Genomic DNA, 81,369 nt, shown 5'->3' with positions numbered 1-81,369 from the left:
CGGAACCCGGCCTCCGCCACCTTGTCCGCCGGCAGCAGGTTGCGGGTGTCCACGATGACCCGGCCGGGCATCGCGGCGGCCAGGTCGGACCAGTCCAGCTCGGCGAACTCCGGCCACTCGGTCAGCACCACGACCCCGTCCGCGGCCTCGGCGGCGGCCTCGGCGGAACCGGTCACCCGCACCGGGCCGCAGTCCCGCGCCACGCACGGGTCGAAACCGGTCAGCACGGCGCCCTCGGCGGCCAGCAGCTCCGCCACGGCCAGGGCGGGGGAGTCCCGCAGGTCGTCGGTCCCGGCCTTGAACGTCAACCCCAGCAGCGCCAGCCGCGCACCGCGCAACGGCCCCACCGCGTCGCGGACCAGCCCGACGACGCGCTCCGCCTGCCGGCGGTTGGTGCCGATGGTGGCGCGCAGCAGGGAGAAGTCGACACCCACCGCGTCCGCCGTGGACAGCAGCGCGCTGGTGTCCTTGGGGAAGCACGACCCGCCCCACCCCGGACCGGGTTCGAGGAACGCCGACCCGATCCGGTCGTCGAGCGACATGCCCTCGGTGACGTCGGAGATGTCCGCGCCGACCCGCTCGCACAGCTCGGCCAGGCTGTTCACGTAGGACAAGCGCATCGCCAGGAAGCAGTTGCTGGCGTACTTCACCATCTCGGCGCTCGCGCTGTCGGTGACGATCGCGGGCGCGCCCGTCCCCTCGTACAGCTCGGCCACCCGCACCGCCGCGTCGCGCGCGCCGCCGTCGCGCGGTCCCGGCGCGCCGACCACGACCCGTTGCGGGCGCAGGAAGTCGTCGACGGCGTGCCCCTCGCGCAGGAACTCCGGGTTGGACACCACGGGCTGGTCGACGACCGCCGCCACCCGCTCGGTGGTCCCCGCCGGCACGGTCGACTTGATCACGATCACGCAGTCCGGCCCGACCTCCTCCCGCGCCTCCTCCAGCACCGCGTGCACGAACGACAGGTCCGCCTCGCCGTCCGGCCCGGTGGGCGTCGGCACGCACACGAACACGAAGTCCACACCGGACAGCGCGGGCCGGTTGCCGAGCACGAACCGCAGCCGCCCCGACGCCAGCCCGTCGGCGACCAGCTCGGCCAACCGGGGCTCGTGCGCGCCCACCTCCGCCCGCGACAGCGCGGACACCTTCGCCTCGTCGACGTCGGCGCACACCACGGTGTGCCCGAGCCGCGCGAAGCACGCCGCCGTGGTCAGCCCGACATAGCCGGCGCCGACGACTCCGATCCTGGCCACGGTCCACCTCCCAGCAGTGCGCGTGCCGCCGCCAGCACGTCTCCCACACCGATCTTCAGCAGCCCGGGGTCGGGCCGGTCGGCGAACGTGTCGCCGGTCGTGCCGTGCCACAGCACGTGGTGCGGACCCGACCGGGGCCCCCACAGGGCGGGCGGCACGGGCCCGAACAGCACGACCGACGGGGTGCGGTAGGCGGTGGCGACGTGCGCCACGCCCGTGTCGCCGCACACCACGAGCCGCGCGCCCGCCACGAGGTCCAGCAGGCCGCCGAGGTCGCCGACCCGGGTCCGGCCCCGCCCGACCGCCCGCACCAGGGCCGCCTCGGACGGGCTCCCGGTGACGACGACGTTCGGCCCCAGCTCCCGCACGACGGCCGCGTACCGGGCGGCGGGCCACCGGCGCGACCCGTGCGACGCGCCGGGGTGCACGACGATCGCGCCGGTGCGCGGGCGCGGCGGCAGGTGCAGGTCGGCGGGGTCGCACGCGATGCCGAACTGCGCGAGCAGCCGGCACCACCGCACCACCTCGTGCTGCCGCTCGGCCCACGGCACGTGCGCGCCGTGCGTGATGAGCCGCTGCGGCCGGGTGGCGCGCAGCAGCTCGGTGCTCTCCGGTCCGCGCCCGTGCAGGTTCACCGCCAGGTCGGGCGACTCGTACTCGATCGGCACGAGCCCCTCGGTGGGCAGCAGCACGTCGACCGCGTCGATCCGCGCCACCGCGTCGGCCAGCCAGCCCGGCGCGGCCAGCGTGATCTCCGCGTCCGGGTGCGCCCGCCGCAGCCCGCGCAGCGCCGGCACGGCCGTCAGCAGGTCGCCGAGGCCGAGGGCGCGCAGCACGAGGATCCTCATCGCGACACCGCCCGGGGTCGGGGCGCCGTCGCGAGCGCGTCCGGCCGCACGGGCTCGGCGCCGCGGTGGCGCAGCTCGCCGCGCAGCCGGTGCAGGCAGGCCGCGGGCGGGATGGCCGCGCTGGTCACCACCATCCGGGCCACCTCGTCGGCGGTGCGCGGTCCGGGCGCGATGCGCTCGACGGCGAACTTCGCGGTGAGCCCCGCCCACGCGCCGCCCAGCGCGAGGGCCGCCCCGCGCCACCCGAGCAGCCCGCACGCGACGGCCAGCACACCGGCCCCGGTGGTGACCGCGTGCCGGCGCAGCAACCCGGGGGCGCCGCCGATCGCCTCCCGCCAGCCGGGGCCGAGCAGCCGCCGCATCAGGGCGTCGTCGGCGTTGCCGCGCTGCTGGCGCAGGCTGGCGAGGAAGTCCGACCCGCGCACCGGGTGCACGGTCACCCGCTCGCCGGTGACGATGCGGTAGCCGTGCCGCTGCACGCGCAGCGCCAGTTCGGCGTCCTCCCGGTAGGCGCGCGGGAACCGCTCGTCGAAGCCGCCCGCGTGGGTGAGCGCCGCCCGCCGGTAGGCCATGTCCGCGGTGATCCAGCGGGCGTCGGCCAGCCCGGCGGTGCCGCGCTCCCAGTCGGTGGGCCTGCGGTCCTCCGGCAGCGGCACGGTGATCCGCGCCTGCGACGCGCCGACGTCGAGCCCCAGGTCCTCCAGGTCGGCGACCAGGCGCGCCTTCCAGTCGCGCGGCGGCAGCACGTCGTCGTCCAGGAACGCCACCCACTCGCAGCACGCCGCGCGCCACCCGGCGTTGCGCGCGGCGGCCGGGCCGCGCCCGCCGGTGCGCAGCAGCCGCGCGCCGTGCGTGGGCGGCAGCGGGCCGGGTTCGGGCCGGTCGTCCACCACGATCACCTCGCGCGGCGGCGGGCCGGAGCCGTGCTCCAGCGCGTCGAGCACCCGGGTCAGGCTCTCCCGGCCCATCGTCGGGATGACGACCGCGTAGTCGACGCTCATCGCCGCACCACGAACGGTCCGATGGCCAGCAGGTCGACCGGCGCGGAGCCGAAGCACTCCAGCGCGTCGCGCGGGTCGTCGACCATGGGCCGCCCCGCCGTGTTCAGGCTGGTGTTCACCACCACCGGCACGCCGGTGAGCCGGTCGAACTCGGTGAGCACGCGCGCCATCAGCGGCTCGGTCGCCGGGTCCACGGTCTGCACGCGCGCCGTGCCGTCCACGTGCACGACGGCCGGGATGCGGTCCTTCCACCCCTCCGCCACGTCGTGCACGAACAGCATGTACGGGCTGGGGAACGGCCCGCGCGAGAACAGCTCCCGCGCCCGGTCGGCGAGCACCATCGGCGCGATCGGCCGGAACTGCTCGCGCCCCTTGACCTCGTTGAGCCGGGCCAGGTTCTCCGCCCGCCCGGGGTGCGCGAGCAGCGAGCGGCGGCCCAGCGCGCGCGGCCCGTACTCGCTGCGGCCCTGGAACCAGGCGACCACCTGGTCGTCGGCCAGCGCCTCGGCGACGGCGACCGCCACGTCCTCCGGCTCCTCGTACCCGATCTTGGCGTTGTCGAGGTACTCGCGGATCTCGTCGTCGGTCCACGAGCGGCCCAGGTCCGCGCCCGGCATCGGGGCGGCCGGCTCGCCGGAGTCCGCCACGACCGACAGGGCGGCGCCCAGCGCCGTGCCCGAGTCGCCGGCGGCGGGCTGCACCCACACCTCGTCGAACGGCCCCTCGGCGAAGATCCGGGTGTTGGCCACGCAGTTCAGCGCCACGCCGCCCGCCATCGCCAGCCGCTTCTGCCCGGTGCGCTCGTGCAGCCAGCGCACCTGGTCCAGCAGCACCTCCTCGACCCGCACCTGCACGCTCGCCGCCAGCTCGGCGTGCTCGCGCGTCATCTCCTCGTGCGGCTCGCGCTTCTTGGCCAGCGTCGACCAGTTCAGCGGCATCACGGCGAACCCGCCGTCGTCGGTCGCGTACACGTGCTCGCGCAGCAGGTCCAGGTGCACCGGCTTCGCGTAGGAGGCCAGCGCCATCACCTTGTACTCGTCGCTGGAGCGCAGGAAGCCCAGGTGCTCGGTCAGGTCCTCGTAGAACAGGCCCAGCGAGTGCGGCAGGTGCTGCGCGGCCAGCGTCTCCAGCCGGTGCCCCCGGTAGCTGCCCGCCAGGTGCGAGCGGCACTCGCCGCGGCCGTCGTTGACCAGCACCGCGCAGTCGCCCGCGAACGGCGCGGCCAGCGCCGCCGACGCGGCGTGCGCCACGTGGTGCGGCACGAACCGCACGATCGCCGGGTCGAGGCCGGGCAGCGCGGTGGCCAGGAAGCGCGGCGCGCGCCGGGCGTACTCGGTGCGCAGGTCCTCCCAGGGCACGTCGCTGGGCTCCACCAGGTCCGGGTCGTAGGAGTAGGCGACCGCGTCCAGGTCGGCGGGGGTGAGCCCCGCGCGTTCCAGGCACCACCGGGCCGCTTGTTCGGGCTGCTCCCACGCGGAGAACGGCACCGGGCGCTTGCCGTGCTTGCGCCGCGAGAACCGCTCCTCCTCCGCTGCGGCGACCACCTCCCCGTCGACCACGAGGGCCGCGGCGGGGTCGTGGAAGACCGCGTTGATGCCGAGCACGCGCACGGCGTTCCCCTTTCGTTGCTGTCCGGAGTCGTGGTGGGGTGGGTCGCTACCCGACGAGGTGCCGGTCGAACGACCGCCGCAAACCCTCGTCCAGCGGGATCTCGGGCTGCCAGCCGAGCAGGTCGCGGGCCAGCGAGATGTCCGGGCGGCGGCGGCGCGGGTCGTCGACCATCGGCTCGACGTGCCGCACCCCGGAGTCGCTGCCGGTGATCTCGACGACCCGGCGCGCCACCTCCAGCACGGTGACCTCCTCCGGGTTGCCCAGGTTGACCGGTCCCGCGTGGTCGCTGTCGGCCATCGAGAGCAGGCCGCGCACCAGGTCGTCCACGTGGCACAGCGACCGGGTCTGGGTGCCGTCGCCGTGCACGGTCAGCGGCTCGCCCGCCAGGGCCTGCCGGAAGAACGTCGGCACCATCCGGCCGTCGTCCGGGCGCATCCGCGACCCGTAGGTGTTGAAGATCCGCACGATGCCCGCGTCGATGTCGTGCTGGCGGCGGAACGCGCTGGTCAGCGCCTCACCGAAGCGCTTGGCCTCGTCGTAGGTGCTGCGCGGGCCGATCGGGTTGACGTTGCCCCAGTACGTCTCGCGCTGCGGGTGCTCCAGCGGGTCGCCGTAGACCTCGCTGGTGGAGGCGATCACGATCCGCGCGTCCTTGCGCCGCGCCAGTTCGAGGGCGTGCAGCGTGCCGAAGCCGCCGGTCTTGAGCGTGCCGACGGGGTCGCGCAGGTAGTCCGCGGGCGACGCCGGGCACGCCAGGTGCAGGACCAGGTCGACGTCGCCGAGCAGGTCCAGCGGCCGGGTCACGTCCATCGCCACGACACCCAGCCGCGCGTCGTCGGGCAGGTTGTCCGGGGAACCGGTCGAGAAGTCGTCCACGCAGACGACACGCGTGCCGCGCTTGAGCAGCGCCTCGCACACGTGCGACCCGAGGAACCCGGCCCCGCCCGTCACCACCGCGCGTTCGAATGCCATGCGGTTGGCCTACCCGGCAGGAGCCGGTGTAACCACCGGGTTCGCGGGTGACACCCGCCGGTGTCGGCGACGGCGCAGGTGGACGCGGTGCGTGACCGCTCCGCGTCACCGCCCCGCACGGCCGCCCCGCATGGCCGCTCCGCATGGCCGCTCCGCGTGACCGGGGGCCGCGGCGGGGTCAGCCCGCCAGGGCGTCGCGCTCCACCACGACGTCGCCCACGTCGTCCACGCGGTAGCCGACGCCGCGCACGGTCGTGATCACCGAGGCGACGTCGCCGAGCTTGCGCCGGATGCGCCGCACGTGCACGTCCACCGTGCGGGTGTCCGCGAAGCTCGTCGTGCCCCACACGCGCGCCATGAGCGCCGTGCGCCGGTGCACCTGCCTCGGGTGCGCGCACAGGTGGTGCAGCAGGTCGAACTCCAGCCTGGTCAGCTCCACCTGCGCGCCGCGGACCAGCACGCGCCGCGAGTCGGCCAGGACGCGCAGCCGCGGCTCGACCCGCTTCACCGGCAGGTCCACCACCACCGTGGCGTCGGGTCGCGCCGGGCCGGTCGCGCCGTCGAACACGGCGTCGAACGCGGACCGGATCGCCTCCGCCAGCCGTCCCGCCGCGTCCGCCGCCCCGGTCGCGGGCGCGGACAGGCGCAGGACGACCGTCACCTCGACGTCCGTCACATCAGGGGATGCCCTCACGGGGTGATCGGACCAGTGCGGGGTGACGCGGGTCAACGCCGTCCGGTGCGTGGGAGCCGTTGACAACGGGCATCATGGTGGTCCATGAGGACCATCACCCTGAACAACGGCGTCGGTATGCCGCAGCTCGGCTTCGGCGTCTTCCAGGTGTCCACTCAGGACACCCACGACGCGGTCACCGAGGCGCTGCGGGTCGGCTACCGCAGCGTCGACACCGCGGCGGTCTACGGCAACGAGGAGCCCGTGGGCCGCGCGCTGGCCGACTCGGGGATCGCCCGCGACGAGCTGTTCGTCACCACCAAGCTGTGGAACTCCGAGCAGGGCTACGACGAGGCGCTGCGCGCGTTCGACGTGAGCATGGGCAAGCTGGGCCTGGAGCGGCTGGACCTGTACCTGGTCCACTGGCCCGCGCCCGCGCAGGACCGCTACGTCGACAGCTGGCGCGCGCTGGGCAAGCTGCTCGCCGACGGCCGCGTCCGCGCGATCGGCGTGTCCAACTTCCAGCCCGCGCACCTGGAGCGCGTGGTCGAGGCCACCGGCCAGGTGCCCTCGGTGAACCAGGTGGAGCTGCACCCCTACCTCCAGCAGGCCGAGCTGCGCGCCTTCCACGCGGAGCACGGCATCGTCACCGAGGCGTGGAGCCCGCTCGCCAAGGGCGGGCAGCTGCTGGACGAGCGGGTGGTCGCCGACATCGCCGGGAAGCACGGGAAGACGCCCGCGCAGGTGGTCCTGCGGTGGCACGTGCAGCTCGGCAACGTCGTCATCCCCAAGTCGGTCACGCCGAGCCGCATCGCGGAGAACTTCGCCGTGTTCGACTTCGAACTGGACGGTGACGACCTGGACCGGATCTCCACCCTGGACCGCGGCGAGCGCACCGGCCCGGACCCCGACACGTTCGGCTGACGCGTGGGGCGGGCCCCGGGGACCACCCCCGGGGCCCCGGGGATCACACCTCGACCGGGCCGCCGGAACGCCAGTACACGCCGTCGGCCCGGCTCAGCAGCCCTTCGTCCACCAGGTACCGGCGCACGGTCACGTGGTCGACCTCGCCGCCGTCGCACCAGCGCCTGAGCACCTCCACCACGTCGCGTTCGGGGTAACGTCTACCCGGCTCGAACGCGGCGCTCACCTGTTCGAGCACCGCCCGCCTGCGTCCGCGCTGCGCGGGGAGCCCCACCAGCCGCCCTCCTCGCACGAACGGGTCCTCCGGGACCCGGTTCGCCTGCTCGACCAGGGTGGCCTCCTTGAACAGCTCCTCGCGCAACCGCAGGCCGGAACCGTCGGTCACCACCAAACCGGCCGTCCGCAGCCTGCGCAGGCAGTTCTCCACGCGGCGGGCGTCCAGCCCGGTCGCCGCGACCACCTCGCCGCCCGTGCGCGCGCCCAGCACGAGGGCCGCCGCCACGCGCAACCGGCCGGTGTCCGCCAGCAGTCCCACCAGTGAATCAGGGGTCACGCGACGAGCTAACCGAAGAGGGCGGCCTGGTGCACGCCCATTTCGGGCGGACCTTAATAGCCGTGCGCACTGATCACCTCTTCCCCCTCGCCTCCGTGGAGCCGGTTTTCGGCATGCCCGTGGAGAACGCCCGCAAGTTCCAGCAGGTCGCCGCGGAGCAGGACCTGGTCATCGACGTGCGGGGCACCAACCCGCACGCGGTGGCGTGGTTGCGCCGCGGCGCGCTGCCCAAACCCGAGGCCGTCAAGGCCAAGACCATCGACGACCTGGACGTGCGCCTCGGCGCGTCGCCGCGCCACCGCGGCCTGGTCGGCTACTTCCGCCCCGCCTCACCGCCGCCGGACCCCACCGACCGGCTGCTGCGCCGCTTCGACCAGCGGCGCGTCGAGTTCGACGCCCTGCGCGAGAAGATGGCCGAGTTCGAGCGGCGCGGCGAGTACCTGGTGCGCGACGGCGTCGTGCACGGCTACGACCACCGGGGCGTGCTGCGCCCGCTGACCGGCGACCACGACGTGTTCGACATCCGCGCCTCCGGCGGCCTGCCGCTCAACCGCCGCCGCTACGACCGGGCCGTGATGACGATGATGTCGCTCGACATGGGCGTCACGCACGGCGCGCACATGTACTGGGAGCCCACGACCCGCTCCGACCGGGCGATGTTCGAGTCGATCGCGCGCAGCCCGGACGACAAGCTGCGGTTCCACCCCGACGGGACGATGACCGCGGGCGACTACCGGCGCCGCTTGAACGCCGGGATCAGCGCGATCACCAACCCCGCCAGGGCGGCGCGGCCGTACGCCAGGGTCTCCAGGGTGGGCAGCCCGAACGGCCCGGTCTCCGCGGCGTCGCTGATGAACAGCTGACCGTAGAGCAGCACCAGCCCCACGCCGTAGCAGCGGGCGTGGGCGTGCTGCCACGCCGCCAGGACGCCCACCACGCCCGTGCACACGTACAGGGCGTGGTTGGTGCCCTGGCTCATCGGCAGGAACGGCACGCAGGCGAGCACCACCTGGAGCGACCCGACGACGAACGCGAGTGCCTGGGCCCGGCTGAACGGCTTGGCCGCCGCCCTGCCCGTGCCCCTCTTGCCGCCCACCGGCGCCTCGTTCCGCATGACGGCGGGTTACCCCTCGCCCGTTCGGCCCATCCCCGGGGGTGGTCGGTTAACCCCGTGGTGCTGCGTGCGATTCCCCCTGGTGGCGCAACAGCCGGGTCGGTCAGCGCAGCAGCGGGCGGATCTTCGCGGCGGCGTCCGCGCTCGCGCCGGCGGGGTCGCGCTCCCGGGTCAGCACCTGGGCGGCCATGGCGCTGATGGCCGCCGAGATCTCCGGGTAGCCCGGGCCGTAGGCGGTGCGCGTGCGCACGGTCGCCAGCTGCTCGGCGAAGCCCGGCACGTTCGGGTCCCATTGCCAGGCCAGGTCGTCGCGGGTGTCGGTGCGGTTGGGCAGCGCGCCGAGGCCGCCGCCGAACTCGGTGGCGTTGTCCCGGTTCTCGGCGAGCCACGTCAGCAGCTCCCACGCCCGGTCGGCGTGCCTGCTGCCGCGCCCGACGACCCACACCTCGCCGCCCAGGGGCGCGGCCGTGCCCGCCTCGCCGCCGGGCAGCGGCGACACCGCCCAGTCCAGGCCCGCCTGGTTCAGCTCGGGGACCGCCTCCGGCCCGCCGATGAGCATCCCGCAGCGGCCCAGCGCGAACTGCCGCGCGGCTTCGGCCCGGTCCCAGGACAGCGCCTCGGCGGGCGCGCTGCGGTCGGCGTTGACGAGCTGGTCGACGTAGGTGAGGGCGCTGACGCCCGCCGGGTCGCCGACGGACGCGACGTCGCCGCCCGCCTGCCACAGGAACGGCAGGAACGTGGTGGTCAGGTCGTCGCCCTCGCCGGGGAAGCACAGGCCGGACCGCCCCTCGGCGGTGAGCGCCCGTGCGGCCACGCGCAGCTCCTCCCAGGTCACCGGCGGCACGGCCACGCCCGCGGCGGAGAACAGCGCCCGGTTGTGGATCAGCGCGGTGGTGGTGCTGCGCAGGGGGACGCCGTAGAGCCGGCCGTCGTGGGTGGCGCCCTCCTTCACCGGGTCGAGGAAGCGCTCCCCGAGCGCCCAGGCGTCGAAACGGGGCGTGAGGTCGGCCAGGGCGTCCTGCTCGGCCAGGCGCGGCACGTCGGCGGTGTCGACGGCGGCGACGTCCGGGAACGTGCCCGCCGTGGTGGCCTCGACCAGCTTGGCTTCGAACTCGTCGGGTGACAGCGAGGTGCGCCGGACCCGGACGTCGGGGTGTTCCTGCTGGTAGCGGGCGAGGAGGTGGTCGACGGCCTCGTCGGCCGTGGGGGAGTGGTTGAGGTAGTCCCACCAGGTGAGCGTCACCTGTTCGGGGGTCTGAGGGTCTTCCGCCGTGCATGCCGCCACGGCGAGCAACGCCGCTACCGCGAGCAGTGCTCGTCCACGCATCCGCTCCACCCTTCGGGGTAGGCGCCCTGGTCTACGGCCTGGAGCCGTCCTACTCCGCCGCGTGAGGCGGTGTCAAGATCGGTGGTCCAGACCTCGTGCCGGGCGTGCGGCCGGCCGGGCCGGCCGCGGGGCCGGCGGCGGCGGTGGTCGGGGTGGTCGCGGTGGCCTCTCTCGGCGCGGGTGTGAGGTCGGCGAGGTAGGTGGCCGCCAACTCGTCGTAGATCGGTGTTGAGCTCACGCCACGGAATCCTGACCGGCCGGCGGTCCCGGCGCTGCCCCTCTCACTCCTGTGGGTTACGTTCCTCCGTGCAGGACCCGCACTACTGCGGAGATCGCGCACGGCCTGCCGCACCACTCCGGCGACCGGCTCCGACGACCGCCCGGAGGCCGCACCACCACGGTTCCCGGCCGGTGTGGACGGTCCGGATCTTCACCCGCCCGCCCGCGCCCACCCGGAACGCCGCCCGCGCGTCCGCACCGGTGGTTTGCCGGCGCGTAACGGGGGTACCCCGGCACACGATGAGGGCGTAGGCGGCCACCGCCCCCCCAGGCCGCCTGACAAGTCCCGGCCGGGCTCCACCCCCCAGGAGTCCGGCCGGGCGCCTCATCCCCCTCGACGGGGCACCGCCCCGGTTCACCAGCGAGTACCGCCACGTGGCGCGCTCCGCGCCCGTCCCGGTCCGCCGCACGCCCCGTCCACCGCGCCCACCCGACGACCTCGCGCGGGCACCCGTGGTCATCGCCCGCCGGAACCACCCGGCCCGGCGCGGGACAGGCCCGCGCTGCGGCGTCCCGAAGCGCTTGATCGCCCCGCCGCCGCCCGGGGGACCACCGACCTGTGTGGACTCGTCGGTTTCCGCCACCCCTCCCGTTCCGCACCCGCGTCCCGTTCCGGGGGACCCCCGGAACGGGACGAAGGCTCAGCGGGGAAGAAGTCATGTGCGACACCGGGACGACCGGCTCAGCCCTGGCCGTTCTTCCGGCCCGGCGGCACCCGCCGCACGGGTTCGCGGTTGGCGGGCTGGCGGATCTCCGGCGGCTCCGGCGCGTCCGGTGTGGACCGGGTGACCGGGCCGTCCGGCTCGACCAGCACCGGCTCCCCGTGGTGCGTGATGCGCAGCGCGTCGCCGTCGACGACGCGGTAGGTCACCTCGCCCGGCCCCACCTCCACCGACAGCCGCGTGCCGCGGAACGCCAACCGGAACGACATCCGGTCCAGGCCCGGTGGCAGCCTCGGCGCGAACGACAGCCCGTCGTCGTGGTGCCGCATCCCGCCGAACCCGGCGACCAGGCCGATCCACGCGCCCGCCAGCGACGCCATGTGCAGTCCGTTGTGGACGTTGTGGTGCAGGTCGTGCAGGTCGGTGAACGCCGCCTCGGCCAGGTAGTCGTAGGCCAGCTGCAACGCGCCGATCTCCGCCGCCAGCACCGCCTGCGTGCTCGCCGACAACGACGAGTCGCGCACCGTCCTCGCCTCGTAGTAGGCGAAGTTGCGGGCCTTCTGCACCGGCGTGAACGCGTCGCCGCGCACGTGCATCGCCAGCACCAGGTCCGCCTGCTTCACCACCTGCTTGCGGTACAGGTCGAAGTACGGCCGGTTGAGCAGCAGCGGGTACTCGTCCGGGTCGGTGCCCTCGAAGTCCCACGCGGCGTGCGAGGTGAACCCCTCCGACTGCTCGTGCACCCCCAGCAGGTTGTCGAACGGCACCAGCATCCCGTCCGCCGCCTTGCGCCACGCCGCGACCTCCTGCGGCGTCACGCCCAGCCGGTCGGCCACCTCCGGGTTCCGCTCGACCGCCGCCGCGGCCTCCATCAGGTTCTCCTGCGCGATCAGGTTCGTGTAGACGTTGTTGTCCACCACCGCCGAGTACTCGTCCGGCCCCGTCACGCCGTCGATGCGGAACCCGCCGTGCTGGTCGTGGTGCCCCAGCGACACCCACAGCCGGGCCGTCTCCACCAGGATCTCCGCGCCCGCCTCCCGCTCGAACTCCCGGTCGCCCGTGGCGTGCGCGTACTGCGCCACCGCGTGCGCCACGTCCCCGGACACGTGGAACGCGGCCGTGCCCGCCGGCCAGTACGCCGAGCACTCCGCGCCGTTGATCGACCGCCACGGGAACGCCGCCCCCGCCTGCCCCAGCACCGCCGCCCGCTCCCGGGCCTTGTCCAGCGTCGAGTGCCGCCACCGCAGCGCGTCCCGCGCCGCCTCCGGCACCGTGTGCACCAGCACCGGCAGCACGAACATCTCGGTGTCCCAGAACGCGTGCCCGTCGTAGCCCGGCCCGGTCAGGCCCTTGCCCGGGATCGCCCGCGTCTCACCGCGCACCGCCGCCTGCATGATGTGGAACAGCGAGAACCGCAGCGCCTGCTGGAGCTCGTCGTCGCCCTCGACCTCGATGTCGGCCGCCGCCCAGAAGTCGTCCAGGAACCGCCGCTGCTCGGCCAGCAGGCCCTCCCACCCGGTCTGCCGCGCGCCCGCGATCGCCGCCTCCACCTGCGCGCGCAGCGCCGGCACCGAGCGCTGCGCCGACCAGCCGTACCCCAGGTACTTCACCAGCCGGAGCTTCCCGCCCGCCGGCAGGTCCACCGCGGCCGTGAACCGCGCCAGGTCGCCGTCGGCGCGGATCTCCGTGCGCACCCCGTCGTCGGTCTCCAGCTCGTGGTCCATCCCCGCCGCCATCCGCAGCTGCGAGTTGCGCGCGTGGTGGGCCAGCACCGCCCGGTAGCCGTCGGCGTGCGCGAACTCCGCCACCAGCGGGTCCTCCAGCGCCGCCGCCACCCGCGGGTCGTCGCTGTCGTGCTCCACCGGCTCGTTGGCCAGCAGGTCCGACTGCACGACCAGCTGCACCTTCTCGTTCGCCTCGACCTCGTACAGGATCGCCGCGACCGCGCGCTGCGTCAGCGACACCAGCCGCTCGGTGCGCACCGTGATCCGCTTGCCGGTCGGCGACTCCCACTCGGTGTGCCGGCGCATCGTGCCGGTGCGGAAGTCCAGCTCCCGCCGGTGCCGGTGCGCGCGGCCGTACCGCATGTCCAGCGGCTCGTCCTCCACCAGCAGCCGGATCACCTTGCCGTCGGTGACGTTCACGACCGTCTGCCCGGCCTCCGGGTAGCCGTAGCCCGACTCCCCGTACGGCAGGGCGTGCTCCTCGTAGAACCCGTTCAGGTAGGTGCCGGGCAGGCCGCGCGGCTCGCCCTCGTCCAGCGTGCCGCGCATCCCGATGTGCCCGTTGGACAGCGCGAAGATCGACTCGGTCCGCCGCAGCTGGTCCACCGCCAGCCCGTTCCAGCGCAACCGCCACGGGTGGACCTCCCAGCCGTTCACAGCAGCTCCGCCAGGTCGTCGACCACCACGTCCGCGCCGTGCCGCAGCAGCTCGTCCCGCTGCCCCGCCCGGTCCACGCCCACCACGTGCCCGAAGCCGCCCGCGCGACCCGCCTGCACGCCCGCCAGCGCGTCCTCGAACACCGCCGCGCGCGTCGGCTCCACGCCCAGCAGCCGCGCGCCCACCAGGAACGAGTCCGGCGCCGGCTTGCCCTTCAACCCGTCGCGGGCGATCACCACGCCGTCCACCCTGGCCTGCACGAACCCGTTCAGGTTCGCCGCGTCCAGGACCTTCTCGGCGTTCGCCGACGACGTCACCACCCCGATGTCGAGGCCCGCCGCCCGCACCGCCTCCAGGTAGCGCACCGTGCCCGGGTACGGCGTCACCCCCTCGTGCCGGATGATCGCCTCCAGCAGGTCGTTCTTGAGGTTGCCCACGCCGTGCACGGTGGCCGCGTCCGGCGGGTCGTCCGGCGCGCCCTCCGGCAGCGTGATGCCGCGCGAGGCGAGGAACTCGCGCACGCCGTCGTAGCGCGGTCGCCCGTCCACGTACCGGGCGTAGTCCTGCTCGGTGAACAGCGGTTCGCCGCGCAGGCGCAGCAGGTCGTCGAAGGTGCGCTTCCACGCGCGCCGGTGCAGCACGGCCGTGCTCGTGAGCACGCCGTCGAGGTCGAAGAGGCACGCGGTGATCGGTTCCGGCAGTCCGAGGGGCATGTTCCGTGTCTACCCCCTTCCGGTCCTGGGTACCCGTCCTCCTGATCGTTCACGACTGCGCCGGAGGGAACGGGCATGGGCAAGCCGCGGGTGCTGGTGGTCGGGACGGGCTTCGCGGGCTACCACTGCCTGCGCGCGCTGGAGCGCGCCCTGCCGGCCGACGCCGCCGACCTGGTCGCCGTCAACCCCACCGACTACATGCTCTACGTGCCGCTGCTGCCCGAGGTCGCGGGCGGCACCCTCGACCCGCGCCGCGTCGCCGTGCCGCTGCGGCCCAAGCTGCCGCGCACCCGCCTCGTGCAGGGGCGCGCCACCGGCGTCGACCTCGTCGAGCGCACCTGCACCGTCGTGGACGTCGAAGGTCGCACGCGGGTCGAGGAGTGGGACCGCGTCGTGCTCACCTCCGGGTCCGTCACCCGGCTGATGTCCGTCCCCGGCGTCGCCGAGCACGCGTTCGGGTTCAAGTCCGTCGCCGAGGCCGTGTTCCTGCGCGACCACGTGCTGCGCCAGGTCGAGCTGGCCGAGCAGGCCGACGACCCGGCCGAACGCGCCGCGCGCGCCACGTTCGTCGTCGTCGGCGCCGGCTACACCGGCACCGAGCTGGTCGCCCAGGGCGTGCAGCTCACGCGCGCCGCCCTGCGCGGCCGTCGAGGGCTCTCCGAGGCCGACGTCCGGTGGGTGCTCCTCGACCTGGCGCCGCGCGTGCTGCCCGGTCTCGACGAGCGGCTGTCCGGTCCCGCCGCCCGCGTGCTGCGCTCCCGGGGCGTCGACGTGCGGCTCAAGACCAGCGTCGAGGCCGTCACCGACACCTGCGCCCGGCTCACCGACGGCACCGAGATCCCCACGCGCACCGTCGTGTGGTGCGTCGGCGTGCGCCCCGACCCGCTGGTCGAGGCCGTGTCCGTCGCCACCGAGAAGGGGCGCGTCGTGGTCGACCCCACCCTCGCCGTGCCGGGCCACCCGCACGTGTTCGCCGCCGGCGACGTGGCGTCCGTGCCCGACGCGTTCAACGGCGGCGCGCCCACCCCGATGACCGCCCAGCACGCCCAGCGCCAGGGCAAGCTCGCCGGCCGCAACGTCGCCGCGTCCCTCGGGCACGGCGACGTCGGCCGGTACCGGCACCGGGACCTCGGCTTCGTCGTCGACCTGGGCGGCGGGCAGGCCGTCGCCGACCCGCTGCACGTGCCGCTCACCGGGCTGCCCGCCAAGGCCGTGGCCAAGGGCTACCACCTGCTGGCCATGCCCGGGAACCGGCTGCGCACGGCCGTCGACTGGCTCACCGACGTGCTCGCCCGCCGCCAGGTCGTCCAGTTCGGGCTGGTCCCGGAGGCGGGCGTGCGGCTGGGGGACGCGGAGGGGGTCCCGTCGCCGTGAGCGCGCCCGCGGCCGGGCGGGCCCGAGCTGGGCGGGCCCGAGCTGGGCGGGCCCGAGCTGGGCGGGCCCGAGCTGGGCGGGCCCGAGCTGGGCGGGCCCGAGCTGGGCGGGCTCGGGTCAGGCGGGCTTGAGCGGGTCGTGGCCGATCGACATGAGCCGGTGCCGCCAGTGCGCCTCGCCCGCCGTGGGCTCCAGGTCGTCGCGCCGCTGCTCGTGCACCCGGTCCACGACCCGGCGCATCACCTTCACGTCCTCGGTGGTCAGGTCGGTGCGGCGCTTGCGCAGCACCCGCAGCACGTCCTGGCCGGTGGGCGTGCCCGCCTGGTCCGGCAGCTCCTCGGACCGCTCGTCGGCGGACCGGGTGCGCAGCCAGTCCTCCAGCTCGTGCGAGGTCATGTTCACCACGCGGTGGAACTCTTCCCACAGGGTGTCGGTCATGGGGGAGTGGATTTCCGCCGGACCCGCGCCCGAAACCCGCCCGGCGGGGCGTCCCCCGGCGGTGCCACCGAACGGGCGTCGCGGCGTCAGTTCAGGTAGCGGCGCACGGTGTCCGGGTGGAGCACGAGCCGGACCCAGGTCTCGTCCAGCATCGCGTCCAGGGCGGCGGCGCGGTCCGGGTCGGCGAGGTCCCAGTAGCGCGCGCCCAGGCGGGCGCATAGGTCGCGCGCGCCGTCGTGCTCCACCGAGACGCGGCCGGCGACCGACAGCCAGCGCTCGCGCTCGCCCACCGGGGCGGCCACGACGAGCGAGGCGCGGGGGTCGCGGCGCAGGCGGCGCACCTTGAGCGAGTCCGGGAGCGTGAACAGCTGGACCTCGCCCTCGTCGGTGGCCTCGAACCACACCGGCCGGGGCTGCGGCGGCAGCGGTCCCGCGGCCACGGTCAGGAACCCGTGCAGCGGGCGTCGCAGGAACTCCAGGTCCTGAGCGGTCAGCGAACCGGTGTCGGCGCTCACCGGTCCCACACCCCCGCCGCCGTGTCGCACGGGTGGGTGAGGACCCGCCGGCGGGTCCCGCCGGTCGCGTCGAGGATGAGGACGGTGCTGTCGGTCATGGGACCAGTGAACACGACCGCGCCGGACGATCCCACGGGTGAAAAGCCGGATCACCTGTGTGATCGTCCAACCTGGGCGGGGTGGACGCGTTCAGCGACCTGATCCGCGAGGTGCGGGCCCACGGCTCCCTGTTCGGCAGCACGACCCTCACCCCGCCCGAGCCGCTGCGCGCCCGCGAGACCCTCCTCGTGCGCGGACCCGCGACGTTCGCCTTCGTCGACGAGGTCGGCACCCGCGCCGAACCGGTCGCGTGCGGCGAGCACTGCGCGACGCCCGAGCAGGGCGGGACCCGCCACCGGCTCGGCCGGCACGACCCCGGCGACGGCGCCCGCGACGCGACGACCCTGGTCGTCGGCGCCTACCCGGTGCGCGGCGGGATCGGCCGCCCGCTGCTGGACGCGCTGCCCGTCGTGCTGCGCGTGGGCGGCGGGGCCGACCCCGTCCTGGACCACCTCGCCGCCGAGGTCGCCGTCGACGCGCCGGGCCGGCAGGTGGTGCTCGACCGGCTGCCGGACTGGATGCCGGTCTGCGCGCTGCGCGAGTGGTTCGACCGGCCCGGCGGCGAACCCCCGGCCTGGTGGGCCGCCCAGCGCGACCCGGTGGTCGGCGACGCCCTGCGCCTGCTGCACGCCGAACCGGCCGCCCGTGGACGGCCGCCGCGCTCGCCGACCGCGGCCGACGTCGCCCGCGCCGTCGGCCACTCCGACCCGTTCGGCTTCAGCGCGGCGTTCAAGCGGGTCCGGGGCGTCAACCCGAGCGAGTTCCGGCGCACCGCCACCACCGTCCCCGGCTGACGGTCCCCTCGGCTGACGGTCCCCCCGGCTGACGGTCCCCGCCGCCGCCCCGATCAGCCGTTGGGGTTGCCGTCGAGGTTGCCGTCCGGGTCGATGTCCGGCGCGAACTGGGCCTTCGACACCCCCACCGCCGCCGCCAGGTCCTCGGCCGACGACGTCCCCGTCTCCTCCACGATCGCCGTCCACAGCTCGATCGACGACAGGTTGAACCACTGCGTCTCGGGCAGGTTCACCGCCGCGACCGGGTCGACCGCCCCCTCGGCCCCGCCCGCGAAGTGGAGCCCGAGGGCCAGCAGGCTGCCGTCCCAGCCCGGGCCGACGTACAGCGCCCCCGCGCCGCCGGCCGCCATCTCCGGCGGGACGGAGTGCTCCAGCTCCAGCGTCGTCCGCTCCCCGCCGCTCCCGGGCGTCAGGCGGACCTCGACGATCGACGTCTCGCCGCCGAACGTCACCCGCAGCCGCTTCGGCGGCTCGCAGGCGAGGATGTCGCCGCTCGCGTTGCCCTCCAACCGGAAGTCGCCGCCCTCCCGCAGGTCGCCGCTCACCGGCAGGAACCACCGCCGCAGGCGGGCCGGGTCGGTGATCGCGTCCCACACGTCGGCCGCCGTCGCGTCGTAGGTCCTGCTCAGGCGCACGCCGACGACCTGGCCGTCCTCCTTGCCCAGTTCGCGGTGGATCGCCTTGAGGTGCTCGGCGAATTCGATCACTGTTCGTCCTCCTGCTGCTGTAGTCGTCTTTCCCGCTTGCCGCGCGCGAGCTCGGTGGCCAGGGCGTCGAGGTGCCCGCTCCAGAACCGGCGGAACCCGTCCAGCCACTCGTCCACCTCGCGCAGGCCCTGGCCGTCCACCGCGTAGAGCCGCCGGGTGCCCTCCGCGCGGACGCTGGCGAAGCCGTTCTCGCGCAGCACCCGCAGGTGCTGGGAGACCGCCGGTTGCGAGATGCCGAACTCGCGGCGGACCACCTCCGTGACCGCACCCGACGTCCGCTCGCCGTCCGCGAGCAGTTCGAGGATGCGGCGGCGGACCGGGTCGCCCAGAACGTCGAACGCGTGCACGACCAGTAGTTTTCAGTCTGGGCTTATATAAGTCAAGTCTTAGTACTCGAAAATTGTCGGTGGTCAGTGGCACTATCTCGAACGGATGTTCGGTACGCGTTCGAAGGGAGCCATGCGATGCGTGTTCGACTCGATCCCCGTCAGTGGCCCGGCCGTGTCATCCCCGAAACCGACGCCGAGATCGACACGGCGGTCGAGGCGTTCTGCCTGCGTGCGGCCTGGCCCGACGCGAACCGCGCGGCACTGCGCGGCGTCGTCGAGCCGTGGTTCCACGAGGGGTGGAGCGTCGATGCCCTGCTCGCGGCGGTCGACCGCAGGCCGGACGGCACGAGGCAGGGCAGCCCGAGGAGCCGCGACCAGGTGGCGCACGACTTCCTCCGTGCGCGCCTGCGCTCGTGGTGGCAGGGGGGCGCGCGACGAGCGCGCCCCCCGGTGGCGGGCATGACCCTGGGCGCGTGGTGGCGCATCAACCGCCGCAACGCGCGCCTCACCCAGCCCAGGCCGGCCCGCCAGCTCAGCGCCGCGGGCACCCTGGCCCGCGAGCAGTCCCGAGAACGCGTCCGCGCCCGGCTGAAGGACCCGGTGGAGCGGTCGCGGGAGCTGGCGAGGCGCAGGCAGGAGGTGCTGGACAGCCTCCTGGTGCCGGGCCAGAAAGCCCCCACCTTCGAGGACTCGCGCAAGCTGCTGGCGGACATCCACATCCCCGCCCACCCGGTGTGCAGCAGGTGCGGGTGCCGGCAGGGTAGTCTGCCCAAAGCCGCCTGACCTGCGGTGATGGACGGTGGTTTGCCGGTGGCGGACACGATCGGGTGATCATCGGGCCGAACATGTACGAAATCGGCCCCTCGCCACTCGGTTGAGAGAAGCGGACCCCCGAGACCACGACCCCTGCCATCCACCACCCCGTCCCACCACCCCCCAAGTTCCACCCATCCCCAAGCCCCACCCGGCCACCACCCACCGCCCCGCCAGCCAGCGCCCACCCGCCCAGCCGGCACCTACACCCGCCCACGTCGCCGACCCGCCCGCCACCGCCCATCGCATCCGCCAGCCCCGCGCCGGCACATACCCGCGACGGCCCACGCCCGTCCCCGCTGCCATCGCCGCGCACTCGTCCCATGCCGCCGCGACTCCGTGCGCCATCGCCGCGACCCTGTGCCGCCTGCCGCCTGCCGCCTGCCGCCGCGATCCCGCGCTGCCTGCCGCCGCAAGCCCCGCTGCCGCCGCCTGCCTGCCGCGCCCGTTGCGGCAAGCCCTGCTGCCGCGGCCCGCGCCCTCCGCCCCTGCCGCCGCTCGCCTCCGCCCCCGCACTCCGCTGCTCGCCGTGGTGGTGGTTGCTTGGCGTGGCGGGTGGGCGGGGGCGCGGGTGGGTGATCTTGGTGGGGCTTGGGCGGTTGGAGTCACCTGGACAGGTGAATTGCTTCAGCAGGTCGTGCGGATACGGGTTTGGCTGGTGGAATCCTCGCCCGCACTTCCGGTAGTAACGCCCGGTGCTGACATCCCCACCTTGGCGAGTTTGGCTCGTCGGCGCCCTCGTGGTGCCCGCTCTCCTTGCCGCGTCAGGGGTTTACGCCCGCGCGCGGCAGGTCGGGAGCGGTGAGGGGGTCGCACCCGCCGCGGGGCGGCTCGTCGTCCTGCTGCGCGGCGACGAGGTCGTCCTGAGCGGCGGGGCCGCGGACGACGGTGAGCGGCTCGCCCTGGTGAACGCGATCCGTGCCAAGATCACCTCCGTCCGGGTGACGGACCTGGTCACCCCCAACGGTGACCAGGTGCCCGTCGAGCACGGTCCGGTGGTGGACGTGCTCTCGGCCGCGGCGGGGAGCGGGGACCTCACGGCGGTGTTCGAACGGGACCGCGCCGAGGTGACGGGGGTCGTGCACGACGAGGCCGCGGCCGGCCGGGTGCGGGAGTCCGCGGCGCGGTGGGGCACGTCGGACGTCGTGGTCGAGGCACCCGGGGGCGAGGCGCTGGACGTCACCGCGTTCCAGCGCTCGATCACCAGCATGGTGCAGGGCAACGGCGGGTTCCGGTTCGAACCGGGGACCGCCGCGTGGCAGGGGCACGGACCGGTGCTCGTCGACCGCGTCGGACGGCTGCTGCTCGTCGCGCCCCGCACCGCGGTCACGCTCGTCGGCCACGCCTCGGCCGAACACCCCGAGGCCGCCGGACTGGCCGCCACCCGCGCCGTGATGGTGCGCGACCTCTTCGTCGCCCAGGGCGTGCGGCCCGACCGGATCGTGCTGTCGCTGTCCGTCGACCCGGTGCCCGAGGGCGTGGAACCCGCGGCACGCCAGGTCGACGTCCTCGTGCGGCACGCCAACCCCCGTTAGGCGCGGGAAGGAGTACCACCGGGCGCGAGCGGGCGGCCGTCAGCAGGTCGGCATCAGCAGGCTTGGACAAGCAAGTAGGAGTGGTACGTGGTGTGGTTGTTCACCCAGACGTTCGTCCTGTGCACGTTCGCGTTCCTCGCGGGTGCCGCGCTCACCTGGCTGCCGTTGCGCGCCGTCATCCGGGGCCTGCGCGCGCAGGTCGGGGCGGTGGTCGACCGACCTGTCCGGCCCGTGCGGGCGGCGTTGCCGGCTGCGCGGACCGTGGACGTCGATGAGGTGGACGTCGGTGAAGTGGAAGCTGCTGAAGCGGAACCCGCCGAGGTGGTGGTCGCCGAAGCGGTCGCCGCTGAGGTGGTGACCGTGGAGGTGGAAGCCGAGGTGGCGGAGGCCGCCGAGGTGGCGGAGGAGTACCCGGTCAAGGGCAGTGCCAAGTCGATGATCTTCCACACCGCCGAGTCGCCGTACTTCAAGCGCATGAGGGGGGACGTGGTGTTCCGCTCCGCCGTGGAGGCCGAGCGGGCCGGGTACACGCGGTGGACCCCTCGCGTGGCCAAGGTGTCCGGAGCAGCGGCGGCCCGCAGGACCGGCGGTGCGGGCAAGACCGGTGCGAGCAAGACCGGCGCGGGCAAGACCGGTGCGGGCAGGAACGGCCGGGCGAAGGCGGTCGGGGCGGGCAAGGCGGGTACGACCACCGGTTGAGCGAGGAGGGCACCGCCCCCCGGCTCACAGCCGGTTCAGTTCGAGGACCGCGGCGACCGCCTCGCTCAACGACCCCACCCGCCGCGCGCCCGCCGGGACCTCGCCCCAGCCCGGTCCGCCGAGCAGCACCGCGTGCCCGCGGGAGAGCAGTTCGGCCACCGGGGCGGCGTCGGCGTACGCGCGGTCGTGGGCCCACAGGACCACGGAGCCGGGTGACAGCAGGGCCGCCGCGTCGAGCAGCGCCTCGGCGGGGACCCGCGCGCCCAGGTTGCGGGAGGCCACGTCGCGTTCGGCCAGCGCCGCGGCCAGCGCGTCCAGCGGCAGGCTGTGCTGCTCGTCCGGGGCACACGCCAGCAGGGCGGGCAGGCGACCGCGCACCGGCACCGCCCGCGCCGCGTGCAGCACGCCCGCGATCCCGGCGGTCGCCAGGTGCTCGACCTCGACGCCCCGCCCCTGGTGGACGACCCGCTCGCCGAGGGCGACGAGGAAGGGCACCAGCACCGTCTCCCACGCGGCCACCACCCCGTGCCGGTCCACGAGTTCCGCGGCCAGGGTGCTCATCAGCGGCGCGTCCAGGCGGGCCGCGGCCCTCGCGAACCCCCGCCCCTCCGCCGAGTCGACGGCGAGGGCCCGGGGCCCGCCCCCGGCGCGGGGGCGTTCGGGCGGCGCGGTGCCCAGCGCGGAGGCCGCGGCCGCGGCCGGGGCCATGCCCTGACCGGTGAGTTCGAGCATCCTGCGCAGCCGGGACACGTCCTCGCCGCTGTACCGGCGGTGCCTGCCCTCCTCGCGCGAAGAGGGGCCGAGGCCGTAGCGGCGGTCCCAGGTGCGGAGGGTCGTGGGGGAGACGCCCAGCATCCGGGCCACCGCGCCGGGGCTCCACTGCTCCACCGGGTCCACGGGGCCACCCATTCGATCATCGTACCCGCGTGCACCGCTTCTGAAACGAAAACAACAGCGAGTACGCTCGCGGATGGCGGGGTATCCACCGATCGAGGTGAGCAGATGCCAACGCGCGACCTGATCGTCGTCGGCGCTTCAGCGGGTGGGGTCGAAGCGCTGCGCTCTTTCACCGCGGGACTGCCCGCGGACCTGGACGCCGCCGTGGCCGTCGTGCTGCACCTGCCGGCGGGCGGCACGAGCGCCTTGGCGGGCATCCTGAACCGGAGCGGCCCGCTGTCCGCGGTCACGGCCTCCGACGGCATGCGCCTGCGCCGGGGCCGGGTGCACGTCGCCCCGCCCGACCACCACCTGATCGTGATCGACGGGGTGATCCACCTCTCGCACGGCCCCACCGAGAACGGCCACCGGCCCTCCGTGGACGCCCTGTTCCGCTCCGCCGCCGCCTCGCACGGCGCGGGCACGATCGGCGTCGTGCTGTCCGGCACCCTGGACGACGGCACCGGGGGCATGGTCAGCATCGCCAACCGCGGTGGCCTGGTGATCGTCCAGGACCCGGAGGAGGCGCTGTTCGGCGGGATGCCCAACAGCGTCCTCCGCCACGTCGCCGTCGACCACGTGCTGTCGACGGCGAAGATGGGCGAGCTGCTGCGGGGGTGCGTCGGGCACGAGGTCCGGCAGGGCGCGGAGACCGCAGACCTGGCGCAGCGCGAAACCGACATCGCCTCGGGTGTGGGCGCACACGCCGCGGAGGTGATCTCGATGGGACACCCCTCCAACTTCAGCTGCCCGGACTGCCAGGGCAACCTCGTGGAGCTGGACGCCGTGCCCAAGCGGTTCCGGTGCCAGGTGGGCCACGCCTGGACCGCCGAGGCGCTGCTGGACGCGCAGGGCGTCACCCTGGAGAAAGCTCTGTGGACGGCGCTGCGCACCCTGGAGGAGAAGGCCGGCCTCGCCGGGCGCATGCGCCAGGACGCCCTGAGGCGCGGCGCGGAGCTGATGGTCCGGCGCTACCAGCGCGCCGAGGAGGAGGCCGCGAGCGCCGCCGACGTGCTGCGCGGCCACCTGCTCTCCGGCGCGTACACGCGGGAGTCCACCGCGGAGTCCGGACCTTGAGCGCCGTGGCGCTGGAGGTCACGCGGATCGACGGTGCCACCGTGGTCCGCCCCTCCGGGCTGCTGGACCTGACGTCCTACCGGGCGTTCCGCGACGATCTGCTCAAGTGCGCGGCGGAGGGGCCGACCGGGGTCGTCGTGCGCCTCGACGACGGGTTCCGGTGCGCCACCCCCGCGTTCATGTCGATCTTCGCCACGGTCTGGCTGCGGCTGGCGGAGTGGCCGGGCGTGCCGGTGGTTCTGGTCGGGGAGTCGACGGGGTACCGGCAGTTCCTGGCGAGCTCCGCGGCGGGCCGCCTGGTGCCCGCGTTCACGCTCCTGGCCGCCGCGCTGGCCTCCCTGGACGAGCCGCCCGAGCGCCGGCGCGACGAGATCCAGCTGCCGGACACGATCGTCGGCGCGCTCGTCGCCAGGCAGTTCGTCCGCGAGGCGTGCGAGCGCTGGCGGCTCGGCGCCCTGGTCGACAGCGCCGTGGTCGTGGTCACCGAACTCGTGGAGAACGCGGTGCGGCACGCGGCCTCTGCCCCCGTGGTGCGGTTGGAGTACCGCGGTGGCCGGCTCTCCGTCGCGGTGCGCGACGACAGCGCCGAACCGGTGTCGAAGCCGGACCCCGGCGCGACCCCGCCGGGCGGTGTCGGCCTGGCGATCGTGGACAGCCTCAGCCGGGTGTGGGGGTGTGCCCCGTGGCCGTCGGGCGGGAAGGTGGTGTGGGCGGTGCTGGGCTGATGCCTGGCGGGGAGGGGCCCGCCCCGGCTAGTAGCGTTCCCGGGGTGAGCGAACTGACGGTGCCGGACGAGGACTTCGAAGCAGTGCTGCGGTACCTGAAGGAGTCGCGCGGTTTCGACTTCACGGGCTACAAGCGCACCAGCCTCATGCGCCGCGTCCACCACCGGATGACGCAGGTCGGCATCGAGAACCACAGCGACTACATCGACCACCTCCAGGTCAACGCCGACGAGTTCAACGCCCTGTTCAACACCATCCTGATCAACGTCACCAGCTTCTTCCGCGACCCCGAGGCGTGGGACTACCTGCGCGACGAGGTGCTGCCGGCGCTGCTCGCCGAACGCGGCCCGGACGACCCGGTCCGGGTGTGGAGCGCGGGCTGCGCGTCGGGCGAGGAGGCGTACACCCTCGCCATGCTGCTGTCCGAGGCGCTCGGCCCCGAGCAGTTCCGGCACCGGGTGAAGATCTACGCCACCGACGTGGACGACGAGGCGCTCGCCCAGGCCCGGCAGGCCGTCTACGGCGAGCGCGAGCTCCAGCGCGTGCCGCCGGAGCTGGTGGCCAGGTACTTCGAGGCGCACAACGGCCGTTACGCGTTCCGCAAGGACCTGCGCCGCGCGGTGATCTTCGGCCGCAACGACCTCGTGCAGGACGCCCCCATCTCGCGGATAGACCTGCTGGTGTGCCGCAACACCCTGATGTACTTCAACCAGGAGACCCAGGCGAAGATCCTCGGCCGGTTCCACTTCGCGCTGACGCCGCGCGGCGTGCTGTTCCTGGGCAAGGCCGAGATGCTGCTCAGCCACGGCCGGCTGTTCGACCCGGTCGAGCTGAAGCGGCGGATCTTCCGCAGGACCAACGGCGTGGCGTCGGGCGTGGCGCCCTTCCTCGCCCACGCGTTCGTCCAGGACCGCCGCATCGACGTGGGAGGGCTGGACCAGTTGCGCGAGCACGCCTTCCTGGAGAGCCCCGTCGCGCAGGTGGTGATCGCCGGCGAGGAGGTGCTGGCCCTGGCGAACCGGCAGGCCGAGACGTTGTTCGGGCTCTCCGCCAACGACATCGGCCGGCCGCTGCGCGACCTCGACCTGTCCTACCGGCCGGTGGAGCTGCGCGCCCACGTGGAGCAGACCCGCGCCGACCGGCGGCCACTGCGGGTCAAAGAGGTCTCCTGGCACCGCCCCGGCAGCGAACCGGTGTGGTTCGAGGTGCAGCTCACCCCGCTGCTCGGGCCCGAGAACGTGGTCATCGGCATCTCGATCGTGTTCCACGACGTGACCACGGCCCGCCGGCTGCTCGACGACCTGGAGTACGCCAACCAGCAGCTCGAATCGGCCTACGAGGAACTCCAGTCCACGAACGAGGAGCTGGAGACCACGAACGAGGAGCTCCAGTCCACGGTGGAGGAGCTGGAGACCACGAACGAGGAGCTCCAGTCCACGAACGAGGAGCTGGAGACGATGAACGAGGAGCTCCAGTCGACCAACGACGAGCTCCAGACGATCAACGACGTGCTCCGGGACCGCACGCAGGAGCTGGACCAGGTCAACGAGTTCCTGGAGTCGATCCTCACGTCGCTGCGGGCCGGCGTGATCGTGCTCGACCCCGAGATGCGGGTCATCGCCTGGAACCGGGGCGCCGAGGAGCTGTGGGGCGTGCGGCAGGACGAGGCGCGGGGCGAGCACCTGCTCAACCTCGACATCGGGCTGCCCGTGGCGGAGCTGCGGCCGGTCGTGCGGCAGGCGCTGACGGACGCGTCGTTCATCACCGAGCTGAAGGTCGACGCGGTGAACCGCAAGGGACGCGAGGTGGTCGTGCGCGTGGTGTGCAGCTCGTTGCGCTCCAACGCGGGCGAGCCGAACGGGGCGATCCTGGTGATGGAGCAGAGCGGCTGAGCCGCTGATCGGGTGGAGCGGCTGAGCCGCTGATCGGGTGGAGCGGCTGAGCCGCTGGTGGGCGGGTCAGCCCACCACGCGGCGGATGACGCTGATCGGCCCGATGGACTCGATGTCCTGGATCTTCACCGGCACGCCCTCGGTGGAGGCGTGCACGGCGCGCAGCCCGTCGATCGCCATGGCCACGTGCGTCTGGCCCGGGTAGTAGATGACCAGGTCGCCGGCCCGGACGTCGTTGCGCGCCACCGACCGGCCGATCGTGGCCTGGCCGTAGGTGGTGCGCGGGATCGCGACGCCCACCGAGCGGTAGGCCGCCTGCATCAGGCTGGAGCAGTCCCACGTGTTCGGGCCGTTCGAGCCGAAGACGTACGGCTTGCCGCGCTCGCCGAGCGCGAAGGCCAGCGCCTGGCCGGCGGTGCCCGAGGGCACGTCGATGCGGCTCATGTCGCCCGCGTCGTTCAGCGCGGCCCGCTGCGCCGGGCTGAGCGCCCGGTACGCCTCGCGGGCCTCGTCGATCTGGCCGTCGAGCGCCGCCTTGCGCTGGTCGATCTCGGCGATCGCCTGGTTGGCGGTGTCGGTGGCCTCGACCGCGCGGCGGGCCGCGTCGTTCGCCCCGTCCACCGCGGCGCCGAGGCCCTGGAGGGCCTCGGCGTTGTCGCCGGCCAGCACGCCGAGCGCGGACATGCGGTTGAGGAAGTCCTGCTGCGAGTCGCTGACCAGCAGCGCCGACAGCTGGGTGAACCGGGCGCCCTCGAACGACGCCTCGGTGAGCAGGTCCACCTGGCCGCGCAGCGACTCCTGGGCCTGCTGCGCGGCGGTGAGGTCGCGGTTGGCCTGGTCGAGCGCGCCCTGGGCGGTGGACAGCTCGTCCTGCGCCCGCAGGTGCTCCTCGTTCAGCGCCTCGGCCTCGTGGGCGAGGTCGTTGTACCTCTTCAGGGCGTCCGACGCGGGGTCGGCCACGGCCGGGGGGAGCGGCAGCGCGCCGACCAGCGCGGTGACGGCGGTGACCGCCAGTGCCGCGCGGACGGTGCGCTGAGCGGGGTTCGACGCCACGGTCGCGCATCCTCCTGAAGCCGGTCGTGCCCCGAACGGGTTACCCACGGGCAGGTCGCGGTCAGGTTACGGAACGCGACCCCATTCGTCCATCAGGGGTCCCGCCGCAGTGGTGTGGTCACACCGTCAGGTGAGGCCGGACAGGTCCGTCCGGCCGCCGGGGTGGGTGACGGCACGGCCGGAGGCGCGGGTGGCCAGGCGGCCGGCCTCCTCCGGGGTGTCGCCGCGCACCAGGGCGACGGTCAGCGCGGCCACGAAGGCGTCACCGCCGCCGGTGGTGTCGACGACCTCCTCGTCGGTGAGCGGGACCACGGCGTCGCCCTCGCGCCACACCAGCACGTTCGCCTCGCCCGGCACCTCCAGGGCGACCACCGAGGGGCCGCGGCCCAGGAGGGCGCGCCCGGCGGCGAGGGCGTCGTCCACCGAGGCGATCCCCCGGTCCGCCAGGAGGCCGGCCTCCCGGTGGTCGGCGCGCAGGACGTCGGCCTCCGCGAGCAGTTCGTCGACCAGCCCGCCGGGGGCGCCGTCGAGCACGACGAGCCCCCGGGCGGCGCGGGCGGCGGCGAGGCAGGCGCCCGGTGGTTGTTGCAGCTGCACGACCACGGCGTCGGCCCCGGCCAGCACGGCCGACGCGGCCTCGACGTCCGCCGGCGTGAGCAGGCACGCGTCGGGCACGTCCTCCAGGTACCGGTACTCGCCGTCGTGCACGACGTCGACCATGAGGGCCGTGCGGGTGGCGGACCGCCGCACGACCTGACCCGTCGCTACGCCGTCCGCCGCGAGCCGCTCCACCAGGAGGTCGCCCTCGCGATCGTCCCCCACGACGCCGACGAGCACGGCCGTCGAGCCCAACCCGACGGCGTTCCGGGCGATGTTGGCACCCTTGCCGCCGAGCACTTCGCGGCGTTCCGACACCGTCGCCGACCCTCCCGCCGGGGGCACCTCGGGCACGACGAGCACCAGGTCACGGGCTACCTGACCGACCACCGCGATCCGCATGGTCGAGCGTTACCCGATCAGCACCAAATGAAACGGGTCGTTGACGGGCGGTCACGGGGGGTGCGATCGTATTTCTGGGAGCGCTCCCAGTCCGCGCCCACCAGATCACCGTCGATCTGAAGGAGACACCTTGCGACTCAAGCGCTTTGGGGCGTTGGCCGTGGCCGCGCTCGGCGTGGTCGGGTTCACCAGCGTGTTCGTCCAGTCCGGCACCGCGTTGGCGCACGGCTCGATGACCTTCCCCGCAAGCCGGACCTACGCGTGCTACGAGGACGGCAGGCTCGGCGGTGGTGGCGACCTGAACCCCACCAACCCGGCCTGCGCCGCGGCCGTCCAGATCGGTGGCAAGCAGCCGCTGTGGGACTGGTACGGCAACCTGATCAGCCAGGCCGGCGGCCGGCACCGCGACATCATCGCCGACGGCGACCTGTGCGGCCCGACCACCAAGTACGACGCCTACAACCTCGCGCGCTCCGACTGGCCCACGACGACGCTGACGGCGGGCTCGCGGATCACGTTCAAGTACAACGCGTGGGCGCCGCACCCCGGTACGTGGGACCAGTACGTCACCAAGGACGGCTTCGACCCGACGCAGCCGCTGAAGTGGTCGGACCTGGAGCCCGCGCCGTTCGACAGCATCACGAACCCGCCGCTGGGCAGCGGCGAGTACGCGTGGAGCGGCACGCTGCCGAACAAGTCCGGCCGCCACGTCATCTACTCGATCTGGCAGCGCAGCGACAGCCCCGAGGCGTTCTACAGCTGCTCCGACGTGGTCTTCACCGGCGGCGGCAGCGGCGGTGACACCCAGGCGCCCGGCGCCCCCGGCACGCCCACCGCGTCCGCGTCGTCGAACGCGGTGCAGCTGAGCTGGAGCGCGTCGACCGACAACGTCGGCGTCAGCTCCTACCAGGTGTTCCGGGAGGCGGGCGCGACCGACGTGCAGGTCGCCACCTCGACCGGCACCAGCGCCTCGGTCACCGGCCTCACCCCGAGCACCGCCTACCAGTTCTACGTGGTGGCGCGGGACGCGGCGGGCAACACCTCCGCGCCCTCGGCGCTGGTCCCGGTCACCACGACCGGCGGTGGCAGCGGCGAGCCCGGCGCGTGCTCGGTGACCTACAGCGTGCCGAGCAGCTGGTCCGGCGGCTTCACCGCGAACGTGTCGGTGAAGAACACCGGCACGAGCGCGGTCAACGCCTGGCAGCTGGCGTGGGACCTCCCGGCGGGCCAGGCCATCGGCCAGGCGTGGTCGGCGGACGTGGCGGTGGCGGCCGGTCGGGCCACCGCCAAGGGGAGCAGCTGGAACCAGAACATCCAGCCGGGCCAGACGGTGAGCTTCGGGTTCAACGGGACGTCGCAGGGGACGCCCGCCAACCCGACCGCGTTCACCCTCAGCGGCGCCACGTGCGCCACGGCGTGATGTTCGCCCGGTGCGCGGCCCTGGTCGCGCTCCTGGTGGGGTCGGTCGCCTGCTCCTCGGCGGCCGGCCCCACCACCACCCTCGGGTCCAACGCCCTGGGCCCGCCCCTGGCCACGCCCTCGCAGGTGGCCGAGTGGGTGCGGGAGAAGACCGGGCAGTGCGGTGACCCGGTGGCGCGCACGGCGGAGGAGTTCGCCGAGTTCGTCGGCCCGCTGCGGGCGAAGCTCTACGCGCCGTACGTGGCGGAGTGGGCGACCTGCGCGGCGGGCCCGTACGAGCGGCTCGGCCTGGTGGTCTTCCAGCGCGAGAAGCTGGCGGACTTCCAGCGGGCCTGGCAGGGGGCGCTGGCGAGCGGCGAGGTCTCCGACGACCCGGACTTCGGGTTCGGCAACGGCTTCGCGCTCAGCGGCACGCTCGGCCTGGAGCTGCTGGGGCTGCACACCCTGCGCTGCACACCGGTGGGTCCCGACGACGAGGTGGGGCACACGGTGCCCGCCGAGGCGCCGGGGTGCGTGTACTCGCAGCCCGAGGGGCACCACCACTAGAGGCGGCTCGTCAGCGTGGCGGGGCGGTGCTCTGACGCACCACCAGCGTGGTGGCAAGCTCGATTCGGCGGTGTTCGGGCTCTTCACCACGTGCCAGCGTGATGGCGAGACGGGTGCCCGCCGCGGCCATGTCCTGCAGCGGCTGCCGGACAGTGGTCAGCGGCGGGCCCACCCACTGCGCCACCGGGAGGTCGTCGAACCCGACGACGCTCAGGTCCTCGGGCACGCGCAGCCCCGCGGCCCGCGCGGCCTCGTACACGCCGAGGGCCTGGAGGTCGGAGCCCGCGAACACCGCGGTGGGCGGGTTCGGCAGGTCCAGCAGCGGCGCGAACTGCGCGCGCCCGGACTCGACGTGGAAGTCGCCGTAGCGCACCAGTTCCGGGTCGACCGCGAGTCCCGCGGTCTCCAGCGCCGCCCGGTAGCCGTCGACCCGGGCCCGGCTGCACAGCACGCGCTCGGGGCCGCCGATCATGGCGATCCGGCGGTGCCCCAGCTCGATCAGGTGGCGGGTGGCGGTCAGGCCGCCGTTCCAGTTGGTGGCCCCTATGGACGGCGTTTCCAGCTGCGGCTCGCCGATCGGGTCGACCACCACCACGGGGATGTCGCGGGCGCGCAGCTTGGCGAGCTGCTGCGAGGTCAGGTCGGAGAACACCGAGATCACGGCGAGCGGCTTGCGGGCGATCACGCCCTCCAGCCAGCCGTGGCCGGGGGTGAGGCGCCCCTGCGACTCGGAGAGCACGAGCGCGAGACCCTGTTCGGCGGCGACCTGCTCGGCGCCGCGGATGATCTCCAGCGCCCAGGCGCTCTCCAGTTCGTGGAACATCAGCTCCACGAGGTTGGACCTGCGCGACCGCTCGTCCGAGCGGCGCTGGTAGCCGTGCCGGCGGATGATGGCCTCGACCCGTTCCCGGGTGTGCGGGGCGACGTCCGCCCGGCCGTTCATCACCTTCGAAACTGTCGGTACCGAAACCCCGGCCTCCGCCGCGATGTCCGCGATGGTGATCTTGCCCGAGGCGGTGCCATCCGGAGATGACGGGTCGGCTTTGGTCGGCATGCAGGCAGTCTACGACAGGGGTATACCGCCGGGACCACGCAACATGAGGGCTCCACGAGCGGTGTGGCTCACGTTGACGCGCCTGCGGGGTCGAAAATGTCGAATAGTGAATCGAAAGTGTCGGGATTGTTAACCCGCTGGTCACGCAAGGTGGGGCGTGGCCGCTGGGAGAGTAGCGGCCACGCCCCTGGATCGCGGCGTGCTACTTGCCGAAACCGGCCGTCAGACCGCTGAGCAGGAACCTCCGGCCCATCAGGTAGACCGCGAAGATCGGCAGCACCGACAGCGTCACCGCCGCCAGCAGCGCCGGCACGTTCGTGCCGAACTGCCCGCGGAAGTCCCACAGGCCCAGCGTCAGCACGCGCGTCGACTCGGACTGCGTGAGCACCAGCGGGAACAGGAACCCGTTCCACGCGTTGAGCGCCGTGTAGACCACCACGGTCATGATCGCGGGCCGCGCCAGCGGCAGGACCAGCGACACGAGCACCCGGAACGGCCCGGCACCGTCGATCGCCTGCGCCTCGTACAGCTCGCGCGGGACGTCCCGCAGGCTGTTGGTCAGCACGAGCGTCGCCACCGGCAGCGCGAACGCCGCCGTCGGCAGGATGATCGCCAGCAGCGTGTCGTACAGGTTCATCCTGGTGATCAGCAGGTAGATCGGGATGATCGTGGCCTGCGCCGGGATCGCCAGGCCGATCAGCAGCAGGGTGAAGCCCCGCTGCACGAAACCGCTCGCGCTGCGGGCCACCGCGTAGGCGCACGGCACCGCGATGCACACGACGATCGCCACCGTCGCCGCCGTCACGACCACGTTGTTCAGCAGGTACTGGCCGAACCCGCCGGTGAGCACGGTGACGTAGTTGTCGAGGGTCAGCGCGTCCGGCACCGACCACGCGCTCTTGCCGAGGTACTCGCTGCGCGTGCGCAGCGACACCGTGACCAGGTACAGCAGCGGACCGAGGACGATCGCCAACCACACCAGGGCGAACAACCCGGCGGGCCAGTTGGGGCGGGACTTCACGAACCCTCCTGCTGACTGCTCATCGAGCGGAAACCGCTCCAGCGCATGACCGCCACCGACAGCGCCGTGCCGAGCACGACCAGCACGACCGCGATGGCGCTCGCGTAGCCCATCTCGAACCCGGCGAACCCGGTGATGTACATGTGCAGCGGCAGGATGCGGGTCGCGGTGCCCGGCCCGCCGTTGGTCAGGATCAGCACGGTGTCGAACGTGGTCAGCGAGCCGACCATCATCAGCACCGACGACGTGACGATCGTGTACCGCAGCTGCGGCAGCGTGATGTGCAGGAACTGGCCGAACCGGCTCGCCCCGTCGATCGTCGCCGCCTCGTACAGCGTCGGCGGCACCGCCCGCGCCGCGCCCTGGTAGAGCAGGGTGTGGAACGGGATGTACTGCCAGGAGATCACGAACACCACCGTGTAGATCGCGATGTCCGTGTCGCCGAGGAACTGCGGCCCGCCGACGAACGCGCCGAAGTTCGGGTCGAGCAGCACCTGCCACAGCAGCGCGATGGCCGCGGTGGACAGCAGGAGGGGCAGGAAGAAGATCGAGCTCAGCACCGCGCGCGACCGCTGCTTCCCGGCCGCCCAGACCCCGACCAGCAGTGCGATCGGGGTCTGGACGAGCCAGGAGACGACCATCAGCAGCACGGTCCGCCCCACGGAGGCGTGGGCTTCACCGTCCTCGACCAACCGGGTCCAGTTGTCGACCCCGTTGAGCGCGGGCGTGCCCAGGCCGTCCCACGCGGTGAAGCTCAGGTACACCACGATGACCATGGGCAGCGCCGCGAACAAGGCGAAGAACGCGAACGCGGGAACGGCGTACCAGCCCGAAGGCCGCTGGGACGACATCAGCGCGCGGCCACCGCGTCGACGAACTGCTGCGGCGAGACCTTGCCGAGGAAGAACTCCTGGAGCTGGGTCAGCATGAACGTGGCGTCGTCCGCGGGCAGGTCCTGGTCCCAGGACAGCTGGAAGTTCTTCGAGTCCAGCACCAGCTCGTAGATGAACGTCGCGTAGTCCGGGTTCGGCGACTTCTTCAGCGCCTCCTCCGCGCCCACGACCGGCGGCACGTCACCGGCCTCGACGAGCGCCTGGATGTAGGAGTCCTCGGTCAGCGTGGTGGTGACGAACTTCTTGGCCGCGTCGAGGTTCTTCGAGTCCGACGTGGCGGAGTAGAAGTTGCTCACGTTGCCGACGAGGTTCGCCGCGTCGCCCTTGCCGCCCGTGACGGACGGGAAGGCCACCCAGCCCAGCTTGTTCTGCTTGACGAAGTCCGGGCTCTGGTCGAGCTGGTTGGTGTACTCCCACGAGCCCATGAGGTGCATCGCGGCCTTGCCCTGCGCCAGGATCGTCGAGGCGCCGCCCGCGTCGTAGCCGACGGACGCGAAGTTCGAGCCGAACGCGCCCCGGTCGATCAGGTCCTTGAGCTTGGTCAGGGACTCGACGACGGCCGGGTCCTTCCAGCCCGCGGGGCCGTTGTCCCGGATGTTCTTGAACACCTCGGGGCCGGCGACGCGGTCGAGCACGTACTCGGCCCACATCAGCTCGGTCCACGCCTGCGAACCGGCCAGCGCGATCGGGGTGATGCCCTGCGCCTTGAACGTGTCGACCAGGGTCAGCAGCTCGTCCCACGTGGTCGGCGGCTGCGCGCCGGCCGCGGTGAAGACGTCCTTGTTGTAGAACAGCATCACCGGCTGCATGCCGCGCATCGGCACGCCGTAGACCTTGCCGTCCAGCTTCGCGCCGTCGAGCACGCTCGGGATGAACTTGTCCCGGACCGCCGCGTTCTCGTCCAGCACCGCGGTCAGGTCGGCGACCTTGCCCGCGTCGACGTACTCCTTGAGGTTGCCGCCGCCCCAGTTGAAGAACAGGTCCGGGGCCTGCGGCGACCCGATCGCGACGCGCAGCCGCTGCTTGTACGGGTCGTTGCCGAACGTCTCCAGCGAGGCGTTGCCACCGCCGGCCTTGAACGAGTCGATCGACTTCTGCTCGATCTTGTTGAGCACCGGGTCCTCCAGCGCCCACACCTTGAGCCCGTTCGCGGGGTCGGCCGGACCGGACGACCCACACGCGGTGCTCACTGCTGCCACGGCGACGAGCCCCATCGAGATGAGGGGACGCATCCATGAACGGCGGGACATGCGACCGCCACCCTTCTGCCACGCTGCGGAATTGTTCGTGGCATCGAAACATTTCGAAACATCCACGACTTGCGGAGAACCTAGACGGGTGCAGGACCCGTGTCAAGCATCACGCGCTGGCCTGTTGAGACGACATTTCTGCACTTCAGAGGCTCGGTCTTGTGTTTCGATCGAGTTTCGATACTATCGGCCGCATGCGTCGAGCCACGTTGGCCACGATTGCCGCAGCAGCGGGGGTGTCGCTCCCGACGGTGTCCAAGGTCCTGAACGGGAAGGACGACGTCGGCGCCGAGACCAGGGCGCGCGTGCGGCAGTTGCTCGCCGAGTACGACTACGTGCCGGTCGGGTCCCGGCGCGCCTCCGGGCACATGCTGGTCGACCTCGTGTTCACCGCCCTGGACAGCCCCTGGGCGGTGGAGATCATCCGCGGTGTCGTCGACACCGGGCTGCACGTCGTGGTGTCCTCCACGGACAAACCGCGCCGGCACACCTCGTGGGCCGCGTCGCTGGTGGAGGCCCGCCGCGCCGGCGCGCTGCTGGTCACCTCGCAGCTGACCGCCGCCGACCGCCGCGTGCTCGCCAACTCGCGCATCCCGGTCGTCGTGATCGACCCCGTCGACCTCCCCCAGCCGAACGTGCCCAGCGTCGGCGCCACCAACTGGGCGGGCGGCCTGTCCGCCACCGAACACCTGCTGCGCCTCGGCCACCGCCGGGTCGGCGTCATCGGCGGACCCGCCGGGATGCTGTGCAGCCGCGCGCGCGTCGACGGCTACCGCGCCGCGCTCGACCGGGCGGGCATCGCCTTCGACCCGGAGCTCGTCCGGCACGGCGACTTCAAGCACGAGGGCGGTTTCCGGCGCGCGGCTGAGCTGCTCGCGATGCCCGACCGGCCCACCGCGATCTTCGCGGGCAACGACGAACAGGCGCTCGGCGTGATCGAGGCGGCCCGCGTCGCGGGGCTCTCCGTCCCGCACGACCTGAGCGTGGTCGGCTTCGACGACTTACCGGTGGCGGTGTGGTCCTCGCCCGCTCTCACGACCGTGCGCCAGCCGCTCACGGAGATGGGTCGCCACGCGGGGCGCATGCTCGCCGACCTCATCGCGGGGCGCCCGGTGGAGACCGAGCGCGTCGAGCTGGCCACCGAACTCGTCGTCCGATCGTCAACGAAGGAGCCGCCGTGCTGAACCCCTGGGCCGATCCCGGAAGGCCGACCGCGGAGCGCGTCGCCGCACTGCTGGCCGAGCTGACCCTGGAGGAGAAGCTGGCCCAGCTGGTCGGTGTGTGGGTCGGGATCTCGGAGGGGGAGGAGGTCGCGCCCGCGCAGCACGAGTTCGCCGAGCCGCTGCCGCCGTGGGACGAGCTGACCAAGCCCGGCCTCGGCCAGCTGACCCGCGTGTTCGGCACCGGCCCGGTCGACCCCCTGGTGGGAGCCCGGGTGCTCGCCGAGACCCAGCGCAAGCTCGTCGCCAACACCAGGTTCGGCATCCCCGCCGTGGCGCACGAGGAGTGCCTGGCCGGGTTCACCGCCTGGCAGGCGACGGTGTTCCCCGTCCCCCTGTCGTGGGGCGCCTCGTTCGACCCCGAGTCGGTCGAGCGGATGGCCCGCGAGGTCGGCCTCGTGATGCGCGACGTCGGCGTCCACCAGGGCCTGGCCCCGGTGCTCGACGTGACCCGCGACCCGCGGTGGGGGCGCACCGAGGAGACCATCGGCGAGGACCCCTACCTCGTCGGCCTCGTCGGCGCGGCCTACACCCGCGGCCTGGAGTCCAGCGGGATCGTGGCCACCCTCAAGCACTTCGCGGGCTACTCGGCCTCCGTCGGCGGGCGCAACCACGCCCCCGTGCGCATGGGGCCGCGCGAGTTCGCCGACGTCGTGCTGCCGCCGTTCGAGATGGCCCTGCGGCTGGGCGGCGCCCGGTCCGTCATGCACTCCTACGCCGAGGTCGACGGCGTGCCGCCGGCCGCGGACCCGACCCTGCTGACCGACCTGCTGCGCGGGCGCTGGGGCTTCGACGGCGTCGTCGTCGCCGACTACTTCGGCGTGTCCTTCCTGGAGACCGCGCACGGCGTCGCGGGGTCGCCGGGCGAGGCCGCCGCGCTCGCGCTCACCGCGGGCGTGGACGTGGAGCTGCCCAGCGTGCGCTGCTACGGCGAGCCGCTGGCCGAGCTGGTGCGCTCCGGCGTCGTGGACGAGGCGCACGTGGACCTCGCGGTGACCCGCGTGCTCACCCAGAAGTGCGAGCTGGGCCTGCTGGACGAGGGCTGGGACCCCGAGTCGCCCGCCGTGAAGCGCGGCGAACCGGTCGACCTGGACCCGCCCGCGCTGCGCGACCTGGCCCGCACGATGGCCGAGCGGTCCGTGGTGCTGCTGGACAACGCGGCCGGCGTGCTGCCGCTGCGCGCGTCCGAAATCGCTGTCGTGGGGCCGTGCGCGGACGACCTGCTCGCGCTCATGGGCTGCTACGCGTTCCCCAACCACGTGGGCGTGCAGCACCCGGACGTGCCGCTGGGCGTGGAGATGCGCACCATGCTGGAGGCCGTGCGGGCGGAGTTCCCGGACGCCACCGTGACCACCGCGCGCGGCTGCGAGGTGTCCGGCGACGACCGGTCCGGCATCGCGGAGGCGGTCGAGGTCGCGCGCGGCGCGGACGTGGTGCTGGCCGTGCTCGGCGACCGCGCGGGCCTGTTCGGGCGCGGCACGTCCGGCGAGGGCTGCGACGCGGACGACCTGTCCCTGCCCGGCGTGCAGGGCGAGCTGCTGGACGCGCTGCTGGCCGCCGGCAAGCCCGTCGTGCTGGTCATGCTCGCCGGCCGCCCCTACGCGCTGGGCGGCTACGAACCGGCCGCCGTCGTGCAGGCGTTCTTCCCCGGCGAGGAGGGCGCGGGCGCCGTCGCGGGCGTGCTGAGCGGGCGGGTCAACCCGTCGGGCAAGCTGCCCGTCCAGGTCCCGCGCGGCTCCGGCGCGCAGCCGACCACCTACCTGCACCCGAAGCTGGGCGCGGCGGGCGGGGTCAGCTCGGTCGACCCCACGCCGCTCTACCCGTTCGGGCACGGGCTGTCCTACACCTCGTTCGAGCTGACCGGCTTCGAGTCGGCCGACGAGCTGCCCAGCGACGGCGAGGTCGAGGTGTCGTGCCTGGTGCGCAACACCGGTGACCGGCCCGGCGCGGAGGTCGTGCAGCTGTACCTGCACGACCCGGTCGCCTCGGTGACGCGGCCCGTGCGCGAGCTGGTCGGGTTCGCCCGGGTCGAGCTGGACGCGGGGGAGGAGCGGCGGGTGTCGTTCCGGCTGCACGCCGACCGCACCTCGTTCACCGGCCGCGACGGTCGCCGCGTCGTGGAGACCGGCGACCTGACCCTGCTCGTCGGCTGCTCCAGCACCGACGTCCGCTGGGAGGGCACCGTGCGGGTGACGGGCGGGAACCGGTACGTCGGCCACGACCGGGTGCTCGTCACGCCGGTCGCGGTGTCGGCGCCGTGAGCTGGTCGTGGACGTTCGAGGCCCCGGGCCGAGCAACCCGGGGTCCCCGGTGATCAACCGGGTCCACTGACCGGGCTGGGTCGTGGGAGGGCTATGGCGGTGGCCCTCCCACGACTCGCCCACCGAACCTCAGAGGTGCGCGCGCAGGTGCCGCAGCTTGCGCTCGTCGTGCACCCTCGGGGTGGTGTGACCGCTGAACGGGAACACCGCCATCTCCTTCGGCGCGGTGATCTCGTTGTAGGCCGCGTACACGGTGGACGGTGGGCACGTCTCGTCCATCAGGCCCACGCTCAGCAGGCAGGTCGCCGTGATGCGGCGGGACAGCAGCGCGCCGTCCACGTAGCGCAGGGTGTCGAGCGCCTGCGGGATCAGGTCCACGTGCTGGGCCAGGAACTTCGAGATCTCCGCGTACGGCTCGGCGCCGGTGATCGTGATGGCCCGCTGGAAGTCGCACAGGAACGGCACGTCCGCCTGGCACACCTTGACCGCCTCGCCGCCCAGCGCCGCCGCGGCCAGCGCCAGGCCGCCGCCCTGGCTGCCGCCGGACACCGCGAGCCGCGCCGGGTCCACGCCGTCCAGCCCCGCCGCCACCTCGACCGCCCGCGCCGCGTCGACCATCAGGCGCGTCACGTAGTACGTCTCGGGCGAGGCGATGCCGCGGGTCATCACGCCGGGGTGCTCGGGGCCCGCGAACCCGGAGTCGGCGGTCGCGCCGAGCGTCCACCGCCCGCCCTGGCCGCGGGTGTCCATCACGAACACCGCGTACCCGGCGGCGGGCAGCAGCGCGTGCTCCGAGGGCAGGCCGCGCCCGCCGCCGTAGCCGATGAAGCACACCACCGTCGGCAGCGGCTCGTCGCCCGTCCCGGCGGGGCGGATGTACCAGCCGCGCACCCGGTCGCCGCCGTAGCCCGAGAACTCCACGTCCCACACGGGCAGCGGGCCGTAGGCGTCCGCCGCGTACGGGGAGAGCACCGGCGGCCGGGCGGCGGCGCGCGCCTCCTCCAGCCGGGACTTCCACCACAGGTCCAGGTTGTCGGGTTCCGCGGTGGAGGTCCGGTACTGCGCCAGTTCCCGCTCGGAGAGGTCGAACCAGGGCACGGTGGTCCCCTTTCCAGATGATCCGTTAAGCGCTTAATCACCCTACCGGGCAAGGCGTGCCGCGCCGCGGCTAGACTTGATGATCACGTGCAGTGAGGAGGCGCGGGTGCGAGCCAAGCGTCCGACCATCTCGGACATCGCCAAGGCCGCGGGCGTGTCCACCGGCGCGGTGTCCTACGCGCTCAACAACCGGCCGGGCGTCTCCGAGCCCACGCGGCGCCGGATCATGGACATCGCCGACCGCCTCGGCTGGGTGCCCAGCAGCGCCGCGCGCTCGCTGTCCGACGGCCGCGCCAACGCCATCGGCCTGGTCGTGGACCGGCCCGCCCGGGTGATCGGCGTCGAGCCGTACTTCATGCAGCTCATCTCCGGCATCCAGGGCGCGCTCGCGGGCGGGCCGACGTCGCTGCTGCTCCAGGTCACCGACAACTCCGCCGCCGAGCTGGCCGCCTACCGGCGCTGGTGGGGCGAGCGGCGGGTGGACGGCGTGCTGCTGGTCGACCTGGTGGAGGACGACCCGCGGGTGGAGCTGGTGCGCGAGCTGCACCTGCCCGCCGTCGTGCTGGGCGAACCGGTCGTGCCGGACCTGCCGTGCGTGTGGACCGACGACGAGGTCGCCGTGGTCGAGGTGCTGGAGTACCTCGTGGCGCTCGGGCACCGGCGGATCACGCGGGTGGCGGGGCCGACGAGGTTCGTGCACACCCAGACCCGGTCGCGGGCGTTCACCGAGGCCGCGGCGCGGCTCGGCCTCGACGAGGCCCGGGTCGTGCACGCGGACTACTCCGACGAGGCCGCCGCCCGCGTGACGCGGCGCGTGCTGACCGGTGGCGCGCCGCCGACCGCGCTGGTGTTCGACAACGACGTGATGGCGGTGTCCGCGCTCGGCGTCGCCCACGAGCTGGACCTCACCGTGCCCGACCAGCTGTCCCTGGTGGCGTGGGACGACTCGGCCCTGTGCCGGCTGGTGCGGCCCGCGCTGTCCGCCGTCCGCCGGCCGATCGCCGAACGCGGGGCCGCCGCCGTGCGCCTGCTGCTCGACGTCGTCGGCGGCGCCCCGACCGAGCAGGTCAAGACCTCCGACCCCGAACTGGTCCCGCGCTCCAGCACCGGCCGCGCGCCCGGCGCCTGACCGGGGGGGCCGACCCGTCGAGACGGGGGTCTCGACGGGACGGGGTTCTTCGTAGGACACTGGCGGTCCGCGTCTGGGAGCGTTCCCAGACGTGACGGTGGGTCGTGCGCTGAAGTGCCTCTGACCAGCGAAGACTTGCGAAACCCATGGTTGACTCTTAAGCGGTTAATTGCTTTGGTGTGGGAGTCCGCCCGCGGGCGGGTGCGCTGCCCCCGCGCTCGCTTCTGTCAGTGTCGACAACCACGCGAGGTACATCCCATGCGCAAGCGATTCGCCCTGGTCGGCGCAGCCGTCGCCGCCCTGGTCCTCTCCCTGTTGACGGTGGGGCCGCCCGCACAGGCGGCCACCGGCTTCACCGTGAGCAACGGGCGTCTCCTCGACGCCAACGGCAACGACTTCGTCATGCGCGGCGTCAACCACGCGCACACCTGGTACACGAGCACGACCACGCAGGCGTTGAAGGACATCAAGGCCCTCGGGTCCAACACCGTCCGCGTCGTGCTCAGCTCCGGCGACCGGTGGACGAAGAACGACACCGCCGACGTCGCCAACGTCATCTCCCAGTGCAAGGCCAACAAGCTGATCTGCGTGCTGGAGGTGCACGACACCACCGGCTACGGCGAGCAGAGCGGCGCCGTCACGCTCGCCCGCGCCGCCGAGTACTGGCTGAGCGTCAAGAGCGCCCTGGTCGGCCAGGAGAAGTACGTCATCGTCAACATCGGCAACGAGCCGCACGGCAACACCGGCTACCAGAACTGGACCAACGACACCAAGGGCGCGATCCAGGCCCTGCGCAACGGCGGCCTGACCCACACGATCATGGTGGACGCGCCGAACTGGGGCCAGGACTGGGCGTTCACCATGCGCGACAACGCCGCGTCCGTCTTCGCCGCCGACACGCTGAAGAACACCGTGTTCTCCATCCACATGTACGGCGTGTTCGACACGGCCGCGGAGGTCAACGACTACCTCAACCGCTTCGTGACCGCGAAGCTGCCGATCGTCGTGGGCGAGTTCGGCCACGACCACTCCGACGGCAACCCCGACGAGGACACCATCTTCGCCACCACCCAGTCGCTCAAGCTGGGCTACCTGGGCTGGTCGTGGAGCGGCAACGGCGGCGGCGTCGAGTACCTCGACATGGTCACCGACTTCAACGCCGCGCAGCTGACGTCGTGGGGCCAGCGGATCTTCAACGGCGCCAACGGCATCAAGGCCACCTCGAAGGAGGCCAGCGTCTACGGCGGCGGCGGCGACCCGACCGACACCACCCCGCCGAGCGCGCCCGGCACCCCCGCCGCCTCCGGCGTCACGTCCACCTCGGCGACCCTGACCTGGTCGGCCGCCACCGACGACGTCGGCGTCACCGGCTACGACGTGGTCCGCGTCAGCGGCTCCACCGAGACCGCCGCGGGCAGCTCCGCGACCACCTCCACCACCGTCGGCGGCCTGTCGGCGGGCACCGCGTACACCTTCGCCGTGTACGCGCGGGACGCGGCGGGCAACCGCTCGACCCGCTCCGGCACCGTCACCGTCACCACGCGGACCGGCGGCGGCGACCCGGTCGGGACCTGCGCGGTCACCTACAAGGTCACCGGCCAGTGGCAGGGCGGCTTCCAGGGCGACGTGAAGGTCGCCAACACCGGCACCGCCGCGGTCAACGGCTGGACGCTGCGCTGGACGTGGGCCAACGGCCAGACCGTCACCCAGTCCTGGGGCGCCACCACGACCCAGTCCGGCAGCGCGGTCAGCGCCGCGAACGCGGCGTACAACCCGGCGATCCCCGCGGGCGGCTCGGTGAGCTTCGGCTTCATCGGCTCGTGGACCGGGACCAACTCCGCGCCCACGTCGTTCGCGCTCAACGGCGCGACCTGCGCCACCGCCTAGGGGGCGGCGATGTCATCGAGGAACACCGCCCTGGCGGCGCTGTTCGCGGCGCTCGCCGCGCTCGTCGGCGTCCTGGTGGCCGCACCCGGGCAGGCGGCCGTGCAGGCCGCCGCCCCGACGCGGATCATGGCGCTCGGCGACTCCATCACCGGGTCGCCGGGCTGCTGGCGGGCCCTGCTCGACCGCGACCTGCGGGCCGCCGGGCACACCGACGTCGACTTCGTGGGCACGCTCAACCCGGACGGCTGCGGGTTCGCCTACGACGGCCAGCACGAGGGCCACGGCGGGGCGCTCGTCACCGCGGTCGCCGAGCAGAACCAGCTGGTCGGCTGGCTGGCCGCGTCGAACCCGGACGTGGTGCTCATGCACTTCGGCACCAACGACGTGTGGAGCGCCCGGCCCGCGGCGACGATCCTGGCCGCCTACGGCAAGCTCGTGGACCAGATGCGGGCGGACAACCCGTCGATGAAGGTCCTCGTCGCCAAGATCATCCCGATGGCGGCGAGCGCCTGCGCCGAGTGCCCGCAGCGGGTGGCCGACCTGAACGCGGCCATCCCGGCCTGGGCGGCGGCCAAGTCCACCGCGGTCTCGCCGGTCACCGTCGTCGACCAGTGGACCGGCTTCTCCACCGGCACCGACACCTACGACGGCGTGCACCCGAACGCCTCGGGCGACCGGAAGATCGCCGACCGGTGGCTGCCGGCCGTGGTGGCCGCGTTGAACGGCACCACGCCCACGTCCACCACGACGTCCACCACCACGACCACGACGACCACCACCACGACGACGACGACCACCCCGCCGGTGGGCGGGTGCGCCGCCGAGGTCCGGGTCGCCAACCAGTGGCCGGGCGGCTTCTCGGCGGAGGTCACCGTGCGCAACGCCGGCACGACCGCGACCCGCGGCTGGTCGGTGCGGTTCGAGGTCAGGCCCGGCATGACCGTCACGCAGGGCTGGAACGGCGCGTTCGGCCAGAGCGGCACCACCGTGACGGTGGGCAACGCGTCCTGGAACGGCGCGCTCCAGCCCGCGGGCACGGCCAAGGTCGGGTTCAACGGCAGCGGCGACGCGACGGGCTGGGCCCCCACCCCGGTCTGCTCCGCGTCCTGACGAGGACGGGTGCCCGCGGTCGCGCGACCGCGGGCACCCGCCCCCGACGTGCCCCGCCCGACGTGGTGGTCCGCGTCGCGCCCGCTCCCGCAGGGCGGTGCCGGCGTTGGAGTACGGTTCCGTGCGCAGGCCCGGCGGTGTTCCCCGGGATCGTCCTCGGGTGTCTCGGTGGGTGTGGATGCGCTTGCTCAGGTCGTGCTACCGCTGGTTCCTCGCCCACGTGCCCGGCGGTCCGGTGCGCGGCCCCGTGGTCGGGCTGGTGGCGCTGCTCGTGCTCAACGCGGCCCTGGCGCTCGCACCCTGGTCCACCGCCACCCGCGTGTCGGTCGCCGTCGTCCCGCTGGTGGCCGCCGGCCTGGCCCTGGTGGCGTACCGGGTGAACTCCGGCGTCCTGGAGCGGCACCGCACGCTGCTGGCCCACTACGCCGACGTCATCCACGACGAGCTGCAACCGCACGTGCACATCGTGGCCTGGGAGGAGCGGGCGACGCTCGCCGCCAACGGCGACGCCGAGGTGGCGGTGACCGTGACCGCCACGCCGTCCGCGGACGGGGTGCGCGTGCTGCGCCTGCGGTTCCAGGCGGGCTGGGACCAACCCGAGGCGCAGCGGTCGCTGGTGAAGGCCGTCGTGCGCGGCGTGCTGGTCGACGAGCGGCCCGGCGCCCGGTTCGCGGTGTCCACCTCGTGGCGGGAGGACGGCCGGTTCGACCTCGCCGTGCACTTCCAGGAGCCGATCCCGGCGGGCAGCGAGCTGCGGGTCGTGGTGGCCCTGTTCTGGCCGGGCAAGTGCGCCCCGCTGATGAGGTTCGGCGAGCCGGACGCGTTCGCCTACCGCTTCGCCGGCAGCGTGCCCCACGTCTCGCTCGCCCTGCGCCTCCCACGCGGGGTCGACGTGTTCTACGACGCCCTGGGCTTCGACCGGGGCGAGTCGGGTTTCGTCCTGGAGTCCACGCGGTCGCCCGCCGACCGGACCGAGGTGGTGTTCACCGCGACGGACCTCCAGGCCGACCGGCGGGTGGGCGTGCGCCTCGACGTCGTGTGACGGCGAGAACGGCGAGCTGGTCGACGCCCAGGGGCTGTCCGGGCCCGAGCCGGCCAAGACCGTCGTGTCCACCGGCTCCGGCGCGCCCGTCGTCACCGACGGCCCGTTCCCGGAGTCCGAGGAGCTGCCGGCGGGCTACCGGCTCGTCGACACCACGCCCGAGCGCGCGCTGGAGACCGCGGCCAAGGCGTCGGCCGCGCCCGGCCCGAACCACGAGCCCGCCGGAGCAGCGCTACCCGCCGGCCGAGGCGGCCGAACCGGCGCCGTGACCGCCCGTGCCCCGCGTAACCTGGAAGGGGGTGATCGTGGTGACGGAGCGCAAACCCGCCGGGGTCGGGTTCGAGACGTGGGTCGAGCGGCAGATCCGCGAGGCGCAGGAGCGGGGCGAGTTCGACGCCCTGCCGGGCGCGGGCAAGCCGTTGAGCGGGTTGGACCGGCCGCACGACGAGCTGTGGTGGGTCAAGGAGAAGCTGCGGCGCGAGGAGGGCACGGCGCTGCCGCCGACCCTGCTGCTGCGCAGGGAGGCGGAGGCCGCGCGGGAGGCCGCCCGGCGGGCGTCGTCGGAGGCCGAGGTGCGCCGGGTCGTGGCCGCGATCAACGCGAGGATCGAGGACGCGATCCGCAAGCCGATGTCCGGGCCGCCGCTCAACCTCGTGCCGTTCGACGTGGAGGTCGTCGTGGCGCGCTGGCGGGCCGAGCGCCCGGCCTGAGACCGGTGGGGGCTCCCGGTCGGGGGCCCGCGGTCACGCGCCGGCCGCGTCCAGGAGCGCCTCGGCGGTCCGGGTGCCCAGGCCGGCCAGGGGCGCGGCGCGGAGCACGGCGTGCGCGGACGCGCCGTCGAAGACCAGCGTCAGCTGCGCGGCCAGGGCCTCGGGGTCGGCGACGCCGGCGGCGCGCAGCTCGGCGGCGAAGAAGTCCGTCAGGGCGCGCTTGTGGCGGCGGGCCACGGTGTTCGCCGGGTGGGCGGCGTCCTTCAGCTCCGCGGCCGTCGCGACCATCGGGCAGCCGTGGTAGGTCGGTTGGCCGCTCAGCTCGTCCTGCCGGCGGAACACGTGCAGGACGCGGTCGCGCGGGGTGCCGCCGGGGGGCGGGAGCAGCAGCGCCTCGTAGCCGGGCGCGCGGCGGTCGAGGCTGGCCGCGATCAGCTCGTCCTTGTTCGCGAACAGCTGGTACATCGAGCGCTTGGAGACGCCCGCCGCCCTGCACAGCGCGTCGACGCCCACGCCGACGCCCTCCCGGTAGAACAGCTCGCCCGCCGCGTCGAGCAGGCGGTCGCGTGGAGAGGTCACGACCCCAGGCTACCTGGCGGTTTGCCAGGAGGAAACCGATCGGTCTACAGTCGGTGGAAACCGATCGGTTTCCATCACGCGGAGGATGTCATGACCACCATCAGCGGAGCGATCGCCCTCGTCACCGGCGGCAGCCGGGGCATCGGCAAGGCCCTGGTCGAGGGCCTGTACGAGCGGGGCGCGGCGAAGGTCTACGCCACCGCCCGCGACCCGCGCTCGGTCACCCACCCCGACGCCGTGCCGCTCGCCCTGGAGGTGACCGACCCCGACTCGGTGGCCGCCGCCGCCGCGCTCGCGGGCGACGTCACGATCCTGGTCAACAACGCGGGCGTGGCGCTCGGCGCGTCCTTCCTGGACTCGCCGCTGGAGGACGTCCGCCGCGAGTTCGAGACCAACTTCTACGGCCCGCTGAACACGGCCCGCGCCTTCGTGCCGATCATCGAGCGCAACGGCGGCGGCCACCTGCTCAACGTCGCCTCCGCCCTGTCCTGGGCCGCGCTCAGCGGCGCGTACAGCGCCTCCAAGGCCGCGCTGTGGTCCCAGACCAACTCGCTGCGCCTCGACCTGCTGCCGCGCGGCATCCGGGTCACCGGCCTGCACGTGGGCTACGTCGACACCGACATGACCGCCTCCGTCGACGCGCCCAAGAGCGACCCGCGCGACGTCGCCGCGGCGGCCCTCGAAGGCATCGAGGCCGACGCCTTCGAGGTGCTGGCGGACGACGTGTCGCGGCACGTGAAGGCCGCCCTGTCGCAGGACGTCTCGGTCCAGTACCCGGCCCTCGTGGGCTGAGCCGCCGGCCCCGGCCCGGCCTACCCCGCCCGGTCGACGGACGGCACGGGGGAGGGGGCGGCCGACGGGGTGGCCAGCCGGGCCAGCCGGTGCCGCCACAGCGCGCCGGGCCGGCCGGCCCGCCCGGTGGCGACCGCGGCGAGCGCCTGCGTGCCGATCACCGCGGAGGTGATGCCGTCCGCCTCGTCGCGCAGGTCCAGCCCCGGCACCAGCTCGCCCGCCCGCTCCGCCCGGCCCAGCAGGTCGCGCACGACGGCCGCGAGGCACGCCACGTGCACGCCCGCCAGCAGGTCGAACAGCTCGCCGGTGAACAGCAGCCGCACGCCGACGCGCACCACCCGGTCGGTCCGCGCGAGCCCGTTCATCCCGTCGGTCAGCTCCACCAGCGTGGCCAGCGGTCCCGTGCCGCGCCGCTCGATCGCCTCGCGCACCTCGTGCCACCGGCGGAAGTACTCCTCGACCACGGCCACCGCGAGCGCCTGCTTCGACGGGTAGTGCCGGTACAGCGCGCCCTTGGTGACCGACACCCGGCGGCACACGGCGTCCAGCGACGTCGCGTCGTACCCGTCGCGGTCGAACAGCTCGATGCCCGCGGCGACCAGCGCGGCCCTGGTGCGGCTTCCCTGCGCGCGGTCGCTCACGTGGGTCCTCGCCTTCTCCGAAGGTCGGTTACCCACCGTAAACAATTGCTACGTTCCGGTCAACGAGGCGGGGTCATCCGCAGCACGGCGCACACCTCGGGCCGCGCCAGGGCCGGCAGCCACGAGCGCCACAGCCGGACCACGCCGGTGGTGGCCGCGTCCAGCCCGTCGACGGCCCTCGACATCAGGTGCACGCCGACCAGCTCGGCGACGATGCCCTCCGCGCACGCGGGCAGGTTCACGTCGTCGCGCAGCTCGCCCAGCGCCGCCGCGCCGCGCAGCAGGTCGTGCACCGCCGAGGTCCACTGGCCGACCCGGCGCTCCGCGACGTCCTCGCAGACGGGTGACTGGAACATCAGCCGCCGCTCGACCTCCTGGCCGCGCTGCGCCGCGTACCCCAGGTCCACCAGCACCTGCAACGGGCTGCGGTGCAGGCGCTGCAACCGCCCGCGCGTGCGGGCCCACTCCGCCGCCCGCGCGTCGAGCACCGCCACGGCGAGCGCCTTCTTGGAGCCGAAGTGCCCGTACAGCGCGCCTTTCGTGACGCCGGCGCGCTCGCACACCTCGTCCACGGTGGCCCGCACGTAACCCTCGCGCTCGAACACCTCGGTCGCCGCGGCGACCAGCGCCTCGCGCGTCGTCACCCGCGTCTGCGCGTCCACCGGGCGACCGCCGCGGCGCGTTCGAGGTCGCGCGCGGGGGTGTCGAGCACCCGGCCGAGCCACGCCCGCCAGTACGGACCGGGGATGCGCTTGCCGCGCTCCCACCGGGACACCTCCTCGCGGGTGACGCTCGCGTTGCCCGACGCGGCGTGCAGCCGCGCCGCGAGGTCGTGCTGCGTCAGCCCGCGCCCGCGCCGCAGTTGCGGGATGAGCTTGCTGATCGGCTGCGGTTCATCCGGCACGGCGACACCTTTCCTCGGCTGGGCTCGGGGGGCGCGGTCGTCATCCTGGCACCGATCGGTGCGGCCATTTCGGTGATACCGGGGGAACATCGGCCCCGTCGAGCGCCGAGGCGAGCGCCAGCGTGTCCGCGTAGAGGCGGAATTCGCTGATCAGGTCGTGTCGCACGGAGAGGGACAGCGCGAAGTCGAACGACCGGGATTGGTCGCTCACGTGCAGGCGCGCGTGCAGCTGCCCGGTCAGCACGGCGTCCACGCCGTTGGCGACGAGCGCGCGCGTGGTGATGCCGGTCAGGTCGAACGCGCCGAGGAACCCCAGGAAGAACGCCTCGACCTCGCGCGTGGACCGCACTCGTGCGGGCCAGGGCGCGCCCGGCACCGGCGCGGTCCACCAGCGCACGTCGGGCGTGAACAGCCGGGCGGCGCCCGCCGCGTCGCCGGCGGCCCACCGGGCGACCAGCCGCTCCACCGCCGCCGTGACGCCGCCTAGCACCGGGCCGCCGCGTGCTCGGCGGGGGTCGTCGGCGTCACGCGTCCAGTCTCGTGCGCGGACGGGCCCGCGCAAGGGGCCAGTGCGCGGGCGGGGCGCACGGCCGGCGCGCGAACCGGTGCGCACGGCGGGAACCGGGGCGGGCTCGTCCGGCATCCGGGTGGTACCGCGCGTGGTCCGTTCCGGGTGGTACCGGTCGCCCCCCGAACGGGTATCCCGGGTGCGCGGCGCCGAGGCGCCGTCCCGGACCCGCGACGCCTGCGAGGTGTGCCATGGCGGATCGACGACACGTCCCTGCCCGGATCGGCGTCCCCGACGTCGTGGCGCTGGAGGAGGAGACCGGCCGGTTGCGCGCCGTGGACTACGAGCGGGGCGGCGGCGCCTGCCGGGACGCGGTGGTCGGGGCGGCGGCGCGGAGCGGCGCGATGCTGCGCGCGGACGCCACCGACGCGGTGCGCCGCAGGCTGCTGGTGGCGCTGGCCGACCTGCACAACCTGGCCGCGTGGACGTGCTTCGACACCGGGCTCGACGCGACGGCGCTGCGGCACTGGCGGCGCGCCGCGGAGCTGGCCGCGCGGGCGGGCAACCAGGACCTGGTGGCGAACGTGCACTACCGGATGGGCCGGCTGAGGCTGCACCGCGGCGCGGCCGCCGCCGCGTTGAGCTGCTTCGAGCAGGGCGTGGCGGCGGCGCGGCGGGCCGGGTCCGACCACGCGGTGGCGATGCTGTTCGCGAACCAGGCGTGGGCGTTCGCGGCCCTGGGCGACGGCGAGCGGGCGCTGCGGCGGCTGCGGCGGGCGCACGACGCGTTCGCCGCGAGCACGCCGGAGGCCGCCGCCGCGTGGGCGAGGTTCTTCGACGAGACGGACCTGTCCGCGCTGAGCGGCATGGTGCACTCGGAGCTGGCGCGCACGGTCGACCCGGCGCACTCCGCGCCGGCGATCCGGGACCTCACCGCGGCGGTCGTCGGCTACCCGGAGGAGATGACCCGGAGCCGGACGTTCGGCCTCATCGCCCTCACCGGCAACCACCTGCTGGACAACGACTTCGACCACGCCGCCGCCGTCGGCGACCGGGCGCTCGCGCTCGCGGTCGAGGTCGACTCGGCGCGGGTGGTCGACCGGCTGCGGCCCGTCGGCCGGCTCGCCGAGAGCTACCGCCGCGACCCCGACGCCCGGGAGCTGGCCGGGCGGATCGCCGAGTTCCCGATGGAGCCCTGACCCGCCGACCCCACCACGCGGCCGTCGAATTCGATTCGAATTCGACGGCCGTTCGACATCGTCGTTCGAATGACCGTCGAAACGAATCACGTCGTTGACGCGTGGCGAACATCGACGTAATACTCTGTTCGCACTTCTGGATAGCGTTCACACATATGAATGATCTTGCCGGGGAAAGGCTCCTCGCCATGCGAACCCTCAGTACCGCGCTCGTGCTTTCCTGCGCCTTGGGCGTGATCGTGACAGCACCGGCGTACGCAAGCCCTGACCTGGGCAGACAAGTTCTGCAAGCAGGTGACGGCTGGGCGTCGAGCGGCCCCGGGACGACCGGTGGTTCCCAGGCGACGACGGTGCACACCGTGCGCACCGAAGCGGAATTGCGCGCCGCTCTCGCCGCTCCCGCGCCGCGCCTCATCAAAGTGCGCGGCGTGATCGACCTGAGGGCCGATTGCAGCGAATACGCGGCGAACGGCTACACCCTCGCGGGCTACCTGGCCGAATACGACCCGGCCGTCTGGGGGCGTGAGCGCGAACCCAGCGGCCCGCTGGAGGAGGCCCGTGCCGCGTCCGCGCAGCGGCAGCAGGCGGCGATCGGCATCCCGGTGGGGAGCGACACCACGATCGTCGGCGACGGACGCGGCGCGGGCCTCACCGGCGCCAACCTGCGCGTGCACGGCGTGCAGAACGTGATCATCCGCAACCTCACCTTCCGCGACACCCGCGACTGCTTCCCGCAGTGGGACCCGACCGACGGCGCGGAGGGCAACTGGAACTCCGCCTACGACGCGGTGTCCCTCCAGCGGGCCACCAACGTGTGGGTCGACCACAACACGTTCACCGACCAGCCGTACCCGGACAGCTCCCTGCCGTCCTACTTCGGCCGCCCGTTCCAGCAGCACGACGGCTCGCTCGACATGACCAACGGCACCGACCTGGTCACCGCGTCGTACAACCTGTTCGAGGACCACGGCAAGACGATGCTCATCGGTTCGTCGAACACCTCGACCACCGACCCGGGCAAGCTGCGCGTCACCGTGCACCACAACGTGTTCCGCAACGTCGAGGAACGCCTCCCGCGGGTGCGCTTCGGCCAGGTGCACGTCTACAACAACCTCTACGAGCCCGGCCCGTCGTTCGCCTACGGCTGGGGCGTGGGCGTGCGGTCGGCCCTCCACGTGGAGAACAACTACGTCAAACTCGGCAACGGCGGCTCGGTCGAGACGCTCATCCGCAACTGGGGCGGCACCGCCATCACCGAGGTGGGCACGCTGGTCGACGGACGCCCGGTGGACGTGCTCGACGCGTTCAACGCGGCCAACCCGACCGCGCAGCTCGGCGGCGACGCCGGCTGGACGCCGACGCTGAACCGCGGCCTCGAACCGGCCTCCCGGGTCAAGAACCTCAAGGCGGGCGCCCTCCAGCGCGAGCGGTACCACGTGGCCAAGGGCACCGACTTCGACACCGTGCAGGCCGCGATCGACGCCGCGCCGCCCGGCACCACCATCACCCTCGGCAAGGGCGTGTACCGCGAGGTGGTCCGGGTCCCGGCGACCAAGCCCGACCTGCTGCTCAAGGGCTCCACCGGCACCGCCCGCGACGTCGTCATCGACTACGACAACGCCAGCGGCACGAGGAAGGCCGACGGCACCACGTACGGCACGACCGGTTCGGCCACCGCGACCATCGAGGCCGACGGGTTCACCGCCCGCGACCTCACGTTCAGCAACTCGTTCGACCGGGCCGCGCACCCCGGGATCACCGCCACCCAGGCCGTCGCGGTCAAGGCCACCGGCGACCGGCAGTACTACGACCGCGTCCGGTTCCTCGGCCACCAGGACACCCTGTACGCCGACACCCGCAACGCGAGCACGCGGGCCCGCCAGTACTACCGGGGCGGCGAGGTCGTCGGCGACGTCGACTTCCTGTTCGGCCGCGCGACCGCCGTGTTCGACCAGATGACGATCACCGCGCTGGACCGGGGCGGCGACCCCAACGGGTACGTCACCGCGGCCAGCACCCGGCGCGACAACCCGCACGGGTTCCTCGTCGTCAACTCCCGCATCACCAGCGACGCCCCGGCGGGCACCTACTACCTGGGCCGGCCGTGGCACCCCGGCGGCGACCCGGACGCCATCGCCTCGGTCGTCATCCGCGACACCGAGCTGCCCGCCGCGGTGAAGGCCGCGCCGTGGACCGACATGTCCGGCTTCCCCTGGCGCGACGCCCGGTTCGCCGAGTACCGCAACCGGGGCGCCGGCGCGGCCACCGGCCCCGACCGCCCGCAGCTCACGGCCGAGCAGGCCGCGCAGCACACCGTCCGCGCGTACCTCGGCGACTGGGACCCCGCATGAGGACTCGCACGTGGGCGCCCTACGCGCTGATCGCACCGACGCTGGTGCTGATGGGGATCTTCCTGGTCTACCCGATCGGGAGCGTCGTCTACTACAGCCTCCAGCGGTACAACGTCACGCAGCCGTGGAAGAACGGCTTCGCGGGGCTGGACAACTTCAGGCAGATGCTGTTCGACGACCCGCTGTTCTGGCAGAGCCTCGCGTTCAGCGCCAAGTGGGTGGTCGTCGAGGTCGGGCTCCAGCTCCTGCTGGGCCTGGTCCTCGCCCTGATCGTGAACGAGACGTTCATCGGGCGCGGCATCGCCCGGGCGCTGGTGTTCTCGCCCTGGGCGGTGTCCGGCGTGCTGACCACCGGCATCTGGATCCTGCTGCTCAACCCGTCCACCGGCATCTTCCAGGTGCTCTCCGAGTGGGGCATCGGGTCGCCGGGCACCTCCGTGCTCGGCAACCCCGACACGGTGTTCGACGCCCTCGTGGTGACCGAGCTGTGGCGCGGCGTGCCGTTCTTCGCGATCCTGCTGCTCGCCGACCTCCAGAGCATCCCCAAGGACCTCTACGAGGCGGCGTCGGTGGACGGCGCGAGCCGGTGGCGGCGCTTCACCAGCGTCACCCTGCCGCACCTCAAGGACGCGATCATCCTGTCCACCCTGCTCCGGGCGGTGTGGGAGTTCAACAACGTGGACCTCATCTACACGCTGACCGGCGGCGGGCCCGCGAACCAGACCACGACCCTGCCGCTGTACGTGGCGCGGCAGGCCGTCGACTCGCACAACTTCGGGTACGGCTCGGCGCTCACCGTGGCCGGGTTCCTGATCCTGCTGTTCTTCTCGATCGTGTACCTGCGGGTGTCGAAGTTCGGGAGCCGGGCATGACCGAGACGTTGGGCAAGACCGACACCCTGGTGCGCGAGGTCGTCGACACCACGCACCCGAAGCCGCCGACCGGGCGCCGCCGCCGGCGCGCGGTGGCCGAGGAGCCGGGCAAGCCGTGGATGATCCACGTGCCGCTGGTGCTGTACCTGCTGTTCACGATCATCCCGTTCTACTGGATGCTGGTGTTCGCGGTGCGCCCGGCCGGCTCGACGCAGCTCGTGCCGTGGCCGATCTCGTTCGAGCACTTCGACACGGTGTGGAACGACATCGGGTTCGGCGTGTTCTTCTACAACAGCGTGGTCATGGGCCTCGGCGTGCTGGTGTTCGTGACGATCCTGTCGGTGATGGGCGGGTACGCGCTGGCCCGGTTCAAGTTCCGCGGCCAGCGGGTGTTCCTGCTGGCGATGCTGTGCAGCCAGTTCATCCCCGGCGCGATGATGCTGATCCCGCTGTTCGTGATCTTCAAGAGCGCGGGCCTGCTCAACAGCATCACCGGCCTGGTCATCGCCGAGGTGGCGTTCCAGCTGCCGCTGTCGCTGATCCTGATGAGCGGGTTCATCCGCAACATCTCCGTGGAGCTGGAAGAGGCCGCGATGGTGGACGGCTGCTCGCGCCTGCGCGCGTTCTTCGCCGTCGTCCTGCCGCAGCTCAAGCCCGCCCTGGTGGCGGTCGGGTCGTTCGCGTTCATCGGCGCGTGGAACAACTTCCTGTTCGCGCTCATGTTCGCGACGAGGCAGGACAAGTTCACCCTGCCGGTCGGCCTGAGCTACACGTTGGGTGAGTTCAACACCGATTTCGGAGCGCTCGCCGCCGGTGGCGTGGTCGCGGCCGTGCCGGTGGTCCTGGTTTTCGCCGTCGTGCAGCGGTTCCTGGTGCAGGGGCTCAGCGCCGGGGCTGTGAAGGGATAGGGAGCATCATGAGAAAACTGCTGGTCGCCGTGGCCGCCGCCGCGCTGGCGCTGTCCGCCTGCTCGTCCGGGGGAGGTGCGGGGAGCGACGGGAACGTCACCCTCACCTTCTGGGACAACAACGGCGGTCCCGCCCGCGAGCCGATCTACAAGGAGCTGATCAGCCGCTTCGAGTCCGCGAACCCGACCATCAAGGTCGAGTACGTCGGCATCCCCAGCGCGTCGGTGCAGCAGAAGTACGACACCGCCATCGCGGGCGGCGAGACGCCCGACGTGGGCGGCGTGACCACCTCGTACCTCGCTCACCTGGTCGGCCAGGAGGCGCTCGCGCCCCTCGACGACCGCATCAACAACGGTCCGCTGAAGGACAAGCTGCTGCCCTCCCTGGTGGAGACCGTCCGCCAGACCGCGCCCGACGGCAAGCTCTACGTCGTCCCGTCGTCGGCCAACATGGACATCATCTGGTACCGCACCGACTGGTTCGAGGACGCCGGCGTCGAGCCGCCGAAGACCTGGGACGAGTTCCTCGCCGCCGCCGAGAAGCTCACCGACGCCGCCGCCAACAAGTACGGCTACACCATCCGCGGTGGCGCGGGCTCGGTGTTCCAGCTGATCACCGAGGCGTACGCGTACTCCGGCGTGGACAACTTCTTCAAGGACGGCAAGAGCACGCTGGGCGACGAGGGCAACGCCGAGCTGGTCGACAAGATCGCCAAGCTCTACAAGAAGGCCACGCCCGAGGCCGACGTCAACAACAGCTTCACCCAGATGATCGCCCAGTTCACCGGCGGCTCGGTCGCCATGATGCACCACAACCTCGGCTCCTACAGCGACGTGACGAAGGCGCTCGGCGACAAGGTCGCCGCGATCCCGCTGCCGGTCGGCCCCAGCGGCAAGCGGACCGTCGTGCCCAACCCGACCGACGGCTTCGCGGTGTTCAAGAACAGCGAGAACCAGGACGCGGCGTGGAAGTTCGCCGAGTTCCTCACCTCCGCCGAGTCCAACAGCTACTGGAACGAGAAGGTCGGCCAGATCCCGGCCAACACCGACGTGCGCGGCGAGGCGTGGATCGACAAGGCCGCCCACGTGAAGATGGCGCTCGGCGTCCTGGAGGACCCGGCCACCATCCTCGTGCCCGCGCCGGTCTACCTGCCGCAGTACTCCTCGATCACCAAGACCGACAGCGAGCCCCAGTACCAGAAGGTGCTCCTCGGCGAGCTCAGCGCCCAGCAGTTCCTGGACGACGTGGCGACGAAGCTCACCGAGGCGCAGAAGGAGTGGGAGGACCGCAAATGATCGAGCGCGTCGAGGTGTCGGTGTTCACGACCACCGCGTTCACCGCGGTGGACCCGCACGGGCACCGGCACCCGAGCGCCGAGCACGAGGTCCGCGAGGCGCTGCTGGAGATCACCGACTCCGACGGCGCGGTCGGCCGCGTGCAGGTGCACCCCGACCAGTTGCGGCCCGCCGTGCTCGACTCGATCGTGAAGCCGGTGCTGCTGGGCGCCGACCCGTGGGACCGGGAGCGGCTGTGGACGGCGATGGCGCGCAAGCAGCGCGGCTCGCACGGCCGGTTCACCGACCGCGCCCTCGGCTACGTCGACACCGCCCTGTGGGACCTGGTCGGCAGGCTCGCCGACCTGCCGGTGTGGAAGCTGCTCGGCGGCGCCCGGTCCCGCGTCCCGGCCTACGCCAGCACCATGTGCGGCGACGAGATCCCCGGCGGGCTGTCCACGCCCGGCGACTACGCCGCGTTCGCCAAGGACCTCGTCGCGCGCGGCTACCGGGCGATCAAGCTGCACACCTGGATGCCGCCGGTGCCCGGCGCGCCCAACGTGCGGGCCGACATCGCCGCGTGCGAGGCCGTGCGCGAGGCCGTGGGGCCCGCCGTGGCCCTGATGCTCGACGCCAACCACTGGTACTCGCGCACCGACGCGCTGGAACTGGGGCGGGCGCTGGAGGACCTCGACTTCTACTGGTACGAGGAGCCGATGGAGGAGGCGTCCATCAGCTCCTACCGGTGGCTGGCCGAACAGCTGTCCGTGCCGGTCATCGGGCCCGAGGTGGCCTGGGGCAAGCACCACAGCCGCGCCGAGTGGATCACGTCCGGGGCGTGTGACATCCTGCGCGCCGGGCCCACCGACGTGGGCGGCATCTCGCCGACCGTGAAGGCCGCGCACCTCGCCGAGTCGTTCAACATGGACTGCGAGATCCACGGCGACGGCTCCGCGTCGCTGGCCGTGCTCGGCGGCACCGGCACCGGCCGCTGGTACGAGCGCGGCCTGCTGCACCCGCACCACGACTTCGACCGCGTGCCGCCGCACCGGCTCGCGATCGCCGACCCGCTCGACGACGAGGGCTTCGTCCACCTGTCCACCGCGCCCGGCCTGGGGGACGAGTTCGACGTCGAGCACATCCGTTCGCACACGCTGGAGAGGTGGTGAGTCCGGTGTAGGTCCTCGGCCCGCCGCCACGGAAAGAACCGCCGCCGGTTCCCTTTTCCATCCACAGTCGTATGGAGGAAACCGCATGTCACGCAAGACTTCCCGTGCGCTGCTCGCGGCCGCGGCACTCGCGTCCACCGCGCTCATGGTGGCGCCGTCGGCCAACGCGGCCTCGTTCAACCTGGAGGGCTGGGCCACCCAGTGCGGTGGCACCTCGGGTGGTAGCGGTGGCACCACGGTGGACGTGAACAACACGACCGCCTTCGTCAACGCCGCGAAGGCGTCGACCACGTCGATCATCCGCGTCTCCGGCACCATCACGCTGTCCAGCATGACGAAGGTGGCGTCCAACAAGACGATCATCGGCGTCGGCTCGGGCGCCACGATCGCGGGCCACGGCCTCAACGTGTCCGAGGCCAACAACGTCATCATCCGGAACCTGAACTTCAGGGACTGGAAGGACGACGCGATCAACGTGCAGTACTCGACGCGGGTGTGGATCGACCACAACAGCCTGCGCAACGGCTACGACGGCGCGATCGACGTCAAGCGCGCGTCCGACTGCGTGACCGTGTCGTGGAACAAGATCAGCGGCCACGACAAGAGCATGCTGCTGGGCCACAGCGACGACAACGGTGGCGAGGACCGGGGCAAGCTGCGCGTCAGCTACCACCACAACTGGTTCGACGGCACCGGCCAGCGCCACCCGCGCGTGCGCTTCGGCAACCCGGTGCACGTCTACAACAACTACTACGGCGGCGTGACGTCGTACGGCGTGGCCTCCACGGAGGAGGCGGGTGTCCTCGTCGAGGGCAACTACTTCGAGAACACCGAGGACCCGTTCCACCGCGGCGAGGGCAGCTCCGACCCGGCGAACCTCGTGGCGCGGAACAACCACTTCGTGAACTCGGGTTCGGGCGACCAGGGCGGCAGCGTCAAGTCGATCCCCTACTCCTACACCCTCGACAGCGCGAGCAGCGTGAAGTCGGTCGTGCAGAGCGGCGCGGGCACGGGCAAGATCTGACGTCCCCGCGCGTGACGGCGGCCCCCGGACTCCTCGTCCCGGGGGCCGCCCCCGTCGGTGCCGCGACCGGGGTACCCGCGCCGCCGCTCCCGGTCCGCGCCGAAGGGGCCCGCCTAACTCCCGATGACGACGACCTGCACGGGTATGCCGTAGGTCGTCAGCGTCAGGAAGGCCGACACCAGCGTGGACCGGGCGAAGGTGAACAGCGTGTCGGGGCTGAGCGGCTTGTCGGAGCGGTGGATGGCGAACACGAGGCTCCCGGGCCGATCGCCCATGCGTGAAGCGCGCTCGGGGTCCTGCTCCGCAACGACCTCCCGGAACTTCCGCCAGGTGGCCGGTTCGGTGAAGCTCTCGGCGGCCACCAGGCCCTGCGCGAACAGGTGGCTCAGCGGACTCGAACCGGTCGCCGAACTCGTCTGCTTGACGTGCACCAGAGCGTCATCCGGTCCGAGCAGGTCGCACGCCTCGAAGCCCCGGCGGTGAGCGCGCGTCGTCACCAGCTTCTTGTCCAGGCAGAGGAACCGCGGGTCAGCTGTCGGCACATAGGCGTTGTACGCGCCTTCATCGACCTTTCCCCTGTCGTTCAGGGGTGCCTCCGACCACCGGGGGAGTCGCCACGGCGGATCGGTGCCGAACGCCTGCCGCACGACGCGGTCCACGTGAGCGACGTACTCCTCACCCAAGGTGAACCACTCGCCGTCCAGCAGCACGTGGCGATCGGTGCCCCGCGTCACCTCCGCGGCGATCCACTGGGTGACGGGCAGCTCGTCGCTCGCGGCCTGGCCCTGCTCGTCGTACCCGACGATGCGCCCGGACCGCACCGCCTGCAACCGGCGCTCGACGGGCAGGTCGCGCAGCGCGCCGGCCAGGTGGTCGAGGGTGAGGTCATCGGTGTCGAGAGGAACACCGTTGAGCATGCCGGTATAGCGCACCACGTCCGGTCCCTCGAGGTACCTCGCGGGGTAGGAGATCCCCAGTTCGCCACCCTCCTCCGAGGAGGAGGCGAGCCTGGTGGCGACGGCGAGGTCGAGTTCCTCCTTCAGGTCACCGGGTGGCACCCGGCGCACCCACTGCAACGGTTCGAGACCTTCGGCGACATCGCACCCTCGCAGCACACGACTTATCTCGGCGAGATCGGACACCAGTCGGTCGCCGTCGACGCTCAACCGCAACTTCACCCCGTCTGCGCAGTCCAGGCGGAGGCGGGGAGAACGGCGTCGTTTCGTCGGGGTCATGTGGGTGAGCCGGATCTCCACGTCCTCGCGGGCGAACCCGGCGAGCCCGCGGACCAGTTCGGCGTGTTCCCTCAGTCCGAACGTCCACAGACCTTGCCCACCGGGCACGACGTTGCGGTCGACACGCGACTTGGAGCTCAGGGCCCACCGGGTCACCTGCCGCACCTCGTCCTGGTCGAGCAGGCGAACGGCGAGGTCGACGCCGAACTCGCGGTCGACCCTGCTGTCGCGGAGCAGGCGCCACCCGTGGTTGAAGGTGACGGCGAAGACGTCCGGGCCGATGTCGATGAAGAGGGCTGCGGACGCCACGCGGCGCGTGTAGGGCAGGTCGACGGAGGTGAGGCTCCGCACCATCGACGTCCACTCGACCGGTTCGTCGTCGGATATACCGGACACGAGCAGTCCGTTTCGGTCCCCGACCATGACTTCGCGTGCCTCGAAACGGCTTCCGGGCTCGAGGGCCTTGAGCGCGATGCACGAGCGGAGGTCGTCAACCTCCAGCAGGCGGTAGAGGCTTACCAGACGTGTGCCGACCACAGGGCTGCTTTCGCCCGGTGCGGCTTCCGCTATCGGTGTATCCGGCTCCATGATTGCTGATCATTGCGTGACGAACGCAGTGGGGGAATTCCACGTTAGAAGGAATGCTGTAACACAACCGTGTATTCAGTGTTTACTGTGGAGCGGCGTTGCGCGAGCTTTCGCTCCGTGCAACGCCGCTCCCTCAGGTCAGGCGCGACGCCACTTCTGGTTCGCGCCGCCCGTGCACTCCCACTGCTGGAGCGGGGTGCCGGAGCCGCCCCACGACGTGATGTCGACGCACTTGTTCGCCTGCGGGTTGACCAGGTCGCCCGCCGCGCTCAGGACGAACTGCTGCGCCGGGTTGCCGGAGCAGGTGGCGAGCTGGATGGCCGCGCCGTTGTCGCGCGAGCCCCAGGCCACGTCCATGCACTTGCCGAAGGCGCGGACGGTGCCGTCGCCGGGGAACGTCCAGTTCTGCGCGTTGGTGCCGTTGCAGTCCCACACCTGGAGCCGCCGGCCGTCGACGGCGTTCGAGTTCGGCACGTCGACGCACTTGTCCTGGTAGCCGACGATCCGGCTCGTGCCGCCGCCACCGGTCGTGGTGAGCCGGAGCCCGTAGGCGTTCAGGATCTCGTTGACCGGCTGGAACAGCGACGTGCCGCCGTTCGCGCAGGTGCCGGCCGCGCCCGAGGCGACGCCCTGGGCGTGGGTGCCCGCCAGGTACGAGCCGCCGGAGTCGCCGGGCTGCGCGCACGCGGTGGTGGAGGTCAGGCCGTGGACCAGTTGACCGGAGTAGTTGACCGTGACGTTCTTGGCCTGGACCGTGCCGCAGCGCCAGCCCGTCGTGCGGCCGGAGCGGCACACGGACGCGCCGACGCCCGCCTCCTGCGACCCGGTGACGCCGACGCTGCCGCCGGAGTGGTTGTTCACGTACGGGGTGGGCGCCCAGTTGCCGTTGGTGCGCACCCAGGCGTAGTCGTTGTCCGGGAACGAGGAGCCGGCGAAGGTGCCCTGGGCGGCGTTGTTGAAGCCGAGCGTCGGGCTGCCGGTGCCGCCGCAGTGCCCGGCCGTGACGAACCCGCCGTTGTCGACGGAGAAACCGACGGAGCACAGCGTGTTGCCGTTGATGACGTACTGGTCGCCGCCCCGGATGTCGTACACCGGGCGCGGGGCCTCGGTGACCTCCGCGCGGGCGGTGACGCCGGCCTTCGCGGCGAACGCGCGGGCCGCCCCGGTGGAGCGGGCGTTCACCACGACCGCGTTGGTCGCCGGGTCGACATACCAGGAGTGCACGTCGGCCGGCGCGGCCGAGCGGTCCAGCGCGGTCTTGGCGTCTACCAGGGACTTCTCGGTCCTCGCCACGGTGACGGGCGTGGCGCCGGCCGCGCGCACGGCGTCGGCGTCGGCGGGGGAGACCACGCCGACCTTGAGGCCGCCGTCGTACCAGGCCCCGCCGAACCGGTCGCCCAGGCGCGCCCTCAGCGCCTTCTCGACCGGCACGGAGGCCGTCTCGGCGGCCTGGTGCACGGCGGCGTCGGCGGGCGTCCAGCCGAGGTCCCGCTCCAGCGCGACGTGCAGGTCGTCGGACGGGGCGGGCGCCGCCTGCGCGGTGGCGGGCACGACTGCGAACGCGACGGCCAACGCCGCCGCGCCACATTGCGCGATCAATCTCACGACAGCTCCTTGAGCAGGGAGGAGAGGTGGTGAGAGCGCTCTCGCGAGAGAGCTTCGCATTTGGTCCAGACCGCGTCAACAGTGATCCGAGAGCGCTCTCCAAGACGATTGGCTCGCTGGCCCCGCCCCGGCCCGGGTGGGACCGCACGCGTGACGCGACCCCGCCCCCAGGGCTCGATCGCCACCGGGGACGGGGTCGCCGCACCACCGCCTACGGGTTGACGGTGATCGTGAACGTGCTCGTGCGGTTGCGGATGTTCTCCGCGTTGTCGCTGAACCTGAGGTTGTTGAAGGTCACCGAGCCGACAGCCGGACCCTGGTTCTGCTCCGGCATCTCGTTCGCCCACAGGCCCATGCCGGACTTCGCCTGGAACTCGTCACCGCTCAGCCGCGCCCCGGAGATCGAGACGTTGGTCAGCACGGTGTCCTGGATCGGGTTCTCCGGCGTCGTCCCGGTGTACTTGGTCTGGAACATGATGCCCGAGTACGTCGGGTCGATGATGTCGACGTCGTTGACCCGGATGCCCCGGAACGGCTTGGAGGCCGAGAACATCCAGATGCCCGGGAACGTCTGCGCGCCCCAGAAGTGACCGCCCGTGCGGACCAGGGTGATCCCGCTGAACGTCGTCGGCTCGGGGCCGAAGCCGTTCATGGGGTAGCCGAAGTCCAGCGAGCTGATCGTGACACCCGAGTAGGTCAGCGTGTCGGCGACGTAGATGTTGCGGAACGTGTTGAGGAAGCCGCCGTAGACGGCCAGGCCCGCCGCGCGCCACGTGGTGAGCGAGCTGAGGTTCTCGTACACGTTGTTCTTCTCGTCCGCGCCGCCCGCGTCGATCGCCGAGAACAGCGCGAAGCTGTCGTCACCGGTCGAGCGCGCCTCGATGTTCTGCACGAGGTTGTCCGTGCTGCCGTTGGTCATGTTCACGCCGTCGGCGAACGTGTTGCGGATGCGGGAGTTCTTGATGGTCATGAAGTCGGTGTTCGCTCCCCAGTAGAGGCACACCACGTGCTCGGCCCAGATGTTGTCGATGGTGATCCGGGAGACGTTCGCGAAGTCGAACACCTTGCCGGGGCCGTCGATGCGGGACGTGTAGTTGCCGAAGAACGCGAAGTCGCGGAACACCGAGCCGTTGACGGAGGACTCGGCGCGGAAGCCCGCGTCGGTGTTCTCCTGCGTCGTCGGCACGACGAACCTGGTGAACCACGGGCCCGCGCCGACCACCTGGACCGGCTTGCCGTACACCTGGAACTTCTGCGACGTGGTGTACGTGCCCGCCGGCAGGTACACGCCGAGGAGGGTGCCGCTGGTGTCCGTGCGGAACCGGTCGAGCGCGTTCTGCACGTCCTGGTGGCCGAAGCCGGTCGGCGTGATGAACCGCGCCGGGTCCGGGTTCCCCCTGGCCACCGCGTTCTCGAAGTTCACGAAGTCGATGGCGTAGTTCGTGCCGTTCGCCGCGTCCTTCTGGAGCTTGATCCTCGTGCCCGCCGGGAACGTCCCGTCGAGCACCGTGCTCGCCTCGTCGTAGATGTGCCGCGGACCGCCCGCGCCCGGCGAGTTGCCCGGGCTCGCCTCGTTGCCGTACAGCCAGGTGTGGCGCGAGTGCAGGTCGAGCGCCTTGTGGAAGGTGCCGTTGACGTAGACGTTGATCGTCGAGGCGATGCCGCCGCCACCGGGCGCGTCCGGGATGGAGAACCGGGTGACCAGGGTGTTGGTCGGCGCGGTGGTGGTGAACTCGACGGACTGGCCGGTCGCGGTGAGCGTGACCGCGCGGCGGCCGGACGCCTCGCCGGCGAGGTCGCCGATGATCCGGTTCGGGCCGATCCTGGTCGCGCCGCCCGCCGCGGTGCCGTCCTCGGCCTCGACGTGCTGCCACGGCACGTTCGCGCCCCGGCCGACGAACAGCGGCTGCTCGGTGCGGTTGTTGCCCTGCCGGGCCGCGATCTCGTTGGCGTCCACCGCGACCTGGGTGCGGACGGTGTAGTTGCCGTTCGCGGCGGTCCACGAGCCCAGGGCGACCTGCGCGGACTGGCCCGGCTGGAGCACGCCGGTGTAGCCGCCGGTCAGGGTCTGCGCGGTGCCGCCGGAGGCGTTGAGCACGGTCAGCGTGACGCCGTGCGCGCCGCCCGCCGTGGCGATGCCGCCGTCGTTGCGCAGGACCGCGGTGAACGCCGTGGCCTGGCCGTTGGCCGGGTTGGTGGGCGACCAGCCGACCGACGCGACCAGGTCCGAGCTGGGCACCGGCGTGACGACCAGGGCCGACGGGTGCAGGCGGGCGTTGTTCGCCTCGTCCTGCTCGACGACCTTCTTCGTCTCGTCGACCTTCGCCGTGTACTGGTAGGAGCCGGAGCCGCGCGGGCCGACGTTCGCCGAGACCGCGGCCGACGCGCCCGCCGCGAGCGCGCCCACCTGGGCGGTGCCGACCGCGTCGGCGCCGAGGAAGAACGTGACGTCGGTGGCCGCGGACGCCGCCGTGCCCGCGTTCCGCACGGTCGCGGACAGCGTGATCGCGCTCGTCTCCACCGGGCTCGCCGGGGTGAACGACGTGCCGCTCACGGTCAGGTCCGGGTTGGGCGCGGCCGTGCCGAACACCTGGAACTCGGCGACCTGGCCGCCGGGCGCGCCCGTGTTGGAGGTGATGCGCAGCTGCACGTCCGCGACGCGGGCGGTCAGCGGGATGGTGACCTGGTTGCCCGACGCCGGGTCGAACCGGTAGTCGCGCGCCGCCACCAGGCTCGTGAAGCCGGTCGCGCTCTGCTCGCGGCCCAGCACCTGCACGTTCTGCGTGCGGGCGCCCCACGCCGAGGACGGGTTCAGCTTGAGCGTGACCGAGCCGACGTCGGCGTTGGAGCCGAGCTGCGTGGTGAGCGTGCCCGGGTGGGCCGCGGCCTCCCAGTAGGTGTTCACGTCGTCGTCCACGGCGTTGGCCGCGACGAAGGTGAACGCGTGCGAGCTCGCCGTGGTGGGCCTGCCCTTGGCGAGGTTCGTGCCGGGCGGGCCGGGGTTGCCGGGGCGGGTGACGCTCGCGCTCTGCGGCGACTGGTTGCCCGCCGCGTCCCTGGCCACGACGTGGTAGGTGACGGCGACGCCGTCGGGCTGGGTGTCGGTGTGGGCGAGGACGGTGCCCGCGACGGCGGTGCGCAGCTGCCCGTTCGCGTACACGTCGTAGCCGGTGACGCCGACGTTGTCGGTGGCCGCGTTCCAGGTGAGCCTGACCTGGCCGGACTGCGGCGTCGTGTACGCGAGGCCCGTCGGCGCGGTGGGGGCCTGGGTGTCGCCGCCGGTCGGGCCGTGCAGCTCGAACTCGGCGACCTGCCCGGCGGGCCAGCCGGTGTTGCCGGTGATCAGCAGCCGCAGGTACCGCGTGGTGGTCGCGGTGAAGTCGATCGTCACGGTGTTGTCCGCGGCAGGCTGGAAGGTGTACTGCGCCGAGCGCACGAGGTCGCTGAACGCCGTGCCGTCGGCGCTGGTCTGCACGGCGAGCGTCTGCGTGCGCGCGCCCCAGCCGCCGAGCGGGGTCTTGAGCACCACCCGGTCGACCTTCACCGCCGCGCCGAGGTCCGCGCGCAGCCACTGCGGGAAGGCGTTGTTCGCGCTCTCCCAGTAGGTGGCCTGGTTCCCGTCGCCGGCGTTGGGCGCCTGATAGACGTCGGCCTGGCTGCTCGCGGTGAAGGTCGCGGCCAGCCGGGCCTGCGCGTCGACCCGGCGGACGTCGACCTCGGCCAGCTGCGCGCCCTCGTCCGCGCTGTTCGCGGTCACCTCGACCTGCACGAAGCGGACCAGCGTCGGGTCGACGTCGAACGAGACCTCGTTGCCCTCGTCAGGCGTGAAGGTGTGCGTCCCGGACGGCACCAGGGTGGACAGGGCCTTGCCGTCGAGGCTGGTCCGGATGCTGAAGGTCTGGTCCCGCTCGCCCCAGTGCCCGGGCAGGGACAGCGTCACGCGGTCGATCCGGGTGGGCGCGCCGAGGTCGAGGCCGACGGACCGCGGCAGGGAGTCGGTCTGCCAGTAGGTGTTCGCGTTGTCGTCGTCCACCAGCGCGGCGGCGGGCGCGCCCTGGGCGGCGGGGGAGACCAGGGTCAACGCGGTGAGGGACAGTGCGAGCAGGGAGGCGGCTAGGCGTGAACGAGCACGTGTCGTCGATGACATCGTCGTGCTGGCCCTTCTCGTCGGGCTGTGCAGGGGAAGTTCCGAGCAGGCAAGACCGGGACTTGTCACGAAGTTCCGTCTAGTTGTCGATTTTTTGCGTAGTGCGTTCGAAGAGTTACAGACGGGCTGTGTGAAAGTCAACACATCAGAAACATGACGGGGCGGTCCCCGCCGGACCGCCGCACCGCCGCCTCGAACCCCGTTCCGGGCCGCACCGGGGATCTAGACTCGATCACCTTGGGGAGGTGGCGGGTGAGCGACCCGAAGACGGTGTTCGCGCGGGCGCTGGCGACGCTGCGCGACCGCGTGCCCGACCGGTCCGACGAGGCGGTGGCGCGACGCGCGAGCGCGGTCCTGCTGCCCTCGGGGCGGCGGGTGCCGGTCAACGCCCGGCGGCTGGGGGAGTGGGTCGGCGGCCAGGCCGTGCCGCGCGACTTCGACGCCGTGCTCGCCGTCGCGATGGCGACCGGCGGGGTGACCGGGGTGGAGGCGCTGCGCGAGCTGTGGCGCGCCGCCCGGCAGGAGCGCCGGCCGCGCGGGCAGGTGCCGGGGGATCAAGCGCCGCCGGAACAAGGACCGCCGGAACAAGGACCGCCGGATCAGGTGCCGCCGGGGCGAGGACCGCGCGACCGGGGACCGGCGGTCAGCGGGCAGGACGACCGCGTCACCGGCCGCGCCACCAGGGTCGTGGTCGGCCGTCCGCCCACCGACGCGGCGGCGCTGCGCGACCGGTCGGCGCTGGCGCGGGCCGTCGACGACGCGCTGCGCGCCGAGGACGTCCGGCAGGTGCTGCTGACCGGCCCCGGCGGCGTCGGCAAGTCGCAGCTGGCCACCGCCGCGTTCCACCGGGCGCACGCCGACGTGCTGGTCTGGGTGGGCGCGCGGACCAGGCAGTCCGTGCTCACCGGGTACGCCCGCGCGTGGCGCGCCCTGATCGGCGCCGAGGCGGGTGCCGACGACGAGGCGCAGGCCGACCTGTTCCTGGACTGGGCGCGCACCACCGGCACGTCGTGGCTCGTCGTGCTCGACGACGTGGACGACCTCGCCGAACTGGCCGGGCTGTGGCCCGCGGGCGACGCCGGGCGCAGCGTCGTCACCACCCGGCGGCGCGACGCCGCGCTGCTGCGGCCGGACGTGCGGGTCGTGCCGGTGGGCATGTTCGACCCCGACGAGGCCGCCGCCTACCTGTCCGCGCGGCTGTCGGTCGACCCGCGCCACCGCCCCGGCGACCTGGCCGCCCTCGCCGACGCCCTCGGCCGCTTCCCGCTGGCCCTGTCCCAGGCCGCCGCGTTCCTCATCGACACGGGCACGGGCGTGCGCGCCTACCTGGACCTGCTCGCCGACCGGCGGCAGCGGGTGGCCGACCTGTTCCCGCCCTCATCGCCCGCCGACGAGCACGACGGCACCGTCGCGGGCACCGTGCGGCTGGCCGTGGAACGGGCGTCCACCCTGGCGGCCAACGCGCTCGACGTGCTCGGGCTCGTCGCCGTCCTCTCGCCCGACGGCATCCCCGAGGCCGTGCTGCTCGACGGCGGGCGCAACCTGCTGGCGCTGCGCGCCCTGCACCGGCTCAACCTCGTCACCCACGTCGGCCGGGTGGAGGCGCACGCGCTCGTGCAGCGGGCCGCGCGCGACCTCGTGCCGGACCTGGCGGCGGTCGCCACCGCGGCGGCCGACGCGCTGGAGCGCGAGTGGTCCGACCCCGACCCGGACACCGCGGCGGCCCTGCACCGCAACGCCGAGGTGCTGCGCGCCGTCGCGGGGGAGCACCTGTGGGACGGCGGCATGCACCCCGTGCTGCTCCGCCTCGCCCGCTACCTCGCGAGCACCGGACGGCCCGCCGCCGCCCGCGACGTGGCCGCCGAGCTGCTGACCCGCGCCGCCGAACCGCGCGACGTCGTCGTCCTGCGCACCGAGGTGGCCAGGTGCACCGGCGACCTCGGCGACACCGCCACCGCGCTCGCCGGGCTGGCCGAGGTGCGCGCGCTGGCCGAACGCGAACTCGGCCCCACCCACCTCGACACCCTGTGGGCCCGCTCGCACCGCGCCCGGTTCCTCATGGAGACCGGCCGGAGCAGGGCCGCGCTGGCCGAGTTCGACGCCCTGCTCGCCGAGGGCGGGCTGCCCGCCGCGCACCCGCTCGTCGTCGAGTCCGAGGACAACCGGGCGCTGTGCCTGGGCCTGGCCGGCGACCTCGACGGGGCCCGGGAGGCGGCGACCGCGCTGGTGGCCGTGCTGCGGACCGGACTGGGCGCCCGGCACCGGCAGACGCTGCGCGCCCTGGTCGGCCTCGGCCGGTGGGTCGGCGAGACCGGCGACGCCCCGGCCGCGGTGGAGATCTACCGGGAAGCCGTCGACGGGCTCGACGCCGTCGCGGGCCGCGGGGCGCACGACACGTTCATCGCCCGCCACAACCTCGCCTACTGGCGCGCCCTCGCGGGCGACCTGGGCACCGCCATCAGCGAGTTCGACGCCGGCGCGGCCGACGCCGAGCGCGCCCTGGGCGAGCAGCACCCGACCACCCTCACCTACCGGGCCAACACGGCCTTCTGGCGCGGGGTGGGCGGCGACCCGGGTGCGGCCGGTGAGCTGGCCGGCCTGCGCCGCGTCGTCGAGGAGGTGTTCGGCCCGGACCACCCCCGCGTGCTGCGCATCCGGCAGCAGCGGGCGGACCTGCTGCACCGCGCCGGGCTGCGGGGGGAGGCGGTCGCCGAGCTGCGCGCCGTGCTGGTCGAGATGACGCGGGTGCAGGGCGAGGACCACCCGCGCACCCGCGAGGCCGCCGCCCTGCTCACCGGCTGGGGCGACGCGGGGCCCTGACCCGCACGGGTGGGGTCACCCGGACCGGGGCGGCCCGGAGGCGATCGTGGCCAGTTCGGCCCGGAGCAGGTCGCCGACCTCGGCGGGCGGGAGCTCGCGCGGGAAGGTGGCGGCCTGCAGCGTCAGGCCGTCGAGGAAGACGTGCAGGCGTGCGGCCCGCTGCTCCAACGCGGTGTCCGCGAGGGGCTCGCCCACCGCCGCCGGGGGTGTCGCGCCCCGGCACCAGGCGACCGCGAGGCGGCAGACGTGGCGCTCACCGGCCCAGGCGGCGCGGCGCAGCTCGTCCAGCGAGTCGTCGACCCGCGCCCGGGTCAGGCACGCCAACCACACGTCGACCTCGACCCGGCGATCCGCGTCCAGGGGCAGCAGCTCCTCCAGCAGCAGGCGGGCCCGCTCCACGTCGGGCGCGTCCGCGCGCAGGTGCTCGGCCAGCCGGGCGCCGGCGCTCGACGCGACCTCCCGCGCGGCGAACAGCAGCAGGCCCTGCTGGTTGTCGAAGTAGTGGCGCAGCCCGCCGACCGACACGCCGGCCTCCTCGGCGACCCGCCGGACGGTGGCGCCCTCGATCCCGTGCCGGCCGATGACCGCCCACACCACGCGGGCGAGTTCCGCGCGGCGCTGGTCGTGGTCCACGAGCTTCGGCACCCGATTTTTATAGCACAACCGTATGGTCTTGGTTATCGTACAAGTGTGCTGGATAAAAGATCGGGCGTGCTGCTCGCCGGGGTGGCGGTGATCGTCGCCTCGGCGACCTGGCTGCTGGTCACGGGCCACGCCGGGATCAGGTACTCCGCCGACCACCACGACACCGTGCCGATGTGGCACCGGTGGGTGCCGGCGCTGGTCGGCATCGCCCTCGTGCGGCTGGTGCCCCCGGCCGGCCCGCTGCGGGATGCGCCGGCGCGGGGCGTGCCGCCGGCGGTGTCGTCGACGGGGGTGGCGTCGACGGACCGCACGCTCCGCGTGGAGGCGGTCGCGCTCCTGGCGGCGGCGCTCGCCTTCGCCGTGTCGCTGCGGCTGGTCACCGCCGGGGAACCGGCGCACACGCTGCTGAAGACGACCCTGCTGGTGGTGGTGCCGCTGGTGCTGTTCCGGGTGTCGCGCCGGGGGAGGCCGCTGCCGGTCCCGACCGCCGCGGGGGAGGGGTGGCGCCGACTCGCCCCGGCGGCGCCGGTGGCGGCGTGGCTCGTGCTGGGCCACGCCACGCCGCTCGCCGTGCCGGCGCGGGAGCCGTTCACCCGGGACGCGGTCGAACTGGTCGCGGTGATCGTCGTGGTCTTCGTCGTCAACGCCCTGCTCGAAGAGGTCTTCTACCGGCGCTGGCTGCAAACCCGCTGGGAGCACCTGCTCGGCCCCTGGCCCGCCGTCGTGCTCGCGTCCCTGGTCTGGGCGGCCTGGCACATCGGCATCCAGGGCACCGGCGACCTCGCCCGCGACCTGGCCTCCGCCTTCGTCAACCAGGGCGTGACGGGGCTGTTCCTCGGCTACCTGTGGAGCCGGTACCGGGTGATGTGGCCGCTGCTCGTCGTCCACGGCGCGGTCAACGCCCTGCCGCTCCTGCTGTCCCTGCCGTGACCCCGGCACGGCAACGGCGCCGCACCCCTTCCGCGAGGGTGCGGCGCCGTCGTCCTTCCCGGCGGGGGACCGGCCGCTAGGTGCGGCGCACGATCACCCGCTGGAGCGCGATGAAGGCCAGCAGCAGCGCGCCGATCACGATCTTCGTCCACCACGAGGACAGCGTGCCCTCGAACGAGATCAACGTCTGGATCGTGCCCAGCACCAGCACGCCCACCACCGAGCCGACCACGAACCCGACACCGCCCGACAGCAGGCTGCCGCCCACCACGACCGCCGCGATGGCGTCCAGCTCCATGCCCACCGCGTGCAGGCCGTAGCCGGAGAGCATGTAGAGGCTGAACAGCAACCCGGCCAGCGCCGAGCAGAACCCGCTGACCACGTACACGCCGATCTTCACCCGCGTCGTGGCCAGGCCCATCAGCCGCGCCGACGACTCGCTGCCGCCCACCGCGTACACCGTGCGGCCGAACCGCGTCAGGTGCAGCACGTACACCGCGGCCAGCACCACCAGCAGCGAGATGACCACCGGGTAGGTGATGGTCACGCCGCCGGGCAGCTCGATCGTCCCGGTCGCCAGGTCGCGGAACGTCGCGTCCTTGATCGACACCGACTCCACGCTGATCACGAAGCACAGGCCGCGCGCCAGGAACATGCCCGCCAGCGTCACGATGAACGGCTGCACGCCGAACCGGTGGATCACCCACCCCATCGCCAGGCCCAGCAGCGACCCCACCGCCAGCACGGTCAGCGCGGTCAGCCACGCCGGCCAGCCCGAGCGCAGCATCGCCGCCGCGATCATCGTGGACAGCGCCACCACCGAACCCACCGACAGGTCGATGCCGCCGGTCAGGATCACGAACGTCATGCCCACCGCGAGCACGATCAGGAACGCGTTGTCGATGAACAGGTTCGCCACCACCTGCCCCGACGCGAACCCCTCGTAGCGCACCGAGCCGACGCCGAACGTCGCCACGAACACCACGAACGTGGCGATCACCGGCAGGAACCGCGAGGGCACCTTCCCGGGCTTGCGCTTCGCACCGGTGGTCGGTCCACCCGCCTGCGGCGGTGCGGTCGTCGCCGTCATCGCAGAGCCACCCCTCGCCTCGCCTGAACCCGGATCGGTGCCTGGAGCAGGCACACCGCGATCACCACGACCGCCTTGAACACCAGCGTGATCTCCGGCGCGATGTTCATCGTGTACACGGTGGTGGTCAACGTCTGGATGATCAGCGCGCCCAGCAGCGTGCCGGTCAGCGAGAACCGGCCGCCGGCCAGCGACGTGCCGCCGATGACGACGGCCAGGATCGCGTCCATCTCGATCCACAGACCGGCGTTGTTGGCGTCCGCCGCGCTCACGTTCGAGCTGATCATCAACCCGGCGACGCCCGCGCACAGCGCCGCGAACACGTACACCGTCCAGATGATCGTGCGCGCCCGGACACCCGCCAACCTGCTGGCCTCCGGGTTCACGCCGACCGACTCGATCAGCATCCCCAGCGCCGTCTTGCGGGTCGCCAGCGCGGTCAGGCCCAGCGCCGCGAGGCTGATCAGGATCGCGATCGGCAGCACCAGGAACCCCGCGCCCACCTGCCGGTAGGTGTCGCTGTTCACGGTGATGATCTGGCCCTCGGTGACCAGCATCGCGATACCGCGACCCGCCGTCATCAGCACCAGCGTCGCGATGATCGGCTGGATGCCCAGCACCGACACCAGGAACCCGTTCCACAGGCCCAGCACCCCGCACAGCACCAGCGCCAGCCCCATGCCGACCCACACGTTGCCGCCGGACGCGATGTGCGTGCACGTCACCGCGCCCGCGATCGCCGCCACCGCGCCCACCGACAGGTCGATGCCGCGGGTCGCGATCACCAGCGTCATGCCCAGCGCGATCAGCAGCGTCGGCGCGCCGTTGCGCAGGATGTCCACCAGGCTGCCGAACAGCGCGCCGTCCTGGACGCGCAGCGCGAAGAACGACGGCGTCACCACCACGTTCAGCAGCAGCAGCGCCACCAGCGCCAGCACCGGCCAGAGCAGTCGGTTCTTCACGAGGCCACCGCCTTGTCGATCGGCGTCACGACGACCTCGGCGCCGGCGGACCCGTCGACGTGGCCCGCGATCAGCTCCATCACGTCGTCCACCCCCGCGTCGCCGCCCAGTTCGGCCACCATCTTCCGGTCGCGCATCACGACCACCCGGTCCGAGATGCGGACCACCTCCTCCAACTCGGCGGAGATGAACACGACCGCCATGCCGCCGGCCGCGAGGTCCGCCACCACCTTCTGGATTTGAGCCTTCGCGCCCACGTCGATGCCGCGGGTCGGTTCGTCCAGGATCAGCAGCCGGGGCTCGGTCACCAGCCACCGGGCCAGCAGCACCTTCTGCTGGTTGCCGCCGGACAGCGTGCCCACGACCGCGTCCGCGTTCGCCGGACGGATGTCCAGCACCTCCACGTACTTCGCCACCAGTTCGTCGGCCTGCTTGCGCGGCACCGGCCGGGCCCAGCCGCGGGCCGCCTGGAGCGCCAGCACCAGGTTGTCCCGGATCGTCAGGTCCGCCACCACGCCCTCGGCCTTGCGGTCCTCCGAGGAGAACGCGATGCCCGCCCCGATCGCCGCGCGCGGCCCGGTCAGCCGCAGCGGCTTCCCGTCCACCAGCACCCGGCCCGAGTCGGCCTTGTCCGCGCCGAACAGCAGCCGCGCCACCTCCGTGCGGCCCGAGCCGAGCAGCCCCGCCAGGCCGACCACCTCGCCCGCCCGCACCTCCAGGTCGAACGGCGCGACCGACCCCTTGCGCCCCAGGCCCTCGGCCTTCAGCAGCGGCTCGCCGGGCGTGTTGCCGGACCGGTGCTCGATCTCCTCCAGCACGCCCATCTCACGGCCCAGCATCGCCGACACCAGGTCGATCCGGCTGAACGAGGCCGTCATGTGCTCGCCGACCAGCCGGCCGTTGCGCAGCACCGTCATCCGGTCGGAGATCTCGTACACCTGATCCAGGAAGTGCGTCACGAACAGCACCGCGACACCCTCGTCGCGCAGCACCCGGATGATCCGGAACAGCTCCGCCACCTCGTCGGCGTCCAGGCTGGACGTCGGCTCGTCCAGCACCAGGACCCGGGCGTCCACGGCCACCGCGCGCGTGATGGCCACGAGCTGCTGCACGGCGATCGGGTGGCTCTCCAGCACCGAACCGGGGTCGATGCGCAGTCCGATGCGCGCGAGCAGCTCAGCCGCCCGCCGGCGCATGGCCCTGCCGTCGATCCGGCCGAACTTCCGGGGCTCGCGCCCGAGCAGGATGTTCTCCGCCACGGTCAGGTTCGGGCACAGGTTCACCTCTTGGTAGACCGTGCTGATCCCGGCCGCCTGCGCCTGCGCGGGACCGCCGAACGACACCGGTTCCCCCGCGTAGCGGACCTCGCCCGCGGCGAGCGGGTGCACGCCCGTCAGCGCCTTGATGAGCGTGGACTTGCCCGCCCCGTTCTCGCCCATCAGGGCGTGGACCTCGCCGGGGAACAGCCGGAAGTCCACCTCTTGCAGTGCCTTCACACCGGGGAACTCCACCGAGATGCCCCGCATGTCGACGACCGGCTCGGTCACCGGACAACTCCCCTCACACGCTGGGTGCGGTCCCCCGCCACCACACCCGGGGGTGGCGGGGGACCGCGGTCTGTGATCGGTACCCGCGGCTCGTCGCCCGCGGATCAGTACTTGCGCTCGGGGAGCGCCGTCTTCGCCTGCTCGGTGGTGAAGGTGGTCTCCTCGGTCACCACGCGAGGCGGCACCTCCTCGCCCGCGACGACCTTCTTCGCCAGCTCCATCAGCTGCTTGCCCAGCAGCGGGTTGCACTCGACGATGAAGTTGATCTCACCGGCGGCCAGCGCGGTCATGCCGTCCTTCACCGCGTCCACGGTGATGATCTTGATGTCCTTGCCCGGCACCTTGCCCGCGGCCTTGATCGCCTCGATCGCGCCCAGGCCCATGTCGTCGTTGTGCGCGTAGACCACGTCGATCTGCGGCACCGACTTCAGGAACGCCTCCATGACCTGCTTGCCGCCGGAGCGGGTGAAGTCACCGGTCTGCGTGGCCACGATCTTCAGGTCCGTGCCCGCGATGGCCTCTTCGAAGCCCTGCTTGCGGTCGATGGCCGGCGCCGCGCCCGTCGTGCCCTGGAGCTCCACGACGTTCTTCGCGCCCGCGGCGTTCTCCTTCAGCCACTCGCCGGCCTTCTTGCCCTCCTCGACGAAGTCCGAGCCGAGGAAGGTCTTGTAGAGCGAGGTGTCGTCCGAGTCGATCGCCCGGTCGGTCAGGATGACCGGGATGTTCGCCCGCTTGGCCTCCAGCAGGACGGTGTCCCAGCCGGTCTCCACCACCGGGCTGAAGGCGATGACGTCCACCTTCTGCTGGATGTAGGACCGGATCGCCTTGATCTGGTTCTCCTGCTTCTGCTGCGCGTCGGAGAACTTCAGGTCGACCCCGGCCGCGGTGGCCTCCTCCTGCACGGACTTGGTGTTGGCGGTGCGCCACCCGCTCTCCGCGCCCACCTGTGCGAAACCCATCGTGATCTTGCCGTCGTCGGCGCCCGACGACCCCGCGGCCCCGGAACCACCGGAACCGCAGGCGGTCAACGCGGCCAACAGGACCGCGCTGGCGGCGGTCGCGATCTTCTTCAGCACTGGTCTTCCTCCGTGTGGGCCCGAGGCACTGGCACTGGCGGGCGGCGAACCGCGTGACCGCGGTCACCTGGGCCACAAGAGTGAGCGTTCACAATCGGGACGTCAACCCCCTGGAAACAACAACTTTGCACGCTTGACATGTTCGTCAGAGCGGTCGTATGTTAGCGCTCACTTTTGTGACTCAGCGCACGCCACGCTCGGACGTCCTGTCCACCACGCGACCCCGTGCCGCGCGCAAGACGAGAGCGACGCCCCCATGCTTCCCCTGCGTCCCGCAAGTCTCCACCCCCAACCGTCCGTTGTTGCGGTATCGCCCACCGCGGCCCCCACCGGCCCGTCCGGACAGGCCCGGCGCGCCGACCTCCCCACCGCGGCCGCCGATCCGGCCGATGCCGCCAATCCGGCTACCTGTACCGATTCCGCCGTCCGCGCAGCCCTCCCCGGCCCGGCAGTCCCGGCCGCCCCGCGCCGACACCGCGCCGCGTTCCCCGCCATAGCACTGGTCGCGCTGCTCCTCGCGGCCCTGGGCGCACCCACCGCCGCTACCGCTACCGCCGCCACTGCCGCAGCCGCCGGCCTCGCTGACGGTCTCGCCGCCGGTCTCGCCGTGCACTACCCGCTCACCGAGACCTCCGGCACCGTCGCGACCGACGCCACCGGCGGCGGGCGCACCGCCTCCATCGTCGGCGACGCCACGCCGTCGGGCGCGGACGGTCTCCGGCTCGGCGGCGTCGACGGACACGTCGACCTGCCCGACAACTTGATGCGCGGCCTGACCGACATCTCTGTCTCGATCCAGGTCCGGATCGACGCAGACCAGTCCACCCCGTACTTCATCTGGGGCCTCGGCAACTCCTCGGGCACCACCGGCAACGGCTACCTCTTCACCACCGGCAACGCCTACCGCACCTCCATCGCCACCGGCAACTGGTCCACGGAGCAGACGACCACCGCCGGGCGCGACCTCGCCAGGGGCGTGTGGAAGACGCTCACCTACACCCAGGCCGGCGGCACCGCCGTGCTCTACGAGGACGGCGCCGAGGTCGGCCGCAGGACCGACGTCACCACCACCCCCGCCGCCATCGGCGACGGCACCACGACCGCCAACCACCTCGGCCGCTCGCTCTACAGCGGCGACCGCCACCTCAAGGGCGCCATCCGCGACTTCCGCCTCTACGACCGCGCGCTCACCGCCGCCGAGGTCCACGAGCTCGGCTTCGTGCCCGACGAGGAGAAGGCCCGCCGCGACCTGGCCGCCCTCGACCTCGGCGACCTGTCCGCCGTCACCGAGGACCTCGCCCTGCCGACCACCGGCCCCTACGGCTCGACCATCACCTGGCGGACCGACGACGCCCGCCACGTGACCGCCGACGGCGTCGTCACCCGCCCCGCCGCAGGACGACCCCCGGCGACCGTCACCCTCACCGCGTCCGCGCTCGGCCAGACCCGCACCTTCACGGTCACCGTCCGCCCCGAGCCGACCGACCGCCAGAAGGTCGACGAGGCCGCCGCCGCGCTGACCGTCTGGAACGCCTCGGACGTCCGCGGCAACCTCACCCTGCCGACGACCGGCCTGCACGGCACCGAGGTGTCGTGGAAGTCGACGAAGAAGAAGGTCGTCACCGAGACCGGCGAGGTCACCCGCCCCGCCCACGGCGAACGCGCCGAGCACGTCACGCTCACCGCGACCGTCACGAGCGGCCACAAGCAGGCCAAGCGCCGCTTCGACCTCACCGTCACCCCGCTGCCGCGGCACCAGGACTACGAGGGTTACCTCTTCGGCTACTTCACCGGCGAGGGCACCGCGACCGGCGAGCAGGTCTACTTCGCCGCCAGCCGGGGCGACGACGCCCTGAAGTGGGACGAGCTCAACGGCGGCAACCCGGTGCTCACCTCCTCTCTCGGCGACAAGGGCGTCCGCGACCCGTTCATCATCCGGTCACCGGAGGGCGACAGGTTCTTCCTGATCGCCACCGACCTGAAGATGCACGGGAACGGCAACTGGGACCTCGTGCAGCGCAAGGGCAGCCGCCACATCGAGGTGTGGGAGTCCACGGACCTCGTGACCTGGTCGCAGCAGCGCCACGTCCAGGTCTCTCCGGAGACCGCGGGCAACACGTGGGCACCCGAGGCGTACTACGACGACAGCATCGGCGCGTACGTCGTCTTCTGGGCGTCGAAGCTCTACGCCGAGGAGGACCCGGGGCACACGGGCGACACCTACAACAAGATGCTGTACGCGACCACCCGTGACTTCCGGACCTTCACCGAGCCGCAGGTCTGGGTCGACCCGGGCTACTCGGTGATCGACTCGACCGTCATCAAGCACGGCGCGGAGTACTACCGGTTCACCAAGGACGAGCGGAACAACACCTCCTCCACGCCGTGCAGCAAGTTCGTCCTGGCGGAGAAGTCCGCCGACCTGCGCGACACCTCCTACGACTTCGTGGCCGACTGCATCGGCAAGGGCTCGATCCGCCAGGGCGAAGGCCCCACGGTGTTCAAGTCGAACACCGAGGACAAGTGGTACCTGTTCATCGACGAGTTCGGCGGACGCGGCTACGTGCCCTTCGAGACCACCGACCTCGCCTCCGGGCGGTGGAGCCCGTCGACCGACTACCAACTGCCCAGCCGCCCCCGGCACGGCACCGTCCTCCCGGTCACGAAGGCCGAGATGGACCGCGTGCGGGCCGCCTACCCGTGAACCGACGACCGGGTGGGCGCGCCGACCGGTAGCCCCCCGCCGGTGGGCGACCCGCCCGGTCGTCCCGCCCGGCCGAGCCCCGACACCGGCCGAGCCCCGACACCGGCCGGGCCCCGATGCCCGGCCGGGCGGAGCGTGCGCGCGAGCGATCGACCACGCCGTCCCGGGTGACGGCGACCGAGCCAGGTGCGGCGCCCGAGGGCCGGGCGCGCGTGACGTGACAGGTCCCCATGAAGGGATTGGGTTGTGAGATCTCGTCTGACACTGCTGCCCGCCGTGCTGGTGGTCGGCCTCGCGGTACCGGCGCTCAGCCCGGCCTCGGCGGCGGGCGGCTACGCGCTGCCCGGGTTCGCCGCCCAGGCAGCGGCCCCGGCGGCGGCCCAGGCCGACTACACGATCAGCATCGACCCGCAGGCCAAGGGCGCCTCGATCGACGACACCCTGTACGGCGTCTTCTTCGAGGACATCAACCGGGCCGCCGACGGCGGGCTCTACGCCGAGCTGGTGCAGAACCGGTCGTTCGAGTACGACACCGCCGACAACGCCGGCTACACCCCCTTCACCGGGTGGGCGCCCACCGGCGGCGCGCTGGACGTCGTGGACGACGACGGGCGGCTCAACGAGCGCAACCGGCGCTACCTCAAGCTCGGCCTGCCCGCCGGCGTCATCAACTCCGGCTACAACTCGGGCGTCAACGTCGAGCGGGACAAGAGGTACGACTTCTCCGTCTGGGCCCGCACGGACCAGGCGTCGGGCACACCGCTCAACGTCGGGCTCACCGACCCCGCCGGCCGGGAACTCGCACCAGGCCTGGCGATCCAGGTGCGCGGCGACGGCTGGACCAAGTACACCGGCGCCTTCCGCGCCCGCGAGTCGTCCACCACCGGCCGGCTGCTCGTCACCGGCGGGGGAGCGGGCACCCTGCGGCTGGACATGGTCTCGCTCATGCCGCAGGACACCTACAAGGGCCACGGCCTGCGCAAGGACCTCGCCGAGAAGATCGCCGCGCTCAAGCCCGGCTTCGTCCGCTTCCCCGGCGGCTGCCTGGTCAACACCGGTAGCCACTACGGCTACGACGCCTCCACCGGCTACGAGCGCAAGCGCTCCTACCAGTGGAAGGACACCATCGGCCCGGTCGAGCAGCGCGCGACCAACGCCAACTTCTGGGGCTACAACCAGACCTACGGCCTGGGCTACTACGAGTACTTCCAGTTCTCCGAGGACATCGGCGCCATGCCGCTGCCCGTGGTGCCCGCCCTCGTCACCGGGTGCGGCCAGAACCGCGCCACCGACGACCCGGCGCTGCTCCAGCGGCACGTCCAGGACGCGCTCGACCTGATCGAGTTCGCCAACGGCCCGGCCGACTCGACCTGGGGCCGCAAGCGCGCCGAGATGGGGCACCCGGCGCCCTTCGGGCTCACGCACATCGGCGTGGGCAACGAGGAGAACCTGCCCGACGAGTTCTTCGCGCGGTTCACGCGGTTCCGCACGGCGATCGAGGCCAGGTACCCCGACATCATCGTGGTGAGCAACTCCGGCCCCGACGACACCGGCGCCACGTTCGACCGGCTCTGGCAGCTCAACCGCGAGGACGGCGTCGAGATGGTCGACGAGCACTACTACAACAGCCCGGGTTGGTTCCTGGAGAACAACAACCGCTACGACTCCTACGACCGCAACGGCCCGAAGGTCTTCCTCGGCGAGTACGCCTCCCAGGACAACAGGTTCTCCAACGCGCTCGCCGAGGCCGCCTTCATGACGGGCCTGGAGCGCAACGCCGACGTGGTCAAGCTCGCCTCCTACGCACCGCTGCTGTCCAACGAGGACTACGTGCAGTGGCGGCCGGACATGATCTGGTTCAACAACCACGCCTCCTGGGGATCGACCTCCTACGAGGTGCAGAAGCTGTTCATGAACAACGTGGGCGACCACGTGGTCGGGAGCACGGCCTCCGGCACGCCCTGGAGCCCCGAGCCGATCACCGGCGCCGTCGGCCTCTCCTCCTGGGCCACCTCGGTCGCCTACGACGACGTGCGGGTCACCGCCGCGGACGGCCGCGTGCTGTTCTCGGACGACTTCTCCGGGGACGCGAGCCGGTGGACCGGCAACGGCACCGGCGACTGGGGCGTCGTGGACGGCGCCTACGTGCAGGCCGACACCGGCGTCACGAACCCGTTGGTCACCGCGGGCGACCCCGCCTGGAACAACTTCACGTTCAGCGTCAAGGCCACCAAGCGCGCGGGCAGCGAGGGCTTCCTGATCCCCTTCGCGGTCAACGGCAGCGGCAACCCCTTCTGGTGGAACCTCGGCGGCTGGAACAACACCCGGTCCGCCGTGGACGGCGGCAACTCCTCGCGCGTCTTCCACTCGGACGGCACGACGATCGAGACCGGCCGCACCTACGACCTGCGGGTCGAGGTGCGCGACCGCACCGTGAAGCTGTTCATCGACGGGCGGCTGTGGGCCGAGTTCACCGACGGGGCGAACCAGGCACCGGAACCCTTCCGGCAGGTGGTCACCCGCGACCTGAAGACCGGCGACCTGATCGTCAAGGTGGTCAACGCGCAGGCGACCGCCGCCCGTACGAAGATCGACTTCGCACCCGGGACCTGGGTCCTGCCCAGTGCCGAGGCGACGGTGCTGGAAGGTCGGCCGGACGACGTGAACACGGAGTTCACGCAGCCCGTGAAGGCGCGCACAACGCAGGTGCGGGTGTCCTCCGGGTTCACGCACACCTTCCCCCCGAACTCGGTGACCTTCTTGCGGGTCAAGGACAAGCGACGATGACGACGACAGGTTCAAGATCTTCATGACGTCCACGGTATCGAACGCGTGTTCGATGGTCATCTCTTCGCAAGAACGATCACCACATCGAGTGACCGACCGGGTCCCCACCCGAGAGGAGCCCACGTGAGCCTCGACCGCAGGTCCCTGTTCCGCGCCGGTGGCGCGCTGGCCGTGGCCGGCACCCTGCCGGCCTCGGCGGCCGCCGCCTCCGCGGAACGGCAGGAGGACCGCGCCCCGGCGCGCGAAACCGCCCTGACCACCCGCAACCCCCTGGTGGAGCAGCGCGCGGACCCCTTCGTCACCAGGCCGGTGGACGGCATGTACTACCTGACCGGCTCGGTGCCCGAGTACGACCGGGTCGTGGTCCGGGGGGCGTCCACACTGGACGGTCTGAGCACGGCCCGCGAGCGCACGATCTGGCGGCGGCCCGCGTCCGGCCCGATGGGTGGCTACATCTGGGCGCCGGAGCTGCACCGGATCGACGGCAGGTGGTACGTCTACTTCGCCGCGGGCGACTCCGACCAGCCGTTCCGCATCCGCACCTACGTGCTGGAGTCGGACAAGGCCGACCCGCGCGAGGGCGGCTGGGTGCTCAAGGGGCAGGTGGCCACGGCCTGGGACACCTTCACCCTCGACGCGACCACGTTCGAGCACCGCGGCAAGCGGTACTTCCTGTGGGCGCAGAGCGAGCCGGGCATCGCGACCAACAGCAACCTCTACATCGCCGAGATGGCCTCACCCCTGGCGCTCAAGAGCGCGCCCGTGCGCGTCGCGGTGCCCACGCTGCCGTGGGAGGTGCAGGGCTTCAAGGTGAACGAGGGCCCGGCGGTGCTCGTCCGCAACGGCCGGGTGTTCGTCACCTTCTCGGCCAGCGCCACCGACGCGCGCTACTGCATGGGCCTGCTCACCGCCGACGAGAACGCGAACCTGCTCGACGCGCGGTCCTGGACCAAGTCGCCGAACCCGGTCTTCACGACCAACGAGGCGACGCGGCAGTACGGCCCCGGGCACAACTCCTTCACCGCGGTGGGCGACCGGGACGTGCTGGTCTACCACGCGCGCGACTACCGGGACATCACCGGCGACCCGCTGTTCGACCCGAACCGGCACACCCGCGTGCAGGAGGTCCACTGGAACGACGACGGCACGCCGAGCTTCGGCGTCCCGGTCGGCGTGGGCGGGCCGGTGGTGCGCCTGTCGCCGGCGGACGCGCCCCGGCTCGTCGTGCGGCACCAGGACTACCGGCTGCGCGTCGACGGCGGCGTGCGCGAGCTGGCCGACTCGCAGTTCCGCTTCGTCGACGGGTTCCTGGGGGCGGGCACGACCGCCGTGCGGTCGGTGAACTTCCCCGACCGCTACGTGCGGGTGGTCGACGGCGGCACGCTGCGCATCGACCCGTACGAGGACACCGACGACTACGGGCGCGCGGCGTCGTTCGAACGGGTGCCGGGGCTGGTGGACGAGGACGGCGTGTCGCTGCGGTGGGCCGCGGACCCGGCGCTCCACGTGGCGCACGACGGGGTGGGGCGGTTGGTGCTGACCCGGCCGGGCAACGACCGGCGGTCGCGGGAGCGGGCGACATTCCGCCTGGGCGGACGCGCGTCCTGACCGCCCGGGGACGGTCTCTGGTGGACAATGGTGCCGGGAGCACCTTCGTGGTGGACAACAGGTGTTATCGCTAACATCGAAGGTGCAGTCATGAGTGGAGATGGGGCAGCAGTGGAGCACAGGACCGCGCGCGATCCCGCGATGACGGACGTCGCCAAGCTCGCCGGGGTCTCGCACCAGACGGTGTCGCGGGTGCTCAACGGCCACCCGAACGTCCGGGAGCAGACGCGGCTGCGGGTGCGCGCGGCCATCGCCGAGCTGGGCTACCGGCCCAACAAGGCGGCCCGCGCGCTGGTCACCGGGCGGTCGCAGCTCATCGGTGTGGTGGCGCAGAACTCGACCCTCTACGGGCCGGCGTCGCTGCTCGCCGCGTTCGAGCAGGCGGCGGCCGAGGCCGGGTTCGCGGTGAGCGTGGGCCGCGTCAACGTGCTGGACCGCAACTCCATCTCCGACGCCGTGGAACGGCAC

General features: G+C 72.8%; 68 protein-coding genes. 33 read left to right on the top strand and 35 right to left on the bottom strand.

The window, feature by feature from the left end:
- From ACR807_RS09095 to ACR807_RS09070, 6 genes are all read right to left on the bottom strand, one after another.
- Positions 1 to 1,253 (bottom strand): UDP-glucose dehydrogenase family protein (locus ACR807_RS09095; RefSeq protein ID WP_438920777.1); only part of this gene is annotated, 1,253 nt, incomplete at its 3' end.
- Positions 1,211 to 2,101, bottom strand: coding sequence for a glycosyltransferase family 9 protein (locus ACR807_RS09090; RefSeq protein WP_438920776.1), 891 nt, complete (start codon positions 2,099 to 2,101; stop codon positions 1,211 to 1,213). The genes ACR807_RS09090 and ACR807_RS09095, both read right to left, overlap by 43 nt.
- The gene (locus ACR807_RS09085) at positions 2,098 to 3,102 is read right to left on the bottom strand and encodes a glycosyltransferase family 2 protein (protein WP_438920775.1); all 1,005 of its coding nucleotides are present in this window, start codon (positions 3,100 to 3,102) and stop codon (positions 2,098 to 2,100) included. The genes ACR807_RS09090 and ACR807_RS09085 overlap by 4 nt, the downstream gene beginning before the upstream one ends.
- Positions 3,099 to 4,712, bottom strand: a complete 1,614-nt coding sequence (locus ACR807_RS09080; RefSeq protein WP_438920774.1) for a carbamoyltransferase family protein — start codon at positions 4,710 to 4,712, stop codon at positions 3,099 to 3,101. The genes ACR807_RS09085 and ACR807_RS09080 overlap by 4 nt, the downstream gene beginning before the upstream one ends.
- A 46-nt stretch (positions 4,713 to 4,758) precedes the next feature.
- A complete protein-coding gene (locus tag ACR807_RS09075) occupies positions 4,759 to 5,685 on the bottom strand; it encodes a UDP-glucuronic acid decarboxylase family protein (RefSeq protein WP_438920773.1) in 927 nt (308 codons plus the stop codon).
- A 178-nt stretch (positions 5,686 to 5,863) separates the two neighbouring features.
- Positions 5,864 to 6,379 carry a winged helix-turn-helix domain-containing protein gene (locus ACR807_RS09070; RefSeq protein ID WP_438920772.1) on the bottom strand — a complete coding sequence of 172 codons (516 nt, stop codon included), beginning with the start codon at positions 6,377 to 6,379 and terminating at the stop codon, positions 5,864 to 5,866.
- Positions 6,380 to 6,463: 84 nt separating this feature from the next.
- Here ACR807_RS09070 and ACR807_RS09065 point away from each other — a divergent pair, with 84 nt between their 5' ends.
- Positions 6,464 to 7,282, top strand: a complete 819-nt coding sequence (locus tag ACR807_RS09065; RefSeq protein WP_438920771.1) for an aldo/keto reductase — start codon at positions 6,464 to 6,466, stop codon at positions 7,280 to 7,282.
- A 43-nt stretch (positions 7,283 to 7,325) separates the two neighbouring features.
- Here the strand turns inward: ACR807_RS09065 and ACR807_RS09060 are convergent, their stop codons facing one another.
- Entirely contained in the window at positions 7,326 to 7,835 is a 510-nt protein-coding gene (locus ACR807_RS09060; RefSeq protein WP_438920770.1) for a DUF2087 domain-containing protein, read from the bottom strand.
- Positions 7,836 to 7,897: 62 nt separating this feature from the next.
- Here ACR807_RS09060 and ACR807_RS09055 point away from each other — a divergent pair, with 62 nt between their 5' ends.
- Complete coding sequence (locus tag ACR807_RS09055) at positions 7,898 to 8,698, top strand: hypothetical protein (RefSeq protein WP_438920769.1); 801 nt, start codon at positions 7,898 to 7,900, stop codon at positions 8,696 to 8,698.
- A 354-nt stretch (positions 8,699 to 9,052) separates the two neighbouring features.
- Here the strand turns inward: ACR807_RS09055 and ACR807_RS09050 are convergent, their stop codons facing one another.
- From ACR807_RS09050 to ACR807_RS09040, 3 genes are all read right to left on the bottom strand, one after another.
- Positions 9,053 to 10,192 carry an ABC transporter substrate-binding protein gene (locus tag ACR807_RS09050; protein ID WP_438920768.1) on the bottom strand — a complete coding sequence of 380 codons (1,140 nt, stop codon included), beginning with the start codon at positions 10,190 to 10,192 and terminating at the stop codon, positions 9,053 to 9,055.
- Between the two features lie 1,045 nt (positions 10,193 to 11,237).
- On the bottom strand, positions 11,238 to 13,598 hold the full coding sequence (locus ACR807_RS09045; RefSeq protein ID WP_438920767.1) for a glycoside hydrolase family 65 protein: 2,361 nt from the start codon (positions 13,596 to 13,598) through the stop codon (positions 11,238 to 11,240).
- A complete protein-coding gene (locus tag ACR807_RS09040) occupies positions 13,595 to 14,311 on the bottom strand; it encodes an HAD family hydrolase (protein ID WP_438920766.1) in 717 nt (238 codons plus the stop codon). Before ACR807_RS09040 ends, ACR807_RS09045 begins: the two co-directional genes overlap by 4 nt.
- Positions 14,312 to 14,386: 75 nt before the next feature.
- Between ACR807_RS09040 and ACR807_RS09035 the strand changes: the two genes are divergently transcribed.
- Positions 14,387 to 15,685 (top strand): NAD(P)/FAD-dependent oxidoreductase, encoded by a 1,299-nt coding sequence (locus ACR807_RS09035; protein WP_438920765.1) that lies wholly within the window; start codon positions 14,387 to 14,389, stop codon positions 15,683 to 15,685.
- A 117-nt stretch (positions 15,686 to 15,802) separates the two neighbouring features.
- On the opposite strand, the gene ACR807_RS09030 is transcribed toward ACR807_RS09035, so the two are convergent.
- Positions 15,803 to 16,123 (bottom strand): DUF3140 domain-containing protein, encoded by a 321-nt coding sequence (locus ACR807_RS09030; RefSeq protein WP_438920764.1) that lies wholly within the window; start codon positions 16,121 to 16,123, stop codon positions 15,803 to 15,805.
- Between the two features lie 86 nt (positions 16,124 to 16,209).
- A complete protein-coding gene (locus tag ACR807_RS09025; RefSeq protein WP_438920763.1) occupies positions 16,210 to 16,638 on the bottom strand; it encodes a pyridoxamine 5'-phosphate oxidase family protein in 429 nt (142 codons plus the stop codon).
- 179 nt (positions 16,639 to 16,817) lie between these two features.
- On the opposite strand from ACR807_RS09025, the gene ACR807_RS09020 reads away from it, so the two are divergent.
- The gene (locus ACR807_RS09020) at positions 16,818 to 17,531 is read left to right on the top strand and encodes a cupin domain-containing protein (RefSeq protein ID WP_438920762.1); all 714 of its coding nucleotides are present in this window, start codon (positions 16,818 to 16,820) and stop codon (positions 17,529 to 17,531) included.
- 53 nt (positions 17,532 to 17,584) lie between these two features.
- On the opposite strand, the gene ACR807_RS09015 is transcribed toward ACR807_RS09020, so the two are convergent.
- Together ACR807_RS09015 and ACR807_RS09010 are read right to left on the bottom strand one after the other, a co-directional pair.
- Positions 17,585 to 18,238: an SRPBCC family protein gene (locus ACR807_RS09015; protein WP_438920761.1), complete on the bottom strand. Its 654-nt coding sequence runs from the start codon at positions 18,236 to 18,238 to the stop codon at positions 17,585 to 17,587.
- Complete coding sequence (locus tag ACR807_RS09010) at positions 18,235 to 18,585, bottom strand: ArsR/SmtB family transcription factor (protein ID WP_438920760.1); 351 nt, start codon at positions 18,583 to 18,585, stop codon at positions 18,235 to 18,237. The genes ACR807_RS09015 and ACR807_RS09010 overlap by 4 nt, the downstream gene beginning before the upstream one ends.
- 117 nt (positions 18,586 to 18,702) lie before the next feature.
- On the opposite strand from ACR807_RS09010, the gene ACR807_RS09005 reads away from it, so the two are divergent.
- The 3 genes from ACR807_RS09005 (at position 18,703) to ACR807_RS08995 (ending at position 21,614) form a co-directional block, all read left to right on the top strand.
- Positions 18,703 to 19,350: a hypothetical protein gene (locus ACR807_RS09005; RefSeq protein ID WP_438920759.1), complete on the top strand. Its 648-nt coding sequence runs from the start codon at positions 18,703 to 18,705 to the stop codon at positions 19,348 to 19,350.
- A gap of 773 nt (positions 19,351 to 20,123) precedes the next feature.
- Positions 20,124 to 20,915 carry an OmpA family protein gene (locus ACR807_RS09000; RefSeq protein WP_438920758.1) on the top strand — a complete coding sequence of 264 codons (792 nt, stop codon included), beginning with the start codon at positions 20,124 to 20,126 and terminating at the stop codon, positions 20,913 to 20,915.
- An 87-nt stretch (positions 20,916 to 21,002) separates the two neighbouring features.
- The gene (locus tag ACR807_RS08995; protein ID WP_438920757.1) at positions 21,003 to 21,614 is read left to right on the top strand and encodes a sunset domain-containing protein; all 612 of its coding nucleotides are present in this window, start codon (positions 21,003 to 21,005) and stop codon (positions 21,612 to 21,614) included.
- A 24-nt stretch (positions 21,615 to 21,638) separates the two neighbouring features.
- Here the strand turns inward: ACR807_RS08995 and ACR807_RS08990 are convergent, their stop codons facing one another.
- On the bottom strand, positions 21,639 to 22,523 hold the full coding sequence (locus tag ACR807_RS08990) for a MerR family transcriptional regulator (protein WP_438920756.1): 885 nt from the start codon (positions 22,521 to 22,523) through the stop codon (positions 21,639 to 21,641).
- Between the two features lie 93 nt (positions 22,524 to 22,616).
- Between ACR807_RS08990 and ACR807_RS08985 the strand changes: the two genes are divergently transcribed.
- The 3 genes from ACR807_RS08985 to ACR807_RS08975 are packed head-to-tail and all read left to right on the top strand — an operon-like array spanning position 22,617 to position 26,244.
- On the top strand, positions 22,617 to 23,627 hold the full coding sequence (locus ACR807_RS08985) for a chemotaxis protein CheB (RefSeq protein ID WP_438920755.1): 1,011 nt from the start codon (positions 22,617 to 22,619) through the stop codon (positions 23,625 to 23,627).
- Between the two features lie 5 nt (positions 23,628 to 23,632).
- The gene (locus tag ACR807_RS08980) at positions 23,633 to 24,352 is read left to right on the top strand and encodes an ATP-binding protein (protein ID WP_438920779.1); all 720 of its coding nucleotides are present in this window, start codon (positions 23,633 to 23,635) and stop codon (positions 24,350 to 24,352) included.
- Positions 24,353 to 24,396: 44 nt separating this feature from the next.
- Positions 24,397 to 26,244, top strand: coding sequence for a CheR family methyltransferase (locus tag ACR807_RS08975; RefSeq protein WP_438920754.1), 1,848 nt, complete (start codon positions 24,397 to 24,399; stop codon positions 26,242 to 26,244).
- A gap of 66 nt (positions 26,245 to 26,310) precedes the next feature.
- On the opposite strand, the gene ACR807_RS08970 is transcribed toward ACR807_RS08975, so the two are convergent.
- Both ACR807_RS08970 and ACR807_RS08965 read right to left on the bottom strand, forming a co-directional pair.
- Positions 26,311 to 27,297 carry a C40 family peptidase gene (locus ACR807_RS08970; RefSeq protein WP_438920753.1) on the bottom strand — a complete coding sequence of 329 codons (987 nt, stop codon included), beginning with the start codon at positions 27,295 to 27,297 and terminating at the stop codon, positions 26,311 to 26,313.
- A gap of 126 nt (positions 27,298 to 27,423) precedes the next feature.
- Positions 27,424 to 28,296, bottom strand: coding sequence for a PfkB family carbohydrate kinase (locus ACR807_RS08965; RefSeq protein ID WP_438920752.1), 873 nt, complete (start codon positions 28,294 to 28,296; stop codon positions 27,424 to 27,426).
- 130 nt (positions 28,297 to 28,426) lie between these two features.
- Between ACR807_RS08965 and ACR807_RS08960 the strand changes: the two genes are divergently transcribed.
- Complete coding sequence (locus ACR807_RS08960; protein ID WP_438920751.1) at positions 28,427 to 29,716, top strand: lytic polysaccharide monooxygenase; 1,290 nt, start codon at positions 28,427 to 28,429, stop codon at positions 29,714 to 29,716.
- The gene (locus ACR807_RS08955) at positions 29,701 to 30,261 is read left to right on the top strand and encodes a hypothetical protein (protein ID WP_438920750.1); all 561 of its coding nucleotides are present in this window, start codon (positions 29,701 to 29,703) and stop codon (positions 30,259 to 30,261) included. The genes ACR807_RS08960 and ACR807_RS08955 overlap by 16 nt, the downstream gene beginning before the upstream one ends.
- A 10-nt stretch (positions 30,262 to 30,271) precedes the next feature.
- Here the strand turns inward: ACR807_RS08955 and ACR807_RS08950 are convergent, their stop codons facing one another.
- The 4 genes from ACR807_RS08950 to ACR807_RS08935 all read right to left on the bottom strand — a co-directional run bounded on the left by ACR807_RS08950 (position 30,272) and on the right by ACR807_RS08935 (position 34,419).
- Positions 30,272 to 31,315, bottom strand: a complete 1,044-nt coding sequence (locus tag ACR807_RS08950; protein WP_438920749.1) for a LacI family DNA-binding transcriptional regulator — start codon at positions 31,313 to 31,315, stop codon at positions 30,272 to 30,274.
- A 202-nt stretch (positions 31,316 to 31,517) separates the two neighbouring features.
- Positions 31,518 to 32,336, bottom strand: a complete 819-nt coding sequence (locus ACR807_RS08945; protein WP_438920748.1) for a carbohydrate ABC transporter permease — start codon at positions 32,334 to 32,336, stop codon at positions 31,518 to 31,520.
- On the bottom strand, positions 32,333 to 33,187 hold the full coding sequence (locus ACR807_RS08940; protein WP_438920747.1) for a carbohydrate ABC transporter permease: 855 nt from the start codon (positions 33,185 to 33,187) through the stop codon (positions 32,333 to 32,335). The genes ACR807_RS08945 and ACR807_RS08940 overlap by 4 nt, the downstream gene beginning before the upstream one ends.
- Positions 33,187 to 34,419: an extracellular solute-binding protein gene (locus tag ACR807_RS08935; protein WP_438920746.1), complete on the bottom strand. Its 1,233-nt coding sequence runs from the start codon at positions 34,417 to 34,419 to the stop codon at positions 33,187 to 33,189. The genes ACR807_RS08940 and ACR807_RS08935 overlap by 1 nt, the downstream gene beginning before the upstream one ends.
- Positions 34,420 to 34,673: 254 nt before the next feature.
- On the opposite strand from ACR807_RS08935, the gene ACR807_RS08930 reads away from it, so the two are divergent.
- Positions 34,674 to 35,663, top strand: coding sequence for a LacI family DNA-binding transcriptional regulator (locus ACR807_RS08930; protein WP_306745279.1), 990 nt, complete (start codon positions 34,674 to 34,676; stop codon positions 35,661 to 35,663).
- Positions 35,657 to 37,960: a beta-xylosidase/alpha-l-arabinosidase gene (locus ACR807_RS08925; RefSeq protein WP_438920745.1), complete on the top strand. Its 2,304-nt coding sequence runs from the start codon at positions 35,657 to 35,659 to the stop codon at positions 37,958 to 37,960. Before ACR807_RS08930 ends, ACR807_RS08925 begins: the two co-directional genes overlap by 7 nt.
- A gap of 129 nt (positions 37,961 to 38,089) precedes the next feature.
- Here the strand turns inward: ACR807_RS08925 and ACR807_RS08920 are convergent, their stop codons facing one another.
- Positions 38,090 to 39,058 (bottom strand): acetylxylan esterase, encoded by a 969-nt coding sequence (locus tag ACR807_RS08920; RefSeq protein ID WP_438920744.1) that lies wholly within the window; start codon positions 39,056 to 39,058, stop codon positions 38,090 to 38,092.
- A 106-nt stretch (positions 39,059 to 39,164) separates the two neighbouring features.
- On the opposite strand from ACR807_RS08920, the gene ACR807_RS08915 reads away from it, so the two are divergent.
- The 5 genes from ACR807_RS08915 (at position 39,165) to ACR807_RS08895 (ending at position 44,936) form a co-directional block, all read left to right on the top strand.
- On the top strand, positions 39,165 to 40,187 hold the full coding sequence (locus ACR807_RS08915) for a LacI family DNA-binding transcriptional regulator (RefSeq protein ID WP_438920743.1): 1,023 nt from the start codon (positions 39,165 to 39,167) through the stop codon (positions 40,185 to 40,187).
- 258 nt (positions 40,188 to 40,445) lie between these two features.
- Positions 40,446 to 42,074: a cellulase family glycosylhydrolase gene (locus tag ACR807_RS08910; RefSeq protein WP_438920742.1), complete on the top strand. Its 1,629-nt coding sequence runs from the start codon at positions 40,446 to 40,448 to the stop codon at positions 42,072 to 42,074.
- 9 nt (positions 42,075 to 42,083) lie between these two features.
- A complete protein-coding gene (locus ACR807_RS08905) occupies positions 42,084 to 43,184 on the top strand; it encodes a cellulose binding domain-containing protein (RefSeq protein ID WP_438920741.1) in 1,101 nt (366 codons plus the stop codon).
- A 178-nt stretch (positions 43,185 to 43,362) separates the two neighbouring features.
- Positions 43,363 to 44,226, top strand: coding sequence for a hypothetical protein (locus ACR807_RS08900; protein WP_438920740.1), 864 nt, complete (start codon positions 43,363 to 43,365; stop codon positions 44,224 to 44,226).
- Between the two features lie 299 nt (positions 44,227 to 44,525).
- On the top strand, positions 44,526 to 44,936 hold the full coding sequence (locus tag ACR807_RS08895) for a DnaJ family domain-containing protein (RefSeq protein ID WP_438920739.1): 411 nt from the start codon (positions 44,526 to 44,528) through the stop codon (positions 44,934 to 44,936).
- A gap of 33 nt (positions 44,937 to 44,969) precedes the next feature.
- Here the strand turns inward: ACR807_RS08895 and ACR807_RS08890 are convergent, their stop codons facing one another.
- Positions 44,970 to 45,515, bottom strand: coding sequence for a TetR/AcrR family transcriptional regulator (locus tag ACR807_RS08890; protein ID WP_438920738.1), 546 nt, complete (start codon positions 45,513 to 45,515; stop codon positions 44,970 to 44,972).
- A 90-nt stretch (positions 45,516 to 45,605) separates the two neighbouring features.
- Here ACR807_RS08890 and ACR807_RS08885 point away from each other — a divergent pair, with 90 nt between their 5' ends.
- Positions 45,606 to 46,307: an SDR family oxidoreductase gene (locus tag ACR807_RS08885; protein WP_438920737.1), complete on the top strand. Its 702-nt coding sequence runs from the start codon at positions 45,606 to 45,608 to the stop codon at positions 46,305 to 46,307.
- A gap of 20 nt (positions 46,308 to 46,327) precedes the next feature.
- On the opposite strand, the gene ACR807_RS08880 is transcribed toward ACR807_RS08885, so the two are convergent.
- The 4 genes from ACR807_RS08880 to ACR807_RS08865 are packed head-to-tail and all read right to left on the bottom strand — an operon-like array spanning position 46,328 to position 48,342.
- Entirely contained in the window at positions 46,328 to 46,948 is a 621-nt protein-coding gene (locus ACR807_RS08880; protein WP_438920736.1) for a TetR family transcriptional regulator, read from the bottom strand.
- A 59-nt stretch (positions 46,949 to 47,007) separates the two neighbouring features.
- The gene (locus tag ACR807_RS08875; protein WP_438920735.1) at positions 47,008 to 47,610 is read right to left on the bottom strand and encodes a TetR family transcriptional regulator; all 603 of its coding nucleotides are present in this window, start codon (positions 47,608 to 47,610) and stop codon (positions 47,008 to 47,010) included.
- Positions 47,589 to 47,852, bottom strand: coding sequence for a helix-turn-helix domain-containing protein (locus ACR807_RS08870; protein ID WP_438920734.1), 264 nt, complete (start codon positions 47,850 to 47,852; stop codon positions 47,589 to 47,591). The genes ACR807_RS08875 and ACR807_RS08870 overlap by 22 nt, the downstream gene beginning before the upstream one ends.
- Before the next feature lie 40 nt (positions 47,853 to 47,892).
- Entirely contained in the window at positions 47,893 to 48,342 is a 450-nt protein-coding gene (locus ACR807_RS08865; RefSeq protein ID WP_438920733.1) for a nuclear transport factor 2 family protein, read from the bottom strand.
- Between the two features lie 11 nt (positions 48,343 to 48,353).
- Here ACR807_RS08865 and ACR807_RS08860 point away from each other — a divergent pair, with 11 nt between their 5' ends.
- From ACR807_RS08860 to ACR807_RS08830, 7 genes are all read left to right on the top strand, one after another.
- A complete protein-coding gene (locus tag ACR807_RS08860) occupies positions 48,354 to 49,559 on the top strand; it encodes an NsdA family TPR-like regulatory protein (protein ID WP_498371967.1) in 1,206 nt (401 codons plus the stop codon).
- Positions 49,560 to 49,918: 359 nt separating this feature from the next.
- Positions 49,919 to 51,910 (top strand): pectinesterase family protein, encoded by a 1,992-nt coding sequence (locus ACR807_RS08855; protein ID WP_438920731.1) that lies wholly within the window; start codon positions 49,919 to 49,921, stop codon positions 51,908 to 51,910.
- Positions 51,907 to 52,782, top strand: coding sequence for a carbohydrate ABC transporter permease (locus tag ACR807_RS08850; protein WP_438920730.1), 876 nt, complete (start codon positions 51,907 to 51,909; stop codon positions 52,780 to 52,782). Before ACR807_RS08855 ends, ACR807_RS08850 begins: the two co-directional genes overlap by 4 nt.
- Positions 52,779 to 53,690 carry a carbohydrate ABC transporter permease gene (locus ACR807_RS08845; RefSeq protein WP_438920729.1) on the top strand — a complete coding sequence of 304 codons (912 nt, stop codon included), beginning with the start codon at positions 52,779 to 52,781 and terminating at the stop codon, positions 53,688 to 53,690. Before ACR807_RS08850 ends, ACR807_RS08845 begins: the two co-directional genes overlap by 4 nt.
- 8 nt (positions 53,691 to 53,698) lie before the next feature.
- A complete protein-coding gene (locus tag ACR807_RS08840; protein ID WP_438920728.1) occupies positions 53,699 to 54,985 on the top strand; it encodes an ABC transporter substrate-binding protein in 1,287 nt (428 codons plus the stop codon).
- A complete protein-coding gene (locus ACR807_RS08835; protein WP_438920727.1) occupies positions 54,982 to 56,133 on the top strand; it encodes an enolase C-terminal domain-like protein in 1,152 nt (383 codons plus the stop codon). The genes ACR807_RS08840 and ACR807_RS08835 overlap by 4 nt, the downstream gene beginning before the upstream one ends.
- 85 nt (positions 56,134 to 56,218) lie before the next feature.
- Positions 56,219 to 57,157 carry a pectate lyase family protein gene (locus ACR807_RS08830; protein WP_438920726.1) on the top strand — a complete coding sequence of 313 codons (939 nt, stop codon included), beginning with the start codon at positions 56,219 to 56,221 and terminating at the stop codon, positions 57,155 to 57,157.
- 113 nt (positions 57,158 to 57,270) lie between these two features.
- On the opposite strand, the gene ACR807_RS08825 is transcribed toward ACR807_RS08830, so the two are convergent.
- From ACR807_RS08825 to ACR807_RS08815, 3 genes are all read right to left on the bottom strand, one after another.
- Complete coding sequence (locus ACR807_RS08825; protein WP_438920725.1) at positions 57,271 to 58,980, bottom strand: DUF6119 family protein; 1,710 nt, start codon at positions 58,978 to 58,980, stop codon at positions 57,271 to 57,273.
- Positions 58,981 to 59,118: 138 nt separating this feature from the next.
- A complete protein-coding gene (locus tag ACR807_RS08820; protein WP_438920724.1) occupies positions 59,119 to 60,585 on the bottom strand; it encodes a ricin-type beta-trefoil lectin domain protein in 1,467 nt (488 codons plus the stop codon).
- Positions 60,586 to 60,796: 211 nt separating this feature from the next.
- Positions 60,797 to 64,732 carry a discoidin domain-containing protein gene (locus tag ACR807_RS08815; protein WP_438920723.1) on the bottom strand — a complete coding sequence of 1,312 codons (3,936 nt, stop codon included), beginning with the start codon at positions 64,730 to 64,732 and terminating at the stop codon, positions 60,797 to 60,799.
- Between the two features lie 252 nt (positions 64,733 to 64,984).
- Here ACR807_RS08815 and ACR807_RS08810 point away from each other — a divergent pair, with 252 nt between their 5' ends.
- Positions 64,985 to 67,552, top strand: a complete 2,568-nt coding sequence (locus ACR807_RS08810; RefSeq protein ID WP_438920722.1) for a tetratricopeptide repeat protein — start codon at positions 64,985 to 64,987, stop codon at positions 67,550 to 67,552.
- Positions 67,553 to 67,567: 15 nt separating this feature from the next.
- Here the strand turns inward: ACR807_RS08810 and ACR807_RS08805 are convergent, their stop codons facing one another.
- Positions 67,568 to 68,197 carry a TetR/AcrR family transcriptional regulator gene (locus ACR807_RS08805; protein ID WP_438920721.1) on the bottom strand — a complete coding sequence of 210 codons (630 nt, stop codon included), beginning with the start codon at positions 68,195 to 68,197 and terminating at the stop codon, positions 67,568 to 67,570.
- A 45-nt stretch (positions 68,198 to 68,242) separates the two neighbouring features.
- Between ACR807_RS08805 and ACR807_RS08800 the strand changes: the two genes are divergently transcribed.
- Complete coding sequence (locus ACR807_RS08800) at positions 68,243 to 69,127, top strand: CPBP family intramembrane glutamic endopeptidase (protein WP_438920720.1); 885 nt, start codon at positions 68,243 to 68,245, stop codon at positions 69,125 to 69,127.
- A gap of 76 nt (positions 69,128 to 69,203) precedes the next feature.
- Here the strand turns inward: ACR807_RS08800 and yjfF are convergent, their stop codons facing one another.
- From yjfF to ACR807_RS08780, 4 genes are all read right to left on the bottom strand, one after another.
- On the bottom strand, positions 69,204 to 70,217 hold the full coding sequence (yjfF, locus tag ACR807_RS08795) for a galactofuranose ABC transporter, permease protein YjfF (RefSeq protein ID WP_438920719.1): 1,014 nt from the start codon (positions 70,215 to 70,217) through the stop codon (positions 69,204 to 69,206).
- Positions 70,214 to 71,179, bottom strand: a complete 966-nt coding sequence (locus ACR807_RS08790) for an ABC transporter permease (RefSeq protein WP_438920718.1) — start codon at positions 71,177 to 71,179, stop codon at positions 70,214 to 70,216. Before ACR807_RS08790 ends, yjfF begins: the two co-directional genes overlap by 4 nt.
- On the bottom strand, positions 71,176 to 72,705 hold the full coding sequence (locus ACR807_RS08785) for a sugar ABC transporter ATP-binding protein (protein ID WP_438920778.1): 1,530 nt from the start codon (positions 72,703 to 72,705) through the stop codon (positions 71,176 to 71,178). The genes ACR807_RS08790 and ACR807_RS08785 overlap by 4 nt, the downstream gene beginning before the upstream one ends.
- A gap of 125 nt (positions 72,706 to 72,830) precedes the next feature.
- A complete protein-coding gene (locus ACR807_RS08780) occupies positions 72,831 to 73,802 on the bottom strand; it encodes an ABC transporter substrate-binding protein (RefSeq protein WP_438920717.1) in 972 nt (323 codons plus the stop codon).
- Positions 73,803 to 74,409: 607 nt separating this feature from the next.
- Here ACR807_RS08780 and ACR807_RS08775 point away from each other — a divergent pair.
- From ACR807_RS08775 to ACR807_RS08760, 4 genes are all read left to right on the top strand, one after another.
- Positions 74,410 to 76,506: an immunoglobulin-like domain-containing protein gene (locus ACR807_RS08775; RefSeq protein WP_438920716.1), complete on the top strand. Its 2,097-nt coding sequence runs from the start codon at positions 74,410 to 74,412 to the stop codon at positions 76,504 to 76,506.
- Positions 76,507 to 76,752: 246 nt separating this feature from the next.
- Positions 76,753 to 79,293: an alpha-L-arabinofuranosidase family protein gene (locus ACR807_RS08770; protein WP_438920715.1), complete on the top strand. Its 2,541-nt coding sequence runs from the start codon at positions 76,753 to 76,755 to the stop codon at positions 79,291 to 79,293.
- Positions 79,294 to 79,416: 123 nt separating this feature from the next.
- Positions 79,417 to 80,901: a family 43 glycosylhydrolase gene (locus tag ACR807_RS08765; RefSeq protein ID WP_438920714.1), complete on the top strand. Its 1,485-nt coding sequence runs from the start codon at positions 79,417 to 79,419 to the stop codon at positions 80,899 to 80,901.
- Between the two features lie 90 nt (positions 80,902 to 80,991).
- Positions 80,992 to 81,369: LacI family DNA-binding transcriptional regulator (locus ACR807_RS08760; protein ID WP_438920713.1), on the top strand; the 378-nt coding region annotated here is incomplete at its 3' end.

The organism is Saccharothrix sabaoui (assembly GCF_051756985.1).
Classification (GTDB): Bacteria; Actinomycetota; Actinomycetes; order Mycobacteriales; family Pseudonocardiaceae; genus Actinosynnema.
Note: the sequence above shows the minus strand (reverse complement) of the source record. Positions and strands in the feature narration are given on the sequence as shown.

Coding starts and splice junctions, on each gene's coding strand:
- ACR807_RS08845 (WP_438920729.1), top strand. CDS start 52,779: ATGACCGAGACGTTGGGCAAGACCGACACCCTGGTGCGCGAGGTCGTC.
- ACR807_RS08825 (WP_438920725.1), bottom strand. CDS start 58,980: ATGGAGCCGGATACACCGATAGCGGAAGCCGCACCGGGCGAAAGCAGC.
- ACR807_RS09035 (WP_438920765.1), top strand. CDS start 14,387: ATGGGCAAGCCGCGGGTGCTGGTGGTCGGGACGGGCTTCGCGGGCTAC.
- ACR807_RS08910 (WP_438920742.1), top strand. CDS start 40,446: ATGCGCAAGCGATTCGCCCTGGTCGGCGCAGCCGTCGCCGCCCTGGTC.
- ACR807_RS09075 (WP_438920773.1), bottom strand. CDS start 5,685: ATGGCATTCGAACGCGCGGTGGTGACGGGCGGGGCCGGGTTCCTCGGG.
- yjfF (WP_438920719.1), bottom strand. CDS start 70,217: ATGACGGCGACGACCGCACCGCCGCAGGCGGGTGGACCGACCACCGGT.
- ACR807_RS09040 (WP_438920766.1), bottom strand. CDS start 14,311: ATGCCCCTCGGACTGCCGGAACCGATCACCGCGTGCCTCTTCGACCTC.
- ACR807_RS08940 (WP_438920747.1), bottom strand. CDS start 33,187: ATGTCGTCCCAGCGGCCTTCGGGCTGGTACGCCGTTCCCGCGTTCGCG.
- ACR807_RS08965 (WP_438920752.1), bottom strand. CDS start 28,296: ATGCGGATCGCGGTGGTCGGTCAGGTAGCCCGTGACCTGGTGCTCGTC.
- ACR807_RS08840 (WP_438920728.1), top strand. CDS start 53,699: ATGAGAAAACTGCTGGTCGCCGTGGCCGCCGCCGCGCTGGCGCTGTCC.
- ACR807_RS08830 (WP_438920726.1), top strand. CDS start 56,219: ATGTCACGCAAGACTTCCCGTGCGCTGCTCGCGGCCGCGGCACTCGCG.
- ACR807_RS09030 (WP_438920764.1), bottom strand. CDS start 16,123: ATGACCGACACCCTGTGGGAAGAGTTCCACCGCGTGGTGAACATGACC.
- ACR807_RS08930 (WP_306745279.1), top strand. CDS start 34,674: ATGCGTCGAGCCACGTTGGCCACGATTGCCGCAGCAGCGGGGGTGTCG.
- ACR807_RS08850 (WP_438920730.1), top strand. CDS start 51,907: ATGAGGACTCGCACGTGGGCGCCCTACGCGCTGATCGCACCGACGCTG.
- ACR807_RS08950 (WP_438920749.1), bottom strand. CDS start 31,315: ATGCCGACCAAAGCCGACCCGTCATCTCCGGATGGCACCGCCTCGGGC.
- ACR807_RS08985 (WP_438920755.1), top strand. CDS start 22,617: ATGCCAACGCGCGACCTGATCGTCGTCGGCGCTTCAGCGGGTGGGGTC.
- ACR807_RS08905 (WP_438920741.1), top strand. CDS start 42,084: ATGTCATCGAGGAACACCGCCCTGGCGGCGCTGTTCGCGGCGCTCGCC.
- ACR807_RS09085 (WP_438920775.1), bottom strand. CDS start 3,102: ATGAGCGTCGACTACGCGGTCGTCATCCCGACGATGGGCCGGGAGAGC.
- ACR807_RS08815 (WP_438920723.1), bottom strand. CDS start 64,732: ATGTCATCGACGACACGTGCTCGTTCACGCCTAGCCGCCTCCCTGCTC.
- ACR807_RS08885 (WP_438920737.1), top strand. CDS start 45,606: ATGACCACCATCAGCGGAGCGATCGCCCTCGTCACCGGCGGCAGCCGG.
- ACR807_RS08990 (WP_438920756.1), bottom strand. CDS start 22,523: ATGGGTGGCCCCGTGGACCCGGTGGAGCAGTGGAGCCCCGGCGCGGTG.
- ACR807_RS09005 (WP_438920759.1), top strand. CDS start 18,703: ATGCGTGTTCGACTCGATCCCCGTCAGTGGCCCGGCCGTGTCATCCCC.
- ACR807_RS08785 (WP_438920778.1), bottom strand. CDS start 72,705: ATGCGGGGCATCTCGGTGGAGTTCCCCGGTGTGAAGGCACTGCAAGAG.
- ACR807_RS08835 (WP_438920727.1), top strand. CDS start 54,982: ATGATCGAGCGCGTCGAGGTGTCGGTGTTCACGACCACCGCGTTCACC.
- ACR807_RS09065 (WP_438920771.1), top strand. CDS start 6,464: ATGAGGACCATCACCCTGAACAACGGCGTCGGTATGCCGCAGCTCGGC.
- ACR807_RS09090 (WP_438920776.1), bottom strand. CDS start 2,101: ATGAGGATCCTCGTGCTGCGCGCCCTCGGCCTCGGCGACCTGCTGACG.
- ACR807_RS08900 (WP_438920740.1), top strand. CDS start 43,363: ATGCGCTTGCTCAGGTCGTGCTACCGCTGGTTCCTCGCCCACGTGCCC.